General features: G+C 42.3%; 55 protein-coding genes, 1 pseudogene and 1 riboswitch. Of the genes and pseudogenes, 20 read left to right on the forward strand and 36 right to left on the reverse strand.

Annotated elements, in window-relative coordinates:
- Positions 1 to 363: 363 nt before the first annotated feature.
- Complete coding sequence (locus tag H6G97_RS14690; RefSeq protein ID WP_190941453.1) at positions 364 to 2817, reverse strand: ATP-dependent Clp protease ATP-binding subunit; 2454 nt, start codon at positions 2815 to 2817, stop codon at positions 364 to 366.
- 308 nt (positions 2818 to 3125) lie between these two features.
- Here H6G97_RS14690 and H6G97_RS14695 point away from each other — a divergent pair, with 308 nt between their 5' ends.
- Positions 3126 to 3422 carry a DUF3288 family protein gene (locus H6G97_RS14695; RefSeq protein ID WP_190941349.1) on the forward strand — a complete coding sequence of 99 codons (297 nt, stop codon included), beginning with the start codon at positions 3126 to 3128 and terminating at the stop codon, positions 3420 to 3422.
- A gap of 104 nt (positions 3423 to 3526) precedes the next feature.
- Here H6G97_RS14695 and H6G97_RS14700 read toward each other — a convergent pair whose 3' ends face one another.
- Together H6G97_RS14700 and H6G97_RS14705 are read right to left on the reverse strand one after the other, a co-directional pair.
- Positions 3527 to 4972, reverse strand: a complete 1446-nt coding sequence (locus H6G97_RS14700) for an MlaD family protein (protein ID WP_190941351.1) — start codon at positions 4970 to 4972, stop codon at positions 3527 to 3529.
- Between the two features lie 159 nt (positions 4973 to 5131).
- The gene (locus H6G97_RS14705; protein WP_190941353.1) at positions 5132 to 5914 is read right to left on the reverse strand and encodes an ABC transporter ATP-binding protein; all 783 of its coding nucleotides are present in this window, start codon (positions 5912 to 5914) and stop codon (positions 5132 to 5134) included.
- Between the two features lie 691 nt (positions 5915 to 6605).
- On the opposite strand from H6G97_RS14705, the gene H6G97_RS14710 reads away from it, so the two are divergent.
- Together H6G97_RS14710 and H6G97_RS14715 are read left to right on the forward strand one after the other, a co-directional pair.
- Positions 6606 to 7652 (forward strand): threonine aldolase family protein, encoded by a 1047-nt coding sequence (locus tag H6G97_RS14710; protein ID WP_190941354.1) that lies wholly within the window; start codon positions 6606 to 6608, stop codon positions 7650 to 7652.
- Between the two features lie 38 nt (positions 7653 to 7690).
- Entirely contained in the window at positions 7691 to 7909 is a 219-nt protein-coding gene (locus tag H6G97_RS14715) for a hypothetical protein (protein ID WP_190941356.1), read from the forward strand.
- A 289-nt stretch (positions 7910 to 8198) separates the two neighbouring features.
- Here H6G97_RS14715 and galT read toward each other — a convergent pair whose 3' ends face one another.
- The 3 genes from galT to H6G97_RS14730 form a co-directional block, all read right to left on the reverse strand.
- Positions 8199 to 9299: a galactose-1-phosphate uridylyltransferase gene (gene galT / locus H6G97_RS14720; protein WP_190941358.1), complete on the reverse strand. Its 1101-nt coding sequence runs from the start codon at positions 9297 to 9299 to the stop codon at positions 8199 to 8201.
- On the reverse strand, positions 9278 to 11137 hold the full coding sequence (locus H6G97_RS14725) for a glycoside hydrolase family 2 protein (RefSeq protein ID WP_190941360.1): 1860 nt from the start codon (positions 11135 to 11137) through the stop codon (positions 9278 to 9280). Before H6G97_RS14725 ends, galT begins: the two co-directional genes overlap by 22 nt.
- 742 nt (positions 11138 to 11879) lie before the next feature.
- Entirely contained in the window at positions 11880 to 13640 is a 1761-nt protein-coding gene (locus H6G97_RS14730; protein ID WP_190941362.1) for a KAP family NTPase, read from the reverse strand.
- Positions 13641 to 14599: 959 nt separating this feature from the next.
- Between H6G97_RS14730 and H6G97_RS14735 the strand changes: the two genes are divergently transcribed.
- Positions 14600 to 16063: an MFS transporter gene (locus H6G97_RS14735; protein ID WP_190941364.1), complete on the forward strand. Its 1464-nt coding sequence runs from the start codon at positions 14600 to 14602 to the stop codon at positions 16061 to 16063.
- A 20-nt stretch (positions 16064 to 16083) separates the two neighbouring features.
- On the opposite strand, the pseudogene H6G97_RS14740 reads toward H6G97_RS14735, so the two are convergent.
- The 14 genes and pseudogenes from H6G97_RS14740 to H6G97_RS14805 all read right to left on the reverse strand — a co-directional run.
- Positions 16084 to 16410, reverse strand: a pseudogene (locus H6G97_RS14740) (DUF72 domain-containing protein); the annotation flags it as partial.
- Positions 16411 to 16981: 571 nt separating this feature from the next.
- A complete protein-coding gene (gene ubiG / locus H6G97_RS14745; protein ID WP_190941366.1) occupies positions 16982 to 17746 on the reverse strand; it encodes a bifunctional 2-polyprenyl-6-hydroxyphenol methylase/3-demethylubiquinol 3-O-methyltransferase UbiG in 765 nt (254 codons plus the stop codon).
- Between the two features lie 110 nt (positions 17747 to 17856).
- A complete protein-coding gene (locus H6G97_RS14750; protein WP_190941368.1) occupies positions 17857 to 19125 on the reverse strand; it encodes an ATP-grasp domain-containing protein in 1269 nt (422 codons plus the stop codon).
- A gap of 192 nt (positions 19126 to 19317) precedes the next feature.
- Positions 19318 to 20190 carry an isoaspartyl peptidase/L-asparaginase family protein gene (locus tag H6G97_RS14755; RefSeq protein WP_190941369.1) on the reverse strand — a complete coding sequence of 291 codons (873 nt, stop codon included), beginning with the start codon at positions 20188 to 20190 and terminating at the stop codon, positions 19318 to 19320.
- A 14-nt stretch (positions 20191 to 20204) separates the two neighbouring features.
- Positions 20205 to 21893, reverse strand: coding sequence for a GTPase HflX (hflX, locus tag H6G97_RS14760; protein ID WP_190941371.1), 1689 nt, complete (start codon positions 21891 to 21893; stop codon positions 20205 to 20207).
- Between the two features lie 476 nt (positions 21894 to 22369).
- Positions 22370 to 23326: a UV DNA damage repair endonuclease UvsE gene (uvsE, locus tag H6G97_RS14765; RefSeq protein WP_190941373.1), complete on the reverse strand. Its 957-nt coding sequence runs from the start codon at positions 23324 to 23326 to the stop codon at positions 22370 to 22372.
- A 282-nt stretch (positions 23327 to 23608) separates the two neighbouring features.
- The gene (gene galE / locus H6G97_RS14770) at positions 23609 to 24595 is read right to left on the reverse strand and encodes a UDP-glucose 4-epimerase GalE (RefSeq protein WP_190941375.1); all 987 of its coding nucleotides are present in this window, start codon (positions 24593 to 24595) and stop codon (positions 23609 to 23611) included.
- Between the two features lie 81 nt (positions 24596 to 24676).
- The gene (locus tag H6G97_RS14775; protein ID WP_190941377.1) at positions 24677 to 26884 is read right to left on the reverse strand and encodes a family 1 glycosylhydrolase; all 2208 of its coding nucleotides are present in this window, start codon (positions 26882 to 26884) and stop codon (positions 24677 to 24679) included.
- 305 nt (positions 26885 to 27189) lie between these two features.
- Positions 27190 to 29628, reverse strand: a complete 2439-nt coding sequence (glf, locus tag H6G97_RS14780) for a UDP-galactopyranose mutase (protein ID WP_190941379.1) — start codon at positions 29626 to 29628, stop codon at positions 27190 to 27192.
- A gap of 903 nt (positions 29629 to 30531) precedes the next feature.
- The gene (locus H6G97_RS14785) at positions 30532 to 31548 is read right to left on the reverse strand and encodes a glycoside hydrolase family 43 protein (RefSeq protein ID WP_190941381.1); all 1017 of its coding nucleotides are present in this window, start codon (positions 31546 to 31548) and stop codon (positions 30532 to 30534) included.
- A 372-nt stretch (positions 31549 to 31920) separates the two neighbouring features.
- Positions 31921 to 32730, reverse strand: a complete 810-nt coding sequence (locus tag H6G97_RS14790; protein ID WP_190941383.1) for a phytanoyl-CoA dioxygenase family protein — start codon at positions 32728 to 32730, stop codon at positions 31921 to 31923.
- Positions 32731 to 32895: 165 nt separating this feature from the next.
- Positions 32896 to 33282, reverse strand: coding sequence for a signal peptidase I (locus tag H6G97_RS14795; RefSeq protein WP_190941385.1), 387 nt, complete (start codon positions 33280 to 33282; stop codon positions 32896 to 32898).
- Complete coding sequence (galK, locus tag H6G97_RS14800) at positions 33272 to 34369, reverse strand: galactokinase (protein WP_190941388.1); 1098 nt, start codon at positions 34367 to 34369, stop codon at positions 33272 to 33274. Before galK ends, H6G97_RS14795 begins: the two co-directional genes overlap by 11 nt.
- Positions 34370 to 34656: 287 nt before the next feature.
- The gene (locus tag H6G97_RS14805) at positions 34657 to 35745 is read right to left on the reverse strand and encodes a M24 family metallopeptidase (RefSeq protein WP_190941390.1); all 1089 of its coding nucleotides are present in this window, start codon (positions 35743 to 35745) and stop codon (positions 34657 to 34659) included.
- Between the two features lie 454 nt (positions 35746 to 36199).
- Here H6G97_RS14805 and H6G97_RS14810 point away from each other — a divergent pair, with 454 nt between their 5' ends.
- Positions 36200 to 36442, forward strand: coding sequence for a hypothetical protein (locus H6G97_RS14810; RefSeq protein WP_190941392.1), 243 nt, complete (start codon positions 36200 to 36202; stop codon positions 36440 to 36442).
- A gap of 572 nt (positions 36443 to 37014) precedes the next feature.
- Positions 37015 to 39243, forward strand: a complete 2229-nt coding sequence (gene psaB / locus H6G97_RS14815) for a photosystem I core protein PsaB (protein ID WP_190941394.1) — start codon at positions 37015 to 37017, stop codon at positions 39241 to 39243.
- A gap of 341 nt (positions 39244 to 39584) precedes the next feature.
- Here psaB and H6G97_RS14820 read toward each other — a convergent pair whose 3' ends face one another.
- Entirely contained in the window at positions 39585 to 40967 is a 1383-nt protein-coding gene (locus H6G97_RS14820) for a hypothetical protein (protein WP_190941396.1), read from the reverse strand.
- Between the two features lie 359 nt (positions 40968 to 41326).
- Positions 41327 to 42169: a hypothetical protein gene (locus tag H6G97_RS54755; protein WP_190941399.1), complete on the reverse strand. Its 843-nt coding sequence runs from the start codon at positions 42167 to 42169 to the stop codon at positions 41327 to 41329.
- Positions 42170 to 42618: 449 nt separating this feature from the next.
- On the opposite strand from H6G97_RS54755, the gene H6G97_RS14830 reads away from it, so the two are divergent.
- Positions 42619 to 42774 carry a hypothetical protein gene (locus tag H6G97_RS14830; protein ID WP_190941401.1) on the forward strand — a complete coding sequence of 52 codons (156 nt, stop codon included), beginning with the start codon at positions 42619 to 42621 and terminating at the stop codon, positions 42772 to 42774.
- A 62-nt stretch (positions 42775 to 42836) separates the two neighbouring features.
- On the opposite strand, the gene H6G97_RS14835 is transcribed toward H6G97_RS14830, so the two are convergent.
- The 5 genes from H6G97_RS14835 to H6G97_RS14855 form a co-directional block, all read right to left on the reverse strand.
- Complete coding sequence (locus tag H6G97_RS14835; RefSeq protein WP_190941403.1) at positions 42837 to 43955, reverse strand: SDR family NAD(P)-dependent oxidoreductase; 1119 nt, start codon at positions 43953 to 43955, stop codon at positions 42837 to 42839.
- 62 nt (positions 43956 to 44017) lie between these two features.
- Positions 44018 to 45001: an aldo/keto reductase family protein gene (locus H6G97_RS14840; RefSeq protein ID WP_190941405.1), complete on the reverse strand. Its 984-nt coding sequence runs from the start codon at positions 44999 to 45001 to the stop codon at positions 44018 to 44020.
- Between the two features lie 274 nt (positions 45002 to 45275).
- Positions 45276 to 47339, reverse strand: a complete 2064-nt coding sequence (locus H6G97_RS14845) for a pentapeptide repeat-containing protein (RefSeq protein ID WP_242054938.1) — start codon at positions 47337 to 47339, stop codon at positions 45276 to 45278.
- A gap of 276 nt (positions 47340 to 47615) precedes the next feature.
- Positions 47616 to 48623 carry a zinc-binding dehydrogenase gene (locus H6G97_RS14850; RefSeq protein WP_190941409.1) on the reverse strand — a complete coding sequence of 336 codons (1008 nt, stop codon included), beginning with the start codon at positions 48621 to 48623 and terminating at the stop codon, positions 47616 to 47618.
- 72 nt (positions 48624 to 48695) lie between these two features.
- Positions 48696 to 53867 (reverse strand): CHAT domain-containing protein, encoded by a 5172-nt coding sequence (locus H6G97_RS14855; protein WP_190941411.1) that lies wholly within the window; start codon positions 53865 to 53867, stop codon positions 48696 to 48698.
- Between the two features lie 208 nt (positions 53868 to 54075).
- Here H6G97_RS14855 and H6G97_RS14860 point away from each other — a divergent pair, with 208 nt between their 5' ends.
- Both H6G97_RS14860 and H6G97_RS14865 read left to right on the forward strand, forming a co-directional pair.
- A complete protein-coding gene (locus tag H6G97_RS14860; RefSeq protein ID WP_190941413.1) occupies positions 54076 to 55923 on the forward strand; it encodes a ShlB/FhaC/HecB family hemolysin secretion/activation protein in 1848 nt (615 codons plus the stop codon).
- A gap of 330 nt (positions 55924 to 56253) precedes the next feature.
- Positions 56254 to 56508: a DUF7219 family protein gene (locus H6G97_RS14865; protein ID WP_190941415.1), complete on the forward strand. Its 255-nt coding sequence runs from the start codon at positions 56254 to 56256 to the stop codon at positions 56506 to 56508.
- Between the two features lie 223 nt (positions 56509 to 56731).
- Here H6G97_RS14865 and H6G97_RS14870 read toward each other — a convergent pair whose 3' ends face one another.
- Complete coding sequence (locus H6G97_RS14870; RefSeq protein WP_190941416.1) at positions 56732 to 57763, reverse strand: VOC family protein; 1032 nt, start codon at positions 57761 to 57763, stop codon at positions 56732 to 56734.
- A 374-nt stretch (positions 57764 to 58137) separates the two neighbouring features.
- On the opposite strand from H6G97_RS14870, the gene H6G97_RS14875 reads away from it, so the two are divergent.
- From H6G97_RS14875 to H6G97_RS14890, 4 genes are all read left to right on the forward strand, one after another.
- Positions 58138 to 58761 carry a DUF3859 domain-containing protein gene (locus H6G97_RS14875; RefSeq protein WP_190941418.1) on the forward strand — a complete coding sequence of 208 codons (624 nt, stop codon included), beginning with the start codon at positions 58138 to 58140 and terminating at the stop codon, positions 58759 to 58761.
- 5 nt (positions 58762 to 58766) lie between these two features.
- A complete protein-coding gene (locus H6G97_RS14880; RefSeq protein ID WP_190941420.1) occupies positions 58767 to 60608 on the forward strand; it encodes an asparagine synthetase B family protein in 1842 nt (613 codons plus the stop codon).
- Between the two features lie 25 nt (positions 60609 to 60633).
- Positions 60634 to 61863, forward strand: coding sequence for a diaminopimelate decarboxylase family protein (locus H6G97_RS14885; protein ID WP_190941422.1), 1230 nt, complete (start codon positions 60634 to 60636; stop codon positions 61861 to 61863).
- Positions 61864 to 62042: 179 nt separating this feature from the next.
- A complete protein-coding gene (locus H6G97_RS14890) occupies positions 62043 to 63239 on the forward strand; it encodes a toprim domain-containing protein (protein WP_338421712.1) in 1197 nt (398 codons plus the stop codon).
- A gap of 92 nt (positions 63240 to 63331) precedes the next feature.
- Here H6G97_RS14890 and H6G97_RS14895 read toward each other — a convergent pair whose 3' ends face one another.
- Positions 63332 to 63907: a hypothetical protein gene (locus tag H6G97_RS14895; protein ID WP_190941426.1), complete on the reverse strand. Its 576-nt coding sequence runs from the start codon at positions 63905 to 63907 to the stop codon at positions 63332 to 63334.
- A 333-nt stretch (positions 63908 to 64240) separates the two neighbouring features.
- On the opposite strand from H6G97_RS14895, the gene H6G97_RS14900 reads away from it, so the two are divergent.
- Positions 64241 to 66229 carry a S8 family serine peptidase gene (locus H6G97_RS14900; RefSeq protein WP_190941428.1) on the forward strand — a complete coding sequence of 663 codons (1989 nt, stop codon included), beginning with the start codon at positions 64241 to 64243 and terminating at the stop codon, positions 66227 to 66229.
- Between the two features lie 263 nt (positions 66230 to 66492).
- Here H6G97_RS14900 and thiC read toward each other — a convergent pair whose 3' ends face one another.
- Positions 66493 to 67866 (reverse strand): phosphomethylpyrimidine synthase, encoded by a 1374-nt coding sequence (gene thiC / locus H6G97_RS14905; protein WP_190941430.1) that lies wholly within the window; start codon positions 67864 to 67866, stop codon positions 66493 to 66495.
- A 7-nt stretch (positions 67867 to 67873) separates the two neighbouring features.
- Positions 67874 to 67970, reverse strand: a riboswitch (TPP riboswitch).
- A 264-nt stretch (positions 67971 to 68234) separates the two neighbouring features.
- The gene (locus H6G97_RS14910; protein ID WP_190941432.1) at positions 68235 to 70133 is read right to left on the reverse strand and encodes a calcium-binding protein; all 1899 of its coding nucleotides are present in this window, start codon (positions 70131 to 70133) and stop codon (positions 68235 to 68237) included.
- Positions 70134 to 70772: 639 nt separating this feature from the next.
- Here H6G97_RS14910 and H6G97_RS14915 point away from each other — a divergent pair.
- Both H6G97_RS14915 and H6G97_RS14920 read left to right on the forward strand, forming a co-directional pair.
- Positions 70773 to 71348 carry an rRNA large subunit pseudouridine synthase E gene (locus tag H6G97_RS14915; RefSeq protein ID WP_190941455.1) on the forward strand — a complete coding sequence of 192 codons (576 nt, stop codon included), beginning with the start codon at positions 70773 to 70775 and terminating at the stop codon, positions 71346 to 71348.
- Positions 71287 to 71790, forward strand: coding sequence for a transposase family protein (locus H6G97_RS14920; RefSeq protein ID WP_190941435.1), 504 nt, complete (start codon positions 71287 to 71289; stop codon positions 71788 to 71790). The genes H6G97_RS14915 and H6G97_RS14920 overlap by 62 nt, the downstream gene beginning before the upstream one ends.
- Before the next feature lie 197 nt (positions 71791 to 71987).
- Here the strand turns inward: H6G97_RS14920 and H6G97_RS14925 are convergent, their stop codons facing one another.
- On the reverse strand, positions 71988 to 73580 hold the full coding sequence (locus tag H6G97_RS14925) for an alkaline phosphatase D family protein (protein ID WP_190941437.1): 1593 nt from the start codon (positions 73578 to 73580) through the stop codon (positions 71988 to 71990).
- A gap of 295 nt (positions 73581 to 73875) precedes the next feature.
- Between H6G97_RS14925 and ilvD the strand changes: the two genes are divergently transcribed.
- Entirely contained in the window at positions 73876 to 75585 is a 1710-nt protein-coding gene (gene ilvD, locus H6G97_RS14930; protein WP_190941439.1) for a dihydroxy-acid dehydratase, read from the forward strand.
- Positions 75586 to 75745: 160 nt separating this feature from the next.
- Positions 75746 to 76030, forward strand: a complete 285-nt coding sequence (locus H6G97_RS14935) for a WYL domain-containing protein (RefSeq protein WP_190941441.1) — start codon at positions 75746 to 75748, stop codon at positions 76028 to 76030.
- A gap of 28 nt (positions 76031 to 76058) precedes the next feature.
- On the opposite strand, the gene H6G97_RS14940 is transcribed toward H6G97_RS14935, so the two are convergent.
- From H6G97_RS14940 to H6G97_RS14950, 3 genes are all read right to left on the reverse strand, one after another.
- Complete coding sequence (locus tag H6G97_RS14940) at positions 76059 to 76607, reverse strand: cysteine hydrolase family protein (RefSeq protein ID WP_190941443.1); 549 nt, start codon at positions 76605 to 76607, stop codon at positions 76059 to 76061.
- 93 nt (positions 76608 to 76700) lie between these two features.
- Positions 76701 to 76901, reverse strand: a complete 201-nt coding sequence (locus tag H6G97_RS14945) for a hypothetical protein (RefSeq protein ID WP_190941445.1) — start codon at positions 76899 to 76901, stop codon at positions 76701 to 76703.
- Positions 76902 to 76921: 20 nt separating this feature from the next.
- Positions 76922 to 77374, reverse strand: coding sequence for an SAM-dependent chlorinase/fluorinase (locus H6G97_RS14950; protein WP_190941447.1), 453 nt, complete (start codon positions 77372 to 77374; stop codon positions 76922 to 76924).
- Positions 77375 to 77706: 332 nt separating this feature from the next.
- Between H6G97_RS14950 and H6G97_RS14955 the strand changes: the two genes are divergently transcribed.
- The gene (locus H6G97_RS14955) at positions 77707 to 83790 is read left to right on the forward strand and encodes a hybrid sensor histidine kinase/response regulator (RefSeq protein ID WP_190941449.1); all 6084 of its coding nucleotides are present in this window, start codon (positions 77707 to 77709) and stop codon (positions 83788 to 83790) included.
- A complete protein-coding gene (locus H6G97_RS14960) occupies positions 83787 to 85793 on the forward strand; it encodes an ATP-binding response regulator (protein ID WP_190941451.1) in 2007 nt (668 codons plus the stop codon). Before H6G97_RS14955 ends, H6G97_RS14960 begins: the two co-directional genes overlap by 4 nt.
- A 257-nt stretch (positions 85794 to 86050) precedes the next feature.
- Here H6G97_RS14960 and H6G97_RS14965 read toward each other — a convergent pair whose 3' ends face one another.
- A complete protein-coding gene (locus tag H6G97_RS14965; protein ID WP_190941457.1) occupies positions 86051 to 87076 on the reverse strand; it encodes an EAL domain-containing protein in 1026 nt (341 codons plus the stop codon).
- Positions 87077 to 87204 lie beyond the last annotated feature (128 nt).

The raw sequence follows: 87204 nt of genomic DNA on the forward strand, positions 1-87204 counted from the left end.
GGTCATGGTTGAAGAGTCGAATTCGTCAACAACTTATTCAATTTGACTGTATCAGGGATGCTATGGAATATGTACTTCGCCTAGCGTCCTAACCGCCTTGTCTGTTGCTATAACTTTGTTAACCGAACCGTATTGCCAGCTATCCCGCCCGAAAATAAACGGCTTAGTTTTTCCTATTGCCTACCCTGTGTTTCATCCAAAAGAAAATTGCATAAAAAAAGCCCCTGGTATTACTACCAAGGGTGAAAGAAATAATACTATTTCACTTAATGTTTGTCTGAGATGTCCCTGCAATCGCCTCTACTTAGACAAGAGGCTGGAGTGTTTCTCAAATACTACAGCAAAAAGTGAGCAGGTATAAAATTAGCCAACATTCGCCAACAGTAGTTCTCGTTTTTCTGATTTTTTAACTCTCACTTGAGAGTCATCATCAACATCAACGAAGGCTGTGTCTCCATCTGTAATTTCACCAGACAGCATTGCTTCAGCCAAAGAATCTTCTAGGAGACGCATAATTGCCCGACGTAATGGTCTAGCACCATAACTAGGGTTGTAGCCTTCTCGTACCACAAGCTCTTTGAAGCGATCGCTAACTTCTAAAATAATTCCCTTTTCTGTCAACCGCTTAGAAACTTCACGAAGCATAATCTCAGCGATTTGCTTCACTTCATCCCTAGAAAGCTGGGTGAAGACGATAATTTCATCAAGACGGTTGAGGAATTCAGGACGGAAGTAGGCTTTCAATTCTTCATTTACCAAGGTGCGGATGCGGTTATAACTAGCGTCGGCTTGAGTGTCGAAGTCAAAGCCTAAGCCACTACCGCCTTTTTCAATCACCTTGGAACCGATGTTAGAAGTCAAAATGATCAGCGTGTTCTTGAAGTCCACTTTCCGACCTTTGGCATCAGTCAGATGACCGTCATCCAAGAGTTGCAACAACATATTGAATACATCAGGGTGTGCTTTTTCGATTTCGTCGAATAGCAGCACTGAGTATGGTTTCCGCCGCACGGCTTCTGTAAGCTGTCCACCTTCGTCGTATCCTACATAGCCAGGAGGCGAACCAATTAGTTTGGCGACGGTGTGGCTTTCCATGTATTCGGACATATCTAAGCGAATCATTGAGTCTTCCGCACCGAAGAAGTAGGAAGCTAATGCCTTCGCCAATTCTGTTTTACCGACTCCAGTTGGGCCAGAGAAGATAAAGCTAGCAATGGGACGATTGGGATTTTTTAGTCCAACGCGGGCGCGACGGATACCGCGAGATACAGCCGATACTGCTTGCTCTTGACCGATGAGCCGCTGATGCAGAGTGTCTTCTAGGTGTAAGAGCAACTCTGACTCAGATTCAGTGAGTTTGTTCACTGGTACACCAGTCCAAGAAGCAACGATTTGGGCGATATCTTCTTCGTCAACGACGCTAGAGTTGACAGGTTGATCGTTTAGTGCAAACGTTGCTTGCAGTTGTTCTGCGAGTTTTAATTCTTGGTCGCGCAGTTGTGTAGCTTTGTCAAAATCTTGAACTCTGACTGCTGCTTCTTTTTCTTTGGTAACACCAGCAAGTTCACGCTTGAGTTCCTTATTCGGAGAACTTTGAGAGTTCCGTAAACGAACGCGGGAACCAGCTTCATCAATCAAGTCTATTGCCTTATCTGGCAAGAAGCGATCGCTAATATAGCGGTCTGATAATTCTGCTGCTGCTACAAGTGCCGCATCCAAAATTGTCACTTTGTGATGCTGTTCATAAGCGCCGCGCAAGCCGTAAAGAATTTGTACGGTTTCTTCTACCGAGGGTTCCCCGACCTTAATTGGTTGGAAACGACGCTCTAGGGCGGCATCGCGCTCGATATGCTTGCGATATTCATCAAGGGTAGTTGCGCCGATGCACTGGAGTTCACCCCGTGCTAAGGCAGGTTTGAGGATGTTGGCTGCATCCAAACCACCTTCTGTACCACCAGCGCCAACCAAGGTGTGAATTTCGTCAATCACCAAGATGATATTGCCGACAGTGCGAACTTCTTCTACAACTTTTTTGATGCGTTCTTCAAAATCGCCACGGAAGCGAGTTCCAGCTACCAAAGACCCCATGTCGAGGCTGATAACTTGCTTGTCCTGTAAGGTTTCGGGAACATCTTGGTTGACAATACGTTGAGCTAGACCTTCTGCGATCGCAGTTTTACCAACTCCGGGTTCGCCAATCAACACTGGGTTATTTTTAGTGCGGCGACCGAGAATTTGAATCGCCCGCTCAATTTCCTTCTCACGACCGACTACTGGGTCGAGTCTGCCTTCTTGGGCTAATTTGGTCAAATTTCTGCCAAACTCTTCCATCGTTAGCGGTTGGGTGCGCTTTTGATTACCACTACCAGCAAAAGCTGGTGCATTTTCACCCAAACGCCGAACAATGGCGCTGCGGACACTCTTGAAGTCAACTCCTAGATTTTGCAGTACTTTGGCGGCAACACCTTCGCCAGCCTCAGTTAATCCTAAGAGTAAGTGTTCAGTGTTAATGTAATTTTGTCCCAAACTATGAGCTTCTTTAAACGATTGCTCGAAGAGGCTTTTTACTTTAGGAGTAAAAGGAATTTCTGGTGGTACAAAGCCAGAACCCCTACCAATAATCTTTTCTACCTCGCGACGTGCATCTTTGAGGGTAACGCCTAATTCGGCCAGCACTTTAGCAGCAACCCCAGTTCCTTCTCCCATCAAACCCAGGAGAATTTGTTCTGTTCCTACAAAGTTGTGTCCCAGGCGACGGGCTTCCTCCTGAGCTAACATAATTACTCTAATGGCTTCGGAAGTGAAGTGTTCAAACATAATGGGTTCTTGCTCCCTCGCTGCTTGGACTTTGGGTGAGATAAAATTCACCCTCATCTAAAGTTTTTTGTATTTTCTTAAGGACTAATGTAACTTTATTTAAAGTTAAGTGGCAGTGGTGAGAGCCGTAAGACATCAGGTGTACTTGCCGTCTACTAGGAGTGCTGAGTGGAATACGGAGAAAGCCAGAAGTTCTAAAGTTGACAGTTAAGCTTTCGGTATTTGACAATTTTGTTTTGTCTGCCCTGTTTTCCACTGTCAGCTAAACTTAAAATTCAGGACTTAGCACTCTAAACTCAGGACTGACAATGACTGAAGCAACGGCCGGTAAAGATCAACAACATCCACTTTATAACCGCGATCGCCCCCTTATTGATATTTTACTCGCTCAAGAGGCGACAGACTATAACTTAGCAGAATTGGCTAGACTGCGAATGCGTTATCAAGGGTTTCCAGGGGCCAGAGATATCCAAAAAGACCTAGATAAAGTCTTGCAGCAGTGGGGTTTGACCGAAACCGAGCTTTTTGAAAAAACTCGTCAGATTCACAATATCGGGGGTATTTACAAAAGTCGCGGCAAGAAAGATGAACAAGATTGGAATTAGGGAATTGGCAATTGGGCATTGGGCATGGGGCAATAAATCAATAGTTCCTCTTCCCCTGCTCCCTGCTCCCTGCTCCCTGCTCCCTGCTCCCTGCCCCCTGCCCCCTACTTCCCTTGCTCCCGTTGCTTGCCATATTCCCGCAGCTGCTTCAAGAGGTTTTCTTGAGATGAGCTAGAGATAGACGGACTGGGGGTTGGTTCAAGTATGGTGTCGGTACTACCAAAATTAAAAGGCGAGGGATTAATTGGGTAGATAGGTAAGGACTTGTCATTAGACATCGCCTCATTAGACATCGCCTGTTGAGTTGGTGCTGGGGTAGGAATTAAATTATTTGGTTTGCTCACAGCAGCTTTTACTGAATCTAAAGTAGTAGCAACCTGCACTTGCTGCTGCATCTCTTGCGTAGAAGATACTAAACCACTTAGACCATTCACCAATTGCCGCAGATTTTTGCGGAAAGCAGGATCACCTGTCAATTCATCCAAATCAGATGTAATTTTTTGGGTATTTTCAAAGGTTACTCGTGCTGAATCTAAAGTTTGTTGCAGCACCACCACATTTTTTGGATCATTTAAGCTTTTAGAAGCATCGCGTAAATTAGCTGAGGCTTGCGCTGCATTTTCCGAAAGAGTTTCTAAATTGTTGAGTAATTCTCCTTGAGTCAATCGATTGACAGATGGTGATAAGCTACTGACTGTAACACGCAGTTGGTTGCTGGTTTCGGTAATATTATTCAAAGCGCCAACCAGTGCAGAACGATTAGTTGTTAACAGATTATCCAGGTTATTCAGCAAGCGACTTGCTTGAGTTGCAGTTCCACCAAATTTATTTACGGCTTGAGTCGCGGATGCATTAAATTGGGTTGTCGCCCGTTGCACTGAATTAGCGGTGGCAGAAAAGGTATTAAGTTGTTGCCGTAAGTTTTTGGTCAAACCTCGGAGATCCTGACTTAGTTCTGTAAAACTAGATGCTGCGCTTGTAGTTGCTTCTAGAACCCCATTGACATTTCTATAAAATTTTGGATCATTGTATACACCAGCTAGCTCAGTTGAACTGCGAATCAGTTCATCAACACTAATCCCAACCTGACCTTTTAACCGAGTGCCATTACAGACTATCAGACTAGGGTTGCAATTTTTGTCTAGAGGTTTAGCAGTCACAACCCCAGTAGGCAACGTTGCTTTTGGTGTGATGTCGATAATACTTTCACTAATTAATCCGCTTTGATTAGCTTCCACCACTACATTACGGGGGATAATTAGATCAGTTTGGCCTATTTCAATCTCTACATCAATGGCATTTGGCCCTGGTCGAACCTGAGAAATAGCTCCTACCTTAACGCCACGATAACGAACTGCTGATCCTTTTTGCATTCCGCCAGCGTTAGCAAATTCCACAATAACTTTATATGAACGGCCAGCAGCAGTGAATCTGTTTAACCACAGAAAGAGTAATCCAAATACCCCTATTCCTAGCAGGAGTAATAACCCCACAGAGCCTTCTCTAAATGTTCGCCCAGACGCGAAGCGGCTTGTCATAAGACCTCGCATTTTTTTTGCCTCCACCAACAACCAATTAGGAGTTAGGAGTTAAAAGTTATAAATTATGAGTTAGGAGTTATAAGTTATGAGTTGAATTTAACTTCTCATTCCTCATTGTTAACTCTTCACTTCTCATTCTTAACTTCTCACTCCTCACTTTTTAAGTTTCTAGCCGACGACTTGAATCGGGCCTTGCACACTTCCACTGATAAATTGTCTGATCAAGGGATGTTCTGTGTTGTATATCTCACTAACTGTACCTTGCCACTGCACTCTACCTTCATAGAGAAATATAAGTCTATCAGCTGTACGGCGGATAGTGCTGTCTTGGTGGGTAACAACAGCATAAGTACTACAAACTCCATGTAAACATTGCAAATGGCGGATTAAATCTTCGATTACTGTTGAGGCAATAGGATCAAGTCCGGCTGTTGGTTCGTCGTATAGTAGAACTTCTGGGCCTTCTGAGGGACTATCGGGGTTAGACATAATTGCACGGGCAAAACTTACCCGTTTTCGCATTCCCCCGGAAAGTTCGGCTGGGTAGAGGTCGCTTATTGCTGGCAAACCTACCATCTCCAGTTTCTCTTTTACCAAATTTTGAATGCGCGATCGCGGCAGCTTGGAATTTTGATAAAGCAGAAATCCCACATTTTCCTCCACCGTCAGGGAATCAAATAGCGCCGCCTGCTGAAACACCATGCCAATGCCAACCTGCTGGCCACCATCCTCAATCAAACCGTCTCGCCGCACTCCTTGCAGATAAATTTCTCCTGCGTCGGGAGTAAGTAACCCCGCCATTATCCGCAAAATCGTTGATTTCCCAGTCCCTGATGGGCCAATAATTCCCAGTGCTTCTCCCCGGTAAATGGTCAAGTCTACATTATCTAGAACTTTATGGCTACCAAAGGACTTAGAAACACCTTTCAGTTCAATCAATGGTTCAGTCATTAGTTATTAGTCATTGGTCATTGGTGAGCCAGTGCCTTGGGTGAGTTCCCCAATTTGTATGTACTCCTTCCCTCCGGGACAATTCCCCAAATGGAGAAGTAACTGGCGTTAGCGATGTACCCTTACAAAGAAGCAAGTTATTATATATAGCGGACGCACCAGAAAGAGCGTCATTAGTCAGCAGAAAATAAACAAATGACTACTGACAATTAACTAAGGACAAATGTGTCCAATAGTCATGTAATGCTTATTGGTAGGGAATTGTATGGTACATTATAAGTATATGATTACCATTATGATTAGCAAACTTTATTTTTGTAGCATAATATTTGGTTATTTGCGATATTTAATTAATGTCCCAAAAATACCATCAATGCAAGGCTTTGGAAGACACTGTAGTAATTGAATGTCTCAGCGATCGCAAACTAAGGCTCTATTTTTGTGTAGATATCAACAAAGTAATTTAGTAGTACAAACACACTAATTTTTGTCGTAAATACTCAGAGAAAAGCTATAATAGTAAAAAATAATTAACAGTTTTGTATAAAAATATAGCGTCTTTACTTAGTTTTTTAAATTAAAAGGTTCAGATTATAGACTTATCTAAAAAATCGATAATCTGGAAATTGGCAAAATCTAAAATTCTTCACTAGTATTGTAACAATTACTGTTACAAATTAAAATAGAAATTATGAGTAGCCAATTAGAACAGTTTGCAAGTGATAATTACTCTGGCATTTGTCCGGAAGCTTTGGAATATATGATTAGGGCAAATCAAGGTAGTGTTCCAGCATACGGAAATGATGAATGGACTCAAAAAGCTACAGATTATTTTCGGGAACTCTTTGAAATTGATTGTGAAGTATTTTTTACCTTTAATGGTACAGCCGCAAATTCTTTATCTTTAGCTGCTCTTTGTCAGTCATATCACAGCGTCATTTGTCATGAAACATCTCATATAGAAACAGATGAGTGTGGCGCACCTGAGTTTGCATCTAATGGCTCTAAACTGCTACTTGCTCAAGGTAAAAATGGCAAATTAACATCAGAGGCTATAGAGGCAATTGTCACGAAGCGTACTGACATTCATTATCCCAAGCCTAAAGTTATTAGCATTACACAATCTACTGAATTAGGAACTTTATATTCTATTGAGGATCTTTTAAGTATTAAAGAAGTTGCGAACAAGTACAACTTAAAGGTTCACATGGATGGCGCTCGTTTTGCGAATGCAGTTGCTGCTATGAATAAAAGCCCTGCTGAAATTACTTGGAAAGCTGGAGTAGATGTATTGTGTTTTTGTGGTACAAAAAATGGCATGGCATTAGGTGAAGCAATTCTTTTCTTCAACAAAACCTTAGCAGAGGATTTTGATTATCGATGCAAACAAGCAGGTCAGCTAGCCTCAAAAATGCGGTTTATTTCTGCTCCCTGGTTGGGTTTATTAGAAACTGGCGCTTGGCTAAAAAATGCTAGGCATGCAAATCAATGTGCTGAATACTTAGAAAATCAATTATTAAACATAGAAGGCGTTGATTTGATGTTTCCTAGAGAAGCCAATGCCGTGTTTGTTAAATTACCTGAAGAAGTTATTTACAGTTTAAAAGCAAAAAATTGGCAATTTTATACATTCATTGGTGTGGGAGGTGTACGTTTTATGTGTTCTTGGAACACTACTCAATTAAGGATTGATGAATTGATTAGTGATATTAAAAACGCAACTATTTACAAAAACTAAATATCAAATAAGTTTATTAATCCTCAAACTTTCCAATTATGAATCCTATTAATCAGGCTATTTTAGAATCCCTGCGTTCTAGTGAGAAAACTGCTGGAGAATTAAAAGACATATTTAATTGTAGTTACAGCGTCCTTGATAAAGCATTGCAGGATCTTCTTGACGCACAGGAGATTGAAGCAGGATGGAGTAATGATGATTGTTCAGCAAAAATTTATCGGCTCAAGCGCCAGCAACAATCGGGCATAAAGACATGAGCCAAGATATGCAATATGAAAGTTGTGTATCTCGGCTCAATGTAGTCCAATACGGTTCAGTTAAGGCTAAAACTCTTTCCCAAAGTCAATTTTTTAACGAACCGCAAAGGACGCAAAGAGAAGAAAGAAATACTTAACCCAAGCGTATTGCAATATAGTCTGGTTATGCGCTTTTGGACTGAGTGGTGGGGAAGAAATTATGAGTAAGATTTGGTTGGCATCCCAATCCCCAGCCACTAGAAAAGGTTTTCTGGATCTAAGCTGTAGTTTCAAAACAAGAAATACCCGATCACGCTGAAATCGGCTCTTCAATATTTACCACCACAGCTTGTAGCTCCTTCGCTTTTTCCTCTGGTAAAGCATCATTAGCAAACATCCCTGCTGCAAGTTCGGTTCCCGCCAGATACTTCAGCCTTTCGCTTGTCCGATATGGTGGAAAAAACTCGGCATGTAAATGCGCTTCTGGATGGGCTAAACCATCAGTTGGCGCACCAAACCAAGCCATCAAGTAAGGAAACGGACGATTCCACAAGCCGTCATACTTGAGAGTGACAGTTTTTAATGCTTTGGCAAGTCCCCAACGTTGTTCTGGGGTAAGTTCCATAAAATTGCTAACTGGCTCTTTTGGTGCAATCCAAACTTCATAGGGGTAACGAGCGCATACCGGGACAAATGCGATCGCATACTCATCTTCATAAATAATCCGTTGATTGTCTGCAATCTCCTTCTGAATCAAGTCTTGCAGTAAACCCCGCTGATGTTTTTCATAATACTCCTGCTGCATTGACAGCATCCGCGCCGGGACAGGCGGTATAAAAGGATAAGCGTAAATTTGCCCGTGAGGATGGTGCAATGTTACACCCACCTCTACGCCTTTATTTTCAAAGGGCAGCACGTACTGAATTTGGGGATTTAGCCCTAGTTCACGGGTGCGATCGCCCCATACTTCTAACAGCAAATCTAAATGTTCTAACTCTAAGGAACTCAAGGAGGCGCGGGCATCTTGAGTAAAAACCACTACCTCACAGGCTCCATTAGCTGGTAACGTTTCCACGATGGTATCAGGTGGATTGTTCGCTGTCGGAATCAATGACGGAAAGCGGTTATCGAACACTGCCACATCATACTTACCTTGGGGTAGTTCCGTAGGAAAGTCAGGGTTGGTGGTAGGTGCAAGGGGGTTGTATTCTGGGGGCGGCATGAATGTCCGCCCTTGACGGTGACTAGCATAAGCTACCCATTCACCCCGCAAGGGGTGCCAGCGCAGATGGGGATTAGCTTGCACTGGCTCGTTACTAGGGCTAGGGGCTTCTAACTGACTAGTAATTGGGTAGCGACTGTATAACTTGAGTTTGCGTCCGTCGGGCTTTAACAGCTTGTGGGAGTACATAATCCTTGTCCTGAGAGGGTTGCAGCGCGGATCGCCTCAATGGGAAATTTGGGAGTGCGATCGCCGTACAATAAACCGTTAGCTTCTTGGAAGGTATCTGTTAATTGGGTGTAACAGAATCCGCTAAATAGCTCAATGTCATTAACTGTTTTGAGCAGAGTAGCGTATTTCATTTCTAATTCAGAAATATTCGAGCAGTTTTCATATCCCCAAGCTTGATCTGCATTAGGTTGATCAAGAGAGGCGTATGCAATCCCACCAAACTCGGTCAACATCACTGGTTGTCCCTGATGGGGATAATTGTCCAAGGTGAGGATACGTCCTCCAGGGCGGCTACGCTCAAATAAATCTGATATTTGAATCTCCGGTCTGTAGCGATGGGCTAATCGCTCAGGCTGGCGTTCATAGTCATGAATAGCGAGGATGTCGGTATCTGTACTTTCCCAACCATCGTTACCAATTACTGGCCGAGTTGGATCGAGAGTTTTAGTTAGGTGATACATTGCTAACACGTAATTACGGTGAGCTGCTGTCTCAACCAAATTTGGCACTCCCCAAGATTCATTAAACGGCACCCACGCCACAATACAAGGATGGCTAACATCTCGCTTAATGATTTCCGTCCACTCACGGGTCATGCGTTCCACGGCTTTCGGCGTGAAGCGGTAAGCGCTAGGCATCTCCTCCCATACTAACAACCCTAAGACGTCTGCCCAATATAAAAAGCGGGGATCTTCAACTTTTTGGTGTTTGCGTACTCCGTTAAAACCCATAGCTTTGACGAGTTCTACATCACGTCGCAATGCTTCGTCATTGGGTGGAGTCATTAATGTATCAGGCCAGTAACCTTGGTCGAGAACTAGGCGTAGATAGTAGGGGCGACCATTGAGCATAAAGCGATCGCGCTGAATGCTGACAGTCCGCATCGCTGTATAAGATTGCACTTCATCTAAAAGATGGTCTTTATCCCATAGCTGAATTTCAGCATCTATCAGCGTCGGCTTTTCTGGACTCCACAGTAATTCATTGCGGCAGTCGTCAATACCCGGATCGCCCAAAACAATGCGGCGGCTAATTTCCCCATTGAATACTTCATAAGTATCATTTGCTAACACCCGACCGTCAGCACTGAGTTTAATTTTAACTCGTACACCTGAAGTAGGTAAATCACCAGCCAACCCAAGTTCAAACCCAATTTCCCACCGTTCGCAGTCGGGAATCCAACGAAGATTACCGATATAAGCCTCGCCTACGCGTTCCAGCCAAACTGTCTGCCAAATACCACTTGTGCGAGGATACCAAATACTATGGGGTTTCAACTGCCAATCCTGTTTACCACGAGGTTTAGCGAGGTCGTGCGGATCGTCTTGCGCCCACACTGTTACCTTGGTTGTACCACTGTCATTTAAGGCACGGGTAATATCGAAACTGAAAGAGGTGTGTCCGCCTTCATGCTCGCCGATGTATTTATCGTTTACCCACACACGAGCGCGATAATCCACAGCGCCAAAATGTAACAGTAATCTCCCGTCTCCTGGTGGTGTTTCAAATTCACGCTCGTACCAGCAGTTCGGATGGAACCCGTGATCACCAATCCCACTTTTGGTAGATTCCGGTGCGAAAGGAACTTCTATATGATGAGACCATTGGGTTAAATCGCTGGGTTCAATACATTTGCCTTGGTCATCAAATGCGAATTTCCACAGCCCGTTTAAATTGTGCCACTCTGAGCGTTTTAATAATGGTCGAGGGTGTGCTATTGCTGCTAAGTCCACAAAATTACTATCAGTTTTAGAGGGTAATTTAACCTCTTGATTCACCATATCTAACAATTTCATCAGATTTTCTCCTTATAAATAACTCAATCAACCCCTGCTATCAGTCAAATTTAGGCCCAAATATTTTGATTGCCAGATATAGCATGAGTTTTTAGCCAATCATTCATTGATCGGTTAGAGCTAGTAGTATTGGATTTTTTTTGTAGTCAATACTGATACCTTCTGCACTTAAGTGTTGAAGTATAACAATAAATTTATATACGCCTAGCTCGTGACATTATGGCATATACATCATCGATCTTTGCCAGGTTATCTAGAAAAAAAAGCATTAAATTTAGGTAGCTACTACATATCATAAATCTGCCACACAATAAACTACTGTTTAAGTAATTTTTTGACAATTATTTATTAATCAAAAAGCATGAGCAAATTAAAGGAAAATAACTAAAATCAGGTTATATAAGAAGATAACGGAAGCATTCAGTGAATATTGCTAGATAGATGGCATTTTTGCCTGCAACCGTAGTTTTATAGTCACTGGTTGAGTGGGTAAAGCTCATAACTCAAGCCACGGCCGAATAAATACTCCCTTAAAAACTCTAGGTTTCAAAATGGACGGGGTTTAGGGACTTCCAAAAATTAAATTATTCAATTTTGGGAGCGAAGATGATCGTTAGATTCTTCCTCCCCTGCAACGCCAGCTCACCAAAGCGATGGGCCATTTTTTTAGTTGGAAGTTCCTTATGCCCCCTCACTGTCCTGAGCGTAGCCGTTGGCGCAGCCGAAGTGTGCCCCCTACCTCCTACCTTCCTTCTACCTTTTCGGCCAATTCTTCCAATTCTTTAAGGTGTTGTGCGTTCACAAGCCATTCTTGTTCATAGTTATATTTATCTGCATCATATTGACTTTGTTGCTCTTTTAGTGTATTAATCTCATGATTAATTATTGGTAATGCTTTCCCTTGGATAATTACTTTTTTTAGCAACTCAAACCGTGATGTTTCATCCATTTGACGCAAGAGTTGTGAAATACAACGGCTAATGATAACTTCATTGCCAAAATCAAGAATGCCATTAGATTCATTATCTGAAGATAATAATTGTTCGCTTACATCAAGCAAAGCTTCCACAACGGAGGGAATATAATTTACAGGAATTTCCTGTTTAGTGGAATTTTCTAGCTGTTCTAGAAATACCCTAGCTTGTGTTGTGCCGCCTGGTAGTTTTTGTTTAGTAAGTTCTATCAAATAGGTTCTAAAATTATCTGCATCTTCTACCAAACCAAGGATAATTTTTATCTGAATATTAGATAATTCGCCTGCTGATAACGATAGGCGAAAGTAAACAGGAAACATTTCTAAACTACATATACGTAGCTGGTCACGCCATTGCAACTCTTCTTTTTTCTCTAAATAGGTCTTAACTAAAATGGATTTTAACTTGGGGAAAAGATGCATGAGCAGGTTTTTAACAGGCTGCTTATCTTCATCTCGCAGTTGAGCAATCCAGGTATTCAGAATATTTTTTAGTTCGTCTCTTGAAGGGTTTACCTCTCCTACAAAAACATGAGGATTTTGATGAATTATGCTATATATCTTTGGGCAAAAGACTCGCAAAGACTCAATAGCAATGAAATCAACAGGATTTACTTCATCTTTTACTGCTGGATACGTCACTGTTAAAGTGTTAACAAAACGAACAATATCCCGGATATTAGTAATAAAGTGATCTATTGCTTGAAAGTAAATATCACCCCAGCGAGCTTGGTTAATTTTTTGTTTTGGTGCTTGAGCAAATATATTACCAAGCTTGTCAAAAAGCAGCCTGCGAAGTGAGGTTTTATCAGGAAGAGGTAACTCAAAACTCACTTGGATAATTTTTTCTAAATATGCTTCTCCAGATGTTTCTTTAGTGTCTGCAATTGTTTTCACGACAACTTCTTTATCAAAGACCAGAAGATAAACAACGTTAGTAAAATTTCGCATTGCTTTGAAAATACGAAATAACTGCTTGATATCTTCAGCAGCTAACCGATCAATATCGTCAATTGTGACGACTATTCGCCGCTGTTGCTGTACTAAGGTATCTTCTACTTCTTCTTTTAATTGGGTAGCTTCCTTGTCCTTATGATCTAATAATGTTGCTAATGCTTTGCCAGTTTGAGCATAAGGTAGAGGAATGTCTGAAATAATGGTGGCAAAATCAGCTAGTCTCTCTCTCAAACCTTTTGGCACAGCTGACTCTTTGCTTAAAACGTTTTGTAATTGGTCAAAAAAGCGCCTTGTGATATTTTCGTGTCCAGATAATAACCAGGGATTAAAAGGAATAATGATTGGTTGCTCCTCATCTGGCTTTTGCTGAAGATAGTGAACTACAAAGTTTAATAGTGTAGATTTGCCAGAGTTCCAAGAACCGTAAACTGCAATAACGAAGCCTTCAGGAAAGGTCATTTTGCAAATGCTGTCTGCTAGATATTTGGCGAAGTTGGCATGTCTTAGCAGGTCTTTTTCGGGATCAACTAAGGAGCTATCTGCCGATATATCGTTAATTTCCGTCTGTGCCATAAAAAAGTTCTTTACTTATACTGTGATCGTGGCACATTTAGGAGGATGAGCAATGATACCTTACGACATAAATTTCCAGTGAAATAGTTTTCTCAAGACTTATGCAATTGGTTCTAAATTAGTTGTTGAGTATTACTGAAATTGGAAGGTTAAACTTAAAACCTGATCATACTATTGGTTAGATAAATACAACATTATTTATGCCTATGTGTACTAGTGCAAGCTAAATTTTAGGATTTATATATAAAGGTATTAATTCTCAAGAGTGATTTTGAAAAATTTCCATGAGTTGATCTTCACAAAGTCTTAATTAACTGCTAAAAATATTTATTATACCTACTAATACCAATTCTGTATGAAGATGCGCTAAACCATAATATTTGAGTACAAGAAAGAGAAACGTAGACGCAAAGCGGCTTGCCGCAGGCTACCGCATACTCCTACGGAAAAGCAAGCTACGCGCAGCATCTCGTAAGAGTTGGACGCATAGACACGTTCGCAGAGCATCTTGTAGAGAAGTGGCTTCCTGCCGGGTAGGACACAAAGAAAGAAGTTAAAAAGGTTTGGCGCAGCCTCATAAAGAAATGGTATAAGCTTCTAGCAAAATCCTCATAGAATTAGCTTTATGTCAATTAATTGACTTATTGGAACTTATTGGATTAAAAGTCTAACCGCAGTTCTACAGCAGAATTCAGAATTCAGAATGGGCTAACAGAAATAAAACAAGCTTAATACCTACCTTTCAGACTTAGCTGGTGTACTTTACCAGCTTGAAATCCGTTGGATGTTAGTCATTTCTGCTAAAGCAGTTTATAGCCAATACTTACCATTGGTTAGTCTTTTAGCAGGTAAGCAATTGCAATGCCTTAGAACTGATTGATGAAAGATTATATAAGTTTCACTAATTATGGCTAATAGTGGCTATAACAATTTAACTCTTTAAATATTGATTAGATAATATGGTTCAGCCCCAACAAGATGAAATTTCAGTAGAAGCTAATTCTCTTCCCCCTGTCCCCATTCAAGAAATCTCAGAGGATAGGGCATTAACAGAGACGGTACTTTTCCCAACTCCAAAACTATCTTTCAAAATTTCTAAACTAGAAATTCGCCAAAGTCTCAAGGCGTTAACTTATGAGAGTGTCTTTGCTGCGGTTCTTTATAGTATTATCGGCGGTGCGTTGCTCAGTAATTTCTTGCTAGAGTTAGGCGCTGGCCCAGCTGAAATTGGTCTACTCGCTGCTATCCCTCAGATGGTGAATCTGCTCCAACCACTAGGAGCGTATTTGGTAAACCGAAGTACCAGCTTTCGTTGGTATTTTCTATGTATTTTTATCCCGTCGCGGTTGCTATGGTTGATTCTTCTACCAGCAATTGTGTTGGTTACTTCATCTCATATCACTGGACACCAAGTCATACAGTTGACATTGGCAATTCTCTTGGTAACTAATATTATCGAAGCTTTTGGTCGTGCGCCTTGGCTTGGGTGGTCGGCTGTGTTAGTACCTGGGCGGTTGCGGGGGCGATATTTCGGTTTTCGCAATAGTATTCTCGGCTTGACAAACCTTATTTGTGTTCCTCTGCTAGGTCTAGCAGTATCGGCTTGGCCTGGTGGAACCCTTCAAGGTTATGGCACAGTCTTGGTTATAGGAATTGTATTAGGGCTAATCAGTGTGGCCTGTCAGTTCTGGATGGCTGATATCAACCCGCAGCTTTTAAAAGTTGGAGATTTAGACACATCACAGCCGCACCCGCAGGGAATAGATTTTAGCTTTTTTAAAGATGCTAATTTTTTGAGGTTTGTGCTTTACCTGAGCCTTTGGTGCTTTGCTGTCAACATCAGCGCTCCTTTCTTTAACCTCTATATGCTGGATAACCTGGATATAGATATTAGTGTGGTAACGATTTATCACGGCTTGGGAACTGGTGCAAATATGCTAATGCTGCTTTTGTGGGGCAAACTGGCCGACCGGATTGGGAATCGCCCGCTACTGTTATTGGTGGGAGTCTTAGTGGCGGTAACACCTCTGCTGTGGTTGGGAGTAGGAAGCGATCAAATTTCTTTTTGGATCTGGTTGCCTTTGTTACACATACTAGCTGGCGCGACGTGGGCAGCAATTGATTTGTGTACTAACAATTTGATGATGGGAATAGCACCGCTACGTTATCAGTCTAGTTATTTTGCGATCGCAGGCGCAATTGCTGGTATCACTGGAGCAATGGGTATTACTATCGGTGGCTTTCTCGCAACTCTGCCTGGTGCTGCGGGTTTGCTGGGGCTGTTTGTTCTCTCAGGCTTGTTACGGATGGCTGCACTTGTACCTTTAGTTTTTGTTCAAGAACAACGCTCTATGCCACTAGGTCAACTAATGCGATTCCTATTCCCAATCAAGCAGTCAACTAATTTGGTTAAAGTAGAATAATAAGTTTTTAATTATGTACTTCAATAAGATACCAGCAAACTATAGAGTCGTTGAGCATCATGAATGGTGTGTCCATCGGGGTCGTTGTTGAAGTACATATAAACGTCAATCTCCTGCTTTAGAAATGAACGAATATATTCAACCCATGTAAATAACTCTTCATCGCTATAACCTACGTTCCATTGCCCACTGTGCATACGGATATAAGTCCAAGGCGCAGTCAAACAGACATCAAGGGGAACTGTTGGGCTAACTGGTAGACAAAGGGCTACGCCTGTACTTTCCAGTAGTTTATAAACTTGGGGAATCAGCCAGCTTGAATGACGGAATTGAACTTTAAATCGTTGTAAACCTTTAAATAATTTCTAATAAATACCAATTTTGTGGGGCAGGCATCTTGCCTGCCCCACAAGAAGTAGTTAAGTATTTTTTATTTGGAAGGCCCTAATTATTGACGGTACCCACCTACAATTTCTAATCACCTGAAAATCATTTTCAAGCTAGTACTTTCTGGCTGAATTTTTGGAGTTGAGATTGAACCCAATTACCACCCTTAGCTATACATTGATGGCATATATCTCCATAGCCTTCACCTTGGTCATCACATATAATTAATCTGGGTTTGTGCGTCTGAAACTTTCGCTGACATATTAAACATGGGTTGTTGATTTTATTTGTATCGCATTCTATTTGAAACTTCATTTTTTCCCTGCTTATTAAATAAATTTAAATGAAGCGAAAACCATCCATATACTTTATTATCTACACCTTCTATAAAAGTTACATCTATAAAAGGAAGTGTATATTGTTGATATTGAATACGAATTAAAACATAGTTTTATGTAAATAAAAACATATATAATCAGTATTTATCTCCTTTGAATAAAGTAAATTAATACCCAATTTTCTAGTTTTAAACTAGAAAACTTGCTTGACAGCTTTACCAATGTAGCAGACAGAAATATCATTATTAATTTTGATTTCAAACAAGTCTGTTTTTCCACCTGTACTTTGATTATTTAATCCCTTAAGTAAGATATTTTTCAACGTTTTAAAGTTAGTGCCACCTGTCAAATCAAATCCCTTGATTTCAAAATCTGCAAAGCCAGCCTTTTCCATTGTTTCTATCATTTCTTCGGGTTTAATAAACTTATTCCAGTCATGAAGTCCAGGCGGTATATGCTTTAGGGTATCTTCTAAAAGCCAAATCATTATAAATTTAGATTTTAAATTTCTATTAATTGTATCGAACAAAAATAATCCATCTTTTCTTAAAACTCTATAAGCTTCTGAGATAACTTTTTGCCAATCTTCAACATGCTCTAATACGTCAAAGCATAAAACAACATCAAAGCTATTTTCTTGATAAGGAAGATTTTCAGCTAATGCTCGTTGGTAGTCAATTTTTAAGTTACTGTTTCTAGCGTGCTCTTGGGCTATTTTAATTGAATTGAAAGATAAATCTATTCCAGAGACATAAGCATTTTGATTGGCTATAAATTCACAAGCTAATCCTCCTCCACACCCAATATCTAAAACTTTAACTCCTTTCCAATCTGGCACAAAATTGGAAAAAAACTCGAATCTTGACTTGTTAAGATGGTTAGACAGATATAAAACCTTGTCTTCCTTCCACCATGTATCTGCATTCAAATCGTAGTATTCTAAGTTATTTCTTTTCATTTTTTTCTCAATTGTATAAAGCGAAGTTAATCTCTTTATTAGTTAGGCAAAAAAAACAGTTTCTACAATAAATGAAACTGTTTAAAGTCAGCTATGAACAGTTGTGCTGTTTAAAGGAGCGATTGTAATCCCTTATTCTGTAATTTCTGCTCGATATGCTGCATTTCTTCGATAGATTCTCCGGTAGCGATCGCATAAATTTCGGTGTAGATTTTTCCGTATTTAACCTTCTCTAAAGCCGACAGTATAATCAAGTCTTTGCGATCTAGTTCTGGTTTTAAGGTCACTAAAATTGAATCCAACGTCCCTTCCATGCGGTAGTCACTAGAATATTTACCTACTTCCTTTCCCAACCCCAGTAAGGTATGACGCTGCAAACACAAAGGAGTTGAGCCATTGACTCGGAAATTGGCATCGATCGCATAAAATTCTCCGTCTCGATCTTCCAGGACATCGAACCCAATCACGCCGAAATAACCCTGTTTGTGAGCATACTTACCAATGGCAGCAATCATCTCAAAGAACTTGCTCATGTCAGTATTGCGGTAGTCAATCAGTCCCCCTAAATAGTTGCCTTCTGGTGTGACAAGTTGTCTAGTAGTACCGATGAGGGTTATCTCTCCCGCCTTGTTGACATAAAACTGTACACAGTAATTCTGCACCTCATTCTTGACGAACTCTGAGACAATAATCGTATCCAGCAACTTAATATCAAGATATTTCCTGATTTCTTCAAGGCAGTAGTTCAAATCGCTGGGACTTTTGATGATATAAGTGCCTTCTCCTGAGAGTCCGTGCGATGTTTTGATTAAATAGGGGAATTGTGGTAATTGAATGTCTTCGAGATTAACTTGGTGCAGATTATAACTCTCGTATTTTGGACATTGCACACCCAATTCGGCTAAAGTTACTTTACTGAGCAAGCGGTAATGGGTGTCTGGATCAACAGCGTGTTTTTCAGGTTTGAGGTGATCAAAGGGGAATAGACTGATGAGTTTATCAAAAGCATCGCTGTGACTGAGGTCATCCAAATAAGTCGAGCAATCCATCATTTCAATACTGGAGTTGCTGAAGCCCAAATGCTCTTGCCAGTATTCAAGCAGCGGCTTTGGCGGCGTAATAATCACAATTCCGGGAATGCGATCGCCTAACACAGCCAAATTTTTCCAAGGTTCTTTTTGGCAAATCTTATCAAAGGAGGTTTTGGTGGCTTCACTACTACCATCTTGAATAAAATGTTTTTTCCGGTTGGGATAAGCAGCCCAACTCGCAGTTGCAGGGTAATTTAAAATAAACCCATAAGATGTATCTGTGATATCTTGAGCAAACAGATCAGAAAGAGTACTCCCTTGAAAATAATGAAAGTCGTATTTTGACATCTAATCCTCCGATAAACCGCAGATACAAAGATATGCAGTTGTTGATATTAAAGAAATTTTCTGAGTTTTCAATTAAGGCCAACTTCAAAAAATAAAGTTGTATATTATTTGAAAACTTAGATGTAATTTAGCTTCATTACTTCCGAATTACCAATTCGTAATCGGCTACACCCCGCTACGAATTGGTATAAGTTATTTCTTGGTAAAGACAGCTACCTTGTCTTGTCCTTCGGTCATATAAGCGCAAGCCATGTGTGATGAGTTATACGCCCAGCCAACGCGTCCTTGACGGTCTATGAGGATGCACCCAGCTTCACCTTTAACTTTAGAAACCAAAGTATCAATTGCCATCTGTGCTGCTTCATCTGGGTGTCTGTCTTCACTCAAGAAATCAATCGCAGTTTTAGCCAGAACTACGGGGATAATTGACTCGCCATCACCTGTTGTTGAGCAACCGCCGAATTTATTGTCAGCGTACAAGCCACAGCCAACAAGCGCAGTGTCACCGACGCGACCACTTTGCTGCTTCGTAGTACCGCCAGTTGAAGTGCCAGCAGCGAGGATGCCGCTAGTATCCAAAGCCACACAACCTACAGTATTGGGGCGATCCACAACCTTTTGATCCTCCTTCCACTGCTGCCACTGTTCATCAGCTATCAAGTCTTCTTTTTTACACATTTCGGCTCCATTGTCTGCGGCAAAGCGTTCTGCGCCTCGCGCCACTAGCAGCCTGGGTTTATCATCCATAATCTGTCGTGCTATGGAGATGGGATGACGGATACCCTGAGCTGCTGCGATCGCTCCCCAACTTAATGAGCCTTCCATGATCGCCGCGTCTAACTCCACCTCTCCATCGCTGTTGAGAGTTGCGCCAAGACCAGCGTTAAATGTCTGGTCACTTTCGAGAACTCGAATAGCTGCTTCAACAGCTTCTGCGGCGCTACCTCCACTGATTAGCACTGCCCAACCAGCTTCTGCTGCTGCTGTGCAGCCGGCATTGTTGGCTGCAACTTTATCGTCTGTGATGGTTTTTGCCCCACCGTGAACAATGATGGTCGGTGTCATATAATTTCCTTGAGTTAGTATGAATTTTGTGGGACTGCAATCGCTTTAACTCTTTCGTCAATTAGTTGCAGCGATCGCATTTTGAAAGTCTCTAAACCCAAGCGCTGGCTTGCTGATATAAACACAGCTTCGGGATAATCCTGTTGAACTCTAGCCAAGGTTTCGCTATCTACTTGGTCAACCTTATTAAAAGCAACCAAACTTTTTTCTGGAATCCCAGGCATTTCTTCGAGTATTTCTAGGACACTCGCAATATGGCTTTCCCAAGCTGGATGGGACAAATCCACAACATGAATCATGGCCGAAGCCTCAACTACTTCCTCCAATGTGGCGCGAAACGCATCCATCAGTGGTGGCGGGAGTTCGTGAATAAACCCTACAGTATCTGTGAGCAGAATCGACCTGCGTTCTTGTGTTTCTGGTTTCGTAATTACTACCTTGCGGGTTGTTGGGTCAAGGGTAGCAAATAGTTGGTCTGCGGTGTAAACCTCTGCATTAGTTAACACATTTAGCAAAGTAGATTTACCAGCATTGGTATAGCCAACTAATGCCAGAACTGGAATTTCTTGCAGTTGTCGTTGTTGTCTAATACGGGCGCGATGTGCTTGTAATTGGTTTACTTCTTCCTGTAGTTGAGCAATTCGCCGTTGAATTGTTCGCCGTTCCGTTTCTAGTTTTGTTTCACCAGGCCCTCGCGTACCAATCCCCGCACCTAATCGAGACATCTCCTGGCCACGACCGCGTAGCCGAGGTAACATATATTCGAGTTGCGCTAGCTCTACTTGTAATTTACCTTCTTGAGTCCGAGCGCGTTGAGCGAAAATATCCAGAATTACTTCTGTGCGGTCTACAACTCGGATGCCAATTTCCTGTTCTAAGTTGCGGGCTTGAGATGCAGAAATATCTCGGTCAAAAACGATGAGATTAGCTCTTAGTTTTTGAGCCAAAAGGGTGATTTCTTCAATTTTTCCCTTACCCACCACTGTTTGGGGATGGGGGCGATCGCGCTTTTGCCGCATTGTATCAAGTACAATTCCTCCAGCACTTTCGACCAAACGTACTAGTTCTGCAAGTCCATCTTCAAACCGTTGGGCAGAAACATCTTCTGTTTGCACTCCTACCAGCAGCACCCTGTCTTGATCAGAGACAATTTCTTGAGATAGGAATATTCCATGCCCTGCTTCAGTAATTTCTCTCTCCCATTCTTCAACTAAGACATCAAATTCTTCTTCGATTAGGTCATCCAAACTTAGAGGAGGTGAAATTACCCAAGGGCTTTCTGGATCGGGGAAAAGGTAAGTGAGGAAAGCTTCTTTTACTTGGCTATCAATGACAGTTAAGGTTACAAGAGCATCTAAACGCTGACGTGCGATCGCAATCAACGCTGCTTCATCAGGGGGTGCTGATTTCAATTGAGTAGCAACACAACGAATTCCGCTCAAGCGTTCCGCACTGCGTCGAGGTAATTCTTCAGGCGGAATCTGAGTTTGATGAGGTGTTCCTACAGCAATTCGGATAATCTGTCCACGCCGATTTATATAACAACAAATCGGGTGATGAATTTTTTGACTGATTGTAGCTAATCCTTGAGCAAATTCTGGCGTAATTAATCTATCTGCTGGTTGATTTTGCTCATAAAGCTGTTGCAGTTGTTTAATCTGACTAGCTTTGATGTTCTGAACATTGCCATAAATCTTTTGCATAAAAATAATAATTTACAGGTTATTTTCATCTCTGTATATTTTCATTTTGGTCTTTTTAATTTTGATTTAATCTATCAACAGGAATAAGCAAGTTGGCTAGATAATTCTGTTAACATAAAGCTCTTATAAAATGGTTTATAGACCAATTGAGTGCTGTGATTTTAGGTACTAACTAATCTCCCCGATCAAGCCTTAAAAAGGGGGGAACCGAAATCAAAGTCCCCCAATTTATCGGGGAGCCAGTGCGGTCTTCTCCCAAAGGGAGAGGCTAGCGCCTTCTCTGCGAGAGGCTTCCGCCAACGCGGAGCGTCTCGTAGAGAAGGGGGTTTCCCCCATGAGCAACTGGCGTGGATTTAGGGGGATCTAAAACGTTTTGCTACCAAGAACAAAACTTTTCAAACATCCTCTAAATTTCACTGTGGTTAACCCAGACACAACAGCAGAGGTGCAGAGAACATAGACTAGAAGCCGCTAATTTACGTACAATTATTTTTCATTAGCCACCAAGAACGTAAATGTGCGATCGCTTCCTCTTTCTGTTTGGCTTCGACTTCAATCCACGGTACTTGGTAGTAAACGTTAGGCATATCGGTAATTAAATCGCTGTGTTTTCTGTCATTGAAAGCTTGCTCACCATTGGAAATATGAACTAATTGCCAATCTGGATTTGTCCAAGTTTCTCGCGCTGCATAAAACATCGATGCTACACTTGGATGATCGTAGCTATCTAAATTTTCGTGGCAAATATGGTGATGGGCATCAAATACCATCGGCACGCCAGCTTGCTGACATACTGCTAAAATTTCATCGGCACTATAGGCGTATTCATCGTTTTCTAAAGTCAAGCGGCTTTTGATATTTTCTGGTAGTTCGGAAATTACTTTTACTAGTTTTTCAGTCCGTTGAGATTTACCACCATGAATATTCATCAATGACCAAGGTGATCGAGGTAATCCCAGTAAGTCAAATATATGTCCATGTTCTGCTAAATTATTGATACTCGCTTGTACCACTTCGGGAGAATCAGAACTCAGCACTACATATTGATCTGGATGCAACACCATTCTGATGCTCAATGCATTTGCTCGTTCACCAATTGTTGCTAAATCAGCGCTCATTGCCTCTAATATATTTGCGCCAATTTTATCTTCTAAGTCATTTAAGGGAAATAAATTAGAAGGCATCCGATAAAGCTGAATTTTATTCTGCTGACAAAAGGAGAGAGCATCATGTAAACGCTGTAAGTTATGCCGATACAGTTCACTCAGGGCACTTTGGCGATCGCTAAGGGAAAGTTTTAAGTATCGGGTGCGCGTTATTGTCCGAAAGCGCACTTGTTTGTCAGAGGTGATACAAACTAGCCCTAAATAGGGCGGTGCGCTTTTTTGGCACTGCTGTGCATTAGGTAAATTTTGAAATTCAATTACGCTCATTAACTAATACTAATTTTTACCTGTTTTGAGCCATTATTTAATTTAAACAAGTTTTCCCACTTGATTACAAGTACCTAAAGAATGAAGTCCTAAGTCTTAGAGGGTTACAATTTTGCCGCTATGGCTTAGGTCAACTTCAACGAGAAAACAAGGTTTCAGCCGTGCACTGCGATCGCAGTTTTAAATTATTCCAAAGGTCATTTAAAACAGGTATAATTCCTCAAATTGCCTTTATTCCTGATTGTGCATTTATTGGGAGTATAACAGCGAAATCTTTTGTCTCTACTTATGTCTTCGTTGATGCCACTGCCAAGCATGGGTGATAATTTCGCTCACATTGGGATACTGAGGATGCCAACCTAATACTTTAGTTGCTTTGTCACTGCTGCCAACTAAAATCGGAGGGTCGCCTGGTCTGCGATCGCGTTCTTCTATTTTAATTTCTTTGCCTGTGACTTTTTTCGCAGTTTCTATTACTTCTCTAACTGAAAAACCACTGCCATTTCCTAGATTAAATACTTCGCTTTCTCCACCTTTGAGCAGATATTCTAAACCTAAAATATGCGCTTGTGCCAAGTCATTCACATGAATATAATCGCGGATACAAGTACCATCTGGGGTAGGGTAATCAGTGCCGAAAATCAAAATGGATTCGCGCTTACCAAAAGCAGTTAGTAGTACTAGTGGTATAAGATGAGTTTCCGGCTCGTGGTCTTCACCCAACAATCCATTCGGTTCAGCACCTGCGGCGTTAAAATAGCGAAAACGTACAGACTTCAAATTGTAGGCGGCATCAAAATCAGATAAAATTCGTTCTACCATCCACTTGCTAGTAGCATAAGGACTAATGGGATCTTGCGGATGCTCTTCGGTAAGGGGAACAAACTTTGGTACGCCGTAAAGAGCGCAAGTAGAAGAAAAGATAAATTTTTTAACAGATGCAGCAAGCATTGCTTCTAAAAGTGTCAGAGTGCCTGCAACATTATTTTGGTAATATTTAGCTGGGTCGGTAACAGATTCACCCACTGCAATATAAGCAGCAAAATGCATTACTGCCTCTATATTATGGGTTGAAAATATATTATCAAGTAAGGCGCGATCGCTCATATCCCCAACAATCAATTTTATCTGCAAAACTTCTTCTACAAGTTCTCGATGTCCGTTCGACAGATTATCTAAAACGATTACCTCATAACCTGCATTTTTCAATGCTAGTACAGCATGAGAGCCAATGTATCCGGCTCCTCCCGTTACTAAAATAGTTGACATAATTGGGTATTGTAAATAATTTTGAATTTTGAATTTTAGATTTTAGATTGAAATCCAATCCAAAATCTAAAATTTTTTGTACTAATTTCTTTCTTCCAAGTAGCGAGAAATTGCACTGTCAAGGTGTGGCATTAATTCACCTCGATTGCTGCCAAGAACGCTGTAAGCTGGGCGGGCAGCAATTAAACCAAGTTCTTGTGTCGGACGAGCAATTAGACTACTGACACTCACACCTGCTTTTTTCGCCACCAATCGGGCTAAGTCAGACCAAGCTATAGCACTTTTGTTAGCCAAATGCCACAAACCGTTCTCGCCATCAATCAGCAAATCAAGGCTGGTATGGACAAGATCGGGTATGTATGTAGGCGAAATGATCGCATCTTCGGCTGCGACAAAAGTATTACCAGCAGCTAATTGCCGTAGGGCGATCGTGACAAAGTTGTAATCATCCCACGGGCCAAAAAATGCGCTGGTGCGAATCACTAGCGATGCCGGATGAGCCTGTAACACTAGCTTTTCTGCCAAAACTTTACTGCATCCATATACATTCAGGGGCGCAACGGTATCTGTTTCGACATAAGGATTAGACTCAGCACCATCGAACACCAAATCTGAAGAGAAAGTTAGCAGCGCCACATTATGTTGAGCGCAAGCAGCAGCTAAAATCGCTGCCCCTTCAGCGTTTACCTTTAAACAAACATCGGGTTCGCGTTCGGCATCGTCTACCCGCACGTATCCCGCAGCGTTGACAACTGCCCACGGTTGCAACTCGGCAAGTACTTTATTAACAGAAGCAGGATTGGCAATGTCCATATCTTGGCGTCTGAGCAGGCAATATGAAATTCCTCGCACTTCACACAACCGAGCAAAAGCCTGGCCTAGTGTTCCTGTGGCTCCAACGATCGCCAGGGGACGATTGGAAACAGGGGAGGAAAGCGGGGGAGATGGGAGCGATAGGCGACAACTGACTGCTGGGTATAATAGGCGCTCTTGCCGATGCCACCATCCTGGTGTATCAAGCAGTGGATGATTGGGTTTATTTCCAGTAGCTAAATCTCGCACCATCTTGGCGATCGCTGTTTGTCTGGGACGGGGCGATCGCAAATCGAACACGCCAGACTCGTAGTATCCTGCGGAGCGAGTCACTAAACTATTCCAATCGTAGCTGCCCAAAAGCGCCCAAACTGTTACAGCACGAACATCTGCGCCCTGATCTCGTAATTCTTGGGCTGCATTCCACACTTCATTGAGCCAGCGTAGCTGTTCCTCGCGGGTGCAACTCAGGTGAACTTCAGTGACAGCAAGGGGCAGTTTGTAGCGTTCCCATGTCTCTTTGAGCAATGTCCGCGGCCCTGCCAAACCCTCAGCACAAACTCGGACTGCTTCTACATCTGCATACTTATCCCGACCATTACCACCATGTGTCCAAGCTGGATAGTTTTCTAGGTTTTCATCTAAAAAGCGTTCGCTCGTCAGGTAATGGTTAATGCCGATAATGTCAGGCGGACAGGTATATTGCAAAAATTCTTCAAGTTCAGTCTTGCTGATACCACAGTCGCGTAAGTAACCCCACATTGAATGAGTTGGGTTGATTCGGCCACACAATAAATCCAAACTCAACCAACGACGTTCGTTTTCTAGTTCTGCTTGATAAGACAGCTTTGGTGTACTATGAGTTTTACCCAAATCCTCAGTTTGTACGAGTTGGGCATTGGGGTTGACTTCCCGGATTGCCTGCATCGAAAGAGCGATCGCTTTACACTCTACTAACAAAGCACGGGCGAAAGTTAAATCGTCCTGTCCATGAGGATACCAGTGACCGTACATCCCACTGAATCGTGCTGTTGTCAGTGGCTCGTTTATGGGTGTGTAATGTGTGAGCCAAGGATAGCGTTTTGCAACCGCAGCCGCAAAAACCGCTAGTTTCTCAGGAAATTCTGGATCTACTAAGCTGGTATCACGCGGCCCACTACCATGATGTACTAATCCCACAATTGGACAAATGCCGAGTTCGCGCAAGCGTCCCAGCCGTTCATCCGCCCACCACCAATCAGCATTCTCTAAACCATTGGGCGCTATTCGCTCCCAAATTACTGGATAACGAATGGCGTTTATGCCTAGTTGGGCGAATAAATCTAGGTCATCCAAGCGGGTTGCATGACCATTACGTTCTAACTGGTCAAAATACTCTTCACCCACACGATTAACCGTACACTCTACACCAGCCCAAACTTCTAGAGGAAGTTTTGATTTAGGAGTATTGAGCGTCGAGTCGAAAGCAGAAGCCATAATTTACAACTCAGGCTGATATTTTATTTGATGAGTTATTTTCGAGTTTTGTAGGGGAGCCAGTGCGTTGCGGGAGTTCCCGACGCTCGAGTACTCGCTAACGCTGCGCTATCCGTTGTAGCAACTGGCATTGTATTATGCCGCAGGCTAACGCTCCATCCTAGTTTTTCGGTGCGTTAGGACTAGAGCGTGTTTTCAAAGTCCTAGATCCCCCCAACCCCCCTTAAAAAGGGGGGCTAAGAATCTCTTAAAGTCCCCCTTTTTAAGGGGGATTTAGGGGGATCTAAAAACGAATTACGAATTATTTAAGCCTTGACTGCAATTTGTTTGTACACAGACAAAGCCTGAGCAACACATTGATCCATGTTGTAGTACTTGTAGGTTGCTAGTCTTCCCACAAAATACACTCCTGGTGTTGTATCAGATAGGGCCTTGTACTGCTTGTACATTTCGTTATTTTCAGGACGCGGTACAGGATAATAAGGGTCTCCCTCAGCTTTCGGAAACTCATAAACAATACTAGTTTTAGAGTGTTCCTGACCAGTTAAGTACTTAAACTCTGTCACACGAGTATAAAGCTGTTCATTGGGATAATTGATAACTGGCGCTTTTTGAAACACAGGGGTGTTGTGCGTCTCATGTTTGAAATCAAGCGAGCGATAGGGTAGTTTGCCGTAGCGATAATCAAAAAATTCGTCAACAGGCCCGGAGTAAATCATCTCGCGGCAAGGTATCGCCTTTTGGATTTCCTGATAATCAGTGTTGAGCATTACCTTGATGTTCGGGTGATTGAGCATATTCTCGAACATCCGGGTAAAGCCGTGCAGTGGCATTGCCTGGTAAGTATCGGTAAAATAGCGATCGTCACGATTGGTGCGCGTAGGAATTCTGGCAATTACTGATTTATCAAGTTCCGATGGGTCAAGTCCCCATTGCTTGTTGGTATAACCCCGGAAAAACTTTTCATACAGTTCTCGTCCAACTTTGCTTACCACCACATCTTCACTAGTGCGGATGTATTCTATTGGTTCAGCAAGGGATTTGTAAAACTCCTCCACCTCAAATGAATTGAGATTCATACCATACAATTTGTTGATGGTGTCGAGGTTAATCGGAATAGGAACAAGTTGCCCGTCTACACTGGCAAGGACGCGATGCTCGTAAGACCGCCACTTGGTAAAGCGCGAAAGGTATTCAAAAACATCGCGGGAATTGGTATGAAAAATGTGGGGGCCGTATTTGTGTACGAGAACGCCATGATCGTCATAATGATCGTAGGCATTGCCGCCTATGTGGTTGCGCTTGTCTACAACCAGCACTTTTTTACCAGACTGAGTTGCCAAACGTTCTGCAATGACGCTACCAGAAAAACCAGCGCCGACAACTAAGTAATCAAAGACAAAATCTCTGGTAATGATATTTGGTGCTTGTTTACTAACCGCACCTGTGGAGTTAGCTTTCTCTTCACCATCACGGGCAGCAATGGCAGAGTCAATCAGCTTCATCATTGATGCCCAAGTGCGATCCCAAGAAATCTTCTCTAAAAAGACATCTACTCGACTCAACCATTCTGAGGCTGGGGTGTCTTCTTGCATTGCTTGTTCTGCGGCAGCAACGAACTCAGAAACTGTGTCTGCAATTCGCACCAGTTTTGATTCTCCGTAAGGACGAACCACATCTCGAATTGAGGTAGATACTACAGGTCTACCTGCGGCAAGATATTCTGGAGTTTTGGTAGGGCTAATAAAACGTGTTGACTCGTTACGCGCAAACGGCAACATTGCCAAGTCCCACCCTGCTAAATAGGCAGGTAGCTGTTTATAGTCTCTGCCACCGAGATAATGGATGTTTTCATGCTGTGGCAGAGTTGCGGGATCAATTTTGACAACTGGGCCAATAATTACTAAATGCCAGTCGGGGCGTGCTTCGGCAATTCCAGCAAGCAATTCAATATCCATCCGTTCATCAATTACACCAAAGAACCCAAGGCGAGGATGAGGAATATGAGCTTGATCTTCTGGTTCTTGAAGAGTTCTCGCCTGGCCAAAGTGGGGGACATCTACACTGCTGGGAAAGGCATAAACGTTGGGGTGCTGGTTCACTTTACTTTCGTAAAGGCTTTGTCCCCCTGTAAATACTAAGTCTGCACGGCTGAATAGTTCGGCTTCGTAATTCTTTAAAGTGGGTGATGCTCCTTGGAATGCAGACAATTCATCCATGCAATCGTACACTACAGCTTGGGGTTGCAAGTGGCGGGTAAACGCGATCGCCATTGGGGTGTAATACCAACAAATGTACTTGTTGATATTATGCTCTGCAAACAAACTATCAATTAATACTTGTAAATCTGCGTTTATTGCTTCTTCGGTTAAACCCTGTGGTAAGTGTGGCACAACCACAACTACTCCATTAGAATCTTCGCTTACATCTAACCTTGCCAAAGGTTCTTCAGAGAAAATTGCCTCCTCAATAAAGAACACTCGCTTTCCTTGAGCGCAGCGACTAAGCAGATGTTGTGGTCTTTGATAAACGAAATTCCAACGCAAATGAGATAAGCAAACTATGTCAGGCGTATCTTGAAAGGTTTCTGTCGATTGAACTTTTTTATTAGAAGAAGTTAAATTCAACAGTGATGTACTTGATGGTTGCGTTTCGACTGGCTGCGAGCGCTTTGTTTTACGCTGCTTAGGCGAAATAATATTGCTGACACCATTGTTTTGGACTTGAGATTTTTCACTTGCCATAGTTTCTCTCGTTATTTAAATGATTAATTCAAAATCAGCCAATCGCTAATACCTTTTCTTTGTTTGTAAGGCAGCGTCAAACTCACTTTCATACAAAAGTTTGCAACATAATTCTGCTGCTTTTGAATATCGAATCGGTATAATCAATAGTTGGTTGCGTTAATTAAGTTACATAATAGTCTTATATGTTGAATTTATTCATCTATCAAAATAAATATAAAATTACTTTCTGTATTAAGTCCTAGGCACTATCTTTTTATCAATAATCTCAAGCAAAGTATTAATTTATGTAACGCAAATTTTTATATTTGCAAAAAATAATATTGCAGATATAGTTTTTTGTCTGTTCGGTTTCGCACCAAGATAAATTAAAATAATAATTGTTAGTATAACATTAATAAATTTAATTTATTATTATTTATTATTTCTTACAACAATGGTAGCACTACACGCCTAGTAGAATTGTAGTTTTGCAGTTTCTTATGCCTTGCTGCTCAGATAGGATTGTTGCCTTTGGGTAAGACATTTTTCGGTTTAATGCCATTGTTCGGTAACAATATTTTGCTTAAGAGGCATCTGGCGAACTTAAATAAGCGTTATCCAGAACCCTTGTAGAGACGTGTAGCAGTGCTACACGTCTCTACATTCTTTTTCACCAGATGCCTAAGTCCCCTTATCAGCACTGTTGGCTCTATAGCGTTGTTATACCAGCCAAAGTAAGCGGTGCTAATATATCACAAAATCTTTAAATTCAATGGGTGATGCCCATTCCTCCCCAACTTCTCTACGAGATGCTACGCGAACAGCACAGCAAGCTAGGAAAGAATGGGCGCTTCGGGACTGGGAAAGAGTCTTTTTCCCAATTTAGTTGGGGTTTGAATTCCCAGTCCCCAAGCCCCAAGTTCAATCGTTGCTGATAGTCTGCGGTGTCCAGGTAGGGCCTTGGCAAAGGGGCCCTTCTGCTTTCCAGATCAGCATATCTAAGCAGATTTGCCGCATATCCATATTTTTCGTCCAAGCATGGTAGACAATATACTCAATGTTCCCATCTGGCCCAAGAACGATAGAGTTATGTCCCGGCCCTATAACAAAATGAGGAACAGACTTTAGCACCCGTGGCCCAGTTTCGTTACCTGCATCAGAATAAGGCCCCATCACGTTGTCAGCAACGCCATAATCTACACCGTAATTCTCAGTTTCCCAACGTCCACCACTATAAAAGCAGTAGTATTTACCTTCATGCTTACGAACACAGGGGCCTTCTAAAGTATGCCAATCATAGATTTCACCATACATCAAACGGTTAGCTAAAAACCGTTGCCAATCGGATCGCGCACGCAAAACTACTTTCCCTTCACCAGCAAGCTTAGTCATGGTTTGGAGTCGGTCTACTACTAATGCTGTGCCAGCACGCACTCCATCCGATGTATCCAGAAAGTCACGGGCGTAAAACAAATACCATTGTCCATCGTCATCACAGAATGGATGCGGATCGATCGCAAAAGGACAGGACTTTGGATCTACAACTGGCTCACCAACATCTTGATAAGGCCCTAACGGAGTATCGCTTGTAGCCACACGTAATTGATGATTCTTGTCTTCATGCCCTACAGAGTAGTAGAGATAAAACTGTCCATCGCAGTAAGCAACTTCGGGGGCCCAGAAATTATCGCCAAGGGCTGGATCTGGTCGCTGTAGTGCGTTACCAACAAAATCCCAGTTCACAAAGTCGAAAGAGCGTAACAAAGGAAAGACACGCGATTTGTTATTGGAGTTAACATTTGGTGCGTCCGCTATTTCATCTACTGTTCCTTCTGCCTCGGCTGCACCAGTTCCGATCGCATAATATACGCCTTCATGTTGCCAAACAAAAGGATCGGCAAAATAACCTTTGTAGACCGGATTAGTATAAGTTTGCATCTCAATTATTTATGGAATAACAAAAATCATTGTTCCACTAGTGATCTCTCAAGCCAACAATGCTTGGTAAATCAACTTTTTATTTCTCTCTTTTTCTTTTTCCTTTGTGACTAACGCTTTGCGACCAAGTAGGGAAACCCGCTCACGGATGTGTCCTCCTCTTTGCATCCTTCTCCCTTGGCGCTAGCCTCTCCCTTTGGGAGAAGGGGAGACGCTAATGCGAATGCGGTTCCTGATCTTATCCCCCAAACTTAACTTCATAGACCAGTAGTGATCTGTCCCATTAATTTTGCTGGGCTGCTATATCCCCGACTTCTTCAAGAAGTCGGGGATCTGAAACCACTGACCTCTCAAAACTTTTGGGACAGACTACTAGTATTTGAAATTTACGTAAGTTTCAACTTTGTTCTGAGGTAAGCTTTCTACCAGCTGACACCGTAGCATCTGCTTTAGCTTTTCTTGCAGGCTTTCATAATAGTCTTTTGGGAGAGTCAAATCTACCTTTGGTGTGTGCAACCAATGCATAGCATAGCCCATGACTACCATCGGTCTTGGTTGGTTTGTCCGATTTGGGGAACCCCGATGCAGTGCTAAAGGCGATCGCACCATCACATCACCAGGCTGCATATAAAAAGATTCCATCGGAATTTCACCACTGGCAACCTTCTTTAATCCTTCTTCACGCGGTAATACATGAGTCCCGCGTGCCATTTGGAACGGGCCGTTGTCTGCGGTTACTTCCACCAGGGGAAAGTTAACTGCTAGGGCATAAAGTGGTGTGACTATCTGATCGCTAAACAGTGGACGAAAGTCCCGATGGGTTTCCTGATAATCCGAACCCTGGAATGGGACATCAACTCCCATTTGAACCATCACGTATTCTTGGAAAAATACGCGCTCTAAAATACCCATAATCACTGGATTGGCAAAAACTAATTCATTAGCAAATGGGTAAATCCAAGGCAAGGTCAGATAGTAGCGGGAAATTTCCCGAGGAGCCAACCCACCTGGTTGATTTTGACGCTCGTGAAATAACTTTTCAAAAGCTTGTACCCACTCGTCAATTAATTTTTGCTCAAAAACACCGCGAATGACACAAATTCCGTCTTTATTCAGTGCTCCGGCTAATAGGTCTAGGTCGGTAGCTGAATATTTCACTATACCGCCTATACTTTGAACCATCTTTTTTATCCTCTTCAACTTATAACTAGAGTCGTATTAATATCAGACTTCTAGGAGATTTTTTTATTGCTTGTCGATGGTAACGTACTATTTTCCAAATTAGTGGCTTATACCAATTCTCCGTAACAATTAATTAAACTTAATTATGCTCAATTACTTAACAAACTAACTCTTTGACACTCCAGGCAATTCAACACTATCGCCTGGCTTTGAAGGCCATCTGACTGTCAGAATAGTGCAGTCGGACTCAGCAACCCACCAATGGGATACACCTGCACACCAGAGAACATAATCACCTTCACAAGTTAATAAAATTTCTCTATCTTCAAATTGCAGACGAAATTCTCCGTCAATGAGTATTGAAAGCGTAGCAGCTTGGTTATTTACTGCCCATTCAGTTCTACTATCACCTGCTTTGTGAACAGCCCATTTTACTTCTAGCATTTCCGTGGAACGCGGATCGTCTTCAGGGGTGATAAAGTGACCCATGAACCATCCCCAACGATTCACACCTTCAACGGCTGCGTTTCCGTAAACAACTTTAGGCTGCATCACTTAACTCCAAAGAAGGAACCAAAATTTGTCCGTTGTAACCCGCTTGCTTATATTGTTCAAGAACATGAATTGCAATATTTCTGGCTTCACCAGCCACAACCAAAGCTACACAAGCGCCGCCAAAACCAGCACCTGTAAGTCTTGCACCAAAGACTCCCGGAGTTTTTTGCAACAGTTCTACTAGAGTATTCAGGGCAGGTACAGACACTTCGTAATCGTCTCGCAAGCTGGCGTGGGATGCGTTCATCAATTCGCCAAAGCGCTCAGATGTTACTCCCTGCAATACTTCCAAGACGCGGTTATTTTCTGTAACCACATGACGGGCGCGACGGCAAAGAGGTTCGGGTAGTTTTTCTGTTACTTCAGCATCAGTAATATCTCGTAGTGCCTTAACTCCTAGCGATCGCGCCGCCTCTTCACACTCAGCCCGGCGCTGGTTATAACCACTAGTTGCCAGGGTACGAGGCACACCACTATCAATAACCAAAATCTCCGCGTTGTCAGGCAAAGGCATCACCTGGCGTTCTAAAGTCCGAGTATCTAAAAACAAGATATGTTGAGTATCAGCCAAGCTAGAAGCCATCTGATCCATGATGCCGCACTGCACGCCAGCATAGTGAATTTCTGCTTGCTGGGCGAATTGGGCGATTTCAACATCATCAATGGGAAGGTTCAGAAGTTGGCGTAATGCCCGAAGCGTTGCCACTTCTAAAGCTGCGCTGCTAGACAAACCCGAACCCATAGGAACCGATGATTTGACGTATACAGAAAGTGACGGTATTGTATATCCTGCTTTTTGCAAAACCTCAATACAGCCAAAGATATAACTGGCAAATCCAGACGGGGTATGATTGCTCTCGGAAATGGTCACTTGCTCGTTGAAATTTTCCGAGTAAAAGTGATGTTGGCGTAGCCCATCGCAGGCATCGCTACTCAAACCTAGCTCTACCGTAGTGGATTGAGGAATTGCAGTTGGCAGAACGAAGCCATCGTTATAGTCAGTATGTTCGCCCAGTAAATTTACTCTTCCTGGCGCACTGGCTTGAGTTTCAGGTGGTTTACCAAATACTTGTTGAAAATCCATAATTTTTAACAAGAAAGAATTCAGGAGTCAAAAGTCAGAATGGGCTAAACGCCCCACTACCACAGAATTGAATTCTGTGCGACTGGTGGACTTTGATGTGAGCGTTCAGTGGAACGCTGAATAAACTTTTTTTAGTCCCTCACCAAATTTTTAATTTGGCGATCTTGAATCAGTGGCGAGTCTGAATTTCCCACTGATAGCACAGTGTTAGTAAGTCCGCGCACTTCTACAGGGAAGTAAGCTACGCGCATCGTCTCGTAGAGAGCGTCTTTATTCTGAATTATTCTTCAATTATACAAAGGTACAGGGCGCAATCTTCCCTCTACCTCAACATTAGGGAAGTTTGGATCAAAAGTCAGATTTTCCAACTTTCCATCCTTAAGAATTACAAAAGTATCTTCAACCTTTGCCCCTGCTAAACTGGGATTCCATGCGAGAGCAATACCTTCTGTCAAAGTATCAGTAGTAGTTGGATTGGCGACGATTTCTCGCGCTAAATATCCAGTGGTTCCTCCCTGGTGATGCTCACGGATGGCATTGGGGAATCCATGCTGCTCATAAGCTTGGGCTAGTGCGTTATAAGCTGTGTCGAGAGTGGTTCCAGGTTGGGACAAATTTAAAACTACTGCTTCTATTTCGCGCACATGGGAATGCAATTCGGCGCGTTCGCCTGAAAGCTCGCCAAAACAAACAAATCGTGTCAAATTTGCATACAAACCGTAACCTCTAGCGCAAAATACCAACATCGCTTGCTGTCCAATCTGTTCTGCTGTGGGTGTAGCATGACGGTATAGCGGTAAACGCCTCTCACCCGCTACCAGTGTCAGCGCTGGATGCAACCCTTTTGCCCATAATGCCTCTGCACCCGCACCCGCTAACTGATATTCTGTCCAAGTTGGCTTGGCCGCTTTAAGTACCTCTGTCATTGCCTGACTAGCTTTTTGCCCAACTTGACGATATCGCTCTAATTCACTTGACATCATTACCCGTTTATGTTTTTGCAGAGATGGGGGTAACGGCTGTTCTAAATTGGAGATAGGGCGATCGCTAACTGTTTTCCCACCGCCAGTTGTATCACGAACAAAAGACTCACGGGCAGCACCATCAGCCCAAGGGTTGATATGCACCTTAAAATCAGCTGGCAATTCTTCATCCTTAAGACGCTGCGCTTCAATTTCATCCGTCAATACCCAAGCATCTTCAGTAGTTACTAATACTTCTGCTACGCCAGTTTCCGCAGTAAGCAACACGGTGTTAGAAGCGCCAGCTGTCGCCCAGGCAAACCAGTCTGTACCGCGCAAACGCACGCCTTGCACTTCATTTTCACGCAAGGTTTGTCTCATTAACTCTAGTTTTTTGGAGACTTCTTCGTTCATAGAAAATTAGTAACCACAGATGAATACAGACAATTATGAGGTTCATCTGTGCTTATATGCGTATATCTATAGTTTGAAATAAAACGTGGTTACGGTATGATATCGAGTTTGGCATTTCAATAGACTTCTTGCATGAATTAAAAGCCCTCACCTAAATCCATCTCCCCAGCTTGAGATAAATTGGCTCCCCTTCTGTCAATTTTAGGAAAAGGGGTTGGGGGATATGGCAAGATCCCACAGGGTGGGCAAATTTTGCATTTATGCAACAGGTCTAATATTTACAACTACCGCTTTTTAAGAAGTGTATTTGCAATTACAGATCAACTTCACATTGAGTAATCCTTCTAGGCAATCGTACATTGAGCTAAGGTAGTTCTCAAGAATGATGTACTCATTAGTAAATTTTTGAAATTATAAAAGCGCAGGAGCTACGAAAAAAATATCAAAAAATCCGATGAAATTCCAAGGAAATCAAAACACAACAACAGAAAATAATCTTCCCGTGGCAGAGGACACACCTAAGTATATAAATCCTCAAGAACCTGGGAAATCTGAGCCTATGACTCAGGTACAAAGCGATAATGTAATTACCAATCAGGACTTACCCGATCCACGAGTTCGCTATGGTTTTACCCTGGTAATATTGGCTATTTTCTTATGTGTTGTCGCCATTTACTACGGAATTATTAACCCCTAACTAATTCACCTAATTTAGTCCCACAAAAAGTACAAATTCTTGGTATGACTGCGTACTAAGTTATAGATAAACATGAGCTTAATTTTGCGTTACATAATGATACGAAATTTTATATAAATTTAAGCTCATCTTCAACAAAAATTTGGTAAATTTTGTAGCTTTGAGAGTGTATTCAAGACTACAAATTCCTTTAATAAAAATATCCTCCATTAGTTAGATGGAAGTAGTAGTCATTAATTAGTTTATTACTTTACTAGAAATGAATTGCATCATACCGCCTAAAAATGTAAGTCCAATAATTACAGCAGACAGAAACTTAAGTCTAGTAGCCAGGTAGAAAGCCTGTTTTACTTCTGAATTTCCCAATTTATGATTGATGCCTTGGCGAAGCGTCTTTGGCTCTGCTCTTGAGTTCTGCTGTAACCGTGTTTTACCCTAAATACTCACCAGCTTTTGCTATAAAATTGACCTCCAATTTAAGGCTGAAAGGGTGCTGATTCAATTACAAAAAGTTGCTGGCTTACTAGAACTAGCAACTGGGATTAGCGTTTAAGAGGATGTGACTAAAATACATGGCCACAAAGTATCCTAAGTTTAACCAGGATCTCGCACAAGACCCGACTACACGCCGGATTTGGTACGCGATCGCTACGGGAAATGATTTTGAAAGCCATGATGGCATGACCGAGGAAAATCTTTATCAAAAGATTTTCGCTACTCACTTTGGTCACGTAGCAATCATTTTTCTGTGGGCATCTAGTTTATTGTTCCACGTAGCTTGGCAAGGTAACTTTGAACAGTGGATAAAAGATCCGCTGCATATTCGCCCAATCGCCCACGCGATTTGGGATCCTCATTTTGGTAAACCAGCAATAGAAGCTTTTACCCAAGGGGGCGCTACCAATCCTGTTAACATCGCTTACTCTGGTGTCTATCACTGGTGGTACACCATTGGGATGCGGACAAACAATGACCTTTACCAAGGTTCAGTGTTCTTGTTGCTGTTAGCAGCATTGTTCTTATTTGCTGGTTGGCTGCACTTGCAACCCAAGTACCGTCCTAGCTTGGCTTGGTTCAAGAGTGCTGAACCTCGCCTGAATCACCACCTGGCAGGTTTGTTTGGTGTTAGTTCTCTAGCTTGGGCCGGGCATCTTGTTCACGTTGCCATTCCCGAATCTCGCGGTGTTCATGTTGGTTGGAATAATTTCCTGAGTACTTTGCCGCACCCAGCAGGTTTAGCACCTTTTTGGAGAGGTGACTGGGGTGTATACGCTCAGAATCCTGATACCGCAGGGCATCTGTTTGGCACATCTCAAGGCGCAGGGACAGCAATTCTGACTTTTTTGGGTGGTTTTCATCCCCAAACTGAATCGCTATGGCTGACCGATATGGCTCATCACCATTTAGCGATCGCAGTTATCTTTATCGTCGCCGGTCATCAGTACCGGACTAACTTCGGAATTGGTCACAGCATCAAAGAGATGCTCAACGCCAGAAATTTCTTTGGCGTCCAAACTGAAGGTCAGTTCAACTTACCGCACCAAGGGCTGTACGACACCTACAACAACTCCCTGCACTTCCAGTTGTCCATACACCTGGCAGCGTTAGGTACTGCATTATCATTGGTGGCGCAGCACATGTATTCGCTGCCTCCTTACGCTTTCATTGGTAAGGACTATACAACACAGGCGGCGCTGTACACCCATCACCAGTACATTGCTGGCTTCCTAATGATTGGTGCGTTTGCCCATGCTGGCATCTTCTGGGTTCGGGATTACGACCCAGAACAAAACAAAGGTAACGTCCTGGATCGCGTACTAAAGCACAAAGAAGCGATTATTTCTCACTTGAGTTGGGTATCGTTATTCTTAGGCTTCCACACTCTTGGTCTGTACGTCCACAACGACGTTGTAGTTGCCTTTGGCACTCCTGAAAAGCAAATTTTAATTGAGCCAGTATTTGCTCAATTCATCCAATCTGCTCACGGGAAACTGGTGTATGGGATGGATACTTTATTATCTAACCCAGATAGTATTGCCTATACAGCTTGGCCCAACTACGGTAACGTCTGGCTACCAGGTTGGACAGAAGCGATCAACTCCGGTACTAACTCCCTGTTCTTGACGATTGGGCCTGGTGATTTTCTGGTTCACCATGCGATCGCTTTAGGTTTGCACACCACCACGTTAATTTGTGTCAAGGGCGCATTGGATGCTCGTGGTACAAAATTGATGCCTGATAAAAAGGACTTCGGCTTTACCTTCCCCTGCGATGGGCCTGGTCGGGGCGGTACTTGTCAAACTTCCTCCTGGGAACAGTCTTTTTATCTGGCTATCTTCTGGATGCTGAATCTCCTTGGTTGGGTAACTTTCTATTGGCACTGGAAGCATTTAGGTGTTTGGCAAGGTAACGTCGCTCAGTTCAATGAGAACTCTACATACCTGATGGGTTGGTTCCGTGATTACCTGTGGGCTAACTCCGCTCAGTTGATTAATGGTTACAACCCCTACGGCACAAATAATTTGTCTGTCTGGGCTTGGATGTTCCTCTTTGGACACTTGGTTTGGGCAACCGGTTTCATGTTCTTGATTAGCTGGCGTGGTTACTGGCAAGAGTTAATTGAAACTCTAGTCTGGGCACACGAACGCACTCCGTTGGCTAACTTAGTTTATTGGAAAGATAAGCCTGTTGCTCTATCCATTGTTCAGGGTTGGTTAGTAGGTCTAGCTCACTTCACAGTTGGCTATATCCTTACATACGCAGCATTCCTCATAGCCTCAACCGCTAGTAAATTTGGTTGAGATTCTTGAAAGATATCCTCTGACCTTAGCTATCTCCCCCTCTATACCGTTAGGTGAGAGGGGGATTTTTGTATATCGAAATTGTAGATTTTAAGCCAATACAGTTCAGTTAGGGCTTCAAATCTCGTTTCCAGCCTCTGCCTGGAAATGCTCATCATAGCGGCTCTGCCGCAAGTAAGAGAGGCGGAATCTCTAAGATGGCATTCCCAGCCGGAGATTCTTAACGAGACAATGTAAAAGCTTGTTTGAGACTGGCTTTCTCGTTAAGTTGACACCAATGACAGCTGTGCGCCCCTACGATATATTTTTTTAGTTGGAAGTCCCAAGGATTAAATTTACCGTTAACACTGTTGTTGTTTTTTGAATAATGACAATAGCAAACACATAAGTCCCATTGCTACCAACGACACTGAAGAAACAGGTTCTGGTACAGGCTGAGGGTTTTGCACAGGCTGATAATTGATAAAATTTCCTTGGATTGGGCTGAGTGATGCCAAAAGTTGCTCAATATCGCTAGATATATCAGTATCATTACCAACACTTTTAGAAGAAATGAGGCGGTTAAACGTTTGGCTACTTGAAGCATCAAAATCTCCGGTGAACCCAAGAAAATTTTGACCTATTTTACCTATAAGAGAGTCAATTAGATTGTTAACATCAGTTTTGATCCCTTGTGGGGATAACTTTAAACTACTGGTATTGTTGATGTTTCCAATCGTTGTGTTATCAGTATCCACTAACCAATTGCCATTACCAATAATTTCATTTCCACTGGTAAAAACCCAGTTACCATTACCAATAATTGTATTATTAGTACCAAAATCCCAATTGCCGTTTCCAATGGTTGCGTTGTCACTGCCGAAGTGCCAATTACCATTACCTAATGTTGCATTATTACTTCCGTCGTCCCAATACCAGTTGCCGTTACCAAGGGTTGTGTTACCTTGTCCAAATAGCCAATTGCCATTACCGATGGTTGCGTTGTCATTATTAAAGTTCCAGTTGCCATTGCCAATGGTTGCACTGTTACTACCATAATCCGAGTTAAAATTACCAATAGTTGCGTTATTACTACCAAAGTTCCTGTTACCATTACCAACCGGCGCGTTGCCCTCATTAAAGGTTTGGCTACCAGGATTAGAGGTATTACCAAGAACTTCTTTCAACGGATCGAAAGGCGATTGTTGAAGCAGACTTCCAGCACCTGCGATCGGATTACCACCTCCTGCAAACGGGTTTGCACCACCACCTGCGATCGGATTACCACTATTAGCACCACCTGCAACCGGGTTACTACCGCCTACAAACGGATTAGCACCCCCTGCAAATGGGTTAGTACCGCCTGCAAAGGGATTAGCACCCCCTGCAACCGGGTTACTACCTCCTGCAAACGGATTAGCACCGCCTGCAAACGGGTTACTACCTCCCGCCAATGTGTTGTCAATATCCTTGAAAAAGTTATCACCTAAAACTGACTTTAATCGATCAAAGATTAACTTCTGAAGTCCACTGCCACCATCGCCTGCAAACGGGTTAATACCGCCACCTGCAATGGGATTGTTACCGTTACCTAATAACAGATTGCTACCACCCGTCAACGGGCTACCTTCAGGAGACAAACTGCCATTGTTAGCAAAGGAACTACCGCTATACGGGTTACTAGCGCCACCTGCACTTGAGGGATTAACTCCACCATTAAGGGGATTGACAGCAGACTCTTCCATTAGCATTAATTTTCCTATTTTTAGTTAAAAAATTATGGGGTCTTCAGTACTTCTTATACCAATTATGAATTTGCTAAACCCAAAATTTCTGTAAAATAAAAGCTTTAATCATCTTACTGTCAAAATAACAGAAAACATTGTCTAAATCCTTACCTGTAAAGAGTTACAGGGCGTAAAATAGCAAACTAGTACAATAAGGCAGAAGGCACATCACCGATAATACAGGTTTTTTAGCTTTATCGAAATGGTATGTTTATTTGCGCCAAGCTGTACTAGCATACTATGTACTGAAGAACTCGTTCTTGTTCTCCTCTTATCTGCTGATTTTTGCAAGAATTCTATTAAGGGAACGGGATTTATCAACCACCAAATGGGTTAGTGCCACCAGCACCGCCACCAAATGGGTTAGTGCCACCAGCACCGCCACCAAATGGGTTAGTGCCATCAGCACCATCACCAAATGGGTTAGTGCCACCAGCACCGCCACCAAATGGGTTAGTGCTACCAGCACCGCCACCAAATGGGTTAGTGCCACCGACACCGCCACCCAATTCCTTGTCAAGCCTTGAATCAATTAGCTTGTCAATAGTAACCCTCAAAGTGGACGCATTCGGTATTTCAGTTGTGCTAATACCATAGGTCTGCCTACCAGCACCAGTCAAAGGGTCGCTACCACTACCACCTTGATTGTCACCGCCTGTGGATGGGCTACCGCCTACCAATGGGTTGCCACCACCTGCGGATGAGCTACCACCACCTGCGGATGGCCTACCACCGCCTCCGAATGGGCTGCCACCACCTGCGGATGGGCTGCCACCACCTGCGGATGGGCTGCCACCACCTGCGGATGGGCTGCCACCGCCTGCGGATGATAGGTTTGATGGGTTTACACCGCCTGCAAAGATATTCCAGAAGTTGTCACCAGCGAAAGGATTACCACCATAGGGTAAATCACCACCAGCGCCGCCACCGGCACCACCGACACCGCCACCAGCGCCGCCACCGACACCGCCAGCACCGCCACCGACACCGCCACCAGCACCACCGGCACCACCAGCGCCGCCACCGACACCACTGAATATATTGGGGAGGTCTTTTTCAGGGACAACTTCAACCAAGCGACCGAAGGGTGAATCTCTAAGCGAATTGTTTCCACTAGTAGAGGAATTGCTGCTACCACTGTTACTTGAATTTTCTGCCATTAGAATTAATCCTCTTATTGTTTTGATAAAAATCTTGCTACCATCGCAACATAAAATAGATCAAAACTAAGTTTGCTTTGTAACTATTTTTTGTTCAGCAAAACTAGTTAGTAGCTGTTAGATTATTTGCTTATCTTTGTTAAGTGTAGATAATCAATTTATAATCAATGCTACTTACACCTACAATGTAGATGATTTATTTTTGAAGGACAATGAAAAATGTTTTGATATATTTATCAAACTTGTAGATATTTATTAGACAAAAAATTGAAAAACTTAATTGAGATGTTGTATAACAAAATTAAATTTTGATTAAATACTATATTGCAATGAACAATCTTTTGATAAATTTGCCAATTTTTTGGATATTTAATTAATCGACGTTTATCCTGGGTTCTATTTTATGCGACGTTAGAGCGCAAGACTAATAACAATAAATAGCACGATTAATGACAGTTGAGGGTGCGATCGCACCCTCAATCAAAGAACGAGGGGGTGAAAAATGCGAGTGTTTAAGTCATTCCCTCACCTCGTTTCATCATCACTTTCTGACACCGATCAAAGCATTTGCACACCACCACTCACGGGCAAATATGCCCCGGTAATAAATTTTGCTTCGTCACCCTGGGGAGAGAAAAATATTTTTGCTCGAAATCTTCGGGATTGTCTAAGCTTGAACTTCAGGAGGTACTTGGGGCGATACTTTACCATCGGTTCCCACCTCTTTAACCTCGGTCGTAGCTTTTGGTTCAGTTACAGGACGTTCGTTATTGCGTCGTGCGGCGCGATCGCTCAAATAAGTTAACCAGGAAGGCGACCAGGCTGAGTGGCTGTCTTTGCCAAATGCCCGCTCTTTGCCAATTCCACCTGGTTCTGGTAAGAGACGATTTAGCAAACCAAATAGATTGGTACTTAGTCCGGGGAACAAAGCATAGAATTTAACCGAAACCCAGGTTGGAAAAGGCACAATGACTTCCGTAGCACCCCGGCGTAATCCAGCGATCGTGGCACGAGCAACCTTTTCTGCACTGGCAGAAAGCAACGGCAGCGAATCACCAATGCTGAACCAAGCAAATTCCTTGCGGTGCTGCCCTTTCATCACGGCATGATCGACAACTCCGGTATGAATGAAACCAGGACATACGGTTGTAACGGCAATTCCATCTTTTGCTAACTCGGTTCGCATTCCTTCCGATAGCCCAACGAGGGCAAATTTGCTGGCGCAATACCCGACCATGTGCGGCGATGCCAGTTTTCCCCCGATGGAGGAAATATTCACAATTCGTCCATTCTTTTGCTGCTGCATCTCTGGTAAAACCGCATAGGTTGTGTAAAGCGGTGCCCAAAAATGCAGCTTCATCATATCGTCGTAGTCTTGCATGGTCAGGGTTTCTACTGGGCCGATAATATCCGTTCCCGCATTGTTGATGAGAATGTCGATCGCCCCAAAGCGCTCTTTTACCTGTTGTACCATTTGCTCAACCTGAGCTTGATCCGTCACATCACAGGTTAATGCGAAAACTTCTTTGCCTCGTTGCTCCAGTTCAGTTCGTGCGCGTTCCAGTTCTGCTTCATCCCGCGCACAGATAGCAATCCGTGCGCCTGCATCAATCAACTGGCGTGCCATCACTAGCCCTAATCCGCGTGAACCACCTGTAATCAAAATGGTTTTACCTTGTAGGTCATAAATCCGTTCGCGCCACCAGCGATCAAGCAGCAGGAAACCGGGTAGTAAGGCGAACGCAAAGGCGATGAGCCTAAGTAAACTGTCATAGTTGATATGCATCAATCAAAAACTCCTGATGACTTGATAGATTTGCGATCCCAATTCAGTCAATTGACAACAACTCAGACACCAACAGTGACGCGATCGCTCATTTCCATTTCCAGAATTTCTTCAATGTGTTGAATTGTTGCCGGAGACAGGTGCTTACCCGATGCACTAACGTTTTCTTGTACCTGTGCTGGTTTGCTTGCACCGATGATGACGCTACTAATTTCGGGATTACGTAAGCACCAGGTAAGTGCCAATTGGCTCAGGCTCAAACCTTCTTGCTCGGCAATGGGCAACAATCGCTGCACCTTGAGCAACTGGTGCTGATCTAGTTCCCCATTGTTTAAAAACATATTTTGTTTCGGGTCACTTGCCCGTGAACCTTGGGGTAAGGATTGACCGGGTTTGTATTTACCAGTTAGCAACCCTTGGGCTAAGGGTGAGTAATTGATTATGCCAATCCCTTCTCGACGGCACAGAGGTAACACTTCTTTTTCAATCGTGCGATCGAGCATATTGTAACGAGGTTGATCGGATGCGATCGGCGCGAGATTTGCTAAACGGGTTAGGTCGGTCGCATGGGCGAGTTGTCCGGCACTCCACTCAGAAACCCCGTAATAAAGGATTTTTCCCTGTTTCACCAGATGATCAAATGCCATCAGGGTTTCAGCCAAGGGCACGGTCGGGTCATAACGATGTGCCTGGTAGAGGTCGATGTAGTCTAGCCCCAATCGCTTCAGGCTGGCATCACATTGCTCCAGAATATGTTTGCGTGATAGCCCGCGATCGTTCGGCCCATTGCCCATCGGGAAATAAACTTTGGTTGCTAAAACATAAGATTCACGCGGGTACTGCCGCAGCACATTACCCACAATTTTTTCAGCTTTTCCCCCGGCATAGACATTTGCTGTGTCAAAGAAATTAATTCCCAAATCATAAGCTTGCTCAATACATTGACGAGCGGTATCTTCTGCCGTTGCGCCACCATAGGTAAGCCATGACCCTAAACAAATTTCCGAGACACGAATGCCCTGTTTACCTAAATGCCGATATTCCATAATTCATCTCCTTTTTGCGAAACCTTCATTGTCAAAAGCAATGCTAAAATTCGCATTTAAAACAGGATGCGATCACTAGATCGCACCCTAATTAATTCTTTAAGCCCACTATAGAAAATGTTGATAGCTAAGTTCTCTTTCATCAGGAAGAGACAGCAGTTCTACTATTGATGAACTTATAGTAAAGATGGCTATTATAAAAAGCTAATTTCTTTAGTAGGCGATCGCTGCTTGGTTTACCGCTCACCGTGGAGACTGTTCCCATTCTCAGTAACTACTTCAGATATATCAGCAAATTCAATCCCGGAATTGTACGCGAAAGTGTCCACAAAACTAGGGTGATGTAAATTAAACCCAAACTCCATTGATACCAAGCAAGTGCAGAGATGATACCTGGTAAGTGTTCGTCTCGCAGGCGAATGTCGTTAAATCCTAATTTAACTAGGTTGTTGAGGCTAAAATCATAGTAGTTGAGCCAGTTCCAACGGCGATCGCTTTGAAGGGGCATATATCGTTCCCGAAATGTCTGATTCCTTGGTATCACTGGCAAACGTCCAATCAACAATCGTAACTGGCGAAATGTGCCGTCTTCTGTGAAGTAAGAAACGTCCATTAAATCGTGATAACGACCTTGTTGGTAAAGTCGGATTAATAAAGCCATTGGGATGGGGACAATAATTATAAAAAGACACCCCAATGTCAACCAAGGTTGTTCAGCATTGCGAAAAATAGCTAGTAAGCTGAAGAATTCTAAAACGCTAAAACTGACTAATATCGAAATGGTTTCGTAGGATGTGGGAATAATGGGTACGGGATGCAGCCGCCGACAGCGATCTACTAGCCAAAATAATAAGCCGAAATAAGCGATCGCTAATCCTCCCACACCAAACACTAACCAAAAATTCGTACCATAACCACTCAACAACAGCAGTATACTTAATGCCAACCAACTCCAAGCTTGTAGTAACCACTCACCGATAGAAAGGGGTTCGCCAACCATTAAACGATTTCTAATAATCAGCTGCTGTGCGTCTTTGCTCAGTTGGGTATATTTTTCTAAATCGATGTCTGCTATGGTGAGTAAATCACTGCTATTACGAAATGGTTTTATTAAACGACGCTGGGCGATCGCTTGAGCTTGAGTTGGAGAAAAACCCAGGTTAATCAAGCTGGCTACGGAAGCACTATTAATATTTGTAGCCGTCAGACGATGGCCGAACTCTATTAATCGTAGTCGTTGTTTTGTGTATTCCAATTCATTCGCATCGGCAATTTGCTGTTGCTGACGGAAGTTTTGTCCCAAATTCCGTAAGATGTTTTGATTGCCTTGCAATGTAGGGATGCAAAACATCTTACCAATCTGACCGGGATTGCCTAAGATTTTTGCTTGGTTAGAGTTGAAAGTTAAACCAGGTACGCTTAAACAAGTCTCTGTAGAAAACCTCGCATCACTAAAATCGGCTTGATTAAGTATGTTCGCACCTTGCAGATTTACCAATTGGTTAAACTCTGCTTCTCGGAAACTCACAGCTTGCTCAAAGGTCGCTTCTGTTAACAGGAGCGACTGATTAAAATCTGCTTTAGTAAACTGCACTTGATTGGCAAAACGCACATCAGAAAAGTCAGCATTTTCTTGCCATTTCACACTACTGAATTTAGCCAATTGTTTAAAAATTGCTTGGTTGAAGCTGGCAGTTTTTTCAAAAATACTACCTTGGAAATCAGTAAATTCCTGAAATTTGATTTTTTTAAAATTAGCTTTTTCAAAAAATATACTACCTTGAAAATCGCTTGGTTGTTGGAAGTTAGCACTGGTGAAACTAACGGGACGAGCAAATCTAGTTTCAGTCCAGTTTGTGGGTTGGAGAAAAGTTGCACCTTGGGCATTGACAGACTGAAGAAAAAATGTATTAGAGAATTTTATTTCGCCATTGAAGCGAGTTTGTACTAGTGTCAAAACACCACGAAAGACGGTGATTTCACTGGACGGGGTTGACTCTGTTCCTAAAAGCGATCGGCAATCTTTCGACTTGGGTAAAGCGAAGGTAGAGCCAGTTGCAGATATCGGCAGTGAATCCAAACAAACTAAGCGCAAACGTTCTAGTTCTTCTTGTTCGGTAGCAGTGAAAATGGGAGCGAAGACGCCTCGCGGCTTGTCGCCAGACATCGCTTGGGCGTACAATGGTGTTCTTAAACCCAAATCGCTGCCCACAAAATCCCCCAAAATCAAGGCATAGCTGAGGTCTAAACCGAGAGGTTTTGCACCTAGTTCTTTTCGCAGTAGTTGGTAAAAAGTATCACGGAAGCTGGTGTTATCTGGGCGCAAATCAATCACCATTTTCTGCAAATCTACTGTTAAATTGCCTTCGCGGAGTGTCGGTGTGCGTAGTCGTTCTTGTAATAATTCTAGGGTTAAGGGTGTGCGTTCTGGCTGTGTTTGTGCTGCCCAGGCTGGTAGGGGGAGGAGGAGGAGTAAAACGCAAAGGAACGCGATCGCAAAGCGTCTCGCAGAGAAGGAAAGCGCAGAGGTTCGCAGAGAGAGTTTTTTGGGTATCTTTGCGTTTAACCTCTGGATGTATCTGTGTTTAAGAGATAAATTATGCAAATTGTTCGATCATTCGTCGCTAATGAGTAGAACAATTTTAGCCGTCACAGAACCGCTTTCAATTAGTTGGTGGGCTTTAGCTGCTTCTTGCAAAGGAAATTTGTGACTAACATGGATTTTTAATTTGCCTTCATCGATCCAGGTGGCAGATTGTTCGAGAATTTCTGCATGATGCTGGAGGCTTTCTTCTAATTTGAGTAAGGCTGGTGTTAGCATTAATTCTAAACCAATGCGGAGGTTGCGTTGTCTGGCAGTTTTCCAAACAGTGTTGGCATCTGGTTCAAGAATCGTCACAATATCGCCATACACTCGCACTGCGGGGAAGGTTTTATAAAAGGTTTCGCCGCCTACGGTATCAAAAGCCAAGTCTACGCCTTCGCCACCAGTCCAATCTAATACTGCTTGCACAAAGTCTGTTTGTTTGTAAAAAATTACATGATCAGCACCTAGTTCTTTGACGAAATTAGCCTTTTCTTCAGAACTTACTGTGGTAGCAACAGTAGCACCTTTGAGTTTTGCCAATTGAATTGCTACATGACCAACACCACCAGCACCCGCATGAATCAAAACCCGTTCTCCAGGTTCTAATCGTCCCCGTTCATATAAGGCTTCCCAGGCGGTAATTAACACTAAAGGCGCTGCTGCTGCTTCGGCAAAGGAGATAGACGCGGGTTTACGTGCCACAAACCGCTCATCCACAACGGTATATTCAGCATAATTTCCTTGGTGTGCGCCTAAACCACCATAGCAAAAATATACTTCATCACCTGAGCGAAAACGCTGAACGTTAGCACCTACCGCCTCGACTATACCAGCACCATCGCATCCTAAAATCGTTGGCAAGCGATCGGGGTAGAAAGTGCCTCGGCTACGAAGTTTCGTGTCAATGGGGTTAATGCCAGCTGCCACCAAACGCACTAAAAGTTCAGTATTCCCTACAGGAACAGCAGGGTTTGGGACTTCCTGTATTTGCAGAACTTCGGGATTGCCTGCTGCTGTCATCAAGACTGCTTTCACAACTTTATCCTCTTGGCTTTAGATGCACGTTTATTTGCAACTTTAGCGCAAGAGGGTGCGATCGCTCTATCTTTACCAAGGATTACCAACCATTGTAAATGCTGCCCAATAATAAGGATGAGCAAGTGATCCATCAGCTTGATTAATACTGTCAACAGGCAAAGGCAAGCTTTCTACTACTCCCAAACCTTGCACTTGACCATCCTTGACGTAAATCTGCCCTTTAATCATAGCTACCTGAGCCTGTCTGAGAGCTTCAGCTTTAATCGGAGCTGTCTTCAAGTTGTCATAAAATTTAGTCATCAAGGCTGCTGTACCAGCATCATTGACCGACCAAAGACTAGCAACACTAGTTTTCACTCCTGCCAATACTGCTAAACCTGCAAACCCAAGCTCAGACTCTTCATCCCCTAAGGCTGTTCTACAAGCACTCAACACCATCATCTCAACTTGGGGTTCATTCAACCTTAACTGTCGTAACTGGTTCAAGCGTAACTTGTCCTCCCACAGTTGAATATAGGAATTACTCAAAGCACCAGTCGCAAAATCGGCATGGGTTGCCATGTGAATAATCCCAAAAGGTTGTTGACGGCGAATTGTTTTGAGATTTTCTAAAGTGGCTTGCTTGTCTAACAATAATTTGCCCTGCCAAAGTTTAGACGTTAGTGTTGATAACTCAATGGGGACTGCTGGTAAAGGTTCTTGTCCTTGAGTACTTTGAGAAACCCCTAATGCTAAAATTTGAGATTTTCTAATGTCTGTATAGAGGGTGTTAGTCAAGCTGAGACTAGGCATCAAACCAATGCTATATTTTTCTACTAGAAACCCTTTGCCATCGTGAAGTGCTGCCATTGGGGTTGAACGTAACCCAACGTCTTGTAAAAAGACTAGATTGCCAATCCCTTGCGCCTGTAAATCTGCCTCCACTGGCGCAATCAGCCAGCGATAAAGTTGTTGAGATGAACGCAAGTAACCAGCACGGCGACGATTTTGGGGACTAACGATTTGGTCACGAAATTCTTGAGCTACTTGTAGAATTTTGGCTCTGGTAGCTTCTGGGATGCGCTTGCGGATGGGATCACCTTTTCCGGTTACTACCACTAACTCTAGTTGGTCACTAACTTGTTCTGCTACGGTATTCAACTGTTTAGTAAATTTCGCTCCATCTGAATTTGGCAGTGGTTCAATCTCTACAGGGACAAAACTGGTGTATACAAATGCGAGTTTAACGCCAGTAGCTTTCTCAATATTGCGAGCAACCTCTTTGGCATCATCGAATGTTTTGATTTTAGGGGTGGGAATGCCTAAATAGTCTGCAATCTCATCTGTGAAACCACCTTCGGCGGTGCGATCGGGATTAATAACAGGGGGATCAGTTCTAAAGCTAGGGGGGTTAAAGTTAGGCGGTGTAACTGGGTTGCACTGGAATGTACAGGGGGGAGGAATCGGCACATCATTTCCACCATTTCCACCATTTCCACCATTCCCACCATTCCCACCATTCCCACCATTTCCACCATTTCCACCATTTCCACCATTCCCACCATTCCCATTGATATTGATGCCTATTTGTGTTGGTGCTGAAGAGGATACACCATCGCTCGCACTGATGCCGAAGGCATTTAGTGACCCATTAGTATCTGCTGGAGGTGTGTACACTAAAGTATCGCCGCTAGATAAGGTAGTAACACCAGGGGTCACGGGAACACCATTGACAGTCAGATTTCCTGTATTTACCGCATCAAGCCGGATGGTGGTAACGTCATTATTAGCATCTGTAACCACAGCACCCAAACTGCCGAAATTCGAGGTCACTGACTGATTTGTCTGGGTATCGGGTAGTGATGAGTTTGCCGTTAATATAGGCGGGGTGTTTACGGACGTAATGGTAATGTTGTTTGGAGTGCCGCTAGCATCTCCGCCATTAGGCAAAACTGGAAAGTTACCCGAAGTGATGATTAAACTCTCCCCTGCATTACCTTCCCCTGCATTAATTGTTCCGGCTGTGCCATTAACACTTGCATCGCCTACGATAAAATCTACATTGTTTGGGCCACCATCATGTTGAATTGTGACAGTACCTCCTGCAAGAGGTTGAACGATAGTACCTACTTCACTAGAAAAAACAGGAATAAAAAATCCACCAGTAGCGATCGTTACACCTGTATCGGTTTCACCGTCATTAATTGTCCCTATTCCTTGAACTAGCCCGTTGGTTAGCACCTGCACATTACCACCTTGAACAATGTTACCCTCACCAATGTCCTCTCCTATGGCTTGAGTGTTGATGCTGCTAAAGCGAATTGTGCTGCTAGCAGTATTGGTAGTCTCTAGAGTTACATTACCACCTGTACCACCTGTACTTGGATTATCAGCAAGTACCGTGACGCTTGCTGAGGCATTAATAGCCCCATTAACAGTAATATTATCTCTGGCAGTTAAGGTGACTGCACCAGCCGTGCCAGTAAAATTGCTAACATTACTTCTTCGTGCAAAAGATACAGACGAGTTAATTGCTCCTGTGGTAATATTGCCAGCTGTGCTTTCTACCTGTACATTGCCGCCCGTACCTGAGCTAGAAGGGTTACTTGAATACGAATTAATGGTACCCGTGAGGATATTACCTGCGGCACTCAAGCTCACCTCTCCAGCCGTAGATTCAAACACTTGAACCTCGTAAGTAACGAGGTCATTTAAAGTGATTCCACCGCTAATGCTTTGGACTGTAATATTACCGGAGGAGTAGCCCTGACCTGTGGTAATAATGTCGCCCGCAGTGATGTCACCACTCGCAGACAAGGTTACATTGCCGCTATTGCCAGAATTACTATTTGTATTTAAATTTCCCAACGATAGACTGGCTCCCGAAATGCCTATTGCTCCACCGTTTGTCCGAATTGTGTTGGTGGGATCAACAAAGTTTACAGAACCGCTTTGTGAGGTCAGGCTGAAGCTACCACCGCCTAAATTTAATGAAGCGACACCATCGGCGGTAGTTACTCCGGGTGTAGCTCCGGTGATGTCATTGATGGTAATATTCCCTATGGCTTGTAAGTTAACATTTGCGCCCGAAGCCGCGATCGCACCCCAAGAAACGGTATTAGCCCCAATATCTGCATCCCCAAAAGCAATGTTGCCAGGTGGAAAATCACCTGTCCCTAATGCACCATCAATAATAGTTAATGTGGTGGGGTCTAGTAATAATGTACCAAAGCTACCATTGGGGGCTGAAGCGTCTACCAAACCGTTGAAGGTCAAGAAATTTTTGCCTGATACTTCTACAAAACCACCATTCCCGGCATTTGCTCCTCCACGAGCCGAAATATTACCAAAAAACTGGGTTGTATCGTTACCCCAAACAATGACGCGTCCGCCGTTTCCATTTAAATTGCTATCGGCATTAATGACGGAGTTTGAGTTTACATAAGTCTGCTCGGCGTTGGGTAAAGTACCTTTACCTTGGTAATCGCCGCCAATTAGCACTGTGCCGCCACCATTGTTTCCAGAGGCGTTAATATTGGCATCAATGACTCCAACTTTTTTACCCAAAGCAGCTACTGTACCGCCTGTTTGACTCGATACATCCACAACGCCCGAAACAATCGTTGTCCCTGGCGTTGCGGGAATCGTGACATTAGAGCCTGTTAGCTGCACAGTTCCATCAGGATTAGCAGTTAACCCAGTGTCAGTATTACCAACTGTGAGCAATTCTGGTAAAGATGCAATAGGAATTGTCCAGTTATTGGGTTGGTTGCTACTAGAGGCGAGGGGCTGAATTTCTAGACTCAATAGATTTCCTGGCTGACTCAGACGCACCCAATTTTCCCCTGGTATGGATGTGACTGTAATCTGCCCTCCTGGTGCTGAAAGTTGCCCGGTATTAACTACATTACCGCCCAATAAATTCAAATTTTGCCCAGCACCTACTGCCAAATTTCCAGCATTGACGATCGCTCCTGGTTGGTTCGTACTAAAGGCAAATCCGTTGGGGTTTCCAACTAAAGCATTGTAGTCATTAACCCCAATAGCGTTGAACCAACTGCTGCCAAAACCAATGCCATTAGCTGTTGTCACTGTGAAAGCACTAGGCACATTTAAACTGGCGTTTGCTCCAAAAATAAATCCGGCTGGATTCATCAAGAAAAGGTTAGCATTGCCACCTGTCACCTGAATTAAGCCATTGATAATCGAGGCATCCCCGCCTGTAATTCGACCAAGGATATTTTGTAACGCTGGATTAGCTTGAAAGTTGGCAATTTGTTCTGGTGAAATTCCAAATTGTTGAAAGCTGTGAAAGAGGTTAACACCATCTCCAGAAGTTGTACCGCCGGTAATATCAAGCCGATTGCCGTTGGGTGTAACAATTGTGTTTGTTCCATCGGCAGCAGGGACAATTTGTTGCGCTTGGGCTAATCCCGCACTCATGGCTGTCACCAGAGGTACAATAGCTAACACTGAAGCGGCAATGCTAGACAGTAGAGGTTTTTTGCGCCGTAATATGAAGCGACCTGTGGGTAATTCTACATCGATTTGTAACTTATTTGCTAATCCGCGCCGCCAAAGTGCTTGAGCGATCGCCTTCTGTGACCAGAATATTTGTTCTGTTCTTCTGGTAACAGACATGCTTTGAGAGTGAATCCGGTAGAGGTAGAGTGGCTCTTGAACTCGGCGCACCTGAGCTACTTCTGAAAGTCGCAGGCATAGGTCATAATCATAGGCACAGCCAGAGAACGATTCGTTAGCACCTCCCACCTGTTCGTAAACTGAACGGCGCATTAGGCGGAAGTGGAAAGTCATGAAGTCCACCAACAGACCTTCTTGAGAGTAAGGAATGTTACAACGATGACCGTAGTTGAGAACTTTGCCCTCTTGATCAATATTTAAGTAGTCGGTGTAAACAAATCCTGCTTCTGGGTGACGGTTGAGAACTGTAGCGGTTTCGGCAAGGGCGGTAGGGGCAAGGATATCATCACTGTCTACTATACCGATGTAAGTCCCACTAGTTTGGCTGATTGCTGCCTTACAACCCGCAGCCAGTCCTTGATGGTCTGCTTGGACTACCCGCACTCGTCCATCTTGTTGAGCATAAGCGTTAGCGATCGCCACCGATCCATCTGTAGAACCATCATCCCAAATTAGTAACTCCAAGTCTTGCCATGTCTGTGCTAAAACGCTGGCGATCGCTTCTTGAAGGTAAGCCTCCCGGTTGTAATTGACGATGACAATGGAGATCAATGGCGACATCGAAGTATTCCCAAGTTTTCTACCTGCTTACCAGAGTATATTACTAAGGGCTTTCACTTAGATAGTCATTGCTGTTTATTATTTTTTTGTTACAAATTTTCTTAAATTTGAATGTCAAAAATATGATATTCAAATACTCATGCACCCAGAGCATAACCAAAAATTAAAATCAGGTATGTCGTAAAATCAGACACCCCACCAAAAAGAAATGACAAAAGGAACAGAAACTCGTGTTAAGTCTGAAGCAACGACTCAGCAAAGAATTGTCTATCTCTCTCATCAGTTAGACACTTGGCATCTAGCGAGTACTAAATGGAGTAAGCACAGTTTCCGTTTCAAGTGCAGCTTGTTAATTCTGCCTGCGGTCTGGATTGTAACTGCCAATGGACTTAGAGCTACAGCCGATATCTCTATACCAAAATCGCCTCAAAATAGTAGTTCCCCTGAGTTACAAATAGTACAGGAAACAGAACCTTCCCCAGCAATTGACTCTAATCAACCAGAACCAAAACCCGAATCTTCCCCAGCACCACCAGAAACACCACAACGCATTCGGGTTCGCAAAATCCAGGTTGTAGGTAGCACAGTTTTTAATGAAAATGATTTTAATCCAGTTGTCAAACCGTTTGAAGAACGGGACTTAACTTTAGAAGAAATCAGACAAGCCGCCGATGCTGTTACCCAGCTTTATCTAAATAAAGGTTATATAAATTCCAGAGCAGTTCCAGACACTCGACAATCTAGTACCGCCGATGGTGTTGTGGTAATTCAGGTGTTTGAAGGGCGTTTAACAGAGATTAACATCGAAGGGACGCGGCGATTAAACCCATCTTATATTCGTAGTCGCATCCAACTAGGTGCTGGTATTCCTCTGAATACTGGTAAACTCGAAGATCAACTGAAGCTGTTGCGACTCGATCCTTTATTTACAAATGTAGAAGCGCGTCTGCGTCCAACGGGTAAAGTTGGTCAAAGTATTCTCGTTGTCAGAGTTGAAGAGGCAAACCCTTTAACTGGTAGCTTGGGTGTAGATAATTATTCCCCTCCCAGTATTGGGGCGGAAAGATTAGGTATTGGACTGCGATCGCGCAATTTAACCGGCATGGGAGATGAGTTAGCAAGCTCCTATTACCACACACTCTCTGGTGGTTCTGATATCTTTGATTTCAACTATCAGGTTCCTGTTAACGCCATGAACGGCAGGGTACAGATTAGAGCTGCATTTTTTCGCAACGAAATTACTGAGCCACCCTTTGATGCGTTTGGCTTTCGCGCAAACCAGGATCTTTATGAAATCAATTATCGTCAACCATTGATGCGATCGCCCAGAGAAGAATTTGCCCTATCTTTAGGATTTACCTACCAAGATGGTCAAACCTTCATTTTCAATAATCGCGCACAACCTTTTGGCATTGGGCCTGATGCCAATGGCGTTAGCCGCACCAGTGTAATTAAATTTGCTCAAGATTATACTAAGCGCGAACCTCAAGGAGCTTGGTTTTTGCGATCGCAATTTAATTTTGGTGTTGATATCTTAGATGCAACTATCAACAATGATCCCATACCTGATGGTCGTTTTTTCAGTTGGTTAGGACAAATACAGCGCGTGCAGCAACTCAATAACGATAACTTGTTGCTCATCCAAGCAGACTTGCAACTAACACCAGATAGCCTTTTACCTTCGCAGCAATTTGTCATCGGTGGTGGACAATCTGTAAGGGGATATCGCCAAAATATCCGTTCTGGAGATAATGGATTTCGGGTAGCGATCGAAGATCGCTTCACAGTGCAACGCGATAAATCTGGAATATCTACAATTCAACTTGCGCCATTTCTAGACATGGGAGCCGTCTGGAATCAGTCTAATAACCCCAATCAGCTACCCAATCAAACTTTTTTGGTAGGCGCAGGCTTAGGATTCTTGTGGAATCAGGCATTGGGAATTGATAATCTCTTTTTGCGGCTCGATTATGGATTTCCATTTATCGATCTGAGCGATCGTGGTAATAACGCTCAAGATGATGGCTTTTATTTTAGCCTTCGCTATCAACCCTAACGAAAGATGATGGTAATCATAACTAATCATGCAGATATGATCTTACTTTGAACCGCACTTGATCAAGTAAAATTTAATCAGCAAAATGCCATTTGGCTTACTCCTTTTGGTGTTTTCCACTACTAAAATCGCGTTAACTTACTCCTTTTGGTAGATGACATTTTTATTTCAGTATTTTCACTAGTTAATTACCTGTATTTCTGCTTTATCCTAATGTTGAATTAAAAAATTAGGTTCTCTCTTCAGGAATTTGCATTTTATCCTGTGTATATACACAAAGAGAGAAATGATAGTTTATAAATTTAATAGAGAATTAAAGAGAGAAAACTTATGACACAACCTAACTCGCAAGCAAAAAACAGCTTTCTTTATCCTCGTAGTCGGTATTATGGTAAATTTCAGCCAGAAAACTTAGTGTTTAATGCCAACCTCCAAGAATTTTCCCAAAAAATTAGTTACATCACTTGTCTAGAAACAGGGGGGAAGTTGTCTCAGGAAGAGGCTTACCAGCAAATTAAGTCACTTTGGAAAGAGTTGAAACATAGCAAAAAGCAACTGGCTATTGGCGGCGATAGAGAAATTTAAACTAATTGTAAAGGAGGGAATGGAAATTTTTATTAAATCTATTGCAAAATACTTGAACAGCCAAAGACTTAAATCTTTGGCTAGTAGCAAAATTAAGTTTAAAGGGACTAAAACTACTGTCATTAGACGGTTTTAAACGAATTGAGCTATTTGCCAAAAAATAAATTTTTGGGCGGTTTTTCAGTTTTTACAAGGGGCCTATTCTTGTTGGTTAGATGTCTAGTTAATTACCTTCTAGGAAAGTCCAGAAATAGCCATCGGGTGCAATAAAAGAGAAACTCGTCTCGCCAAATTCATTACTAATGATGTTTGTAACTTTTTGTGCAGTACTCGCCTTGATGTGATCGCAATACTCCTGTATTCTCTTAACGCGATAGGTATATAAAGACATACCCAAGCTACCTGGTTGGGCTGCCTCAAAGCGCGATTCTAAATTAATAGATTCTGGAAATCGAATGATATAAAGTCTACCACTACGTGTAGCCATCAAGTCAGACTTAGAAGAACGGGGATCATCAAAGGTAGTGACAATAAACTTTTCACCAGGGTTAAGGTCAAAAATATTTTTACCTGCTGGCGAAGATTCATAGCTAGTTTCCACATCATCACGTACACGCAGCAAACCCAAAACTTCTTCATAAAACTTCAGGGTTTCTTTGCTGTCATCTTGAACGATAATCCCACAATGGGTAAACTGACTAGTCTTGAGAGGCGCATTATGGTTAACTTGTCCGTAATGCGGTAGTGTATAGCCAAACCGTTGAAACAAAACCTGTCGAGCTAAGGGTTGCAGCAGCAGCATTTCGCGCACACCAACTGCTGGCTCAATAAAAGGACGGCTTTTTCTCTCTTTGTTGTAGATGACTTCCCAATAAGGGATAGAGTATCTGATAGGGAAACCTGCTGCCTTTGCGTCCTCTATATGATTTAAAATATTCAAGACATCCGCAGTTAAGCTTGTCGCCCAGCGATTTCCCTTAATTTTCATTGATGCTGTTCCCAAACCTTCATGGGTGGGGTTTTGCCAAACCATCAGCCGAATCAAACCATGATCTGCATTTTGGTGGTAGAGACGGATTGAGCGTAAAGACGAATTCACTCCATATAATTGATGGGCTACATCTGCGGTTAATTCACCCACTTCACCAATGCGATAGCCAAATTGCTCCCAATACTGAATTGCAGAAATTGGCTCCGAGATGCCGATACAGACTTCATAAATACCTTCAATTGCCGTTTGTTGTTCTTGAGTCATATTAATTTTAGATTTTAGATTTTACATTTCCTCATTCCCATGCTCCGCGTGGGAATGCATTCATTGAGTCTCTGACTCAATATATTACTTGCAGAGCATGAGAAAGAGAGAAAAGAAAGTATTTACAAGAATCCGAAAAGCAACAACTTTATTTTGTAGCTTATGATGTACCCAATACTTTTCGGATAAACTCAATAATCTATCTTTTGGTCTGGGAAAAGATTAAAGGGCGAAGGGTGAAAGGTAAATTCAAACCCTTTCCCCCAAAACCCGAAAAGTACTGATGATGTACCTACAAAAGTGAGATGTCTAAGATTTTTTTGATTGCACATCATCAGCGATCGCCATAAACTTTTTTTAACAGGAGTTAAGCTATGACGCAGCGACTGACTCAAGAGCAATTATCACAAATAGTCACAGAAGTAGAAAGTCTGCAAGTGCGTCGAGAAGCGGAACTAGATCAACAGCAGGTTAGAGAAATTTTACAGGAGTTAAATTTACCACCTGAGTTACTAGATGAAGCGCTGATTCAATTAAATCGCCGTCAAGCGCTAGAGGTACAACAACGCCGGAATCGATGGATTACTTCTGGAGTTGTGGCAGTCTTAGTGATAGTGAGTGCATCTACAATATTTTTCATGCAGCAGCAGAATTCTGCACTTGACCGTGTTTCTGCTCAACAAGACCGCATCACGTTAATACAAGATAATGGCGGCGACTTAAAGACAATTTCCCGCCAAACCAATGCAGAAGTGTTGTACCGTGTCACCTTAAAAGATGCACCCTTGGGTAAAAAGCTGGCTCTCTCTTGTAATTGGATTGACCCAAGTGGTCAAATTGTCAAGCAAAACAACTATCAAACCCGCGAGATTAATACTTCTGTCTGGGATACCCAGTGTCGTTATACTATTAACCCGGCTGCAACTGTTGGTAATTGGAAAGTGCAGATGTTCTTGGAAGGTCGGCAGATTAGTGATGAAACCTTTGAAGTTAAATAGTTCAGATGGGTAACATCCCGCATCATTTTCTTGGTTATTGGGGTTACGGCGCTCAACACGAGTTAGAAGCGCTGTTAACTAGTGTCGTGGAAAACCTCTCTCCAAACCTCTCCCCTAAAAGGGGAGAGGCTTTGAATTTTCCCCCTTCCCGCATCGGGAAGGGGGTTAGGGGGTTAGGTCTGAAAAGTCAGTTTTCTGCACAGGAAAATTATTCTCCTCCCATCTGGAATGTTGTTTATATAGGACTTAATGCAAATTCCCCACCGCAACAAAATCAAATTGCTGCTATCTCCGCATCAGGATTATTAACTTCACCCGATGCTTGGGTAAGTCTCCAGGAAAACAATTGCCTAATTTTGGGAAGAGAACCTTTCGGTAAAGTGCCTTTGTATTGGACTGTGCAGGGACAAGTAATCTGGTTTGCATCCCAAATGCAACTACTCTTACCGATTTTACAACAATCAGAAGTTAGCATTCCTGGGTTATATGGCTATAGCTGTTTTTCTTACGTTCCAACACCTTTAACCCCAGTTAATGGAGTGTTTGCAGTGACGGCGGGGACTGAATTAGTTTGGCAGAGCGATCGCCAATCAGGTATTCTGCGATCGCCTGAATCTAAAAATATCCATTCGTGGCGAGAAGCGCCAGAACAGTTAACAGATGAAGCTACAGCAATTACCGAATTGCAAACTCTCCTCAAAGACTCCATTGGGCGACATATTGCCGATTTAAAGGATGAGCCTGTTGGGGTGTTTCTCTCTGGTGGACTCGATTCTTCGGTAGTGGCGGCACTGCTGGTACAAGCAGGGGTGAAAGTCCGCGCCTACACTCTAGATTTCGCTGATGCAGGGATTCCAGAATATCCATACTCTGAACAAGTCGCCCAGTTCCTTAAAATTCCGCTGATTAAAGTTGCAGCAAACCCAAGTTCAATCAAAAACGCCCTAATTCCTACTGTGCAAGCATTGGATTTGCCTTTTGGAGATGGGGTGTGTGTGCCGTTGTATCTCCTATCTGAGAGGGCGAGTCAAGAAACTCAGGTAATCTTTAACGGTGAAGGTGGAGATCAATTGTTTGCTGGTTGGACGAACAAACCTTTAATTGCCGCAGGTGTTTATCAAGCAGAAAATCCCGCCGGACAGGAAACTTTTATCCAGCAATATCTCCGCACCTTTCACCGTCTTGGAGGATATGAATCTCAAGTTTATCAGCCAGAAATATATGCACAGATCCAAAATTTGCATCCTGAAGATTGGTTGTTAACATCTCTTGATCGCAATGAGTGTCCATCTTTGCTGCATCGCCTTCGCCGTGCTAGTTTGATGCTCAAAGGGGCGCAAAATATCCATCCTCGTGCAACTGCATTGGGGTTTGCTCATAAATTGTGGGTGCGATCGCCTTTTTGTGACTTACCTTTAGCTGAGTGGACATTCCGCCTATCTGGAGAACTCTGTTTGCAAGGAGCCTGTGAAAAATATATCCTCAAACGGGCTGTAGAAAATTGGCTTCCGCCCGAAATTGTCTGGCGACAAAAGCGGGGTATGGGGGTTCCCTTAACTTCTTGGTGTTTAAATGATTTTTGGCATCAGCTCGGCATTTGGCTCAATCCAGAAAGACTTCGCGCTCACAATCATTTTTATCCTCACATTGCGGCACAAATTGTTGAAGGCAAACTAGGAGCAGCTATTCAAGGACGGCGAATTGGTGAGACTCTCTGGTTACTGATTATGTGGCAACTTTGGCGATCGCATGTTTTAAATGAAGAACTAAGTAAACAGTCTTGGGATCATCCTTTTTGGTTACATCGTTGGCTATGGATAAATTACAAAATAATTCGTAATTCGTAATTTACTGTATCAGTATTTTTAGTAAATGGTATCAAATAATTTAATTCAAAATCGTCTTAATCCCCCATTCTCCAGGGAACTTGCTCAGGAGTTACTGAATAACTACGGTTCTCCGCTTTATGTTTATAATGGCGATCGCTTGGGCAAAACTATTGAGCGCATTACCAAAGCAGTCAGCTATCGGCACACACAATTTCGCTTTGCTAGTGTTACTAATGGCAACATTGCGCTGTTAAAAATTTTCCGTTCATTTGGGTGGGGACTTCACGCTAATACTCCAGGAGATATTTATTTAGGATTGCAAGCTGGTTTCGAGCCTAGTCAGATTGTTTATAGCGGCAGTAATTTAAATCAGGCTGAGATGCTACAAGTGCTGAATTGGGGAATTATAACTCTCAATTTTGATAGCCTTGCTCAGTTACAATTGTGCTGCGAAGTTATCCCCAAAGGCACAGAAAAAAACATTCGGCTGGGTTTACGCCTTAATTTGCCGGAAATTACCGGAGATAGCCGCATTGGTGTGCGTCCAGAGGAATTTGGTGATGCGATCGCTTTAACTGGTGAGGTGGGATTAAAGCTGAGTGGTTTACACTTCTATCGAGGAACGGGAACTAACGCTACAGCAGCTTTTACTGAGGTGATTGATACAGTGATTGCCACAGCACAACAGTTACCAGATTGGGAATATTTAGATTTTGGCGGTGGTTTTGGCTATCCTTATCATCACAACAAAACAGCCTTTGACTGGGAAATATTTGGGGCTGAGTTGAGCGAAAGAATTACTCGTTTAGGACGAGAAATTGATTTGGTGATTGAGCCGGGACGAAGTGCGATCGCTGGATGTGCCACGTTGCTGGCTCAAGTTGTTTCTGTAAAATGGCAAGGAGAAAAACAGATTGTCGGAGTTGATACCACTGTTGCTAATCTTTCAGTACCCTCAGTACACGGCGGCTACAGAGAAATCGTCACTTGGAAGCAAGCAGACAATCCATTCACAACAGATATTTGTGGGAACACCACCTATTCACGAGATTATCTGGGGAAAAATTGCCAACTCCCGGCATTAGAAATTGGTGATATCGTTGCCATTTTAGATGTCGGTGCTTATGGTTATGCTATGTCGTCTCACTTTTTACACCGCCCCAAACCTGCGGAAGTCTTACTAGAAAGTGACACACATCGCTTGATTCGCCAACGAGAAGACTATAGTGTTTTACTAACAAATCAGATGCTTGATAGTTCCCCCCTTTTTTAAGGGGGGTTAGGGGGGATCAAGTCTGATCTGAACCAGATTGACTAACAATTAATAACTAACATAAAACAATCATTATGAAGTGTATTAACTGCGGAACTGACAATAAATTAAAAGAGCGGACAGCTAATCAAGGTCGGTGTCTAAAATGCAATCATCCCTTTGCTTTTGAACCGACCAGTATGAGTAAAGTTAAGATTACTGACCCTATGTTTGCGAAGGCGATCGCTGATATTTCTGCAAATCAAACCTTATTTTTTACACCCAAACAACTGCTTTATTTATTAGATAATCGGATAAAACCCAAGTCTGCTTCATTATTTGGTTTGTTGTTTATATATTTGTTTTTTAATATTTGGGTACCAGGATTCATAGGTGGATTTGCTTCCTTATTGTTTGGTGCTAGTTCTTTTCTGATAGTATCCATTCTATTTAATATATGCTTTGTATTATATTTATATACAAAATCTCTATCAAAGAAAATACATATTAAGCTTCGCCAAGAATATGCTAGATGCTTGCAAATAATAGGAGGAATTATTCTTGCTGTAGGAATTTATGCTGCTTTAATTATATATAACTCGTTTAGTCTATTTGTCATCGTCGTTCTCTTAGGAATGTTATCAATATACTTTGGAACTCGACAGCTACGACAAACTATATTTCCACAAGAGTTTTTATTTTCTCAAAATGATTTTCAAGGTTGGCTAAATCGCTGGCAGCAAATCAATGGTTCAATTCTCAAAATTCTTCCTTCTCCAAACCAGCAAAATAGACTAGCGGCGATTAATCCTGATGTAACAGCTTACAGTTTTGATAGATTAGTCGTTTGTGATAGTGCTAGTATTGCTCAACTATTAATTGCTAATAATTTTCACTTTGAAAATAACTGTGCAATTCTCAGCATTACTGGATATCCCCAAAGTATTTTTGACACCACAATGCAAATGTTACGCCGTAATCCCGATTTGAAAGTCTATGCAGTGCATGATTGTAATCCACAAGGAATTAGTTTAGTTCATCATTTGAGAACCAACGCTAGTTGGTTTCTCCATAGCGAGATTGTAATTATTGATATTGGACTAATGCCACGTCAAATTATCGCTACTAAGCGCGGAATGTTTATTCAATCCTCTCTCCAGTCAGCGCAAGCAGCTAAACAATTACCTGAAGAAGTTCGTCAAAGTTTATCTGCTGAAGAATTAACATGGTTAGAATCTGGAAAGTTTGTGGAATTGGAATCTTTCAGTCCCCAAAGAATAATTAAAGTTTTGCAAAAGGGTATTGCTGGCAGCCGAGATTTAGAAAGTGGTGACAGCAGCTTGCTTTTAGTAGGCGATGCAGGAAATGATATGTACGTTGTTCAAAGTTTTGGTTAGTCTTCTCATTTTCGCTTTCAATCAAAAAAGTTTATTTAGCAAACGAATTGGCGATCGCCCCATTTATTTTTACCAGATGTATAATTTGTAATTTATCTTAAACCTCTTTCCATAAGCATTTGAGGTTCGACATTCTCAACATTAGCGATCGCTTCTAACTGAGAAATTCCCGCGATCGCATCAACAATCTTACCTGATTTAGCACGCAACCAAGCCGTATGAGGTGCATAAGGAAGACTTTGCGCTACTTCGTAACCCGCTTGATTGATCGCCTCGCGCTGCGACTCCACACCAACACCTTCAGCAAAGCGGATAAAAACCAGTCCAGTTGGTACTGCTAGGGAACCATTGGGTTGTAGTGTATAAATCGGACTCAATATACCCTGTTCTGATTGATTGGGTTCGCCTGAAAAAACTGCGATCGCACCGTCGTTAAGTCGTAAAATTGCTCCTGATGCTACAGTGCTAGGTTGATTGTAATGTACTGCATAGTACCCAGGCTTACGAGTGTAGGATACAGCAGTGCGTAGGCGTAGCCCGGCGTAGGCATCGCTACCAACGCGAATTTGTTCAGGATAATCAGAAAAATAGTCTTTTTGAAATCTCACTTCAGGAATCAGGGGTAGAGAGTACACCTGTAGAAAATACTCAGCCGGAAAATAAAACATTTTTCTTAAGTTCTAATGATGTTATAGCGTTTTTCAATGATATTAAATACATTTTTTTCATCAAGATCCACAGTTATACGCCCCTACTGATAGTGAAGATTCTTAAAACAACCTGATTTTGAATCCCCTCTTTTGTGGAAAGACTAATCGAAGGCTTGTATGAACTTAGATAGATTAAATTCTGTATAGTAATACACATATAACACATGAAATTAGAAGCATCCATAAAGCAAACGTAAGCCTACAATGGGTGCAGCAAGCTTTAAAAGTAAGGCATAATACGGTTTCCTAATTCCCAATTCCCAATTTTCAAAACATTTAGGAGATTAAACTATGGTTCAGGTTCGTTATGGTGGACAGAACGGCCAAAAGTATGAATTTGCTATCAGTAACGAACACGTTGTAGTGCGTACCGAAAGCCGTACCACTCTTGTCGGTGCAAGATCCTTTGAAGTCGCACCTGTGTCACCCACAGCTCGTAGCATCCTCAATCAATTTGAGTTAAGAACACGGTTTCGGCAAGCGGGTGTAGAAATTCTGCAAGCTAAAGTTCCAAATCAGGGTGCCGCTTTGCGCGATTATGCCCGGGAAATTCTCAACAGAGAGTCTGAAGTCCAATTTGCCGGACGTGTTCTGATCGATCCAGTATCCCGACAACCTGTAATTTACACTGAAAACATTTTTGTTAAATTTGATAGCGAAGAAGAGTCAAGGGTCTGCCAAGAAATTTTAAAACGTTACAACTTAACAATTAAACGCCAACTTAAATATGCACGCAATGCTTATTTTGTCAATGCCCCTATAAACACTGGTATAGCCGTCTTTGACATCGCCGAGAGACTTCTAAATGAGGAATCAGTTGAACTGTGCCATCCTGAACTAGCGCGTGAGTCACGCCAACGTCAGGTTTTTCCACAGCAGTGGCACTTAAAGCAAACAACAATTAATGGTAAAGTAATTAACGCCCATGCCAACGTTGAAGCGGCTTGGAAGTTGAGCGATGGCACAGGAACGATTATTGCAATTATCGACGATGGTGTGGATCTGGAGCATGAAGAGTTTCGTTCCTCTGGCAAGATTGTTGCCCCGCGTGATGTCACACGTAAAACGGACAATCCCAGACCGGGAAACGAGAATAATCACGGAACATCCTGTGCAGGAGTAGCTTGTGCCAATGGCAAGTTTGGTGCATCTGGTGTGGCACCAGGTGCAAAGCTGATGCCGATTCGTTTAGCTTCGGCGCTAGGATCACAAGATGAAGCCGATGCTTTTATTTGGGCGGCTCAAAATGGTGCTGATGTTATTTCTTGCAGCTGGGGCCCCGAAGACGGTACTTGGTTTGAGCCAAACGATCCTGTACACAACCAAAAAGTACCTCTGCCTGATTCCACACGACTTGCTATAGACTTTGCAATCAATAAAGGACGCAATGGCAAAGGCTGTGTAATTTTATTCGCAGCTGGCAATGGTAACGAAAGCGTCGATAACGACGGCTACGCCAGCTACCAAAAGGTGATTGCGGTGGCAGCTTGTAACGACTACGGCACGAGAAGCGCTTACAGTGATTTTGGTAAGGCGGTCTGGTGTGCCTTTCCTAGCAACAATGGTGACAGTTCTCAAACTAGTGGAATTTGGACAACTGATCGCTCTGGTGTACTTGGTTATAATTCTGGTAATCGAAATTTGGGTGAGGCCGCAGGCAACTACACGAACGAATTCGGCGGAACTTCCAGTGCTTGTCCAGGTGCGGCTGGTGTAGCAGCCTTGATTGTTGCCAGAAACCCAAATCTGCGTTGGGATGAAGTGCGAGATATTATTAAACGCTCTTGCGATCGCATTGATTCAGCCGGAGGTAAATATGATGCTAATGGTCGCAGTCCTTTCTACGGTTACGGTCGAATCAATGCTCTGAAAGCTGTAGAATTAGCCAAGCCTGCTCAAACATCGCCCATTAGTATTTTTCAGGCAGTGCAAGATATCCCAATTAACGATTTGCAAACATCAACATTAGCGGTGGCGATCGCTAATACCAGCGTTCTAAAATCCATCAAAGTTAATGTAGACATCGAGCATACTTATATTGGGGATCTTATTGTTACTCTCCTTCCCCCAGTGCAAATAGGCATACTTCCGATAGTTCTGCACGATCGCCAAGGCGGAGCTACTGATAATATCAAAACAACCTATGACGAGGTAAACACCCCAAAACTTGCTGCCTTTAAAGGTAAAAGTCCCCAAGGAACCTGGACTCTGGAAGTTGCAGATAAAGCTGACGGAGATACAGGAAAAATTCGCAGCTTGACCATTGAAATTGGATTTTAACAAGAAGGGCAGGGGGCAGGAGGAGGAATATTGTTCTCTGTCTCCTGCGACGGTTAGAGCGAGCAAGGGTCTAAGTACCCCACCAAAATCTCTGATTTGGTGGACTGTAATATATAGCGGTTCTCAATTGCATAGAATACAGACTATTTGTAGGGGCACAGCAATGCTGTGCCCTATTGTGATATTGCTTCCATTCAAGAACCGCTATAGTGGAGACTTCACCACCATATTGCATCCCTTCTGCCTCCTGCCTTCGGTGTCTGTTAGCTTTGAGTCACAGTTTCTTTCGCCAAGAACTTCTCTAGTTCTGTCAGCGCATCAGCATCAACCTTAGTTTGCATTGGACAGAACTTAGGCCCACACATTGAACAAAACTCAGCAGTTTTATAGATATCTGCTGGCAGAGTTTCATCGTGATATTCCTTAGCTCTTTCTGGATCGAGTGATAATTCAAACTGACGGTTCCAATCGAAGTTGTAACGCGCCTTAGAAAGTTCATCATCTCTATCTCTTGCACCAGGGCGATGCCTAGCAATATCAGCCGCATGAGCCGCTATTTTATAAGCAATTAACCCATTCCGCACATCTTCAGCATCTGGTAGACCCAAATGTTCTTTAGGTGTTACATAGCACAGCATTGCAGTACCGTACCATCCAGCCATTGCTGCTCCAATAGCTGAAGTGATATGGTCATAACCGGGAGCAATATCTGTCACCAATGGCCCTAAAACATAGAAAGGTGCTTCAGAACACTCTTCCATCTGCTTACGGACGTTGAACTCAATTTGATCCATTGGGACGTGTCCAGGCCCTTCCACCATCACCTGTACATCATCTTCCCAAGCTTTGCGAGTTAGCTGTCCCAGGGTTTTCAATTCAGCTAATTGTGCTTCATCTGAGGCATCATGGGTGCAGCCAGGACGCAGGGAATCTCCCAAACTGAAAGAGACATCGTACCTTTTGAAAATCTCAATAATGTCTTGGAAATGCGTATAAAGTGGGTTTTGTTTGTGGTGATGTAGCATCCACCGTGCCAAAATACCGCCACCGCGAGAGACAATCCCAGTGATGCGGTTTCTCACCAATGGCAAATGCTCAATCAAAATCCCTGCGTGGATAGTTTGATAGTCTACCCCTTGCTGGGCGTGCTTTTCGATGATATGGAGAAAATCATCAGCAGTCAGATTTTCTATTGTGCCGTGGACGCTTTCTAAAGCTTGGTATACTGGCACCGTACCAATGGGAACAGGCGAAGCTTTAATAATAGCGGTACGAATTTGATCCAAGTTACCGCCGCCTGTGGACAAATCCATTACGGTATCAGCACCGTACTTCACCGCCAGATTCAGCTTATCAACTTCTTCTTGAAGATTAGAAGAGTTGGGGGAAGCACCGATATTAGCATTTACTTTACATTTAGAGGCGATGCCAATAGCCATCGGCTCTAGATTAGTGTGATTAATATTAGCCGGGATAATCATTCGTCCCCGCGCTACTTCGTCACGAATCAGATCAACAGGGAGATTTTCTCGCCGGGCGACGTAGTGCATTTCTTCGGTGATAACACCTTGGCGGGCGTAGTGCATTTGAGATACATTACTTTGCCCACGTCGTTTAGCAACCCATTCTGTCCGCATATTGTCATTCCTCAATAAACAGCTTCCCTCCGCTGGTATTACCCAGACTCAGGTGTTAAGGGTGTGATCTCAGCCTGGCTATGTAGGCACCCCTAGCATGGATGTAGTGTACCACCTTCGTCATATCTGGGGGCAAGGACGTTAAAAATTTATGCTGTTTTTTCGGAGTCTGACGATGTCTACGATGGTCACTGAGCTTGCCGTACCCTTCGGGATCTTGCTACGCATAGCGTCTCGTAGAGAAGTGCGAACTGCGCCTACGCTGTTTCTACTTTGATTTGTGAGAATTTAAACTCATAGATCCTCGACTTCTCAAAGAAGTCGGGGATCTTGTTTCTCACGAATGATTTAGGATTGCCATATTACAATTAGGCAACAATAACGAAATTGGCTTTAGTTAGTGAAAGACTAGTATTTAATTGCGCGAATTGTACTTGATTAAACGCACCACCGCTGCCATCTTGGTCAAAGAACAATCCACCTGTACCACTGTTGTAAATAAATCTTTCAGCACCCGTCGTCGCAGATGAACCGATGGTAAACTGACTGGCTGAGAGTGTATCTACTACTAACCCACCGCCGAAACCAGCAGCCGATACCTGAATAAGTTCACCAGCCGTGTCGAAGTCATAAAGACTATCAACGCCTTGATTGTGTGTATTAAAGCCAAAGGTATCAGTGCCACCAGATCCGTACAGAACATCACTGCCTTTCCCTCCAATCAAGAGATCGTTGCCATCGTATCCATTGAGGTTATCGTTGCCATTGCTGCCCACAATAGTGTCAGCGTTGGCTGTACCGTAGATGTCTAATCGCTCAATATTCTTGTAGTTAACTCGATAAGTTCCAGATGTAATCGAGCCTTGCTTAGTGGTTGCGTTGAAAGTAGAGGTGATTCCCTCAAGAGTATAATTGTTGTAATTGACAGACAAAGAATCGTCATCTGTACCTCCATCTACTGTTTGAGTCACCAAAACAGAGGGAGCAGTAGATGGAGCGCTCAAATAGAAGGAGTCATTGTCACTCCCACCATTTAGGGTATTGTTGCCAGTGCTGTACTGAGCACTAAATGAATCGTTCTCAGAGCCGCCGTCTAAAAGGTTATTCCCAGAAGAAGAACCAATATCTAAATTATCATTCCCAGTTCCTCCCTTGAGGGTATTGTTACCAGTGGTATTGAAAGCACTAAGGTAATCATTCTCAGAGCCGCCGTCTACCAGGTTTTTACCAGAGGAATAATAAATATACAAGTTATCATTCCCAATTCCCCCCTTGAGGGTATTGTTGCCAGTGCTGTAGTAAGCACTAAGGTAATCATTCCCAGAGCCACCGTCTAAAAGGTTTTTCCCAGAAGAAGAACCAATATCTAAATTATCATCCCCAGTTCCTCCCGTAAGGGTGTTGTTGCCAGTGCTGTAGTAAGCATTAAGGTAATCATTCTCAGAGCCACCGTCTAAAAGGTTAGACCCAGAAGAATTATACATATAGACATAATCACTTCCAGTTCCTCCCTTGAAGGTGTTGTTGCCAGTGCTGTAGTAAGCATAAAATGAATCATTCCCAGAGCCACCATCTAAGGCGTTTTTTCCAGAAGAAGAAGAAAGATTGAAATTATCATCCCCATTTCCTCCCTTGAGGGTGCTGTTGCCACTGGTATTGTAAGCATAAAATGAATCATTCCCAGAGCCACCGTCTAAGAAGTTTTTTCCAGAAGAATAAGAAATATCAAGGACATCGTTACCTAGATCGCCGTATAGGCTGTTATCTCCCTCACCGCCGGAGAGGCTGTCATTCCCCTCACCACCATAGAGTTTGTCGTTTCCAACTTCCCCAGTGAGAGTATCGTCTCCCTCGCCACCGGAGAGGCTGTCATTACCATCTCCTCCAGAGATGTAATTATTGGCACTGTTGCCTGTAATGATATTATTTAACCCATTTCCACTGCCATTTATGGCTGTTGTCCCGGTTAAGATGAGGTTTTCGATATAGCTACCCAACGTCCAGTTAACTGAAGATTTAACTGTATCAATACCACCCGCATCGCCGCCAGAGCCGTTATCTTCACTCACAATATCCCCAGTGCTATCAACGATGTAAGTATCGTTACCCACTCCACCTGTCAATGTATCGTTACCAGTGCCACCGTCTAGTACATCGTTACCTACTCCACCATTGAGGAAATCATCGCCCTCGAAGCCATAGATGATGTCACCACTCAGTGTGCCATTGAGGAGGTCATTAACGTTAGTACCCTTGATTGTTGCCATGAGTTCTGCCTACCTAAATTAATTGTTTTAGAAACTTGAGATATTAACCTGCTGTATTGCTGTTTTTAGGCACATTAAGTTAGCCGATAGTTGGAATCTTCGGTATAATTTATGGCATCTTTAGCAAAACTAGTTTTTTACTGTCATCACGCTTTTGAGAAGCTTATAAGCGGTGAGCAGCTAGTATGGTTGGTTACACAGCACCTTTGGTTAACTTAATCAATATAATGTTTATTTAGTTGATTGTCACTACTTTAAATGTATTTTTTATTACTTGTTTTTTGTTCATAGCTTTATATATTTTTAAGTATTAAAACTGAGTTCTACTAAGTAATATGCAAAATGTAATTTACGGAGATAAGCGATCACAATACTCAAGGCGATGCCTGGGTTGGGCTACACCTATGCACCCCTCATATCCTTTAACCAAAAGCTTTTAACCACAGCGATCGCCTTCGTGGAACCTTAGCCATGACTGTTACAAAGCATCAGGAACAGGATTATTGGCATCATATACTACAATTACATTGCTCGGTGGACATCCAGCAGGGACTAAAATTTTATTAATGCCCAATGCCCAATACTTCTCTACGAGAGGCTGCGCCAACGGCAACGCTCAGTAGAAGTACCCAATGCCCGATGCCCAAAGACTATCGATATATTATTTTTTACAAACCCTATGGCGTTCTTAGTCAGTTTACAAAAGATGCCCCCACACATAGCACCCTAAAAGATTATATTGATGTGCCTGATGTGTATCCTGTAGGACGCTTAGATTGGGATAGTGAAGGATTGCTAATGTTAACAAACGATGGACAATTGCAACATCGTCTTGCCCATCCGCGTTTTGGTCATAAACGCACTTACTGGGTGCAGGTAGAGCGAATTCCAGATGCAGATGCGATCAAAAAGTTACAAGTAGGTGTGGAAATTCAAGATTACCGCACTCAACCAGCAGAAGTTAAGCTCTTACCAGAGGAACCACAGTTACCTGAACGCACTCCGCCAATTAGATTTCGCAAAAATGTACCGACAGCTTGGCTGGAAATGACTTTGACAGAGGGAAAAAACCGCCAAGTACGGCGTATGACTGCGGCTGTAGGGTTTCCGACTTTGCGACTGGTCAGGGTCAGTATAGCTCACTTACAAATAGATGACTTACAGTTGGGTCAATGGCGCGATCTCACCGCATCTGAACTCCAATTTCTACTATAGTAGTAAGAAAAAGCGGCATACCTTAAAGGCACAATTAGTAGTTGATCAAGCTAGTGGTAAAATCCTTTGTACTGCCTATGAAGTTGGTCATATACACGATTTTCGTTTACTCAAAAATACCAAAGTGCGTTTTGAGCGATGCCTACGGCTGGCTACGCCTACGCAGTTATGTTTAGCTGATAAAGCTACCAAGGTATCACCAAACTCTACACTCTTAGCTGCATACCCTGCAATAAAACCTCGTGGTGCCGATTTACCAACTTCACAACGTCAGCATAATCGCTTATTAGCTAGATTACGTGTTGTTGGTGAACATATCAGCCGCCGCTTAAAAATTTTTCGCATCCTTAAAGAACAATATCGTAACCGCAGAAAACGGTTCGGTTTACGATGCAATCTGATTGCTGGACTTCTCAATTATGAACTCGCTCTTTTTTCTTAATTCGTGCAAGAGGTCTAATGTACCTGGCATTAAACCGAAACCCTGATAATTTCCTGCAAGATGGTCTGAAAAACCTTATCTTGTCTGCTTTTGAAAATTTGCTACATCAAAGTCAAAAAAACCTCTATTTATAACGAAAAATCAAGCCTTTTAAACTCATATTGCAGGAAATTACAAACATCTCGGCTTGATACCTACTAAACTTTTGCTACAACTCCCTGATTTGGCAACTCGAAGGAAACTGCTGTAATGACAGGTGCGTTTGGATCAGACACTGTAATTCCGGTAGGTTGAGATTGAGGCAGCAGTCGGTAGTCAGTACGCCAGCGCTCACGGTTCAGGTCGCAGCGAACATAACCGCGCAGTCTACCATTGAAATATTTCACCCACGGGTTCTGTGGCAGTGCTGCTTCTACGTCGAATGTCCAAGGACAACTTGAACTGATCGAAGTACCAACAAACTCAGTCGCTACTGTTTGTGAGTTGGGGTCGTCGAAGTTAGCCTTCAGGTCATTAACCCAGCTAGAATGCCAGTCACCAGTAATGACTACGGGGTTTGAGGGGCGGCGTTGCTGGATGAAACCGAGAATGCGGTTGCGAGAGGCAACATAACCATCCCACTGGTCAAGATTGAAGACTTCTCCTGCTCCAGTATCGTAGTCAAACTGAGCCATGATAGTCTGTTGGGCAATGACGTTCCAGCGTGCGCCAGAGCGATCTAACCCCTCAAACAGCCACCGCTCTTGCTCCGAACCAGTCATTGTGGCAGTTGGGTCAGTAGCTTCAGTGCATCGCGGCTTACGCCCGTCACCACAGGGTTGATTGGTACGGTACTGGCGGGTATCTAGGACGTTGAATTCAACGAGGTCGCCAAAAGTTAACCGTCGGTAGAGCTGCAAATCAAGACCTCTAGGCTTTGAGAAGTCCCGCAGTGGCATGTGTTCGTAGTATGCCTGAAAAGCAGCAACACGACGGGCAAGGAACACCGAGCGTGATTGTACTTCCGGGTCTTGAGGAATTTCGTCTGCCCAATTATTGTCAACTTCGTGGTCGTCCCAAGTGACTAGCCAAGGAAATGCAGCATGAGTTGCTTGTAGGTGTGGATCAGTCTTGTACAGAGCGTGGCGGTTACGGTACTCCTGCAAGGTAAATGGTTCACCATTGCCATCGTGCGATCGCGGCGCAGTTGTACTTGGTGCGCCTTCGTAAATATAATCACCGAGGTGAACCACTAGGTCTAAATCCTCTTGAGCCATATTTTTGTAGGCGGCATAATAACCGCTTTGCCAGTTTTGACAGGAAGCGAAGGCAAAGCGGAAGCGATTAACGCGATCGCGCGGGTTAGGAGCAGTGCGAGTCCGCCCGATTGGACTAACTTCGTTGCCCACCCTAAACTGATACCAGTACCATCGTGCAGGTTGTAATCCTTGCACTTCTACATGAACAGAGTGTCCAAATTCTGGAGTAGCCATCTGTGTGCCACTGCGGACAACTTGCCGCATCTTTTCGTCGCTAGCAACCTGCCACTGCACTGGAACATTATATTGTGGCATCCCACCACCATTGAGCGGATCGGGGGCTAAACGCGTCCACAGCACTACATTATCTGGAAGTGGTTCACCAGAAGCAACACCCAGACTAAAGGGATAATTAGAGAATCGGGGCTGGGCGAGAACTTTGTTAGACCATTGATTGGCGATCGCCAAACCAGTTAAGGCTCCAGTCCCAATCAAAACTTGTCGTCGTCTCAAGCGACTTGATAGCAAGCGCTCGAAGTTGAAGTTTTGCATATATTTCCCTGATTGTCGCGTTTGAATCACAGCAAAGTGTAACAGCGCAACTTTAATCCCTCTTTGCAATCAGGTTAAGCGTTGATTATTCCAACACAACCCTCCATCTCTTGCCACAACACTACATTGTTGATGGAATAGTTTACTTTCTGGAAGCCCCATTAAAGTAGCACAGGTGTCGTAGTTCCATATTTTTGATAGTTTATAAGTCTCAATTTGCAATAAATATATATTGGACATCTTAAAAGAAGTCTACGTATCATACTCTTACAAAGATTTGAGCAAGGCCAAAGCAATGGATGAAAAAACAATTTCGTCAGAGAATTTTAGAAGTAAAGTTGTCACACAAGGAGTGCAGCGATCGCCAAATCGGGCCATGCTGCGTGCAGTAGGTTTTCAGGATGAAGACTTTAACAAAGCAATTGTGGGTGTGGCTAATGCCTACAGCACTATCACTCCCTGTAACATGGGGATTAATCAATTAGCATTGATAGCTGAAGCTGGAATTAAACTAGCTGGGGCAATGCCGCAAATGTTTGGCACAATTACTATTAGCGATGGGATTTCGATGGGAACTGAGGGGATGAAATATTCCCTAGTGTCACGAGAAGTGATTGCTGACTCCATTGAAACAGCTTGTAATGGTCAGAGTATGGATGGTGTGATTGCCATCGGTGGCTGTGATAAAAATATGCCAGGGGCAATGATTGCAATGGCACGGATGAATATCCCGGCTATCTTTGTTTACGGTGGGACAATTAAACCTGGACACTACCAGGGTAGCGACTTGACTGTTGTGAGTTCCTTTGAGGCTGTGGGTGAATACAGCGCTGGTAAAATTGACGACACCGAACTGATGGAAGTAGAACGCCGCGCTTGTCCTGGTGCGGGTTCTTGTGGTGGGATGTTCACAGCTAATACTATGTCCTCAGCTTTTGAAGCGATGGGCATGAGTTTACCCTATTCTTCCACAATGGCGGCAGAAGATGAGGAAAAAGCTGATAGTACCGAAAAATCAGCCAAGGTATTAGTAGAAGCAATTCGCAATCAACTGTTACCCCATCACATTATCACCCGTAAATCTATAGAAAATGCTATTTCTGTAATTATGGCTGTGGGTGGTTCAACTAACGCCGTATTACATTTTCTGGCGATCGCTCGTGCGGCAGGTGTAGAACTTAATCTAGATGATTTTGAAACTATCCGTGGTCGTGTCCCTGTTTTATGTGATTTAAAACCTAGCGGTAGATATGTTGCCACAGACTTACATCAAGCTGGTGGTATTCCCCAAGTGATGAAAATGCTATTGATACATGGATTACTTTACGGTGACTGTATCACCATCACAGGTAAAACCATCGCCGAAATTTTAGCAGATGTCCCCAATGAACCACCCACTAATCAAGATGTGATTCGTCCTTGGAATAACCCGATGTATCCCCAAGGCCACTTAGCCATCCTAAAAGGGAATCTCGCTACAGAAGGAGCAGTCGCCAAAATTACCGGGGTGAAAAATCCCAGTATTACTGGTACTGCACGGGTATTTGATTCCGAGGAAGAATGTTTAGATGCCATCCTTGCAGGTAAGATTAAAGCCGGTGATGTGATTATCGTTCGCTACGAAGGGCCCAAAGGCGGCCCTGGGATGCGGGAAATGTTAGCACCCACCTCAGCACTTATTGGTGCAGGTTTAGGTGATGCAGTCGGATTAATTACTGATGGGCGCTTTTCTGGCGGTACTTACGGGATGGTAGTCGGACACGTTGCTCCCGAAGCCGCCGTTGGTGGTGCGATCGCTCTGGTCGAAGAAGGTGATAGCATTACTATTGATGCTAATTCTCGCTTGTTACAAATCAACATTTCTGATGCAGAGTTAGCCAGTCGCCGCGCCAAATGGCAACCCCGTCTACCCCGTTATACAAAAGGCATCTTAGCAAAATATGCGAAGTTAGTTTCCTCTAGCAGTGTTGGTGCTGTCACAGACTTGGGTTTATTTAACGAGTAGGGAGTAAGAGTAGAGACGCGATATATCGCGTCTCTCGACAAGAGTAGGCTACGGGATAGTGGCAGAAGCACGGATTTCACAAGTGCGGGATGCCATACTTACTGATTATTCCTGTGTTCGTCCGGTTGAATTCAACTTAGGCGACTATTGGCAATAATCGATGGTTGAGTTCAAAGCCAATCTGCCTTATTATGCCGTAACGGTGCGTGTTGCTCCAGAGGTTATGTCTCGATTACGCTATGCCGGATACTTTGCCCGAATAGAACAGATTGACTCGCCCGATGGCTGGACTTGCGTTTGGCTGAGGTTTGATATAGTAGAAGAAGCGGCTTGTGCTTATGTGCTGGGGTTTGGCGCACAGATAGAGGTAATTGAGCCATTAGAATTACGCGATCGCGTTTTGCAAGCGGCAGAAGAGGCGATCCTGTTTTATACCGAACATTAAATTAAAAACGCACAATTTCTGAGAATTTTTATTCTCTGTTTTTGTCTGGTGGTGCAGCTAGGAAACCCTCAGAAAGACCTGCCTCACGCAGACGAAAAGCACCAATATTCCGACTGAGTACCGCCAAACCTGCCAGGTGTGCTTGTAAGCCTGCTGTACTAGCACAGCAATCAGTTAAGACGATGGGTTCAATGCCAATATCAAAAAAATCCATCGCTATCTTCAACACACACATATCAGTGTCAATCCCTAAGATGAAAACTCTTTGAAAACAGTGCCTCTTAAAGTAGTCTGCCAGTTCATTTGGTATACCGCATAGCCCCAACTTAGAAAAAACTACTTCTGGTTTAACCCAAGGTTCTAATTCTGAAGCAATATTAGTTTCTGGCTCCTGTGTACAGCTATGCCAATCAAGGAATTTCTGATAGGGACTATCAGGTGCGTTGATAAATCTAGTAAACAAAACAGGTGCATACTCACCTCGCCCAATTAAATGGGCAACTCGCTGCGGGATGTGATGAGTGAATTCATTGATAAAACCGGATTGAACATCAATAACGAGTAATGGCTCAGACATGGGAAAAGAAATAAACAATGATGGTGAATCAAAACTGAGGTAAGCTGTACTTTCTAAAAATTAAATTTTGATCTAAGTGACTTTGTACGGCTTTTAACTGATATTTACATGCGTGCCGATTGCTGGGCGATTAAAAGATTCCCAGGCATTACCACCTCTGAGGAAAACTTCCATCCAACGCATCTGTTCAGCTTGTGCATTAGTCCAACCACTGCTACCAGGCGCAAAAGCTAACTGTCCAGTTTCCACTGGCTTTACTACCATCGCTCTTGGTTGCTTTGTGTTTGCTCTCACCTATTTACACTCATACAGTATCACTTTGGTGTGTCGTTGCTCTCTTCATGCTTAATAGTGGTTTTCAAGTTACCGTAGCCATCAATATAAGTTATACAGTTAGACGGCACATCAGGTATATCAGAGTGGGCAATCTCCTCACCTAAAGCATCAGGTTGACCTAGAGCGATCGCCCCAGCCGCTTCTGGAAACAAATCAAGAGAACGAAACCGTGAACCAGAAGCCCCTACAGCAGTCCAACGCAACTCTACTGCTAAATCGCGTACAAATGAAAAGGCATAACCTGCATTACCCCCCCGATTATTACTTCCATCTTCATTAAGGGGGGGTGTGGACGGTGATGAAGAAGGCAGGGGAGCAGGGGTGCAGAGGAGAATTTTTGTATAAGTTCTTTTCCCTCTGCTCCTTTGCTCAACACCATACTGCATATACATTCCAGCTGCATAAGCTGCATCTCTTTCAAGGTGCAACAAACTCCCGCCCCTGGCCATCAGTAATCATTTACCTTTAATATGTCAAAAATTAATAATAATTTCCAATTTAAATCGCAGTAGGATTTAAAATTGATATAAATCTCATAGAATAGAAATTAAAAATCGACAGTTAAGATCACAAAAATTTCAAATAACGATAGTAGAGTGGGTAGGTAAGATTATTTTCCCTTAAACGAGCAAGAACCGATCACAACCATCTTTTAATTATTCGCACGAAGCAATTAAGCATTTATAAATAATCCTTTTTAGTACCACAATAAGTTTTTTGTAGCTAATTTAAGAATTTAGCTCACTCAAGTGGCAATATAAACATGAGTATTATCCTTGCCGATTACAATTTAATCAAAGTTATTCATGATGGTATAAATACTTGCCTTTATCGTGCTTTTCAAAAGTCAGAACAAACCTCAGTAATTATCAAAACTATAAAAGCTGAGTATCCCACTAGAGAACAAATTGCCTACATCAAGCATGAGTATCAAATACTGCAATTTTTACAGATAGAAGGAGCTATTCAACCTCTAGGCTTAGAAAGTACACAAAATGGTGTAGCACTTATCTTGCAAGATTTTGAAGGAGAGACGCTCAAGGATATTATTAGCGCGCCTAATTTGGAACTCAACAATTTTTTGCAAATTGCTATTCAATTAGCTGCAACACTATATCAGCTACATCAAAATAATCTTATTCATAAAGATATTCAACCTCATAATATCCTCATTAATTCCAACACAGGTCAAATAAAAATTATTGACTTTAGCATTGCATCACGCCTATCTAGAGAAAATCAAATAGTTAATGATTTCAATTTGCTGGGAGGTAGCCTCGCTTATATTTCGCCTGAGCAAACTGGGAGAATGAACCGCTCAATAGACTATCGAACTGATTTTTACTCATTAGGAGTGACATTTTACGAAATGCTAACTAGCAAGCTGCCCTTTGTCGCAGATGACCCTTTAGAATTAGTTCACTCACACATTGCTAAGATCCCACTCCCGCCTCACGAATTAAATACCAAAATTCCGATAGCAGTTTCCGATATTATCATGAAATTATTAGCTAAAACTGCTGAGGAAAGATATCAAAATGCTTTAGGATTAAAAGCAGATTTAGAAGTATGTTTACATCAATTAGAAACGACTGGTGAAATTGAAAATTTTGCTATTGGTCAACTTGATTTATCTAGCCGTTTTCTGATTCCCCAAAAACTTTACGGTCGAGAACGAGAAGTTGTGGAATTAATGAATGCCTTTGAGCGAGTTAGTTCTGGCACAACTGAGTTAATGTTAGTTAATGGTTATTCTGGAATTGGTAAAACTTCGTTAGTAAATGAAGTTCATAAACCTATTATTCGGCAGCGTGGTTATTTTATTTCTGGAAAGTTTGATCAGTATAAACGTAATATTCCTTATGCTTCATTAATTCAGGCTTTTCAAGAACTAATGCGACAGATATTAACAGAAAATGCTGAAAAGTTAACAAACTGGAAAAAGAAACTGTTAGAAGCGGTTGGTGTCAACGGCCAAGTTATTATTGACTTTATTCCTGAGCTTGAAAAAATCATCGGCTCTCAGCCTGAAATACCACAGCTAGGAATTAACGAAGCTCAAAATCGCTTTAATCGATTATTTCAACAACTTATTTATGTATTTTCTCAAGCCAAACATCCACTAGTAATTTTTCTGGATGACTTACAGTGGGCAGACTCAGCTTCTCTTAAGCTAATTCAACTGCTGATTAGTGACCCTGAAAATAAATATTTTTTAATAATAGGAGCATATAGAGATAACGAGGTGAGTCCAACTCATCCATTCATACTAATTCTAAAAGAATTAAAAAAATCTGGAGCAAATGTCAATAATATTGTTCTCCAGCCTTTAAATATTTATCATATAAATCAGTTAGTTAACGATACACTGCGTAGTTGTCTAGACAATTCAGATAACCTAGCTAATTTAGTCTTTAATAAAACGCAAGGAAATCCATTTTTTGTAACTCAGTTACTCAAATGTCTTTACCAAGATAACTTGTTGTATTTTAATTTTAACACAGGTTTTTGGCAGTGGGATATTGAAATTATCCAAGACATTGATATTACTAATAATGTTGTCGAGTTAATGGTTAATCAAATTCAAAGACTATTACCAACAACACAGGAAGTTTTAAAATTAGCTGCTTGCATTGGCGATAAATTTAGTTTAGATATTTTAAGTATTGTTAACCAAAAATCTTTGTCGGAAACAGCTAAAGAACTATGGGAGGCTCTGCAAGCAGGTTTAATTTTACCTATAGATTCGTCTTATAAAATACCTTTGCTTGTTAGTGAACAGCTAGAAGAACAACTGATAATAGAGCTAATACAGCAAGAACAGAAAATAATTGCATATAAGTTTTTGCACGATCGTGTGCAGCAAGCATCTTATTCTTTAATTCCAGATATTAAGAAAAAGGAAACTCACCTGAGAATTGGGCAATTACTTCTTCAAAAGAGTTCGCTTGAAGAGCGAAAAGAAAATATTTTCTATTTAGTAAACCACCTAAACTATGGCAGAGATTTATTAACTTCAAAGTCAGAGAAATATGAGTTAGCTGCACTCAATCTCATAGCGGGACAGAAAGCGAAAGCAGCAGCAGCCTATGAGTCAGCTATGCGCTATTTCAAGGTAGCTTTGAGCCTATTGACAGCTTCTAGTTGGAATCAGAAATATGAACTTACATTAACTTTGCATCAGGAGGCAGCAGAAGCGGCATTTCTTAGCGGTGACTTTGAGCAAATGGAGATATTAGCTGAAATAGTACTACAACAAGCTAAAACACAACTAGAAAAAGTCAAAGTTTATGAGTTGCGTATCAAAAGTTGTGAAGTGCAAAGAAAATTACTTGAAGCAGTGCAGCTTGGGCTAAAAGTTCTGGAAATGTTGGGAGTAAAACTCAATCAGTTACCAACTCCATTAGATATTCAGGAAGCTATTCAAGAAACTACAAACAATTTAGCAGGCAAAGAAATAGAAGATTTAATTAATTTGCCTTCAATGACAGATGTTCATAAGCTAGCAGCTATGAGGCTTATATCAAGTTTAGTTCCTGCTGCCTATCAATCTGCACCTGCATTATTTATTTTGATGGCTTGCCAAGAAGTAAATTTATCTATTAAAAACGGAAATACGCCTTTTTCAGCTAGCGGTTTTGCTGATTATGGAGTGGTTTTTAGCGGCTTATCACAAGATATTGAAGCTGCTTATCAAATTGGACAATTAGCTTTAAATTTATTAGAGCGGTTAGATGCTGTTGAAGTTAGAAGCCAAGTCTTATTTAAAGTATCAACTTTTATAATCCATTGGAAGCATCATGTTAGAGATACTTTACCACTTTTAGAAGATGCTTACTCTAGCGGATTAGACTCTGGGGATTTGGTACATACTGGATATTCAGCTAGTAATAAGTGTCAATATTCATACTGGAGTGGTTCGGAATTAAAAAGCCTAGAACAGGAAATGGCAAGATATAGTAAGCTGATTGCTCAAATCCATCAAGAGACTGCCCTGAAATGGCATCAAGTATTTCACCAAGCAGTTTTGAATTTAATAGGATTATCTGAAAACCCTTGCCGTTTAATTGGTGAATCTTACAATGAAGATAAATTATTAGAACTGCACATCAAATCAAACGAGCGAACAGTAATTCACTATGTATTCCTTAATAAATTAATTTTATGTTATTTATTTGGTGAATTTACTCATGCTTTAGAAAATTCTATCAAAGCGGAACAGTATTTAGATGGAGTGACAGGCTGGTTAAATGTGCCATTATTCCATTTCTACGATTCTCTAGTACAACTTGCAATCTATCCATCGGCTTCATTCGGATCTCAAGAAAATCTTCCAGACAAGGTGAAAATTAATCAACAAAAAATGCGTAAATGGGCAGACCATGCACCCATGAATTTTCAGCATAAATATGATCTGGTAGAAGCAGAGAAAGCACGAGTATTAGGTCAATATTGGCAAGCAATGGAATATTATGACCGAGCCATTGGTAGAGCTAAGGAACAAGGATACATCCAAGAACAGGCTCTTGCCAATGAACTAGCAGCAAAGTTTTATTTTGAGTGCGGTAGAGAAAAGGTAGCTCAGGCTTATCTCGCTGATGCTTACTATGGATATATGCGCTGGGGGGCAACAGCAAAGCTTAGAGATTTAGAAATAAAATATCCCCAAATTTCTGCCCGGCTGTTAGAACAAAGAACGCACAGCCCTGATCAAAGCCTACTTGTTCAATCCTTAAATTCAAGTATTAGTAAACCTTTTGATTTAGCAACATTTATTAAAGCTTCACAAGCACTTTCTGGTGAAATAGTTTTTGAAAAATTGCTAGCTAAATTAATGCAAATTGTGCTAGAAAACGCTGGCGCAGAAACAGGATTTTTAATTTTAGAGAGAGGGGGTAATTTATTCATAGAAGCTTCAGGTAGATTTGGTCAAACTGAAATAAATGTACAGCAATCAACACCTGTAGAGATGAGTCAGCAATTACCTATATATATAATTAATTATGTACATCGAACTCAGGAAAATGTTGTACTCAGCGATGCTACGTGTGAGGGAAAATTTACGACAGATAGCTATATTGTTCAGCACAAACCAAAATCTATTTTATGTAGCCCAATTATTCATCAAGGTAAGGTGTTTGGTATCCTTTACTTAGAAAATAAATTGATTGCTGGGGCATTTACACCGGAACGATTAGAAGTTTTACAACTTTTATCATCACAAGCAGCTATTTCGTTAGAAAATGCTCGTCTATATAATGATTTAGAAGAATATAATCGGACGTTAGAAATAAAAGTTAAAGAGCGCACTCTAGAATTACAAGATAAAAACTTAGAATTACAACAGCAAATTAGCGAACGGCAAAAAGCTGAAGAAATAGCCGCATCTGCTAACCGTGCCAAGAGTGAATTTCTCGCTAACATGAGTCATGAACTCCGAACCCCACTCAACGGTATTTTGGGCTATACTCAAATATTCCAGACAGATACATCTTTAACTCCTCAGCAAAGGAATGGCGTAAATATTATTCATCAGTGTGGTGAACATCTACTAACATTGATTAATGATATTTTAGACATCTCCAGAATAGAAGCTCGAAAAATGGAGCTTTACTTACAAGAGTTTAATTTATCAGCTTTTTTAGAAGGAATAGTAGAAATTTGTCGGATTCGGGCTGAACATAAGGGAATCAGCTTAATTTACCGCCCTTTATATCCACTACCTAGTTTAGTTCGTGCCGACAATAAACGCTTACGTCAAATTTTAATTAATTTACTAAGTAATGCAGTTAAGTTTACAAAAAAAGGTAGCATTACTTTTAAAGTAGGCTATGTAAATCAAGATAGAGACTGGACAATAAATACAGGTAGCCTGGCAGGTCAATTATCAAACTCCAAAATTAGATTCCAGGTAGAAGATACAGGAAGTGGTATTGCTTCAGAGCAATTAGAAGAGATATTTTTACCTTTCAAGCAAGTGGGTGAAGATAGCTTAAAGATAGAAGGAACCGGATTGGGTTTGACTATTAGCCGCCAATTGGTTCAAATGATGGGAAGTGAATTATATGTTACAAGTGAATTAGGTAAAGGCAGCGTTTTTTGGCTAGATTTGGAATTACCAGAAGTTTTTCAATATACTAAAATTGATGCTAATGAACTTAATATTATTGGTTTTTTAGGGACTAAACGCAAAATTCTTGTAGTGGACGATAAATGGGAGAATCGGTCTGTATTGGTTAATATCTTAGAACCTTTGGGTTTTGAAGTTTTAGAAGCAACTGATGGTTTAGATTGCCTTCAGAAAGTTCCTGAATTTCAGCCAAACTTGATTCTTATGGACTTGGTAATGGCAAAAATGGATGGATTTGAAGCTACGCGTCGCCTCAGAGCCTTACAAAACTTTCAAGAAGTGATAGTCATTGCTATTTCAGCTAGTGTCTTTGAATTTAATCAACAAGAAAGTCGCAAAGTAGGGTGTGATGGTTTTCTGCCAAAACCAATCCAAAGAGTAGAACTTTTAGAAAACTTACAGGTTCACTTAGAGTTAAAATGGGTATATGAAGATCAAGGTAAGGCAAAAAAGATAAAAGACGAAAAAAAAAGTATTACTAATAGTTTAAACTTGACATCTCAGGCTCCTATTATAGCTCCTTCAGCAAGCGAACTGGCAATTTTGCTAGATTTGGCTAGGCGGGGAAATTTAATAAGCATTGCTGAACGATCTGTAGAACTAGAAAAAATAGATGAGAAGTTGCAGCCTTTTGCTAGTCATTTATATCAACTAGCTAAAGGTTTTAAAGGCAAACAAATATTAGAGTTTCTGCAAAAGTATTTTGAGGCTATATGAAAAATGATTCTAATAAATCTAGTGTTATTTTAATCGTTGATGACACTCCTATCAATTTAGAAGTACTTTATGATTTTTTAGGCAAAGCTGGATTTACGGTTTTGATTGCTGAAGATGGCGAAAGTGCGATCGCTAGAGCTGAATATGCACCACCAGACTTAATTTTGTTAGACATCCTCATGCCGGGAATGGACGGTTTTGAAACTTGTCGGTTGCTGAAAAAGAGTGGATTAACGCAAGATATTCCGATCATTTTTATGACTGCACTTTCCGAAACTGTGGATAAAGTCAAAGGCTTTGAACTGGGTGCAGTCGATTATCTCACCAAACCGCTTCAGCACCAAGAAGTCTTAGCTAGAATTCAACTTCATCTCAAGTTGCGATTTCTAACAAAAACCCTGCAAGAACAAAATTTACGCTTGGAAAATGAAATTGCTGAACGCTTACAAGTAGAAGAAAAAATCCGCGAACAAGCTGCTTTACTAGATATTACGAGCGATGCAATTCTTGTCAAAGATTTTGACAATCAAATCCGTTTCTGGAACCAAGGAGCAGAACATTTGTATGGCTGGAAAGCCACGGAAGTAATTGGTAAGAATGTTAAACAAATTTTATATCTACCAGAAACCTTGTCTCAAATCCAGGATATTTATGCAAATATAGCTAAGTCTGGTTTTTGGCATGGTGAATTACACCAAGTTAATAAAAAAGGGCAAGATATTATTGTTGCCAGTCGTTGGACTTTAATGCGCGATCGCAACGGGCAAGCAATATCGATTTTAACCGTAAATACTGATATTACCGAAAAAAAGCATTTAGAAACTCAAGTTCTACGGGCGCAACGTCTAGAAAGTATTGGCACCCTAGCTAGTGGCATAGCTCATGATCTGAACAATATACTGACTCCGATTTTAACGACAGCACAATTGTTACAGATGAAAATGCCCGATGCTGATGAGCGTAATCAACAGATGTTAAAAACTATAGAAAATAATTCTAAACGTGGGGCTGCTTTAGTCAAGCAAGTCTTGCAGTTTGCTCGAGGAATTGATGGTCAGCGTACCGTTGTGCAAATGAACCATTTATTTTCAGAAATTCAGCAAATTGTTCAAGAGACTTTTCCAAAATCGATTGAATTGACAGAGCATATTCAACCTGAACTTTGGGCTGTAATTGGCGATGCAACGCACCTACATCAACTACTGATCAACTTAGTAGTTAATGCTCGTGATGCTATGCCCAAAGGTGGCCATATCGGAATTTCTGCGGAAAATCTCTTGATTGATGAAGATTATGCACGCATGAATCTGGATGCCCATGTTGGCCCTTACATTGCTATTACTGTTGCAGATACAGGAATGGGGATGCGCTCAGAGATTATCGATAGAATCTTTGAGCCGTTTTTTACCACTAAAGAGATTGGCAAAGGTACAGGATTGGGTTTGTCTACCGCCAAAGGTATTATCCAAAGTCATGGTGGTTTTGTAACTGTGACTAGTCAAGTCGGCAAAGGTACGGAATTTAAAGTTTACTTGCCGGCAGTGGAAGTAGCAAAAACGCCCCTAGTAGAAGACCTGGAGTTATTTAAAGGTAATGGAGAATTAATTTTAGTTGTTGATGACGAAACCAGAATTTTGGAAACTACTAAAATATTATTAGAAGTTTACAACTACACAGTACTGACAGCTAGTAATGGGATTGAAGCGATCGCGCTTTATGTTCAACACGAAGACGAAATAAGCGTAGTGTTGATGGATATGATGATGCCCTTAATGGATGGTGCAACTGCTATCACTACGTTGCAAAAAATTAATTCCCAAGTCAAGGTTGTGGCTGTTAGCGGTCTGAACGTTAGTGAGAAACTGGCTAAGATGCCTGGAATTAAAAAGTTTATTGCTAAACCATATACGACTAAGGTGTTATTGCAGACTTTACACAGTATTCTTGTGCAGAAATCCACAAATCCAAACTTATGTATTGCACCTAGTGGTCTATCACATTAATTCTGATGGTTGGGTAAATCTTTGAAAGCTTAACTCTAGCGTCTTCTGTACGAAAGCGCCAATCCACACAAACTTTATTTGTATTACGTTCACATTCCCAACTTGAAACCTCTTTTTCTAAAGTTTTGGTATCGGGAAATCTTCTTTGAAGACATTGGCGCACGAGTATCAAGCAAGTAGTTAATATAAATAAGCAGAACTATTTGACCTTTCCAATTGGCAACGGCATTTCTCCACGTAGGTGATAGATTCGTTCATTAACATAATTGAGGATTAGCAGCAATTAATGCTACTGCATCTGAACTAGGCAATGGTTTGGAAAAAAAGTATCCTTGCACAAATTCACAGTTTAAATCTTTTAAAATCGCTAGTTGCTGTTGTGTTTCGACACCTTCAGCGACCGCTTTCATTCCTAGTTTATGTGCCAGGGTGACGATAATCTCGATAATGTCCAGATTTCGCTTATCAGTAGTCATAGGGTTAATAAAAGAACGGTCAATCTTTAACACACTAATCGGAAAGCTATAAAGACGGCCTAATGACGAGTAGCCAGTGCCAAAATCATCAATTGATATCTCAATACCCAATTCTTGCAGTTGTAGGAGTACAGCAATAGCTTCATCACCGTTTTCTACAATGACTGTTTCAGTAATCTCTAGCGTTAAATGATTCGGATTTAGACCAGTTGAAAGCAAAATGTCTCGAATTTGCTCAATCAAATTGGGCTGGCAAAATTGTTTAGCGGAGAGATTGACACTCATTTTTTCTAGTGAGTGCTGAGGATAGCTGACCAGCCACGCTTGCATTTGACGACACGCTTGGAAAAGCACCCAGTAGCCAAGCTCGACAATTAATCCAGTTTCTTCCGCCAAGGGAATAAACTCACCCGGAGCGAGCAAACCACGCTTTGGATGCTGCCATCGCAGCAACGCTTCAAAACCCATAATAGAGCCGCTAATGAGCGAAACAATTGGTTGGTAATAAAGTTGAAATTCTTGATGTTCAATTGCTCGGCGTAGATCAACCTCTAACTGCAATCTCGTTATTGCACTAGCATACATATCCTGATTAAATAGGACATAACGCGATTTGCCCAAAGCCTTGGCCTGGTACATCGCCGTATCAGCATCTCTCAGCAATTGTTCTGGTTGGTCATACTCAAGTATAGAACTTAGAGCAATGCCGATACTTGCACTTGTAAACACTTCTTGCCCATCAAGCCTCAAAGGTAATTTTAGTCTAGCGTGGCAAAACTTACTAGAGAAGAGCGGAAATCCTGTAATCTTGACCTTGTAGCCAAATAATGGTGCAAAAACTTGGCAAGAAAAAGTTTAAAACCAGAGGCAACATCGTTTGAAGTACTCGATTGTGTTCAAAAAAAATGCCCTTCGTGCGGTCAAGCAATGTGGAA

Source organism: Nostoc flagelliforme FACHB-838 (assembly GCF_014698065.1).
Lineage (GTDB): Bacteria > Cyanobacteriota > Cyanobacteriia > Cyanobacteriales > Nostocaceae > Nostoc > Nostoc flagelliforme_B.

Bases quoted from the DNA above. Each gene is read 5' to 3' on its own strand.
- H6G97_RS14690 (WP_190941453.1), bottom strand. From the start codon at position 2,817: ATGTTTGAACACTTCACTTCCGAAGCCATTAGAGTAATTATGTTAGCT.
- H6G97_RS14695 (WP_190941349.1), top strand. From the start codon at position 3,126: ATGACTGAAGCAACGGCCGGTAAAGATCAACAACATCCACTTTATAAC.
- H6G97_RS14700 (WP_190941351.1), bottom strand. From the start codon at position 4,972: ATGCGAGGTCTTATGACAAGCCGCTTCGCGTCTGGGCGAACATTTAGA.
- H6G97_RS14705 (WP_190941353.1), bottom strand. From the start codon at position 5,914: ATGACTGAACCATTGATTGAACTGAAAGGTGTTTCTAAGTCCTTTGGT.
- H6G97_RS14710 (WP_190941354.1), top strand. From the start codon at position 6,606: ATGAGTAGCCAATTAGAACAGTTTGCAAGTGATAATTACTCTGGCATT.
- H6G97_RS14715 (WP_190941356.1), top strand. From the start codon at position 7,691: ATGAATCCTATTAATCAGGCTATTTTAGAATCCCTGCGTTCTAGTGAG.
- galT (WP_190941358.1), bottom strand. From the start codon at position 9,299: ATGTACTCCCACAAGCTGTTAAAGCCCGACGGACGCAAACTCAAGTTA.
- H6G97_RS14725 (WP_190941360.1), bottom strand. From the start codon at position 11,137: ATGAAATTGTTAGATATGGTGAATCAAGAGGTTAAATTACCCTCTAAA.
- H6G97_RS14730 (WP_190941362.1), bottom strand. From the start codon at position 13,640: ATGGCACAGACGGAAATTAACGATATATCGGCAGATAGCTCCTTAGTT.
- H6G97_RS14735 (WP_190941364.1), top strand. From the start codon at position 14,600: ATGGTTCAGCCCCAACAAGATGAAATTTCAGTAGAAGCTAATTCTCTT.
- ubiG (WP_190941366.1), bottom strand. From the start codon at position 17,746: ATGAAAAGAAATAACTTAGAATACTACGATTTGAATGCAGATACATGG.
- H6G97_RS14750 (WP_190941368.1), bottom strand. From the start codon at position 19,125: ATGTCAAAATACGACTTTCATTATTTTCAAGGGAGTACTCTTTCTGAT.
- H6G97_RS14755 (WP_190941369.1), bottom strand. From the start codon at position 20,190: ATGACACCGACCATCATTGTTCACGGTGGGGCAAAAACCATCACAGAC.
- hflX (WP_190941371.1), bottom strand. From the start codon at position 21,893: ATGCAAAAGATTTATGGCAATGTTCAGAACATCAAAGCTAGTCAGATT.
- uvsE (WP_190941373.1), bottom strand. From the start codon at position 23,326: ATGAGCGTAATTGAATTTCAAAATTTACCTAATGCACAGCAGTGCCAA.
- galE (WP_190941375.1), bottom strand. From the start codon at position 24,595: ATGTCAACTATTTTAGTAACGGGAGGAGCCGGATACATTGGCTCTCAT.
- H6G97_RS14775 (WP_190941377.1), bottom strand. From the start codon at position 26,884: ATGGCTTCTGCTTTCGACTCGACGCTCAATACTCCTAAATCAAAACTT.
- glf (WP_190941379.1), bottom strand. From the start codon at position 29,628: ATGGCAAGTGAAAAATCTCAAGTCCAAAACAATGGTGTCAGCAATATT.
- H6G97_RS14785 (WP_190941381.1), bottom strand. From the start codon at position 31,548: ATGCAAACTTATACTAATCCGGTCTACAAAGGTTATTTTGCCGATCCT.
- H6G97_RS14790 (WP_190941383.1), bottom strand. From the start codon at position 32,730: ATGGTTCAAAGTATAGGCGGTATAGTGAAATATTCAGCTACCGACCTA.
- H6G97_RS14795 (WP_190941385.1), bottom strand. From the start codon at position 33,282: ATGCAGCCTAAAGTTGTTTACGGAAACGCAGCCGTTGAAGGTGTGAAT.
- galK (WP_190941388.1), bottom strand. From the start codon at position 34,369: ATGGATTTTCAACAAGTATTTGGTAAACCACCTGAAACTCAAGCCAGT.
- H6G97_RS14805 (WP_190941390.1), bottom strand. From the start codon at position 35,745: ATGAACGAAGAAGTCTCCAAAAAACTAGAGTTAATGAGACAAACCTTG.
- H6G97_RS14810 (WP_190941392.1), top strand. From the start codon at position 36,200: ATGAAATTCCAAGGAAATCAAAACACAACAACAGAAAATAATCTTCCC.
- psaB (WP_190941394.1), top strand. From the start codon at position 37,015: ATGGCCACAAAGTATCCTAAGTTTAACCAGGATCTCGCACAAGACCCG.
- H6G97_RS14820 (WP_190941396.1), bottom strand. From the start codon at position 40,967: ATGGAAGAGTCTGCTGTCAATCCCCTTAATGGTGGAGTTAATCCCTCA.
- H6G97_RS54755 (WP_190941399.1), bottom strand. From the start codon at position 42,169: ATGGCAGAAAATTCAAGTAACAGTGGTAGCAGCAATTCCTCTACTAGT.
- H6G97_RS14830 (WP_190941401.1), top strand. From the start codon at position 42,619: ATGACAGTTGAGGGTGCGATCGCACCCTCAATCAAAGAACGAGGGGGT.
- H6G97_RS14835 (WP_190941403.1), bottom strand. From the start codon at position 43,955: ATGCATATCAACTATGACAGTTTACTTAGGCTCATCGCCTTTGCGTTC.
- H6G97_RS14840 (WP_190941405.1), bottom strand. From the start codon at position 45,001: ATGGAATATCGGCATTTAGGTAAACAGGGCATTCGTGTCTCGGAAATT.
- H6G97_RS14845 (WP_242054938.1), bottom strand. From the start codon at position 47,339: ATGGTGATTGATTTGCGCCCAGATAACACCAGCTTCCGTGATACTTTT.
- H6G97_RS14855 (WP_190941411.1), bottom strand. From the start codon at position 53,867: ATGTCGCCATTGATCTCCATTGTCATCGTCAATTACAACCGGGAGGCT.
- H6G97_RS14860 (WP_190941413.1), top strand. From the start codon at position 54,076: ATGACAAAAGGAACAGAAACTCGTGTTAAGTCTGAAGCAACGACTCAG.
- H6G97_RS14865 (WP_190941415.1), top strand. From the start codon at position 56,254: ATGACACAACCTAACTCGCAAGCAAAAAACAGCTTTCTTTATCCTCGT.
- H6G97_RS14870 (WP_190941416.1), bottom strand. From the start codon at position 57,763: ATGACTCAAGAACAACAAACGGCAATTGAAGGTATTTATGAAGTCTGT.
- H6G97_RS14875 (WP_190941418.1), top strand. From the start codon at position 58,138: ATGACGCAGCGACTGACTCAAGAGCAATTATCACAAATAGTCACAGAA.
- H6G97_RS14880 (WP_190941420.1), top strand. From the start codon at position 58,767: ATGGGTAACATCCCGCATCATTTTCTTGGTTATTGGGGTTACGGCGCT.
- H6G97_RS14885 (WP_190941422.1), top strand. From the start codon at position 60,634: ATGGTATCAAATAATTTAATTCAAAATCGTCTTAATCCCCCATTCTCC.
- H6G97_RS14890 (WP_338421712.1), top strand. From the start codon at position 62,043: ATGAGTAAAGTTAAGATTACTGACCCTATGTTTGCGAAGGCGATCGCT.
- H6G97_RS14895 (WP_190941426.1), bottom strand. From the start codon at position 63,907: ATGTTTTATTTTCCGGCTGAGTATTTTCTACAGGTGTACTCTCTACCC.
- H6G97_RS14900 (WP_190941428.1), top strand. From the start codon at position 64,241: ATGGTTCAGGTTCGTTATGGTGGACAGAACGGCCAAAAGTATGAATTT.
- thiC (WP_190941430.1), bottom strand. From the start codon at position 67,866: ATGCGGACAGAATGGGTTGCTAAACGACGTGGGCAAAGTAATGTATCT.
- H6G97_RS14910 (WP_190941432.1), bottom strand. From the start codon at position 70,133: ATGGCAACAATCAAGGGTACTAACGTTAATGACCTCCTCAATGGCACA.
- H6G97_RS14915 (WP_190941455.1), top strand. From the start codon at position 70,773: ATGCCCAAAGACTATCGATATATTATTTTTTACAAACCCTATGGCGTT.
- H6G97_RS14920 (WP_190941435.1), top strand. From the start codon at position 71,287: ATGACTTACAGTTGGGTCAATGGCGCGATCTCACCGCATCTGAACTCC.
- H6G97_RS14925 (WP_190941437.1), bottom strand. From the start codon at position 73,580: ATGCAAAACTTCAACTTCGAGCGCTTGCTATCAAGTCGCTTGAGACGA.
- ilvD (WP_190941439.1), top strand. From the start codon at position 73,876: ATGGATGAAAAAACAATTTCGTCAGAGAATTTTAGAAGTAAAGTTGTC.
- H6G97_RS14935 (WP_190941441.1), top strand. From the start codon at position 75,746: ATGGTTGAGTTCAAAGCCAATCTGCCTTATTATGCCGTAACGGTGCGT.
- H6G97_RS14940 (WP_190941443.1), bottom strand. From the start codon at position 76,607: ATGTCTGAGCCATTACTCGTTATTGATGTTCAATCCGGTTTTATCAAT.
- H6G97_RS14955 (WP_190941449.1), top strand. From the start codon at position 77,707: ATGAGTATTATCCTTGCCGATTACAATTTAATCAAAGTTATTCATGAT.
- H6G97_RS14960 (WP_190941451.1), top strand. From the start codon at position 83,787: ATGAAAAATGATTCTAATAAATCTAGTGTTATTTTAATCGTTGATGAC.